Below are 115343 nucleotides of genomic sequence, written 5' to 3'. Positions count from 1 at the left end.
TTGGCCCGCAAAGCCACTGGTGGCTGCATCAACAGGTCAATCCACAGCGCAAGGCAGCAGGCGCGGTGTGGCCGCCGGACCCCTATCTCTCGCTGGCGACGACGCGGGCGACAATACATGACGCGACGCAGCTGGTGATGGACGGCGTGCCCAGCCCGGTGACCGGCGTGCAACTGCGCAAGCGTGTGGCCCTGTCGCCGTCGCGCCCGGACACCATCGACGTGCAGGCCACCGCCCGCAACATCCGCACCGAGCCGCTCAGCTGGGATCTGTGGTTCAACACACGTGTGGCTGCAGATACGCGGGTGTTCGTGCCGGTGGCGGACGCGGCCGATCTACGCCTGCAACCACCCAGCGATCCCGGTACCGTCGCGCCGCGTTATCAGCTTGAAGGTGGCCTGTTCGTCTTGAGTGCCGACACCCGCGCGGACACGTTGATCCAGCGCGGCAAGCTGCTGCTGCAGCCGTCCGCTGGCTGGATGGCTGGTTTTGCCGGCACGCAGGTGTTGGTGATTCGCTTTGCGCACCAGCCGAAGGCGCGTATCCATCCCGAACAAGGACAGGTGGAACTGTATCTGGACGCGCCCCCGCAGCACCCCGAACACGGTCTGCTGGAAATGGAGGTGCACGCGCCGTATCGCACGCTCGCGCCCGGTGCCGACATGCAGGCGCAGGAGCAATGGACGCTGCTGCGCTATACCGGGCCCAACGAGCGGCAGGCGCAGCGGCAATTCCTGTGCAGCAAGGCGCAGGAGCTTGCGTTGACCAATGCCTGCGCCGGTTCGCCTGCGGTGCCCTGAGTAGCGCATAACGTCTGTGCCGGGCGTTGGTGTGGCTATGATGTAGCCCACACCACCGATCAGATCCAGCGCATGCAACGACGCCACTTCCTGAAGAATGCCGCCGCCGCCCTGGCTGCGCTCGGTTTGCCGGCGCTGCCGCCGTGGGCGCTGGCTGCCAAGGCAGTGGGGCTGCGTCGCCTGGGCCAGCCGCAGCCGTTCGACTATGCGTGGCTCAAGGGCCAGGCGCGTGCATTGGCCAAGGCGCCCTACAAAAGCCACAAGCAGGTGCTGCCTGGCCCGCTGGAATCCTTGAACTGGGATCAGTACCAGTCGATCCGCTACCGCCAAGATCACGCATTGTGGGCCGACGGCAATGGCAAGTTCCAGGCGAAGTTCTTCCATCTGGGCCTGTACTTCCACACCCCGGTGCACATCTACGACATCGTCGATGGCAAGGCGCAGCAGCTGGCGTACGACCCGGCGGCGTTCGATTACGGCCGCAGCGGCCTGGGTGGCAAACAGCTGCCCAAGGACCTGGGGTTTGCCGGCTTCCGGCTCAACACACGCAAGGATACCGACCGCGATTTCTCCGCGTTCCTGGGGGCGAGCTACTTCCGTGCGGTGGGCAAGGAAGGCCAGTACGGGCAATCGGCGCGCGGGCTGGCGATCGATACCGGTACCGGTGGGCCGGAAGAATTTCCCGATTTCATCGCCTATTACCTGGAACAACCGGCCGACGATTCGGACACGGTGGTGGTCTACGGCTTGCTGGATTCGCCCAGCGTGTCCGGCGCGTACCGCTTTGCCATCACCAATGGCGAGGTACTGGTGATGGATATCGACAGTGCGTTGTATCCGCGCAAGGCGATCGAGCGGCTGGGCATCGGCCCGTGCACGAGCATGTACCAGACCGGCGAGAACGACCGCCGCATGGACTGGGACTGGCGCCCAGAAATCCACGATACCGATGGCCTGGCGATGTGGACCGGCGGCGGCGAGTGGATCTGGCGGCCGCTATGCAATCCGCCGCACCTGCGTTTCAACATGTTCGTGGACGAGAACCCGCGCGGCTTTGGCTTGCTGCAGCGCGATCGCAATTTCGATCATTACCAGGACGACGGCGTGTTCTACGAGAAGCGCCCGTGCCTGTGGGTGGAGCCCAAGAGCGGCTGGGGCAAGGGCTCGGTGCAGTTGGTGGAGATCCCCACCGTGGACGAGACCTTCGACAACATCGTGGCGTTCTGGAACCCGCAGGCCAAGCCGCAGCCGGGGCAGGAACTATTGATGGGGTACCGCTTGTACTGGGGTGCGCACCCGCCGGCCAGTTCGCCGCTGGCGCATTGCGTGGCCACGCGCACCGGGCTGGGCGGCATCGTGGGCCAGAAACGCAGCCATTTCTCCTGGCGCTTTGCGGTGGATTTTGCTGGCGGTGAACTGGCTGCGCTTGCAAAGGACCCCAAGGCCAAGGTCGAAGCGGTGCTGCAGGTGTCGCGCGGCACCACCGAGATCGTCTCGGCGCGGCCGCTGCATGAGCTCAAGGGCTACCGGGCGATGTTCGACCTGGTGCCGCCGGATGAGGGCACCCAGCAGATCGATATCCGTCTGTTCCTGCGCGCCAACGGTAAGCCGTTGACCGAAACCTGGCTGTACCAGTGGACGCCGCCGCCGGCGAGCGAACGCAAGATCTACTGACCTGCGTTGCCGGGACCCTGGCCGTGCTTAGGCCGGGGTCGAGCGGTTGTCGACCAGCTGCATCCGCGCACGTGGGCGCTGGCAGGCCAGCTCCACGTGGAAGCAGGTGCCGTCCTTGCCACTGGTGATGCGCAGCTCGCCCTGATGGGCCTGCGCGATCTGTGCGGCCATGTGCAGGCCCAGGTCGACCTCGGGCAGGGCACGCCCGGCGGTATGCACATGCGTGGAGGCATGCAGGATGTCCAGCCGGCGTGGTTCGATGCCGTCCAGGTTGCAGACTTCGATGCGCAGCCGGCCTTGTTCGGTAACCGCGATGGCCTTGATCAGCGAGCTCTGCTGGCCTTGCACCACTGCGTTGATCATCAGGCTGCCGAACATCTGCGCCAGCCGGATGGCATCGCCATGCACCGGTTCGTCGATGGCCACGTGCGCGGAAAGCACCTGGTTGGGATAAGCGGCGCGGGTTTCGTCCACCACCTGCGAGAGCGCATCGAGCAAGTCGCTACCGTTGCCATAGTCCAGCTGCAGCCAGTCGCGTTCGATGCCGCGTGCGAAATCGCTGGCGAAGTCGATCAACTCTTCCATGCGCCGCAGGCTGCGCTGCAGCGAGCGGATGGCGCCGCCCTGGCGCTGGCTGAGTTGGTCGATGGACAGCATGTCCACCACCGCATGCATCGATTGCAGCGGGTTGCGCAGGTCGTGGCCGAGGATGCCGATGAACTCTTCGCGCAGCCGCGCCGAGGCGCCGACCCGTCCGAGTTCGCTGCGGGCTTGCCGCGATTCCAGCGCGCTCTGTTCGGCGCGGAGTTCGGCCTGGATCTGCGCGCCCAGCAATTGCGCGAGCAGTTCGATCTTCTCCACCAGCGGCGCATCCATCACGCGCGGCTCCGGATCCAGCGCGCACAAGGTGCCGAACACGCTGCCGTCGTCGAGACGGATCGGCACCGACACATAGCTCTCGAAGCCATACAACTTGGGCGAGGGATGGTCGCGGTAGACCGGGTGCTGCGAGGCATGGCCAAACGACACCGCCTGGTTACGCAGGCGCACGCCATCGCAGAACGTGGTGGCCAGCGGCAGTTCGTCGCCGGGCTGCAGACCGAAGGCGAGCGTGTCCTGCACCTGGCAGGTGACCCAGCGCGCATCGGTGACCCGGGCAACCGCGGCAAAGCGCATGCCGGTGAGGCGGGTGAGGATGGTCAGCACATCGGGGACCGACGACAGCCGGCCGACACGCGCGACATCGGCGTGCAATTCGGGAGGAAGCTGACCCATGCGTTTCTTCCCGGACCGTGATGCACGCAGTTTACAGGAGCCCGGTTGCGTCCGGTTGTGAGAGCGCGGCGTTGCCGGCGCAATCGCGTGTGGTGGTCTGACGATTGGTATAACGCGCTGATACAGCGGTATGTCACCTGCTGATGGCTGACATGTTGGCAGCTACCGATGCTGCGGTGTGGAGTCTGCACGCGCGTCACCTGCCACGCGCGCCTGCATCGGCAGCGGCAGTGCGGAAAGGCGATCGCCGCCAGCAAGGTTGCAGGCCTCATGTCCCTGCCCATGCACTACGATTCCCGGCACCCCGCCGGCGTGCGCGTCGTGGCGAAGCGTGATTTACGCCGGCGGCAACGGCAACGCGATCTGCAGCGGGTCGATCCGGCCTTCGCCACGCATGATCTTCTTGAACTCGGCGCGGCTGACCGAGACATAGCGCTCGTTGCCGCCGATCTCCACCTGCGGGCCGTCCTGCACCGCATGCCCTTGTGCGTCCACGCGCACGGTCATGGTGGCCTTGCTGCCGCTGTGGCAGATGGTCTTGATCTCTTCCAGCTCATCGGCCCAGGCCAGCAGGAACTGGCTGCCTTCGAACAGCTCGCCGCGGAAATCGGTCCGCAACCCGTAGCAGAGCACCGGGATGCGCAGGCGGTCGACCACCTCGCTCAGCTGCCAGACCTGCGCGCTGCTGAGGAACTGCGCCTCGTCGACCAGCACGCAGTGCAGCGGGCCGTGCGCGGCAATGTCGCGCTCGATCAACTGCAGCAACTCGGTCTGGCGGTCGAAGGTCTGCCCATCGGCGCGCAAGCCGATGCGCGAGGCGACCACGCCGCTGCCGGCGCGGTGATCGAGCTTGGGCGTGAGGATGGACGTGCGCATACCCCGCTCGCGGTAGTTGTGCGCCGACTGCAGCAAGGTGGTGGTCTTCCCGGCATTCATTGCCGAGTAGTAGAAATAGAGCTTGGCCAACTGGGTTCAACTTAAGGTATTGAATTTAATGGGAATTATGTAGGAAGCGGACGCATGACTGTGAACCAGTACCGACAGTTATACCGTCACTTGCAGCCGGTGCCGCGAGTCCAGCACGGACCGTCTGTTGCAATCGGTTGCAACGCAGCTTCCCGAACATGAGCGCTGTCTCAGGATACGAGATGGCCTGACGCCACTGTACCGCGCCAATGCAGTGGCTCGAAGCTGCTGCAATGACGTCTTCGGGCTGTCCTGAGCTAGCATAGATCGTTAGACCAAGCGCCCACGCGATAGCGTGGACTTGGACCGCCAGTTAGACGTGCAGGTGCACTGATCACCAAAAGCCAAAAAGTGATTGGTGGTCACAGTACAGGACATGATGGAGTTAAGGGCAGCATGACTAAAAATATCCTTTGCACGGACAAGGACCTTAGGAACGAGGCCGGAGTGGAGTCGTTCTTCATGGCGAGGATGCTGAAGGACCTCCTTGGCTACAAGGACACCAATATCCGGCTGAAAGAGACCATCGAGACGCTTTCTGTTAGCGCTGGTCGGCGGCGTGTACTGTATCGGCCTGATTTCGCTGTCACTAAGGGCGGCCACGTTCGCTGGGTCTGTGATGCGAAGAGCCCATCAGAGGGTATTGAGAAATGGCGCGGCCAATGTAAGAGCTATTGCCATGAGCTTAACGAGCGATACGGCCCAGGTGAGAACCCCGTCCTTTACTACATGCTGACGAATGGCAAAGAAACCCGCGTGTACCACTGGGACTCAAGCCGGCCGCTTCTCGTGATGGATTTCAAAGACTTCGCGGTGGGCAATCCGAAGCTAAAACAGCTTAAGGAACTGCTATCCGCTGATAGCGATAAACTGAATGTTCAGCTCAACGAACAGTTGCCCAGCCTGACAATACGCAGGAAGAGCGCTAACGATCTAAACGCTGATTTTGCTTGGTGCCATGATCAGATACATAGAAAAGACGCGCTCAGCTACACTGCTGCGTTTATGGAATTTGTGAAGCTTATCTTCATCAAGCTTCTATCAGACCGCGAAGTACACGAAAAGAACCCTGAAATGGCTGAATCCGGCGTTTTTCAGGTGATCGAGCCTGCCCGCAATGTGAAGTTCTCTGTGGCTGCCATCAATGCGGCGGAAGAAGCTGGGATTGATAATCCAATTGCTGTCCGATTTGATGAGCTTCGTGAGAGTCTTGAACTCCAAATAAAACAGCAAAACAAAAAACGCATCTTCTCGGAAAACGAGAAGCTAGCCCTGAGCAAAGATCTGACAAAAGACATCGTCCGGCGTCTGGAATCCGCCGATCTCTACGGTTTGGACGCCGATATCAATGGTCGTCTATTTGAGACGTTCCTGAATGCCACTCTGAGGGGCAAGTCGCTTGGTCAGTACTTTACGCCGCGAAGCGTCGTCAAGTTGGCGGTCGCGATGTCTGATCTGCAAGTTGGGATCAAGCATCAGGGATGCGATGTAGTTATTGATGGATGCTGCGGAAGTGGGGGGTTCCTTATCGAGGCTCTGGCGGCTATGTGGAAGAAGGTTGAGAGCTCTCCCAAGCTGTCGCAGGCTGCAAAGAATGAGCTTAAGAACGATATCGCAACTAAGTGCATCTACGGAATTGACTCGGCCAAAGATCCGGCACTGGCCCGCATCGCCAGAATGAACATGTATCTGCATGGAGACGGCGGAAGCGCAATCTATCAGTTGGACGCATTGGACAAGGGGCTCGCAGAGGAAAACAATGCTAGCCCAGAGTCCAGGTCCGAACTTAGAGACTTTAAGCGTGTCCTGAAGGACAACGCTGAGGGCTTTGCTGACGTCGCACTGACAAATCCGCCCTTTGCGCGCGATTACGAACGTAAGAAGCGGGGTGGTGGACGTGCATACGCACCGTCGGTTTTGGATGCGTATGAGCTGTCGTACGACGGTCCCGCCGAGATCCTTCCGAAAGCCAAACTTAAGTCGAGCGCAATGTTCTTGGAGCGTTATCTAGACTTCCTCAAACCAGGAGGGCGTTTGGTGAGCGTGATAGACGATAGCGTACTAGGCAGCAAGGCTTTCGCGACTACCCGTGCCTGGCTAGCCCAAAAATACATCGTAGAAGCGGTTGTATCGCTGCCAGGCGACGCCTTCCAGCGATCTGAAGCAAGAGTCAAGACGTCTATTCTTATCATGCGCAAAAAAGTAGCTGATGACGAAGCGCAGGGCGAAGTCTTCATGTGCTACTCCCAATTCGTGGGCATCGACGATCCAGCGCGCGAAAGAGTGCTCCCCGTTGATGAGGACAATCACAAGAAGGCTCAGGAAGAAATAGAGCGCATCTCCAAGTTGTTCGCTCGGTTCTCTTCGGGAGACCGTAAGAAGGACATGAACAAGTGGGTGATACGCCCAGGGTTCCGTAGACACTCAAGACCCTCGTTGCGCGTAGCGCCGTTCAAACTCTACAGGTGACAGGTCGCCAGTTGAACCGTGGCGGCGGTTGGGGTTGTAGAACATCTCGATGTAGTCGAATACCTCGGCGCGAGCGGCGTCCTTGGTGGGATAGGTCCGCCGCCTGATCCGCTCGCGTTTGAGCAGGCCGAAGAAGCTCTCCACGGGTGCGTTGTCGTGGCAGTTGCCACGCCGACTCATGCTGCACACCAAGCCATGGGACGCCAGGAAACTGCGCCAGTCATCGCTGGTGTAGACAGACCCTTGGTCCGAATGAACCAAGCAACCAGCGTTGGGTTTGCGCCGCCACACCGCAGACAACACCGCCTGCACGACCAACTCGGTGTCGGCCCGATCGCGCATCGCCCAGCCGACGACCTGCCTGGAAAACAGATCGATCACAACAGCCAAATACATCCAGCCTTCATGCGTGCGGATGAAGGTGAAATCGCTCGCCCAGGCCGTGTCCGGCTCCGTCACGTCGAACTGTCGGTCAAGCAGGTTGGCCGCCGCCTTGCACTGCATTCCTCCATGGAAGCGCGGTTTGCGACCATAGCCCACCTGGGCACGCAGTCCCTCGGTGCGCATCAGCCGATGCACCCGATGACGACTACAACGCTCACCCAGATCGCGCAGATCCGTGGTGATCTTGCGATGCCCATAGACACTGCCGCTGGCCAGCCAGTGGTGCTTGATTAGTCCAAGCAAGCGATCATCTTCCTTGGCGCGCTCACTGTTGGGCGAGCACAACCAGGCGTAATAACCCGACCGGTTGACCCGCAATACCCGGCACATTGCACACACCCTGAATTCCCCGCAGTGGGCTTGCATGAAGGCGTACTTTGCCTTTACCCCTTGGCAAAGTACGCGGCGGCCTTTTTTAGGATGTCGCGCTCCTCGGTCACTCGACGCAACTCTGCCTTCAGCCGCCGAACCTCGGCGCTCTGGTCCACCTCGGCGCGATGCACCACGCCAGACTTGCCGAACGTGCGCAGCCAGGCGTACAGGCTGTGCGTCGTGACACCCAGCCGCTCGGCGACTTCTGCCACCTTGAACCCACGATCAGTCACTTGCCGGACCGCCTCGATCTTGAACTCATCCGTATATCGCTTGCTGCTCATAGGCACCTCCGAATCGACCATTTTCCATGGCCTTGAGATGTCTAGGAAACCCTGGGCGTATCACTTCGGACATTCTCCAAGCCTTCAAGCCTCCGCAATAACGCGCTGCACTCTGGCGCTCATCTTCAAGCTTTGTTCTCGCTCGGCGGAACACAGAACGATCAAGGTCCCATGGGGCTGGTTCGCATAGGCGGGCAGCCCATGCGTCTTGAGATCCCCCAAGCGCCGGGCCTCGCGTCGAAAGAACTCAAAAAGCCGATTGGACCAATCGACGTCCCCCCGCCCTGAGTAGCGGCTTGGTTTAGAGTCCGGGGTTGATGATATCGGTGTTTGTCAGATGTTGGGCATAAGCAGCCGGTGTCATGCCGACGGTATCGCGTCCGAATACAACCTGAAACCAACTTACGAAGACGGCCCGAAAATAAGCTAAGAAACAGCCATTTACTTACGCCTCTGAACACCCTCTTACGCCAATAATAGAAATAGAGCTTGGCCATTGGATGAGTTTACCGGGTCAGGTGGCGTGCGGTCATGGCTTGCCGCATGAACCGACGCCGGCGGCCTGCCCGCAGCCGCGCCGGTACAATGGCCCGCTCTGTTGGAAGTCCCTATGCACGGTCTCAATCCCCCGCAAAGCGCTGCCGTCCTGCACTGCGAAGGTCCCTTGTTGGTGCTGGCCGGTGCCGGCAGCGGCAAGACGCGCGTGATCGTGGAGAAGATCGCGCATCTGATCGCCATCGGCCGCTATCCGGCCAAGCGCATCGCCGCGATCACCTTTACCAACAAGTCGGCCAAGGAAATGCGCGAGCGTGTGGCCAAGCGTATCCGTGGCGACGGGGCCGACGGGCTGACCATCTGTACCTTCCACGCGCTGGGGTTGAAGTTCCTGCAGATCGAGCATGCCGCGGCCGGGTTGAAGCGTGGGTTTTCGATCTTCGATTCCGACGATGCGGCCGCGCAGATCAAGGACCTGATGCATGGGGCCAAGCCCGATGCGATCGAAGACGCCAAGAACCTGATTTCGCGGGCCAAGAACGCCGGCATGTCGCCCGAGCAGGCGATGGCTGCGGCGCGCAGCAACCGCGAGAAGGAAGCGGCCAGCCTGTATGAGCGCTACCAGGCGCGGCTGACCACCTTCAACGCGGTGGACTTCGATGACCTGATCCGCCTGCCGGTGCAGATCCTGGAGGCCAACGAAGAGATCGTGATGGGCTGGCGCGAACGCATCGGCTACCTGCTGGTCGACGAGTGCCAGGACACCAACGATGCGCAGTACCGGCTGCTGAAGATGCTGGCCGGGCCGCGCGGCAACTTTACCTGCGTGGGCGACGACGACCAGAGCATCTACGCTTGGCGTGGCGCCAACCCGGAAAACCTGCAGCAGATGGGGCGCGACTACCCGGCGCTGGAAATCATCAAGCTGGAGCAGAACTACCGTTGCTCCAACCGCGTGCTGCGTGCGGCCAATGCCTTGATCGCGCACAACCCGCACGAGCACTTGAAGACCCTGTGGAGCGACCAGGCCGACGGTGAGCGCATTCGCGTGTGGGAGTGCCGCGACAGCGAGCACGAAGCGGAAAAAGTGGCCGCCGAGATTTCGTTCCTGGGCACGGCCAAGCAGGTGCCGTGGAGCGATTTCTGCATCCTGTTCCGTGGCAACTTCCAGTCGCGGCCACTGGAAAAGGCGCTGCAGTTGCTGCGTGTGCCGTACCACCTCACCGGCGGCACCGCGTTTTTGGAGCGGCAGGAGGTCAAGGACGTGCTGTCGTGGTTGCGGCTGATCGTCAATCCCGAAGACGACGCCGCGTTCTTGCGTGCGGTGCAGTCGCCCAAGCGCGAAGTCGGTGCGACCTCGCTGGCGCGATTGGCCGAACTGGCCAGTGCCAAGTCGGTGCCGATGTCACGCGCGGCCGAATCGATGGGCGCGCTGCAGCACTTGCCGCCGCGTGCGGCCAACGGCCTGAGCGCATTTACCGACATCCTGCGCGATATGCGCGAGCATTCGGCCACGCTGCCGGCCGGCGAATTGGTGCGCACCTTGGCCGACAAGTCCGGCCTGCTCAACGACCTGCGCAATCAGTCCAAGGACGAAGCCGGGTTCCAGCGCCGCAAGCGCAACCTCGATGAGCTGGCCGAATGGTTCGAAGGCGGCCCGCGTGGCGCCAGCGCCAGCGATCTGGCGGCGCAGTTGGCGCTGCTGTCGCGTAACGACAAGGACGACGGCGGCAACCAGGTGCGCATGATGACCATGCATGCGTCCAAGGGCCTGGAATTCCGCTACGTGTTCATCGTTGGCTGCGAGGACGGCGTGCTGCCGCACGAGGTCAGCCTGGAAGAAGGCAACCTGCAGGAAGAGCGGCGCCTGTTGTACGTGGGCATTACCCGCGCCAAGCAGCAGTTGTGGATGAGCTACAGCAAGTTGACGCGCAAGTTCGGCGAGCATGTGCGACTGAAGCCGAGCCGCTTCTTCGACGAGATTCCGGCGGCCGAACTGCAACGCGACGGCGCCGACCCGGTGGCCGATGCCGAACGCAAGAAGGAACGCGCCAACGCGGGGCTGGCGGCGATCCAGGCGTTGTTCGACTAACGCACGCTGACAACACGTGCGTATGAGAGGCGGTAAGGCGCTGGTCGGCGCCGATGCGCATCGCTTGCACGATGAGTCCCTGGGGCTTCAAGCAGCGAGTTGATGCGCGGTGTTTGCGCGTGCTGCACGCGTCTGGAATCCCGCAGCATGTGGTCGCATGCGTGCTGCGGCGGACGCCTTCTCAACCATGGCAACGATGCAGGCACTCTCGGTCGTGCGCATAGCACGCGATCACGGCGCGCAGCGTGCCAACTGCACGAGTAGAGCGAGGTGTGCAGCAATTGTCGTGTGGCATTTGTTGATGCTTATCGCCAGGCGGTTTTGCCTTGCAAGTAAACGCCTGCCACCCCACGACGCTGTGCCCGCACAGGCTTGCCAGTGAGGCATCTGCACGGCAGGCTGGGTGTTCCTGATGCCGGAGCACACCGTGACCGTGGTGATCGAAACCCCGCGCCTGCGCTTGCGGACGCTTGATGCGGAGCGCGACGCCGACGCAATGCTGGCGTTGGTCAACGACCCCGCCTTCATCGCCGGCATCAACGATCGTGGCGTACGGACCCGCGAGCAGGCGCGCGCGCACCTGCGCGAGTGGGCGCAGGCGCATCAGGAGCGCCACGGGTTCGCGCACTGGGCGGTTGAAACGCGTGACGAAGGCGCCTTCGCAGGCACCCTGGGGTTGTTGTGCCGCGACACCTTGCCGGTGCCGCATATCGGCTTTGCGCTGTTGCCGGATTATCGCGGCAAGGGCTATGTGCGCGAGGCCGGGCATGCCGTGCTGCGGTATGCGCGCGATGTGCTGCGGCTGCCGCAGCTGTGCGCGATCGTGTCGCCCGACAACAGCGATTCGATCCGTGCGCTGGAACAACTCGGGCTGCAGCGGCAGGGGCTGCGGGTGCTGAGTCCGGGCACCGATGACGTGCTGTATTACGTGATCGATCTTGGCCCTGGCGTGGACAGCTGAGCTGGCCTGCGGCACGCTGCCGGCCTGTCTTGCCGCCCAAAGGACGCGTCATGCCGTTGTTGGTCAATGCCTATTCCACGCTGCGCGATCCCGTGTGGCCGGATTTTCTGCCGCAGGCTGCGGTGCAGCACCGCGACCACACCGACCCGGAGTTGACCAACCATCTGCACGGGTTTGTCGGCTATGTGAGCCAGGCCGGCGATGGCCAGATGACGCAGGCGCGCTACCACCTGATGCGCCACGTGCAGCGGGTGCGCCAGCAGTTCACCTTCGAGGTGGACGATGCCGCCTTCGGTGCGTTGGCCAAGTGGGCCGAGCAGGCCAACGCGGTGTGCTTCCTGGCCGATGGCAGCGTGCGCGACCCGCACGGGCACGTGCTGCTGAGCCAGGGCGAGCCGCCGCTCGACGACGATGCGCAGGTGCCGTATCCACCGGACGCGCTGGAGCGCCGCGCGCGGCAGCAGGATCAGTTGGCCGCGCTGGGCATCCGCGTGCCGCCCAGCCTGCCACCGGTGCCCGGTGAGGCCGAAGCCCGGGTGCGCGATGCCACAGCCGTGGCCGAGCGCATGCGCGCGCTGTTTGCGGTGGCGCTGCGTGCAGAGATCCTCGCCGCAGGCGATCCACCGCCGTCGCTTGCCGAGATGGGCGCGCGGCTGCCGGGCTTGGCGGCCGCGCTGTCACCGCAGGAGCTGGAATTTTTCGAGCAAACGCAACCGGATCCGCAGCAGCTGGCCAACTTCGGCTGGCGCTACGAAAGCCTGGCGACGCTGCAATGGGCGGCGGGCATGACCGACACGCTGCCTCTGCCAACCGATCTGTGCGATGTGCCGGGCGTGGCCCGGCGCGCGCTGGAGCACGCCGAGGCGCACACGCCGCCGGTGCTGGTATTGCGCCCGCTGCCGGAGCTGCTGGATGCGCTGGACCGGCACCTGCGCCTGCATTGGGCAGTGCGCCAGGCCGGGCAGTCCAAGCAGCCGGTGCCCGCCGGCGTCGTGCCCGGCGTGGTCTACGAGCGGCACTACGCGCTCAACTGGCTGCTGCATTTCGAAGATGCAGCCTGGGACGAGGTGGATACGCCGACTTGAGGGCGTGTTCTGCGGGTAGCGGCTTGGCACGGCGCGGCGGCCACAACGCCCCGCTGGCACTCCGTCGCGCGGGCCGGCTGGAGCGCGGCAAGCAGTTTGGCTGCCTGCTGCGGGCTGGTCCGAATGTGCGCAATGCCGCCAGTTATCCTCAGGCGGCAGGCGGGCCTGCAAACGGCCAGGGCTGTATTTCAATCAAGCTGTCGCCAGCTAAGCCCGCAACTCGCTCCTAGGCCACCATAAGACCAGCCACACGCAAACCTGCGCTCAGGCGCCAGCCGCATCCAGGCGTGCCTGTAGCGCGCTCAGCGCGTCCTGCAGCTCGGCCACGGTGGTTTCCAGGCTGAGCACGCGGGCTTCCAGCTCGCTGCTGTCGGCGCCGCTGCGGGCGCTCGGTGCCGCACGTGCGGCGGCGGCCTGCAGCGCATCCAGATCCAGCTCGCCGCTGAGCAGATGCGCGTAGCGGTCTTCGCGCTGGCCACTGGCGCGCGGCAGCTGCACGGCCAGGCCTCGCTGGATCAGCCGTTCCAGGTGATGGCGCACATCGTCGCTGTCGTTGAAGCGGGCCAGCCGCTCGCTACGCGCAAACAGCTCGCCCAGCGTCTGCGGGCCACGCAACAGCAGCAGGCCGATGACCGCGACCTGTTGCCGGGTCAGGTCCAGTGCGCTGCCCAGCCTGTGTTCGTAGCGCTCGGCCCGCGAGGAAAACTGCTGGCGCACCAGGCCCAGGGTTTCCAGCTGGCGCAGCGCGTGATGCACCTTGCCGGTCTGCAGGGTGAGCACCGGCTCGCGCGCGGTCTTCTGGTTAGCGGCCACCTGGGCGGCGTTGACGGTGAGGGGGTAGGCGTCCGGTGTGGTCGCTTCCTTCTCGATCAGGCAGCCGAGCACGCGGGCCTGGGCGGTATCGAGAACGGGCGTGGGCAATGTCTCTGTCATGCGGCGACTCCTGGGCGATCAGCCCGCAAGGATATGCCGATCCCGTGCCGGCGTTCTGCGCCTCGTTCGCCGCGACGCTGCCGCCTTGCAGGGCCGTACGGTGCGCCGTGGTTGCGTCAGCCGCCGCTGTGCGTGCGCCACGCAGCGTCTATGTGCGCATAGATAGCGGGAGACGGCAGAAGGCCAGCGCACGCTGCGGGCCGCATGCAAACCAGGCGCACCGTGGTTGAAAGCGAGAAACCGCCTCGCCACCCGCACGCAAGACCCACCCGACACGGGGGGGGCGCGCACGCGGCGGCCGCGGAGCAGGGCGCCACCACGCGAACCGGCTAAAATTGCGCGCTTCATTGCCGTTCCTGTCCTGGTGGATGCCATGCGCCCCTCGCTTCACGCACCGATGTCCCTGCTTGCCTGCGCCGTGCTGGCGCTGGCGGCCTGCAAGCCCACTCATGAAGAGACGGCGCAGCGCGCGCAAGCCGCTGCCGTGTCTGCCAATGCCGCCGCCAGCGCTGCTGCGGGCAAGCCGGCGGCAACAGCCGGCGCGCTTGCCGGCGATGACAACCTCAATGCGGTGCTGTGGATGCAGCGTTCGGAGGAATACCGCGCCGTGGCCGAGCAGACCTACCGCGCCGCAGCCGAGACTCTCGACGCCGCCCTCAAGCAGCCCAACTGGGACGCGCTGGTGCCCGAAGAACGCGGCAATGCCGCCACCGGCCTGAAGCCGGCGGTGGTGCTGGATGTGGACGAGACCGTGCTGGACAACTCGCCGTACCAGGCGCGCCTGGTGCGCGATGGCAAGGAGTACGACGAACTGAGCTGGGACCAGTGGGTGGCCGAAAAGAAGGCCAAACCGATCCCGGGCGTGGTCGATTTCGCCAAGGCGGCCAACGCCCGCGGCATCACCCTGATCTACATCTCCAACCGCGCCGTGCACCTCAAGGACGCCACCTTGGCCAACCTGCGCAGCGCCGGGCTGCCGGTGGCCGATGACAGCGTCTTCCTGGGCCTGGGCACGGTGGTGCCCGGCTGCGAGCAGAATGGCAGCGAAAAGAATTGCCGCCGCCGCCTGGCCGGCGAGAAGTACCGCGTGCTGATGCAGTTCGGCGACCAGCTCGGCGACTTCGTGCAGGTCACCGCCAACACCGGCACTGCCCGCGGCGCGCTGTTGCAGCAGTACCACGACTGGTTCGGCGAGCGCTGGTGGATGCTGCCCAACCCCAGCTACGGTGGCTGGGAGCCGGCCCAGTTCAACAACGATTATTCGCAACCCTGGCAGACCCGCCACGGCGCCAAGCGCGCCGCACTGGAGCTCGCACGATGAACCGTCCCCCGTTACCGCTGGCCGCGCACGATCGGCTGATCTTTGCGCTGGATGTGCCCGGCCATGACGAGGCCATCGCCTGGGTGGACCGTTTGGGCGAGTCGGTGGCGTTCTACAAGATCGGCATGGAATTGCTGGCGTCGGGCGAGTACTTCCACGTGCTCGATGCGCTGGCCAAGCGCAACAAGCGCGTGTTCGTCGACCTGAAGTTCTTCGACATTCCCGCCACCGTCGCCGGCACCATTCGCCGCCTGTCGCAATGGCCGGTGAGCTATTGCACCGTGCACGGCTGGCACGCCGGCATGCTGGAAGCCGCCGCTGCGGCCAACCAGGGCGACATGCGCCTGCTCGCAGTGACCGTGCTGACCTCAATGGGCCGGCCGGACTTGGCCGCGATGGGCATCGACCGCGAGCCGGTGGACGTGGTGGTGGAGCGCGCGCTGGCCGCCCAAGCCGCTGGCATCGACGGGGTGATCGCCTCGGGCCAGGAAGCGGGCATGATCCGCCGCGCCACCGGCCCGGCCTTTTCGATCGTCTGCCCCGGTATCCGCCCCGGCGGCCCGGTCGGCGATGACCAGCAGCGCACCGTGGGCGTGGCGCAGGCCTTCGCCGATGGCGCAGATGCCATTGTGGTCGGCCGCCCGATCCGCCTGGCCAACGACCCCGCCGCCGCCGCCGCCGCCATCCAGGCCGAAATCCGCGCGGCCGTGGTGCAGCACCGGGATTGAGGCTGCCGCGCGGTACATTTGGTGCCCAGCAAAATCAAATAGTTAGGCGCCCATCTTTAAAGTGTTGCTTTAACGTTAAAGTCGACGTACGATGCCGGCGTCCGATGTCAGTCGGAAGTTGTGCCACGCATTGTCCACCGGGCTTGTCCCGGTTTTTGAAGGGATCGGGCCTTGTGCCCGATCCTTTTTTTTGACCGGTGGCCGGGCGGCCGCCAGCCATCGAGCCAGGCCACGTGGGAACTGCCGCCCAAATCATCGCGCCTTGGGTACGCCCACGCCGCGCTGCTCGCTGGCGGCAAGCCATGCCGGGCGTGGTGCAGCTTCGGGATGGTCTCAAGCCTGCACGGGCCGGAGCTGCTGTGGGTGCACCACGCCGTGTCGTCGACATCGGTGGCGCGCGTAACGGCATCGCAACCCGTAAGGCACGCACTGACCCACCGCCTGCCCGCCCGCCCGCCTGGCGCCCAACGCCCATCACGGCGCGCCGCTGCGCGGCAACGCCCAGCCCCATGCAGGTTGGTCGCACCACACGGTGATCCCCATTGCCTTGCTCCACGCCGCCGCGGGCGCAGCGTGAGCCCCTCGCGGCGGCAACGCTGGCCTTGGCTGGGCCAGGTTTGCCACCGCGCACTCACCGCACCCGATCAGCGCGGCAATAGCGGTCGATGAATTGCTGGTGGGTCGGCATGACGTCCACGCAATGGCTGATGGTCTGCGCCACGCTGGCCAGGAAGCCTTCGGCGTCGGTGTCCGGCACCTGGTCCACCAGCGGGTGATAGCCCTGCGGCAGGATGCCCTGGCCCACCATCACCTGCACCCAGCTGATTTCGGCAAACATCTCTTCGGCATTGCGGTAGAAGCGCCCGCTGTCGCGGAACAGGTCCAGCGTGGCCTGCAGCTCCGGGGTGATCGGCTGCGTGCGGCAGTGGCGCCAGAACGCGCTGTTGTCGCGTTCGGTGGCGTGGTAATGCAGCACCAGGAAATCGCGGATGCGGTCGAACTCGAAGGCCAGCCGGTCGTTGTAGCGCTGCACCAGCACCGGGCTGATGCTCTCGCGTGGGAACAGCTCCAGCAGCTTGGAAATGCCGGACTGGATCAGATGGATGCTGGTCGATTCCAGCGGCTCCAGAAAGCCGCTGGCCAAGCCCAACGCCACGACGTTGCGGTTCCAGAACTGCTTGCGTCGCCCGGTGGTGAAACGCAGCGGGCGCGGGTCGGCCAGCGGTGTGCCATCCAGATTGGCCAGCAGCGTGGCGGCGGCTTCGTCGTCGCTGACGTGTGCACTCGAATACACGTAGCCATTGCCGGTGCGGTGCTGCAACGGAATGCGCCATTGCCAGCCGGCGGCGCGCGCGGTGGAGCGCGTGTAGGGTGTGGGCGGGCCGACCTTTTCGCAGGGCACGGCCAGTGCGCGGTCACACGGCAGCCAATGGGTGAAGTCGTGGTAGCCGGTGTGCAGCGCCTCTTCGATCAACAGACCGCGGAAGCCGGAGCAGTCGATAAACAAGTCGCCACTGACCACCTGCCCGGAAGCCAGTTGCACCGATTGCACGTGGCCGGTGTGCGCATCCAGCTGCACCTGTTCGATCAAGCCCTCAAGACGCGTGACCCCGCGCTGCTCGGCGTAGCCGCGCAGAAAGCGCGCGTACTGGCTGGCATCGAAGTGATACGCGTAGGCGATGTTGGCCAGCGGCGAATTGGCTGGCACATCGCCGGCGGAGGTCATGAACTTGCCGCGCGTGGCGGCAACGGTATTGAGCGTGTAGGCACCCAATGGTTGCGCCTTGCCGCGCCGCTGTTGCTTGATCCAGTACTGATGAAACGGCAGCAGCCCGAGCGGATGGCCGATCTGGGTGCCGAAGCCGTGGATATACGAGGTGCCCGGCCGTTGCCAGTCGATGAACTCGATGCCGAGCTTGAAGCTGCCCTGGGTCTGGCGCACGAACTCGGCTTCATCGATGCCGAGCAGATTGTTGAAGGCCTTGATGTGCGGCACGGTGGCTTCGCCGACGCCAATGGTGCCGAGCTGCTCGGATTCGATCAGCTGCACATTGAAGCTGGGACCAAGCACGCGGGCGAACGCGGCGGCCGCCATCCAGCCGGCGGTTCCGCCGCCGACGATGACGATGTTGCGGAGTGGAGCGGGGATCATGATGCGTTCGATCCTGCACGAAAGAGGAAACCGCGGATAGGCGAACGGGGCCAAGCGGCCCCGTTCGGATCATGCACACGCCGACAGCGTGCACATGGATGTGCACTGCATCAGAACTTTGCACCCACTTCCAGGACGACACTGCGCGGCACATAGCTGATCTCGCCGTTGTCGACCACGGTGATATCAGGCTGCAAGCGTCCGTCGCTACCGAAGCTGTTGTACTGGTATTGGGTGAAGTTTTTGAAGTTGAAGGCATTCAGCACGTTGATACGTGCGTTGAGCTTGAAGTCGCCCACGACGGTGAACTCCTTGTTCGCCTGCAGATCGACGGTGCGATATCCCCAGATCTTGCCACCCAGCAGGAACTTGCCATTGCCCGGCGGGGTCACGCCCACGGCCTGGCAGGTGCCGCCATCCGGATCGGTAAAGCCGTAGCAGGCGATCGTGTTGATCGGCTCCGGCGTGGCCAGCACCAGCTTTGCACCGAAGGTGACGCCCCACGGGCCATCGATCGAGCCGGACGCAACGAAACGATGCGCCGACACGGCATCCGACTTCACGAACGGGTAGTCGCGAATGGTCGCCTTGTCGAAAGCAAATGGCTCGTCGATCGTGCGGTTCTGGCGCGCGCTGGTATGGGTGTAGGAGAGGTTCAAGCCCCAACCCGATTCCTTGGTGTAGGGCTTTTCGGCCGACAGCAACACCTGGCTGCTGCGCTGCTCCAGGCCGTTGTAGCCCAGGATCGTATTGCGGTAGCCCGGCACCGGCTCGCCCCAGGGCACGCTGCCGGTGGCGTCGAAGTACGCACCATTCGGGTAGCGGTTGACCAGGCTCATCACCAGGCCGTCATAGGCCAGCACGCGCTGGAAGGTTACGTCGGTCAACCAGTCGCCGACCTGGTTGCTGATACCGATGCTGTACTGATCGCTGTACGGAGTCTTGAGCTTGTTCTTGAACATGAAAAGCTCGGAGCTGTCACTGGTGCCATCGATCGTGTTGAGCTGATCAATACCGGTGAAATATGCCGGATTCCATGCCGTGCACGCACGGTCGTCGCGGAAGCAGCCCTGTCCGCTGGCAGCATCGCTGAAGTACACCACCACCGGCGAAAGCGCAGCCTTGACCGATTCCAGTGCGAGCTGCTCGAACAGGTTGCGATCGTAAGAGCGACCGGCGCCGCCATGCAGCACCGCGCTCTCATCGCCGAAGAAGTCATACGAGAAGCCGAAGCGCGGTGCCCAGGCGTCCTTGAAGTTCTTGCGGTTGTTGCCGGTGCTGATGTAATCGGCCACGTTGATACCGCTGGGCAGCAGGCGGTTGGCCCACGGCTGACCCGGGTTGTCGGGGTCGTCCGAATACAGCGCGTTGATGAACGGCTGCGAGGTCACGAAGTCGGTGTAAGCCGGGGTGTCTTCATAGTCGTAACGCACGCCGATGTTGAGCATCAGCTTGTCGTTCACCGCCCAGTCGTCCTGCAGGTAGATGCCGTACTGCTTGGACGGCGACTCGACCACCGGCACCTGACCGGGATTGTCGAATGCACGGATATAGCGCACCTGGAAGGGAACCGGCGCAACACCGTTCTGACCGACTTCATAGCTGAACTGCGGGTTGAGCGAACTGGACTCGCGTGAGGTCAGCTTGATGTCGCGATAGGTCACGCCGGTCTTGATGGTGTGCTCGCCATGCCACTCCAGCGCATTGAAGGTTAGGTCGTTCTGGAACGACCAGCCCTTCTGGCTACGCAGCTTGAAGTCTTCGCCACTGGCAGCACCGGTGTTGAGAAATACCCACTGACGCGGATCGGCCTGCGTGCGATCAATGTAGGTGTAGATCGAGCCGTTGCCGACACCGCGCGGCGTCGGCACATTGCGCGAATCCTCGGTGGTGAGGATGGCTTCGTTGAACCAGCTGTCGGCACTGTGCTGCCAGCGCAGGCTGGTGCGCTTGTCCTTGTTGATCTTGTCCACCGCGCGGTCCGGCGCGTTCTGGCCGCCGACATTACTGACCTGGGTTTCGTCACGGTACTGCGTTGCCAGTTCGATGCGATCGTTATCGGTCGGCTCGAAGTCGATCTTGCCGAAGTACAGGTCTTCGGTGAACGGCATGTTGGACGCGCCGTACTGATCGCGAAGATTGGACGGCAGCAGGCCAATGAACGGCGAGGCCTCGGCACTCGGCTGCACGCTCTTGGGCGCCACGTTGTCCTTGCCTTCGTAGGCAAAGAAGAAATGCATCCGGTCCTGGATCAACGGGCCGCCGATGGCAAAGCCGTATTCCTTGGTCTGTGAATCGACCTTGGCGTCTTCTTCGTCCGGGCGTCTCTCACGTAGATCCTGATTGGTAAAGCGATAGAACGCCTCGCCATGGAACTCATTGGTGCCGGACTTGGTGGCTGCGGTGATCGCCGCACCACTGATCTGGCCGTACTCGGCCTTGTAGTTCGACGTGATCACCTTGTACTCGCCGATGGCGAGCTGCGGGAATGGATTGCCCTGAGTCTCGTCCTGGCCGGCAATACCGCCACCGGAGACGTAGCTCTTCTGGCTCACACCGTCGATATACAAATTGCTGGAACTGGCGTTGGAAGCACCGCCGCGCAACTTGGTGTTGCCGTCCTGGTCGATGGTGAACACCATGCCCGGCACAGTGTCGGCGAACTCCAGGAAGTTGCGCGTGGCCTGCGGCAACTGCTGAATCTGCCGCAGCGAAACCGTATTACCCACTTCCGAGGTCTTGACGTCACGAATCATCGGTGCGCTGACGGTCACCGTGTCCAGTGTGGTCGCATCGCCGGCCGGCGCAGCCGCCGTCTCGTTACCCAGATCGACGGTGGCACTGGAGGCCACCGACAAGGTCACCGTACGGCTGATGCCGTTGGATTCCACCTTGTAGGTGCCCGGTTGCAAACCGACGATGGTGTAGTTGCCGTTCGCATTGACCGGCGCGCGTCGCACCGAGCCGGTGGCGACATTGGTGACGACGACTTCGCTGCCGCTCTGCGCGGAGGCGACCTGGCCGCGCAACGTGGCGTTGCTGGACTGGGCCATGGCCGGGGTGGTGGCAAACAACGAGGCGGCCAGGGCGCAGCACAACAGGCTGCGCGCGGGCAGGGTGGAGACGGTACGGTGCTTCTTCATGACTTTCCCCCTCCCAGGGGTAAAGCGCGAACCAGTGGAGTGACTGGCGCGTCGAGGTTGGTACTTTGATGTGAGTGACACGGGAACAGCGGCAACAGCAACAAACAACAGGCATTGCAGATAAAAGACGGCAAAAACACTTAAAAACGGGCTGCGCACGCAGCGCCGGAATCGAGGCGTGCTGCACAGCGAGCGCGTCGGTGCACCGACAGCGATGGACCAGTAACCGTTACCAGTCCGGAACGAAGCGCTGACCATGCACGGGAATAAAGAGCGGAACTCCGGTAGCGATAGCAGCAGCCGTTCGACAGCGTGGTCGAACGGCTGCTCAAGCAGTTACCAGATGATGCGGGCGCTCATGAACAAGGTGCGGGGCGGGGTGGTCATCGCGCCGTACTGGTTGATGCTCGCGCGTGGGTTGTATACACCGTTGTTTCCCCAATCGATGCTGTACTGATCGTAGTTGCGGAAGTTCAGCGCATTGATCAGATCGCCGCGCACCTGCACCGTCACCGTATCGGTGATGTGCATGTCCTTGGACAGCGACAGGTCCAGCTGGCGGGTGCCGAAAATGTCGCCTCCGGCCAGGAACTTGCCGCCGGGTGCGTCCACCGACACGATGCGGATGTTGTCCGATGGCGGGCCGCCGTAGAGGTCGTACGACACCGCCTCGTTGCGCGGCGGCACCGTGGCCAGCGTCAACTTGGCCGAGGCACTGATGCCCCAGAACAGGTCGTAGATGCCGGTGACCACCAGGCGGTGGCGCGGCACCGAATTCAGATCCAGGAACGTGTAGTTGGCGATCGTGGCGGCATCGAAGCCGTATTGATCGTCATTGCCGCGGTTGCCGCGTGCGCGCGAGAACGTATAGGCCGCTGTCAGGCCCCAGCCGCTTTCCTTGGTGTAGGCCTTGTCAGTGGACAGCAGCAACTGCGCGGTCTTGGTCTCCACACCGTTGTTGCCGATGATCAGGTTGCCGAATCCCGGCGGCGGCTGGGTCCACGGCTGTGCACCGGCCTGGAAGAAATCGCCATTGGGATAGCGATTACCCAACGTGAGGATCAAACCGTCCTTGCTGTGGATGTAGGACACGGTGGCCGAGTTGCTCCAGTCGCCCACGCGGGTGCGCAGGCCGATCGAATACTGGTCCGAATACGGTGTTTTCAGATCGTTGTTGAGCAGGTCGATCTCGCCGTTGCGCACGCGCGCATCGACCAGCCCGCCCAGGCTGTCCGGGTTGCTGAGAAAGGCCGGATTGAAGTTGGTGCAGGTGCCGGCCGCCGGTGTGCAGCCGGGGGATTCGACAAAGCGGATGGTGTATTGCGACAGCGCCGACTTGACCTGTTCCAGGCCCATGATGTCGAACAGGTTGCGGTCGTAGCTGCGCCCGGCACCACCGAACAGCACCAGCGATTCGTCACCACGGAAGTCGTAGGAAAAGCCCAGGCGCGGCGCGAAGTTGTTGTTGTCCTGTTTGCGGTTACGGCCGTTGCTGATGTAGTCGTTGATGTTCACTCCACCCTTGGCCAGTTGTTCGGCATAGGTGGCGCTGACGGCCGGGTCGGTGCCTGGGCCGTTCAATGCGGCGATCACTTCCGGCGGGGTCACGTTGTCCAGGTAGGACGGAATCTTTTCGCCGTCCCAGCGCACGCCGATGTTCAACTGCAACTTGTCGTTGACGTCCCAATCGTCCTGCAGGTACAGGCCCAGCTGCTTGCTGGTGGTGGTCACCGACGGCGCGGCGCCGGCAAACGGCAGATTGAAGCGCACCTGATAGGGGATCGGCTGCGTGCCCTGGCCATCGTTGACGGCGTAGTAGAACGACGGGTTGGCCGCGGAGTTTTCGCTCTGGGTCAGCTCTACTTCCTTGTACTTCACACCCATCTTGATCACGTGGTTGCCGTGCCACTCGATGTTGTTGAGGGTGAGGTCGTTCTGGAAGCTCGGGCCTTTTTGTCCCTTGCGCTGGATCGCCAGGCCGCTGGTGGCGTCGTCGTTGATCAGCACGTCGTCTTCGGCAATGGCGCGGGTGTACACGCTCTGGCTGCCGATGGTGTAGGCCGTCGGGTTGAACAGCACGTCTTCGTACGACACGCGTGCTTCGTTGACGTAGTTCTCGCCGAAATGCTGCCAGCGCAGGTCGTAGCGTTCTTCGGTGTTGAGGTTGATCTTGGCGGCGATGGCGGTGTTGCGATCGCCCACGCTGTCGCGGCTTTCTTCATCGCGGTACTTGGCGGTGAGCTCCAGGCGATCGTTGGCGCCAATGTCCCAGTCGATCTTGCCGAAGTACAGGTCCTCGTTGAACGGACGGGTGACCGAGCCCAGGCGGCTCTGCACGCCGGCCGGCAAGTCGTCGCGCAGGCTGCTGAAGTTATCGGGCACCGACACCGGATTGGCCGAGACCTCGAAGCCCTTGCCCTCGTAACTGAGGAAGAAGTGCGCCTTGTCCTTGACGATCGGCCCGCTGAAGGCCATGCCGTACTCGTCCTGGTGGGTCTGGCGCTTGTTGCCATCGGCATTGGGCGCACCGGCACGTTCGTCGGCCTGGCGCGCGCGGAAATCGGTGTTGGTGGTGCGCCCGAAGATCTCGCCGTGGAATTCGTTGCCACCGGACTTGGTCGACGCCACGATCGCCGCCGACCCCACCTGGTCGAACTCGGCCTTGTAGTTGGAGGTAATGACCTTGTATTCGCCAATGGCCAGCTGCGGGAACGGGTTGCCGGCGCTCTGCTGCTGACCGGACACGCCGCCAAACAGATAGCTCTTCTGGCCCACGCCGTCGATGTAGACGTTGACGGCCGAGCTGGCCTGCGCGCCGCCGCGGATACGGCTGTTGCCGTTGGCATCGGTCTCGAACTGCATGCCCGGCACGGTGTCGGCAAACTCCAGGAAGTTGCGCGTCAGCTGCGGCACGGTGTTGATCTGCTTCAGCGAGATGTTGGTGCCCACCTCGGAGGTCTTGACCTCCTGCAGCGTGGTGGCGGTGACCTGCACCGCATCCAGCGTGGTGGCATCGCCGGCAGGCGCCGCGGCATTGGCGCCACTGCCGCCCAGATCCAGGCTCACCGACGAGGCCACCGACAAGGTGACGGTCTGTTCGGTGCCGGGGCCGGCGTCGACCTTGTAGGTGCCCGGCGGCAGACCCACCAGCGCGTAGCTGCCGTCGGCACCGGTGGTCGCGCGCCGCACTGCGCCGCTGGCGACGTTGGTGGCGGTGACCGTGGTTCCGGCCTGGCCTGCCGACACCTGCCCACGCAACGTGGCATTGCTGGACTGCGCCATGGCCGGGGTGGTGGCCAGTAGCGAAACGGCGAGCGCGCAGCCCAGCAGGCTGCGCGCCGGCAAGGTCGAGACAGTACGGTAGGTGTTCATGGCGTCCCCCTCCCAGGGGTCAGGCGCCTACCGGCAGTCGCTGGCGTGGCGCGTGTAATGCGTTGTTTCAAGAACAGCGGCAACCAAATCAAGCAAACGGCGTAAGTTAAAAAACCATAAGAAACTGCAAAGATCGCGTGAAGATGCGACGCGGCGCACGCGCCTCAGCCACCGGGTGTGCTCCGCGGCGCGCTGGATGCGCGCACGATCAGCTCCGGGACCATCTCCGACAACGCCGGCGGTGCGGCATCGGCCGGCGCCGCCGGGGCGTCCACCAGCTGCTGGCCGAGCAACAGCCGCAGCGCGCGTGCGCCCAGGCCGGCGATGTCCACGCGCATGGTGGTCAGCGCCGGCAGCACGTAGCGGGCCATCGGCACGTCGTCGAAACCGGCCAGTGCGATGTCGTGCGGCACCTTCAACCCGGCATGGCCCAGCGCGAACAGGCAGCCCAGCGCCATCATGTCGTTGGCGGCGAAGACTGCGTCCGGGCGATCGTGCTGCGCCAGCGTCTGCCCGGCGCGGTAGCCGGATTCTTCGTCGAAGTTGCCCGGCAGCACCCACGGCTGCGCCTGCGCATCCAGCGCCAGTTCGTCGCGGTAGCCGCGCAGGCGTTCGTGCGCGTCGAAGTTGTCGTCCGGCCCGGCGATGAAGGCGATGCGGCGGTGGCCGCTGTCGCGCAGGTGGCGGGTCATCACCCGCGCACCGCCGTAGTTGTCCACGTTGAGCACCGGGCGCTGGCTGGCGGTGCCGGCGCAATTGAGCAGCACCGCCGGCAGCCCGCCGGGCAGCGCGTCTTCGTGCACGCCCGAATCGCCCAGCGACGGCGACATCACCACCACGCCGTCGACGCGGCCAGGCAGACGTTCCAGCGCCTTGCGCTGCGCCTGCGGGTCGCCGTGCGAGCTGGAGACCAGCAGGTGATAGCCCTGGTCGCGCGCCACCTGGTCGATGCCGCGGATCAATTCGGAAAAGAATTCGCCGTGCAGGTCCGGCAACACCACACCGATGGTGTGGGTGCGGCGGCTGCTCAGGCTGCGCGCGGCGTGATGCGGGATGTAGTGCAGCGCGCGCGCCACCTGCAGTACGCGCTCGCGCACCGACTCGGCCACATGCTGATGCCCGTTCATGGTGCGCGACACCGTGGCCACCGACACCTGCGCTTCGCGCGCCACATCCTTGATGGTGACGCTGCCGCTGTCCGAACGTGGCCGGCTCATGGCGTGTTTCCCCAAAGCATGCGCCAGGCGACGCGCGCCAGGGGCTGGCGGACGGTCCATACGGGCAGAGCGTTCGTGGCGAACTTGCGCATGAATGACATCGGCCCCATCCGATGGCGACCTCAGAGCGAGATGGCGCGCACGCTAACAGGAACTGCAAGCGCTTACATGATGCATTGCAGCATCGGGCGAATCCTTACTCCGGCAAGGACTCCGGGCGCGGGCATGGACAACTTTGTCCGAGAAGACAATACCGGTCAGCGCCTGACATCCGGCGCCATCGTGCAGCGCGCCGCGCGTCACCACGCCGCGCACCGTACGCGCCCGCACGGAAGGCCAGTGCCTTGCCGCGGCTGCATTCAGACAGCAAGATGCGCCATCGATCAGGGGAACATCGTGCGCATGTCGCTATCCACCGTCCGCCCAGGTCGGTTCCAGTCCGCCGGGTGGTTGCTGCTTGCGCTGTTGTGCATGGGCGGCTGCAAGCGCAGCGACCACGCCACCGCGCTGCCAGGCGCCAATGCCGAACCGGCGGCGGCGATGCAGGCCATGACCACGCCGTTGCGCCGCAACGACCTGGTCGCCTATGCGCGCATCCGGGTCACGCCCACGCAATACACCGCACTGGAAGCGGCCTGGCGCAGTGGCGCCAGCCGCTGGCCATTGACCGAGCTGCCGTTGCCCAATGAGGTAGGCAGCTTGCTGGGCAACCTGTCGGCCCCGGATGCCGAACGCCGCCTGCAGCAGGCCTTCGACCAGCAACTGGCCGGGCAGGCGCAGGGCATCCGCCAGGCCGCGCAGTCGCTGGGCCAGTTCGGCGTGCAGTACCTGCGCAGTCGCACCGACTACCAACCGGAGCAGCGCGCCCACTACGTGCAGCTGGTCGATGCGCTGAGCGCCTGGGCCGCCACTGCGCCGCTGGCCGACCGCCCGCGTGCCAAGGCCAGCATCGCCGAGCTGGTGGCCGCCGCGCGTGCCACCGGAATCCAGTCCGACGCCGACCTGCAGCAACTGGGCATGGAAGAGAGCCTGCGCCGGCTCGGGCCGTTCTGGGCGGCCTGCAAGAAGGTGCTGGAGCGTTACGACCTGTCGCTGGACAGCAGCCTGGATGCGCTGCGCACCGGCCTGGTCAAGCAGCAGGGCGACAGCGCCCAGGTGCGCCTGCGCTACCCACTGGCCGCGCGCGACATCGATCTCAGCGTCAGCCTGATCAAGCGCGAGGGCCACTGGTATCAGCAGCAGACCCAGGACGACGTGCAGGCCGTGTTGCGCGCAGTGCCGGCGGCTTCCTCACCCGCTGCGGCGGCGGCGCCCGACGCGCCGGCGGCCACGCCCGCGCCGCCTGCCAGCACCGGCAAAGGCCCGGGTGGGCGATAATGACGGCGATGCCAGAACAGAATCCCCTGCCGTTCCCGGACGGCCAATCCGCCCCGCCCAGCCCTGCCGGCGCCGAGACCGGCGCAACGGCCGCTGCGCTGCCGCCTGCCGCGCCCGTGGCGCTGGACGCACCGGCGCCCGCCGCGCCAGTGCTCGCCCCGGCACGCGTGGCCAAACGCCCGTGGTGGGCGCGCCTGCTCGGCCGGCTGGCCGACCCGTGGCTGAGCCTGACCATCGAACCCGAACAACCCGGGCGCTATGACGACGGCAAGCCGGTGGTGTATGTGCTCGAGGATTACGGCCTCTCTAATGCCCTGATCCTGGACAAGGCCTGCCGCGAGGCCGGCCTGCCGTCGCCGCTGGTGCCGCTGCCGGGCGACCCGCTGGAGCGCAAGCGCGCCTACCTGGCGTTGTCGCGGCGCAGCAGCAGCAACTCGCTGATTCCCGAACAACGCGGCGGCAAGACGCATTCCGATTCGCTGGCCAAGTTGCTGCAGGCGCACCGCGTGCGCGCCGACCTGGACGTGCATCTGGTGCCGGTGTCGATCTTCGTCGGCCGTGCGCCGGACAAGCAGAGCGGCTGGTTTGCGGTGCTGTTTTCGGAAAACTGGGCGCTGGTCGGCCGCTTCCGCCGCCTGCTCTCGGTACTGCTCAATGGCCGCACCACCATCGTGCGTTTCGCGCCGCCCATCTCGCTGCGCCAGACCATGGCCGAAGGGCTGCCGCCCGAGCGCACGCTGCGCAAGTTGCAGCGCGTGTTGCGCACGCATTTCCGGCGCATCCGCGAGGCGGTGATCGGCCCGGACCTGTCCACCCGTCGTCTGCTGGTGGACCAGGTGCTGGCCGCCGATTCGGTGCGCGAAGCCATCGCCACCCAGGCCAAGCGCGACAACTCCAAGCCGGTCGATGCCTGGCGCAAGGCGCACGCCTATGCCTGGGAAATCGCTGCGGACTATTCCAGCCCGGTGGTGCGCTCGGCCAGCTTCCTGCTCACTCATGTGTGGAACCGCATCTACGCCGGCGTGCTGGTGCATCACCTGGACAAGCTCAAACAGGCCGCGCCCGGGCATGAAGTGGTGTACGTGCCCAGCCACCGCAGCCACATGGATTACCTGCTGCTGAGCTACCTGTTGTATGAGCGCGGCATCGTGCCGCCGCACATCGTGGCGGGCATCAATCTCAACCTGCCGGTGGTGGGCACGCTGCTGCGCAAGGGCGGTGCGTTCTTCATCCGCCGCAGCATCCGTGGCAATGCGCTGTATTCGGCGGTGCTGAGCGAATACGTGGCGCAGCTGGTGGCTGGCGGTTATTCGATCGAGTACTTCGTCGAAGGCGGGCGCTCGCGCACCGGGCGCTTGTTGCAGCCCAAGGGCGGCATGATCGCAATGACGCTACGCGCGTATCTGCGCCAGCCGCGCAAGCCAGTGTTGTTCCAGCCGGTGTACATCGGTTACGAGAAGCTGATGGAAGGCAACAGCTATCTCGACGAACTCACCGGCCGCCCGAAGGAAAAGGAATCGATCTGGGGCCTGCTGTGGTCCATCCCCAAGGTGCTCAAGCAGAACTACGGCCAGGTGGTGGTGAACTTCGGCGAGCCGATCGCGCTCAACGACGTGCTGGCCAAGCACGCGCCGGAATGGAATGGCGAACCGCTGCCAGACGATGAAAAGCCGACCTGGCTTGCACCGGCGGTGGACACGTTGGCCACGCAGATCCAGACCCGCATCAACTGCGCCGCCGACGTCAATCCAATCAACCTGCTCGCGCTGGCGCTGCTGTCCACGCCCAAGCATGCGATGGGCGAAGCCGATTTGATCGCGCAGATCGAACTGTGCAAGAAGCTGCTGGCCGAAATGCCGTATTCGGACCGCGTCACGGTCACGCCGCACACGCCGGCGCGCATCATCACCCACGCCGAAGAGATCAACGTGCTCACCCGCGTCTCGCACCCGCTGGGCGATGTGCTGAGCGTCAGTGGCGATACCGCGGTGTTGCTGAGCTACTTCCGCAACAACGTGCTGCATCTGTTTACCGCCTCCTCGTGGGTGGCGTGCTGCTTCCAGAACAACCGCCGCATGAGCCGCGCCGGGTTGTTGCGGCTGGGCCGCACGGTGTACCCGTTCCTGCAGGCCGAGTTGTTCCTGCCGTGGAGCGAGGACCGCTTCGCCGAACGCATCGAGCAGACCATCGACATGTTCGTGCGCGAGGGCTTGCTGCTCAACGTCACCGATGACGATGGCGGCATCCTGGCGCGCAACACCGGGCAGACCGACGAAGTGTTCCGCCTGCGTGCGATCGGCCATTCGTTGCAGCAGGCGTTCGAGCGCTATTACATCGCCATTTCGGTGCTGGTGAAGAACGGCCCCGGCGTGCTCGGTGCCGGCGAGCTGGAAAGCCTGTGCCAGCAGGCCGCGCAACGCCTGAGCCTGCTGTACGCACCGGCCGCGCCGGAGTTCTTCGACAAGACCCTGTTCCGCAGCTTCATCCAGAAACTGCGCGAACTGCGTCTGGTGTGGCCGGACGAGAACAGCAAGCTGATGTTCGACGAGCGCCTGGACGCGTGGGCCAAGGACGCCAAGTTCATCCTCGGCCGCGAGCTGCGCCACACCATCGAACGCGTCAGCCCGGAAGCGGCAAAGCCGGATGTGGTGTCGCCGCCGGCGGAGTAAGACGGCGGTACAAACCCCATCGTCTCCGCCGTACGTGAGGGTGGGCCAATGGCAGGGCACTCGTAGGTAGGCGCAGACGCGCAAGGCGCTTCCCTTCTCCCCGGGAGAAGGTGCCCGAAGGGCGGATGAGGGTCGGCCTGCACGCAGTCCTCCGGCGCTGCAGCAGAGCATCGTCACTACGCGCGCACGCCAACAACTTCACACAGCAGTTCCGTTCGCTTCATCCCTTCCTTGCAGCCCTGCCGATAGCATCGCGCCACCTTTCACAACGATCGGGCGCGTCGCAGCAAGAGCGTGCCCGGCAGGAGACCTCCATGCGCGCAGCCATCCATACCCAATTCGGCGATCCGGCCAAGGTGCTCGAACTGGGCGAGCGCCCCACGCCGCAGCCAGGCAAGGGCCAGGTGCGCGTTGCGATGCGGCGCGCGCCGATCCATAACCATGACCTGTGGACCGTGCGCGGCAATTACGGCTACAAGCCGGAACTGCCAGCCATCGGCGGCAGCGAAGCGGCGGGTGTCATCGATGCGCTGGGTGAGGGTGTCGAGGGCTTGCAGGTTGGCCAGCGCGTGGTCGCCGCCGGTGTGCATGAGGCCTGGGCCGAGTACTTCCTTGCCGACGCCTCCGGCGTGGTGCCGTTGCCGGATGGCCTGGACGACGAGCGTGGTTGCCAGTTGATCGCCATGCCGCTGAGCGCGCTGATGCTGATCGAATTCCTGCAGGTGAAACAGGGCGACTGGATCGTGCAGAACACCGCCAACGGTGCGGTCGGCAAGACGGTGGCGATGCTCGCCGCCGCACGCGGCATCAACGTGATCAACCTGGTGCGCCGCGACGCCGGCGTGGACGAGCTGAAAGCGCTGGGCATCGGCAACGCAATCTCCACTGCGCAAGCAGGCTGGCAGGACAAGGTGCGCGCGCTGGCCGGCGATGCGCCCATCGTGCGCGCCATCGATCCGGTGGCCGGCAATGCAGCGGGTGAGCTGATGGCCTTGCTGGCCGAAGGCGGCGAGCTGATTTCCTTTGGCTCGATGACCGGCGAGCCGCTGCAGATATCCAGCGGCGATGTGATCTTCAAGCAGGCCACCGTGCGTGGCTTCTGGGGCAGCAAGGTGATGCAGGCCACCAAGGCCGAGGACAAGCGCCGCATGATCGGCGAACTGCTCACCGCCGCGCTCGATGGCAGCCTGGCGCTGCCGGTGGAAGCGGTGTTCGACCTGCACGATGCCGCCAAGGCCGCCGCGGCCAGCGACAAGCCCGGACGCAGCGGCAAGATCCTGCTGCGCGCCGGCTAGGACAAGGGCGCGACTCGCCAGCAGGCCGCATTTAGCCCCAAAAACAAGGACACAAAGCCCCTTTCCCCCCGGGAGAGGGGTTGGGGTGAGGGTACGGCCCAAGCGACCAACGCGACGAGCCTCAGCTAAAGCCCGCGGTGGCCATCAGACAAACGCTGCCTGCATCACTTAGAGCAGCTATCAAAACGACTGCGCAGCCGCCAGGCGGGCGCGGCCGGTGCTCGGAATCCTCATGTACGCCCGTACACTCCGGTTCCTCCGCGCCGTCCGCACCCACCTGACGACTGCTCGCTACGTTTTGTTAGCCGCTCTTAGTGACCCAACTGCCTATCCCCGCGCTGCCGATACCAACAACCACAAAGCAAACCCAAGCGGCCGCACGCACCAACCTCACGCCGGCTCGTCAGGCACCAGCTCCATTTCCAGCCGGGTGATGCAGTCCTTGAGGTGCAACTTGCGCTTTTTCAGGCGCTTCATCTGCAGCTCGTCGTCCACATTGGCAGGCACGCGCTGGATCTCCTCGTCCAACGCGCGGTGTGCGCGTCGCAACTCGGCGATCTGCTCGGCAATCTCGGCGGGTGAGAGCGTCTCCACCCGCCGAGCATACACAACCCCCGGCGACCTGCGTCACCCGGCTTGCCAACCCGGCGGAGGCTGCGACAATGCGGGCGCGCCGTTGGGGAAACGGCGGCGCGCCTCACCCCATCATTGCCGCGCGGCCACGGCCGTCGAGAAAGGAGTCTGTACGATGCGTTTGCGTTCTTCCCTGCTGGCCCTGAGCCTGCTCACCGCCTCCGGCCTGGCCACGGCCGCCGACGTCACCAAGTACGACGGCTTCCTGTGTTGCAACCTGCGCACCGACGGCAGCTGGATCAGCGACAGCAACTACGCCGAAGATGGCAAGCGCGTGCTTGCCGTGGGCACCCCGGTCAGCGTCACCGGCTTTGGCCGCAACCGCGTCAACATCAAGGTCGCCGGCGAGAAGCAGTCCATCGGTAATGACTACAGCCGCGACCTGGACAACACCGCCTTCGCCGCACGCTATGTGGTCACCGCCGACCCCAAGCTCAAGCTGGCCACCTTCCCGCCCAAGATTCGCCTGGCCATCACCGAAGGCAAGCTCACCGGCGGCATGACCCGCGAACAGGTGCTGATGGCGGTCGGCTACCCGATCAGCAGCGAGAACCCCAATCTGGACGCCTCGCTGTGGCGCTACTGGCGCACCAGCTTCGCCGAATACCAGGTGCAGTTCGGCCCCAGCGGCAAGCTGGTCAAGGTCACCGCCGACCCGCAGTTGATGAATCTGGTCTGGATTCCGTAACGTCATCAAGGTGGTCGCGCCTGGCGCGGCCACCTGCGTTGCACTCATTGCCGCGGCAAGCGGCTGGTAGACGGGACGCGGCTGGTTGCACGAACCAATGCCCGGCGCTTGGCGGCACTGACTCAGACCGCACACCAGCCAGGCGCTACGATGCGCGTTCGGCAACCGGCCTCACAGACTGAAGCAACCATGCAGCGAAACCCTGACCTGTATCCCAACGACGATAACGGTGACACCCTCTGGCACATCGCCCAGCAAGGGGTGGATCTCTCCAAGCCGCGGGAGATTGCGTTTTCCGTGGTGTTCCCGACGAAAGAATCGGCATTGGAATTTTCCGTGACGCTGCTGCGCTTCGAGCAGAAGGTGCGCTGCTGCCACTACGCAGAAAACACGGCATTTCCCATGGATGTCACGGTGTATCCGACCATGGTGCCGTCATACAAGGCGATTTCGGCGTTCGAGGAAGAGCTGGCCACCGAGGCCAAGCCTTTGGGCGGCTTGAACGATGGATGGGAATTTTCTGTGGACACGAAAGACGCCTGACGCATTCGGCCGGTTCGAAGGACTGCACAGCGTGCAGACCCCTCCATCGCGCGGCTGGGTGTCAGCGCACTGACTGCGGCACGCGGCGCAGCTGGGTCACGTCATAGCCCATGGCCGCGATGCGCCCAACGGCCTGCTGATAGTCGGCATCGGAGACCTGCGGCGTGCGGGCCATATACCAGACGTAATCGCGTTTGCTGCGCGCCACGATGGTCTGGGTGTAGTTCGCATCGCGCCAGGCAATCACGTACTCGGCCTTGAACGGCCAGAGGAACTGCATGCTCCAGAGCGCGCCGTTACCTTCCTTTGCGACCTGGCCGACCGGGTGCATGGACTTGAGCGGCGCCTGGAAGCTGCCCTTGCGGAAGGTAAAGGTGGTCTGGATGCGGCCATCCGGTCGCAGCGCGTACCGCTCCACCGCGTCAAAGGCCTTGCGTTCCGGCCGGGTGGGAATGTGCGCGATGACGTACCAGTCGCCCATGAAGCGCGGTACGTCAACGCTGTCTGCGCGTGGCAGTGCGGGACGCGGCTCGCTGCCGCTTGCACTCCCGCAGACCGCGAGTGTCAGTAAGAACAGCATCGAACCCTGCCGCATGGCAACCTCACCCAAGAGAAATACGTTCCTAGGCCTACGTAACAACGATGCGCCTGGATGCACCTTGTGCAGGGCATCGTTTACCGACATGCGACGGGCTCTAGCGCGCTGACCGGACGCTACCGTGCAGGTTGCTTCAGCATTGCGGCGAGAACGCTAGCGCATCGAGCTTGCGTGTGAGTCAGCGCTGTAGTGAACCTCAAGTTCGTGCCTGCCCGATCAAGAGCCAGTCGCCACACGGACGTTCAAGCGATGCGCAGTTTCACCCAAGCGAGCAATGCCCGTGTATGTCACGAGCAAGCAAATGACCGGTTCCTGGACATCCCAACCAGCAACACTCCACCAGCATGTCACCAAGGCGACACGGCCGTTTCTCCATACGGATAAATGCGCGCGATCTTCCCATCTGCAGTGTGCTCCAGCGGCGTCATCTTGATGCTGCGTAGATGCGTCTGGCCGCCCGACAACACAGCGTCGTGATAGAACAGATACCACTGGCCTTCGAACGCGCAGATGGAGTGGTGCGTGGTCCAGCCGACCACCGGGTCGAGCAGCACGCCCTGGTAGACGAACGGGCCGTACGCTGAGTCGCTGGTGGCATAGCAGATCAGGTGGGTGTCGCCGGTGGAGTAGGACAGGTAGTAGCGGCCGGCGTGGTGGTGGACCCAGGGGCCTTCGAAGAAACGGCGGGCGTGATCGCCGGCGCGTAGCGGGGTGCCGTGTTCGTCGAGGATGACGATCTCGCGGGTGGGTTCTGCCAGTTGCGTCATGTCCTCGCGCAGGCGTGCGACGCGCGGGCCGAGTGCGGGCGCATCGTCGGCCGGTTCCTGATGGGTCTGCGCGTAGACATTGTCGCGGTAGTGCTGCAGCTGGCCGCCCCAGATGCCGCCGAAGTACAGGTAATGCGCGCCGTCGTCGTCGGCGAAGACGGCCGGGTCGATCGAGTAGGTGCCGGCGATGGGCTCGGGTTCGGCCACGAACGGGCCTTGTGGTCCATCGCCGACCGCCACGCCAATCTGAAAGATGCCGTCGGCCCGTTTTGCCGGGAAATACAGGTAGGTCCTGCCATCGCGTTGCGCGGCATCCGGCGCCCACATCTGGCGCTGTGCCCACGGCACATCGCGCACGTGCAGCACCTGGCCCAGGTCTTCCACCGCCGCATCAGGATGCGCCAAGCGGAACACGTGATAGTCCGCCATGTCGAAGTGCGAGCCATCGTCGCTGAAGGCGACACCGGCATCGATATCGTGCGAGGGATAGATGTACAGCGCGCCGTCGAACACGTGCGCGGACGGGTCGGCGGTGTAGACGTGGCTGACCAGCGGTGCGGAAATGGCGGTGCGCGCCAGGGCCTGCAGTGCGGCGGCTTCCAGTTCATTGGACATGCGCGTACCTGTGCATGAGAGGGAGGGGAGGGGTGTCAGCCGGCGGCCAGCGGCGCGGCCTGGCGGCGCGTGCCAAGCTCGTGTTCGATACGGGTTTCCAGCGCCTTGTCGATCTCGTACAGCGCCAGCAGCGCGGTGCCGAGCAGGAACGGAATGGACGCATACACGCTGATGGCCAGGCGGATGCCACCGGTGACCGCGGCGCTCTGTTGCGGGATTGCCGCGTCATAGCCGTAGAACGCCAGGATGCCGGCGACCAGGGCGCCGCCCACGCTCAGCCCGATCTTCAGCCCGCACAACATGGCCGAGAAGATGATGGCGGTGGCACGCCGGTGGTTCTTCCATTCCGAGTAGTCGGCCACGTCGGCGATCATCGCCCACAGCAGCGGGATGGTGATGCCGTAGAAAAAGCCGTGCAGCACGTAGGAGGCGAACACCCAGCCGATCGCCGTGGGCGAGTAGACGTAGAACGCCAGCAGGAACAGGGTGGAGATCAGCAGCGCGCCACCGAACACATTGCGCTTGCCGTTGCGGTCCGCCAGGCGCTTGGAAAAACCAATTCCCACGATCATCGCCAGGATGCCGCCGGCACTGAACACGCTGAAGGCCGAGGTCGGCGCATCCTGCGGCCACTGCAGTGTGCTCATGCCGGCACCGGTGAGCACGCTGTTGATGGCGCCGATGAAGCGGTTGAAGCCGGCGTTATCCAGGAACTGCGCCAAGGCGCCGGCGTCCAGGTAGTACTTGAAGTAGTAGATGTACATGCCGCCTTTCATGGCGAGATTGATGAACACCAGGATGGTCAGCGCCAGCATCACCAGCCACGGCTTGTTGCGTATCAGGTCGGTGAGGTCCTGGCGCACGCTGGTGCGCTGCTCGGTGATCGGCAGCACGCGCTCGCGCGTGGTGAAAAAGGTAATCAAAAAGCACAGCGTGCCGATCGCAGCGAACAACGCCATGGTGTTGCGAAAGCCTTGCGCCTTGTCGCCATTGCCCAGGATCAGCACCAGCGGCAGCAACAGCACCTGGATGATGAACTGCGCGAAGGTCACTGCCAGAAAGCGATACGCCGACAAACTATTGCGTTGCTCCATGCTGCCGGTGAGCACGCCACTCAACGCCGAATACGGCAGGTTGTTGGCCACGTACACCAGCATCAACAGCGTGTAGGTGGCGAAGGCGTAGATGAGCTTGCCGTGTTCGCCCAGTGCCGGGGTGTTGAACGCGGCCAACGAGAGCGCGCCGAACGGCAGCGCCGTCCACAGGATCCACGGGCGGAACTTACCCCAGCGGGTGCGCGTGCGATCGGCCAGGATGCCGATGATGGGCGTGAACACAAATGCGCCCAGCAGGCCGACCACGAAGATCAGCGTGGCGGCCGCGCTTGCCGGAATACGAAAGACATCGGTATAGAAAAACGCGAGGAAGGTGACCAGGGTCTGGAAGATCAGATTGGCCGCCAGGTCGCCGAGGCTGTAGCCGATCTTTTCGCGCAAGGACAGCTGCTGTGACCGATCATTCATGAGGTGGGGCAGGCTCGAGGAGTGCTGCGGAAACGCCGCGGCGCGCAGTGCGCCACCGGTCGCGGTTGGGAGGACCCGCGACCGGTGACGGCAACACTCAGAAGGTACCGCGGATGCCGAGCATCACCGTGCGCCCCGGCTGGTACAGGTCATAGGTGGCGTTGGGCCAGGCGTAGGTGGTGCGCAGCGGTTCGTCGGTGAGGTTGGTCACGTTGAGCGTGATCTGCGGCTTGGATGGCAGCCAATCCAGCGCGTAGCTCGCCGACAGATCCAGCTGGCCGCGTGCGTCGGCGTTGAGGCGTGCATACGGGATGCCGTTCTGGTTGGCGCCGGAGATCACCATGTCGTCGTTCCAGGTGTAGGACAGGCGCACCGAGGCGGCGTTCTTTTCCCAGTACACGGTGCCGTTCCACAGGTTTGGCGCCACGCCCACGGCCACCGCGGGCACGCCTTCGCCTTCGGAGGACTGGGTGACGTGGGTGTAGTTCACGCTGAAGCCCAGGCCGTCGACCAGCTTGTCCAGCGGCTGCACCCAGATCGCTTCGGTGCCGCGGATGTTCAGCACGCCATCGGCGTTGACCTGGGTCTGCACGTCCACGGTGGCTGCATTCGGGCCGCCACGCTGGTCCAGGCCGGCCTGCTGGATCGGCAGCAGGCTCTCGTACGGCACGCCCAGATCATTGAACGGGATGCGACGCACGCCGTTGACGGTGAAGCCGCTGATGCGCTTGTTGAACAGGGTCAGGCCCACATAGCCTTCGCCGCCGGTGTACCACTCGCCGCCGAAGTCGACGTTGGTGGACAGGTACGGTGCCAGGTTGGGATTGCCTTGCGTCGCGGTCTGCGCGGAAGGGTCGCTGAAGTTGGTGTTGGGCAACATCGCGCTGGGGTCGGGACGGGTGAGCGTGCGCGAGCTGGACAGGCGCATGACCACGTTGTCGGCCACATCCCAGGCCACGTTGAACGAGGGCAGGGTTTCCTTGTAGTCCGAATCCAGCACCTGCACCTGGCGGATGCCGTTGATGGTGACCGGGCCGGTGATGGTCTGGTCGGTGGTCACGTAGCGCACGCCGGCATTCAGGCGCAGCGTGCGGTTCCACACTTCGGTTTCGGCATTGGTCTCGATGTAGAAACCCAGGTTCTTTTCGCGGATGCCGCCGGCCGAGGCGCCGGTGTTGGCGGAGTTGGTTTCCGGTGCGGAATCACGCAACGCGTAGTAGTTGGTATCGCCGAGGAAGCGGTTGAAGTCGGCGGTGATGAACCCGCCCGGGCCGGGCCGCAAATAGCTGGACAACGCCGTATTGGGAATAGCCGAACCCGGCCCGCCATTGCACACGTTGCCGCCGCCGCCGCGGCAGATCACCTGTTCCCACGCGGTGCTGTTGTCGAAGCCGCGGATGGTGCGCTCGGCCTGGTCGTAGGAGGTGCCGATCTTGATGTTGCGCTTGTCTTCGCCAAACTGCAGGTCGGCACGTGCGCCGCGTGTCTGGGTGACGCGCTTTTCGTTCTGGATGTTGACGCGGCCACCGGCCCAGCCCCAACCCAGGTTGGGGTCGTTGAGGTCCAGCGGGCTGCTGATCGACGGCCGGTCGCCGCCCTCGTTGCGGTAGTCCACGGTGGTGAATGGCGAGGTGACCAGGATGCTGGGCGACTCGCGCGCCAGCCAGCTGCGCGTGGCATTGGCCTGCACATTGAGCTTGATGTCCTGGTTCTCGCCGAACAGCAGCTCGGCACCCGGATTGACGCTCCAGAATTTGACCTCTTCGCGGTACGGGCGCGCTTCCAGGAAGTACTGCGCGTTGGCGAAGGTGGCGCTGGTGACCACATTGTTCTGATCCAGCTGCATGCCGAGCGGGATCATGTTGCCGTTGCGGCCGATCAGATTCATGCTGATCCGCTCGGTGGTGCGCTTGGCTTCGGAATACAGCGTGTCCAGGTAGAAATGCATGCTGTCCGACGGCCGCCATTCCAGCGACATCACCGAGGCATCGCGGTCGCGATCGCCCGTCATGTACACGCTGCGGCCCAGGCGCGGAATCAATGCATCGCTGATCTGGTCGATGCTCAGGCCCGGATTGCGCGCCAGCAGCCATGCCGCGTCGATGGTTTCGCCCGTGGTGAGGCCGCTGCCGGCGGTGGCCGGCACGCGGTCGGGAATGCGCCAGTTGCCACCGCCGTTGACGTTGCAGGCGGTGGGTTGGTTGGTCGCCGGCGTGCCGGCGGGCGGGGTGAGCCCGCACTGGGTGTAGGTGAGGCCGGGATTGGTCCAGCCCACGCTCTCGAAGCCCTCCACGCCCAGTTTGCTGCGCACCGAGGCCACGCCGAACAGCGCGCCGAAGGTGCCTTGCTCGTTGGTCCAGCTGCCCATCACCGCGCCGCGCGGGGTGGTCTTTTCGCTGGTGCTGTTCCAGTCTGCCTGCGCCTGGTAGGTGACGTGCACGCCGGGGCGATCGAATGGGCGCGCGCTGCGCATGTCCACCACGCCGGAGACGCCGCCCTCGAGCATGCTGGCGGTGGGCGTCTTGCTCACGGTGAGCTGGGTAAAGAACTCGGTGGGGAACAGGTTCAGATCGACCTCGCGGTTCTGGTTCTGCGCGTTCAGGCCGATCGAGGCAGTGGCGATGCTGGCGCCGTTGAGTGTGGTCTTGGTGAAGCTGGTGCCCAGGCCGCGGATGGCGATGTTGAGGCCTTCGCCATTGACGTCGCGCGAGAGCTGCACGCCGGGGATGCGGTTGAGCGACTCGGCGATGTTCATGTCCGGGAACTTGCCGATGTCTTCGGCAAACACGGTGTCGGCGAAGCCGACCGAATCGCGCTTGGCATCGGTGGAAAACTGGATGCTGCGCCGGTAACCGGAGACGGTGACGGTATCGAGCTGGGTGACGGCATCGCCGCTGCCGGCGGTAGTGGGCGGCGTCTGTGCGGTCGTGGCCGCAGCGCCTGCATCGGTGGATTGCGCAAAGGCGCAGGTGCTGGCCATGCCCAGCAAGGCGGTACTCAATGCGCAGGACAACGTGGTACGTGCATAACTGTTCTTCACCGTAATCCCTTCCCTATCAGGTGAGCAGATGTCCCACGCATCGCCCCTGCGCAGGGAGTGCCGGCACCGGCGGATGCGGGGCGGCGATGGAGCGGCGGAGCAACAGGCGACTGGTGGCGCCGGATGTTAGCGCTACCAAATCGCAGACATCACGCTGCAGGGCAGCATAGATTGGCAGACATAGCGAAGGCGGCTGTGTGACAGGCAGGTACGAGGTGTCGCATCACTGCAGTGCGCATTGGCGTGCTGCACTGCGTAATGGATTCTGCCGATGCGCGTGGTAATGGTAGCGCTATCACCCGTGGCGCAATGCCACCCTCGTGCAGGTGCAGTGGTCGATGAATCGAACCGAAGAACATACGGCCACCGCGCCACGTTCACCGCGTTGCCGCATTGCGCACAGGGGCAACGCGTACAAGGCATTGGCATGTTGCCGTTGCGCGCTGCCGCCGCGGTGCACGTTGTGAGCGAGTTGCCGGTGAACGCAGCAGCGACCGGGCCGCTGGCGCGGCTGGGCCGGATGCGCTGGCGTGTGTGCGCGCTGTTGCTGGCGGCCACCACCATCAATTATGTCGACCGCCAGGTACTGGGCGTGCTGGCGCCGTTTTTGCAGACGCAGATCGGCTGGAACGAAATCCAGTACGGCTACATTGTCACCGCCTTCCAGGCCGCGTATGCGCTTGGCTTGCTGTGCAGCGGCGCGGTGATCGACCGCTTCGGCACGCGCGCAGGCTATGCCTTGGCCATCGGCATCTGGAGCCTGGCCGCGATGGGGCATGCGCTGGCCACCACCGTGGTGGGCTTTGCGATTGCGCGGTTTTTCCTGGGGCTGGGCGAATCGGGCAATTTCCCGGCGGCGATCAAGACCGTGGCCGAATGGTTCCCGCGCCGCGAGCGTGCGCTGGCCACCGGCATCTTCAATTCCGGCTCCAACATCGGCGCCATTGTCGCGCCCTTGCTGGTGCCGGTGATCGCCACCGCCTGGGGCTGGCAGGCCGCGTTCTTGTTCACCGGTGTGCTCAGTGCCACCTGGCTGGTGGTGTGGTGGTGCAGCTACCACCCACCCGAGCAGCAGCCGGGGCTGACGGCGGCCGAGCTTGCGCATATCCGCAGCGATGCGCACGAGCCGGTGCAGCGCCGGTTGTCGTGGCTGCAGGTGATGCGCCACCGGCAGGCCTGGGCATTTGTGCTGGGCAAGTTCATCACCGACCCGATCTGGTGGTTCTTCTTGTTTTGGCTGCCCAAATTCCTGCACGCCGAATACGGCCTGAGCCTGCTGCAACTGGGCGCGCCGTTGATCGTGATCTTCGTGCTGGCCGATATCGGCAGCATCGCCGGCGGCTGGGTGGCCGGGCGCTTCATTGCGCGGGGCTGGAGCGTCAACCGCGCGCGCAAGACCGCGATGCTGATCTGCGCGTTGTCGGTGGTGCCCATCGTGTTTGCCGCGAGTGCCGACAATCTCTGGGTGGCAGTCGGTTTGATCGGCCTGGCCACTGCCGCGCATCAGGGTTGGTCTGCCAATTTGTTTACCCTGCCGTCGGACATGTTTCCGCGCCACGCGGTGGCCACCGTGGTGGGCATCGGCGGCTTTGCCGGCGCGGTGGGCGGCATGTTGATCGCCACCTTCATCGGGTTTTTGCTGCAAGCCACCGGCAGCTACGTGCCGGTGTTCCTGATGGCGGGCTCGGCCTACCTGCTGGCGCTGGCCATCGTGCACCATCTGGTGCCGCGGCTGGAGCCGGCGCAGCTGCCCGCCGATGCACCCGCACCTCCCGCCACGCACCCCTGAGGGCCGACCATGTCCACGCATGCATGCGCACTGTTGTTGATGCTCACCGCTGGCCTGGCGCCAGCCGCGCAGGCCGCGCCGCTGGCGGCGGGTGCGTCCAAGTTCCTGGGCAGTGCCTACGGCCCGCAGCAGGCGCCGGGGTTTACCCAGTACTGGAACAAGCTCACGCCGGAAAACGCCGGCAAGTGGGGCAGTGTGGAGGCGGTGCGCGACCAGATGGACTGGAGCGGCCTGGATACCGCCTACAACTTCGCCAAGGCCAACGGCATGCCGTTCCAGATGCACGTGCTGGTGTGGGGCAACCAGCAGCCGGAATGGATCAAGCACCTGCCGCCGGCCGAGCAGCGCCGCGAGATCGAGCAATGGTTTGCCGCGGTGGCGCAGCGCTACCCGGATATCGACCTGCTGGAAGTGGTCAACGAGCCGCTGAACGACCCGCCCAGCAAGGACGATAACGGCGGCGGCAATTATCTGCAGGCGCTCGGCGGCAACGGTGCCAGCGGCTGGGAGTGGGTGCTGCAATCGTTCCGGCTGGCGCGCCAGCAGTTTCCGCGTGCACGGTTGATGATCAACGACTACAGCATCACCAATAGCCCGCAGGCCACGCAGCGTTATCTGCAGATCGTGCAGCTGTTGCAGCGCGAGCAGCTGGTGGATGCGATCGGCGTGCAGGAACACGCGTTCGAAACCACACCCAACGTGGCGATGTCGGTGCACCGCGCCAATCTCGACACGCTGGCCAGCACCGGCCTGCCGATCTACATCACCGAATTCGATCTGGATGGCCCAAGCGATGCGCAGCAGGTGGCCAGCTACCAGCGTGTGTTTCCGGTGTTCTGGGAGCACCCGGCGGTGGCCGGCATCACGCTGTGGGGCTATCGCCCTGGCTTGTGGCGCGACAAGGAAGCGGCTTGTCTCATCCGCGCCGATGGCAGCGAGCGGCCGGCGCTGGCCTGGTTGCGCGACTACGTGGCCCAGCATCCTGGCGTGCGTGCGCCGTGATGCGCTGCCGTGGCTGTACCGTTCTCCCTTGTTGTCTGGTGACCTGAGTCCATGCCCACACCCTTGATCCTGCACGACGACCGCCTGCTGCCGGCAGACCCCGCCACGCGTGCCATCGCGCGCCGCCTGTATGCGCAGACCGCGGCGTTGCCGATCATCAGCCCGCACGGCCATACCGACCCGGCCTGGTTTGCCACAGATGCCCCGTTCGCCAACGCGACCGAGCTGCTGCTGGTGCCCGATCACTACGTGTTCCGCATGCTGTACAGCCAGGGCATCGACCTGGATCAACTCGGCATTCCGCATGCCGATGGATCGCGTGCGCCGGTGGACCCGCGTGAGGCCTGGCGCGTGTTCGCCAGCCAGTTCGCGCTGTTGCGTGGCACGCCCTCGGCGTTGTGGCTCAACCACGTCTTCCATCAGGTGTTCGATCTGCGCATCCGCCTGGATGCCGGCAGCGCCGACCACTACTACGACCACATCACCGCCGCGCTGCAGACGCCGGCGTTCCGGCCGCGCGCGCTGTTCGAGCGCTTCAACATCGAGGTGATCGCCACCACCGAGTCACCGCTGGACACACTGGAGCACCACGCCACCATTCGCGACAGCGGTTGGACCGGGCGCGTGCTCACCGCCTACCGCCCGGATGCGGTGGTGGACCCGGAGCATGAGCAATTCGCCAGCGCGCTGCAGCAGTTCGCCGCGCTGACCGGCGAGGATGTCATGCAGTGGCCGGGCTATCTGTGTGCGCATCGGCAGCGCCGCGCGTTCTTCGCTGCGGCCGGTGCCACCTCCACCGATCACGGCCATCCCAGTGCGGCCACCGCAGACCTGTCGCCCGCCGAGGCACAGCGCCTGTTCGACACGGTGGTGCGTGGCCAGGCCACGCCGGCGCAGGCCGAGTTGTTCCGCGCGCAGGTGCTCACCGAAATGGCGGCGATGAGCGTAGACGACGGTCTGGTGATGCAGCTGCATCCGGGCTGTTTCCGCAATCACAATCGGCAGTTGTTTGAGCGGTACGGGCGCGACAAGGGCGCCGACATCCCGATGCGCACCGACTACGTGCATGCGCTCAAGCCGCTGCTGGACCGGTTCGGCAACGACCCGCGCTTTCGCCTGATCGTGTTCACGCTGGACGAAACCAGCTACAGCCGCGAACTGGCGCCGCTGGCCGGGCATTACCCGGCGCTGCTGCTGGGCCCGGCGTGGTGGTTCCACGATGCGCCGGAAGGCATGTGGCGGTTCCGCGAGCAGACGCTGGCCAGTGCCGGCTTCTACAACACGGTGGGCTTCAACGACGACACCCGCGCATTTCTGTCCATTCCCGCACGCCACGATGTGGCGCGGCGCGTGGACAGTGCATTCCTTGCGAAGCTGGTGGCCGAGCATCGGCTGGACGAAGACGAGGCCATGGAGGTCGCGATCGATCTGGCGTACCGCCTGCCCAAGCAGGCCTATAAATTGTGAGAGCGGGCAACCGCACTGCGTGCGCCCTGCGAGGACTGGCGCACTGCAGGCGGCCTGCACCTGAGGGGAGCGAGGGAGTGAGAGGATGACACCAGCCGTTATGCAGCAGCAGGCAACCACGGCCGCACAGCGCGTGAGCGAGCGCGGCGTAGGTGTGGCGATGACCGGTGCCATGCGCCTACGCGTTGTGCTGTATCGCCTCTGCAGGCGTGCACGCGATGGGCGCCCAGGCACTACGCAGCAGCCGCTGCAGCGCAGCCTGCGCGCTGGATGCATGGCGCTGATCTGCCTCTGCACTACCGCAGGTGTGGTCACAGCGGCGGAGCCAACCAACGCGCCGCGCGAACGGATCTCGCTCAACGCCGACTGGCGCTTCCGCCGTGGCGACCCGCCTGGCAATACCGTGCGGCTGGAGTACGACGTACGCCCGGAGGTGGTTCGCAGCGAAGACGGCAAGGTGGCCGATGCGCGGCCCGAGCAGGCGCAACGCATCGACGCCGACGCGCGCAACGTGCTCAAACCGTGGATCCTGCCGACTGCCAATAGCCTGATCGCCGACCCCACGCAGCGGCATGTGCGCCCGCCCGGGCACCCGGGCAGTGCGGTGGCCTACGTGCAGCCCATGTTCGACGACAGCGCGTGGCAGCGCGTGGACCTGCCACACGATTGGGCAATTGCAGGGCCGTTCCTGGCCGATGGCCCGCATGGCGGCATGGGGCGATTGCCGAGCTGGGGCGTTGGCTGGTATCGCAAGGCGCTGCAGATTCCGGCCAGCGACCGCGGCCGCTCGCTGTTTCTCGATCTCGATGGCGCGATGTCCTACGCCACCGTCTGGCTCAACGGCAAGCTGGTGGGCGGCTGGCCGTATGGCTACACCAGCTGGCGCGTGGATCTCACGCCGTATGTGGTGCCCGGCGGGCACAACCAGCTCACGATCCGGCTGGACAACCCGCCCGACTCGGCGCGTTGGTATCCCGGCGGTGGCCTGTATCGCAATGTCTGGTTGACCAAGACCGGCCCGCTCCGCGTTGCCCAGTGGGGCACGCAGCTGAGCACGCCGCAGGTGTCGGCCGAGCGGGCGCAGGTGCAGCTGGCGGTGCAGCTGGACAATGCCGGTGCCGCCCCCGTGCAGGCGCAGGTGAGCACCGCGCTGTACGCGCTGGATGACGCCAGCGGCCTGCGCCGTGGCCCGGCGGTGGCGCAGATTGCCGCGGTGCAGGTACAGGTGGCGGCGGGTGGCAATGCACGCGTGCAGGGCAGTACGCAGATCGAGGCGCCACGGCGTTGGGGTCCGCCACCGACACAGCAACCGCATCGCTATGTCGCGGTGACCGAGGTCAGCCAGGGTGGGCGTGTGGTCGATCGTGTCGAAACGCCATTCGGCGTGCGCAGCGTGGTCTTCGACCCGGACAAGGGCTTAGTCATCAACGGCGAACACGTGCCCATCCGCGGGGTCAACAACCATCACGATCTGGGCGCGCTGGGGGCCGCGTTCAACGTGCGCGCCGCCGAGCGGCAGCTGCAGTTACTGCAACACATGGGCGCCAATGCCATCCGCATGAGCCACAACCCGCCCGCGCCGGAATTGCTGGAGCTCACCGACCGCATGGGTCTGCTGGTGGTGGATGAGGTGTTCGACAGCTGGGAAATGAAAAAGACCCCGCTGGATTTCCACCTGATCTTTCCGCAATGGCACGAGCCGGATCTGCGCGCCATGCTGCGCCGCGACCGCAACCATCCCTCCATCATTTTGTGGAGCGTGGGCAACGAAGTGGGCGAGCAATACACCGGCGAAGCGGGCGCCGCGATCGCACGCAGGCTGCACGCCATCGTGTACGCCGAAGACCCTACGCGCCCGGCGACGGCGGCGATGAACTACGCCTCACCCGAGATGCCGCTGCCGGCGGCGCTGGATGTAATCAGCCTCAATTACCAGGGCGAAGGCATCCGCGATACGCCCGAGTTCGAAGGCACCGAGCGTATCCGCAAGCCGCCGCAGTACCCGGCCTTCCATGCCAAATTCCCGCGCAAGGCCATCCTCAGCAGCGAGACGGCCTCGGCGCTGAGCAGCCGCGGCGTGTACCTGTTTCCGGTGAGTGCGCAGAGCAGCGCGCCGGTGCGCGATGGCCGCGGCGGCGATTCGGTGGCTCACCAGGTCAGTGCGTATGAGCTGCACGCGGTGGATTTCGGCTCCAGTGCCGACAAGGTCTTTGCCGCGTTGGATCGGCATCCGTTCGTGGCCGGCGAGTTTGTGTGGACCGGCTTCGACTATCTCGGCGAGCCCACGCCGTACTACAGCTCACGCAGTTCCTATTCCGGCATTCTGGATCTGGCTGGCTTCCCCAAGGACCGCTACTGGCTGTATCAGGCGCGCTGGCGGCCGGAGCTGCCGATGGCGCACCTGCTGCCGCACTGGAGCTGGCCGGGGCGCGAGGGCCAAGTGACGCCGGTGCACGTGTTCACCTCCGGCGACGAGGCCGAGCTCTTCGTCAACGGCGTCTCGCAAGGCCGCAAGCGCAAGGCACCGTTGCAGTACCGGCTGCGCTGGGATGCGGTGGTGTACCAACCGGGAGAGCTGCGCGTGCAGGCTTACAAACATGGCAGGCCGTGGGCCAGCGACCGTGTGCAGACCGCCGGCCGTGCCACGCGCATGCAGCTCAGCGCCGACCGCAACCAGATCCGTGGCGATGGCAAGGACCTGAGTTTCATCACCGTGCGCCTGCTTGATGCCGACGGGCGCCCTGCACCGACTGCAGGTGACCGCTTGCGATTCCGCGTGGAAGGCGCAGGCGAACTGGTCGCCACCGACAACGGTGACCCGACCAACCTGGAGGCCTTCGTCCTGCCCGAGCGCAACGCGTTCAACGGTCTGTGCCTGGTGATCGTGCGCGCCAAACCGGGCGCGCAGGGGCCGATCACCGTGCATGTGCAATCCGACACGCTGCAGTCCGCCAGCGTGCAGGTGCTGGCGGAATGAGCGTGGTGTTGCCCGTGGTCGCTCGCTCAGTTACAGAGGCGTCCATGGCCCAACGCGCGCGCAACTGCACCCGCTGTGACAGCATCCCTTCCAGGAATCACTGCATGCACCTGTTTCGCCCACTCTCCTTTCGATGTGCAATGTTGCTGGGCTTGCTCGGCATGGCCGTCTCGCCCATCGCCTCGGCGGCCTGCGCACCGGGCACCACGGCGCTCAAGGACGCGTATGCAGGCGGCTTTCTGATCGGCACCGCGGTCAATACGGACATCGTCTCTGGCAAGGATGCGGCCTCCGCAGCGCTGGTTGGCTGCCACTTCAACGCGGTGACCGCCGAGAACGTGATGAAGGCCGAGGTGGTGGCGCCGCAGCCGGGCGTGTTCGATTTCACCGCGGCCGATGCCTTTGTCGCCGACAGGCAGCGGCGTGGCATGTTCATCGTTGGCCATACGTTGGTCTGGCATAACCAGACGCCGGAGTGGTTCTTTGTCGATGCAAACGGCAAACCGAATACGTCGCAGGCCCAACTGGAACGCATGCGCGCGCACATCGCGCGCGTGGCCGGCCGCTACGTGGGCAAGGTGCAGGCCTGGGACGTGGTCAACGAGATCATCGACGAGGACGGCAGCTACCGCTCCACCAACTGGGTGCAGCGCGTCGGCGATGGCGACACCGTGGTGCGCAATGCGTTCGCCTTCGCGCAGCGCTATGCGCCCGACGCACAGCTCTACTACAACGACTTCAACGCCTGGCGGCCGGCCAAGCGCGATGGCATCGTGCGCATGGTCAAGATGCTGCAGCAGGCCGGCATCCGCATCGACGGCGTGGGCATGCAAGGGCATTGGGGCCTGAACTACCCGAGCGTGCAGGACATCGAAGCCGCCATCGATGCTTACGCTGCGCTCGGGGTCAAGGTCATGATCACCGAGCTGGACATCGACGTGCTGCCGGTCACCAAGGAAGGCCAGGTGATCGGCACCGGCTTTGCGCACAAGCAGTTCCAGTTACCCGAATTCAAGCACTTCCTCGACCCGTACCCGGATGGCCTGCCACCACAGGTGCAGACGCAGCTACGTGACCGCTATGCGGAACTGTTCGCGCTGTTCTGGCGCAAGCGCGACAAGCTGGCGCGCGTCAGCGTCTGGGGCGTCAGCGATGGCATGTCCTGGAAGAACGACTACCCCGTGCCCGGCCGCACCAACTACCCGCTGCTGTTCGACCGCAACCACCAGCCCAAGCCGGCCCTGGATGCGGTGCTGGCGGTGCCGGCAGGCGCTAGCGGAAAGCAAGCGGAGGGCTGATGATCATCGCTTCTAACGACGCGCACTCCAGTTGTGTAACGGAGCATTCTTCTAGTCGGTAGGCAGCCCGATGGCCTTTGCGGCAGACAACAGCTCTTGTTGACGCCCCCCGCGTGGCCATCCCGTCACCTGTCGTACTACTCTCCCATTCTTGAAAAAATAGAATGCCGGGGTCTCCCAATGGTTGATCATCCTCCAATCAGACCGTCGATAAACAAGTGAGAAATGTGCGTCGGGATGATGTGCGTTCCATTGCGCGTAGACAGAAAAGTCAGGTTGTCTGCTGGGTGGTGCTATCCACCTGGAATAATCCCGCATGAGTTTCCTGAGTGGCGAGCTTCTGGAGATGTCATCAGCGGCCTGTTGTGTGTAAGCACACAGAGGATCGCCCACGACGAGAATTGTCGTTGGTTCAAGTCGTGCCATCGACTCCTTCAGTACTGCCCCATCCGTATTCACGACCAACTCCGATGCCATTCCTGCTTCGCGACCTTTGAGCGGAATCAATTTGGGTGGTCGGCGTGGTAGTGCGTAAGAATAATTATGAAAGAACGCCTGAGCTGCATTGAAGTCCCGTGCTGCCACCAATGCACCATAGGTGTTGACGATATCACTTGGCTGCATCAGTCTCTTGCCCTCAAGTACCTTAAAAAGTTTTACTTGGTCGTTGGCAATACCTGCATCGTCTGTATAAAACGAAGCGGCATTTGCCGCTTCAAAGAGGGCTCGTGCGTCGGTTGACGAGAGCTTCTGGGCATCTTGCTTGAGCCGCAAGCGGATGCCTGCCAACGCATATGTCTGCATGACATGGGCCAGTCTTTTACTCTCTGACGCCTGGTCAGGATTCTTGGCAGCTGCGATTATATCGGCACGTAGCTTCAGGACTCCAGACGAAGAATCGTCGCTTGCGCATGCGTCCCCTGCGTAAAGTTGCACCAGGGTTGAGCAAAGCACCGTCAGGTAGATCAGCAATTTCCAGTGCATATAAAGTCGATGGACTTTTGGCAAGTTCCGCGACCCGCGCAGCGATAGTCGCCGTAATCTACTTCGGGGTCCTTTGAAGCAGCAGGCTGAATCAATGAGGAGCTTGCCGATAGGATTGCACGATCAACCTCACTCTCAACACGCAGTCCGGGAACGGAAGCTGTCGCATCCTGGATGCCAAGCAATGACAATATTGCATAAGCTTGGCGAATGCTGAGTCCGCTCAATTCCTTGTAAGAAAACGTCGTAACCCCACGCTCGTTGAACTCGATGCTTTCGGTAAAACGCTGAGCAGAATTCCGGTTCAGCACTGATAGTGGGGATCCGATGGGCTCTTGGCCAGATAGCGCCTTACCTCTTGCTTATTCTTCAAAGGTGCCAATGCGAAGTCGCGGCTACGAATCTTTTGCGTCTCGCTTTGAATGGATGCTGCGTGTGCACTGTTCGCTTCAACCTGGGTGCTCTGCTTGGTTGCACTTGCACACAGGGGTGTGATGAACGCGAGCGCGGATAAGAAAAGAGCAATTCGGTTTTTCATTCTTCCCCCTCGGTTCGTCTTGAGTAGTGCCTGATTGGCTTGGCTCGGGAATAAGCTAGTACTGATTTTAGATAAAATTATTGCTTTTGGTCACACTCTAGTTGCCAATATGGATTTAAATTTTATAGGCAATATAAGTAAGGTGGGCAGGGACTCCGTGGCTGGCAGCTCCCGGGATGGTTTCTGTAAAGGTCTTGCAGTTCTGGCCTGTGCTATGAGTGCTCGATAGTAAGCGCAGCGCCTGACTGCTGTTCCTGCGTTTCGGCATGACAGGTTAAGGTTAGTTTGCATTAATGCCGCGAACACCGTAATGAGCTCGGCCGCTTGGTGGCATGATGGGTGTCACTGACGAATGGGATTTACGATGCGCCTGTCACTTTTGATGCTGTTGGTCATTCCGCTGCTCGCATTGCTTTCTGCCTGTACCAAGAGCAATGCACCGCCATCGCGATACCCGGCGATTGGCCATCTTGAAAGCTTCCATGCGAGCTTCAGCGATGTGGTTGCAACCGACGCACGCATCGAAAAGCTCACCGAAGGCTTCACCTGGTCCGAGGGCCCCACCTGGGTGCGGCAGGGCGGCTATCTGCTGTTCACCGATGTGCCAGAAAACAAGCTGTATCGCTGGTCCGACGACTCAGGGTTATCGGTGTTCTTGTCGCCTTCCGGTTACGCCGGCACGGATGTCGCCGCGCTGCGCGAAGCCGGTGCCAATGGCCTGTTTGCCGAACCGGGCGGCACCGTGTTGCTGGCCGATTCTGGTACCCGCATCGTGGCGCGGCTGGACCCTGCCACGCGCACGAAAACTCCGCTGGCCACCAGTTTCGACGGCAAGCGCTTCAACAGCCCCAACGATGTGGTGCGTCGCAAGGATGGCGTGGTGTTCTTCACCGACCCACCGTATGGCTTGAAGGGCATGAACGATTCGCCGGTCAAGGAACTGCGCTTCAACGGCGTGTATCGCCTGGATACCGACGGCAGCGTGCACCTGCTCGACGACAGCCTGAGTTTTCCCAACGGCATCGCGCTGTCACCGGATCAGCGCACGCTCTACGTGGCCAACTCCGATCCGGCGCGCCCGATCTGGATGGCGTATGCGCTGGATGCGCAGGGCGCGGTGACCGGCAAGCGTGTGTTCGCCGATGCCACCGACCTGGTCAACAAAGACACGCCCGGCTTGCCTGACGGCATGGCGGTGTCGGCAGATGGCCGCCTGTTCGCCACCGGCCCTGGCGGCGTCATCGTGTTCGATCCGGACGGCCGCAGACTCGGCCGCATCGAAACCGGTGCCGCCATTTCCAACTGCGCCTTCGGCAATGACGGACACACGCTGTACATGACCTCGCACGCACTGCTGGCGCGGGTGAAGGTGACCTCGCTTGGGTTGGAGTTTGCACGCTGACAAGCGCAACACGCACCGAAGGCTCGCGATAGCCGCTCCACCGTAGGAGCGGCCTTGGCCGCGACAGGGCAGTGCCGATGCGCGCCATGCACAGGCGATCCATCTAGGCGTGCGCCCGCAGCGCACTGACTAATCCAGTGACTGCGTGTCTTGCAGCTTCGGCAACACCAGCACATCCTCCAGCTCCGGCCCACCGCCCCGATTTGCGCTACCCGCAGCGAGATAGACATCGCCCTTCACCGCGGCTGCCTGCGTGCCGTGGCGCCCCTGCGGCAACGTCGGCAGTGTCGTCCAGCGCGCCGTACGCGGGTCGTAGGCCTCCACCTCTTCGTGCGCCTTCACCTGGCGCGTGCTCTCGCCGCCCATGACGAGCAGCCGGCCATCGCGCGCGATCGCGGCGGTGCCCGCACGTGGCGTCGGCAGCGCGGCCGGTGCAACTGTCCAGCTGCGCTGTGCAATGTCGTACACATCGACCTCACCGATTGTCTGCGCCAGGGTATTGCCGCTTTCATGCGCGGAACGACGCCCGCCGGCGGCATACAGCTTGCCGTCGAGTACCACCGCATGGAAGTGATCGCGCGCATGCGGTGCGTCGGGCAGCTGCGTCCATTGCTGTGTCCGGGTGTCGAAAGCATCCAGCCAGGGCACGTAGCCGCTCATGTGGCCACGTGTATTGCCGCCGACCAGATACAACACCCCCGCATGTTCCACCGTGCCGGCGGCACCGCGACGGCGCTGCGTGGGAATCTCCGGCCCGACCTGCCATTGGTCGGTCTTCGGGTCGTAGATCAGCATGTTGGTGAGCGAGGCCTCTTCGGGATAGTTGCCCGTAAAGCCACCCACCACGTAAAGCTTGCCGGACGACACCACGGCCTGGGCATGATTGACCATCAGTGGCGGCGTGGCGCCCTGCGACCACCGCTGCGTGGTGGTATCGAAGATCTCCAGCGGCCGGTCGTCGCGCCCACCCAGCAGGTACAGACGATCATCAATGGCGACCATGCTGTTCTCATGGCGCGCGTGCGGTGTGTTGTGCGTGGCCACCGTGCGCCACTGCACGGGCTGCACCGCCTGTGCGGCTTCAGCCGATGCGCGGTTGCCATCGGGTGTGCCGCCAACGTGCGCAGGAATACATGTGACCCCGGCAGCGAACACGGCTGCGCGGAACGAAGTCGCCAAAGAGCTCATGGACGTCTCTGCCTGATTGCGATGACTGGCCAGTGTATCGGCACGCGCGTGCGCTGTGACCCTGCAAAAGCAGGCTGATCCGCGTGGTGCAGCGACGCCATGCAAAATTATTGCGACGTCACGCTACGCTGCTTGCATCAAGTCGATGGAGCCCGGTGGACGCATCTATCAACCGCCGCACGGCGTGCCCAACGCAGCACGCCAGAGAGCGGATCACAAACAACGCACTGGCAGCGCTGCATGCTCCCGGGCGCACGCTCTTCACGTCCAACAGTACCCCGCAATGCGAACACTACGGCAACGCACTGACAGGAGAGCCGCGTGGCACGCACCTCGACAACAAAGACCCTCAACACCACGCCGCCCAAGACCGTCGCCAACGCAGCAGCCCGCGGATTGCGCTTGCGTGAGCAACACAGGCGCGGCGGCACGGCGATTGGTGTGGCACGTGCAAGGGACCTGTCCGCCCAGAAGCAGCTCTCGGCCCAGACCATTCGGCGGATGCACGCGTACTTCGCTCGCCACAGCGTGGACAAGACCGGCAAGGGATGGGCGGATCGCACCAAGCCATCCGCCGGCTACATCGCCTGGCTGCTGTGGGGCGGCGATGCCGGGCAGCGGTGGGCCGAGCGACTGCATGCCCGCCTGCAGGCGGGTGACAACAAGCAGACCGGAGCGGCTACCCAGAAAGCCGCCAGCACGAAGTCGTCCTCCAAAAAAAAAAATGCGGCGAAAACCGATGCAAGCGCCGCCACGTCGAACAGCGGAGCACGTACAGCCGCAAAGAAGCGCGCGACTCCCCGCAAGGGCACGGCAAAGAAAGCCACGAGCAAGCGCGCGACACAGCAGAGCAGCGTGCGGAAGGGCGCCACCAAGAAGGTGGCTGCCAAAAAAGCAACAAGCAACAAGACGGCTGCCAAGAAACCCGCCAGCAAGAGGACTGCACCCTGGAAAAAGTCCAACCCGGCCAAGACATCCAGGCCACTGTCGGCTGCGCAGAAAACCCAAGCCAAGGCCCGCGCCAAGGCTGCAGGCCGTCCGTACCCCAACCTGGTCGACAACATGGCGGTTGCGAAGCAGTCGAAAGCCAGGAAAGCCGCGGAGTAGGAGCGGCCAACACAACGTAGTGTGCGTTGGGTGGGTGCGGACGACACGGAGGAGGCGGAGTGCACGGTGCTGCATAAGGATTCCGTGCACCGGCCGCGGGCGGCTGCGTCGTCGTTTTGATGGCTGCTCCAACTCGCCAGTACGCAGCATCTATCCATCTGGTTTGCACCGCAGCAGGCCACCAGGCAGTGCCGGTGCTCCGCGCTAACCGACGCGGCTTGCCAAGCCGGCGCCTTCGCTCGCTACAACGCGGCACGTTGCAGGGAGCGCCGCGCAAACTCAACGGACCTCAGCTGCTCGGCTGAGCCTTACGCGCATGACGGCAGCGATCGGAACAGTACTTCACCTCGTCCCAGACACGCTCCCACTTCTTGCGCCAACGAAACGGTCGTCCGCACTGAACGCAAACCTTCTCTGGCAAGTGTTGTTTCTTGGGCGCTGCCATGTGGGTGCTGACTCAAGAGGCATGGCGATGAGGGCTCAAGCATGTCATAGCCATGTACCGCAGCCATGCCTCGGGAATGAACCGCTCACGAGGTGACATGGCCAGTCATCTGGCAGGCCACAACTTCGGGCCCATTGTCTATAGTGGGGGGCCGCTGGCAGGCGCCTGCTCTGTGGACCCACCCCAAGCGATGAAGCGCAGGCTTCGTCTCAGACAAGGACGGTCGTGAAAGTATCTCTCCTCGTGTTATCTGCACTGCTCTATGGCATTGCGCTCTGTCTTCCCGCATTGCATGGAGGCAACGATCAACTTGGCGGTTTCGTCATTTTGCTGCTTGGCTGGATCCAGCTGGTCGATGGCCAATGTATCGCCTGGTTAAGCAACCCACTGTTCTTCCTGGCGTGGCTTTGTTACTTCCTCAAACTGGACAAGTTGGCTGCAGCCTTGCTGGTATCAGCCTGCCTAATCGGACTGGATACCTTTCGCGCAACCAGGTTCGACAAGAACGAGGCCGGTCATCAGGTCACGATCGATCACGTGGGCGCCGCGTTCTACGTGTGGGAGTTGAGCTTTCTGATCCTGCTTGCAGTGGTGCTGATGCGTCTTTTGAAGAAGAACGCCGCCATGCGAAGTGATCAGGCGGTCTGAGGGAGCGGGCGGCACTATCTGCAAGCGACAATGTGACAATGAAGTCTGGGCCGCCGGCAGGTCTGAGCTGCGTGGTGAATCAGGTAAATCGCAGGGCGGTGGCGTGCACACCGCTTGGGCTGTTACGCCGCCAATGATCGCCGTAATGTGTTCAGCACTGATCCCTTCGACAGAGGAGACAAGAATGAATGCCAGCGCCAATGTCGGTGACCAGACCATCCCGATCCTTCCCCGCCGCTCGATTGCGCAGACGCTGACGTTCTATCGCGCGCTTGGCTTTGCCGGCGATGCGCACCCGCATGATGCGGGCTACGCGATCCTGCAGCGCGGCGATGTGGAGCTGCACTTCTTTGCGCATCCGGATCTGGACCCGGCGGCCTGTTATGCGGGCTGCTATCTGCGCGTGACTGATGTGGATGGTGTCTATGCCGCAATGCGGGCAGCAGCGCTGCCGGCACAAGGCATCCCACGGATCGATCCAGTCGGCGACAAGCCCTGGGGCATGCGCGAATTTGCGATTGTGGATGAAAGCGGCAACTTGCTGCGGATCGGCCAACAGCTCGAGCCGTGACACGCCGGGAGATTATGACGCCCGGCGCATGGGGTGCTGAGACCGACTAAGCACAGTCTTCCTGTGGCAAATACGCTGCGACAGTGGCGCGAATCTTTTCTGCGAAATTATAAATATCGTCGATCGAACCGAGATCGATCTGCTCCTCTTCCTTGGCCGCATTGAAAAGCCCAAGCCGGAGCTTTTGAGGGTTGTTGAACCGGAGTCTGCAGATCGGCTTCCGATTGTTGTCGTCCAGGAGGATGGCGCAATAGCTTTGAGCATCCCTCATAAAGACGCGTCTTCCAGGAATGGCTTCGCGTACGATCGCTCTGACAACGTGAAAGCCTTCGATCTCTTCCGGCGTTGTGACGATCAGTGGATCAGGAGCAAGTGAGGCTGCCGCCGTAGGCTGATCTGCGGGGACATGCGAGATGTGATCACCGATCAAGGCAGTTTCAGGTGCCATGGCACCTTTAAGCCGTTCATTGATTCGCTCACTGACCAGCTGATCGAACGCGCGGCGCGTGATCGCTGTGAATTGATCGCGGATCGCCGGCGTAAAGCGTCTTGTTCCGACCAGATCAGCCGAGACCAGCTTGACGAATTCTTCGGTAGGCTGATGCATCCATTCTGCCAGACGTGTCTGGATAGCGCGTGTGTACTTCAATTCATTCGCGGTCGTCAGAATCGTGTCTAGGTCAAACGCCGACTTGGCAAACTTTTTGAGTTCTTCGACATCGCGTTCTTTGAAATCAAGGACGTTGAATTCGAAGAACGGCTTTTCATCCATCTTGTTCGGCTGTTCTAGGTCAGTGAAAAACCTGTAGACCAGGCCGTTCGTCAAAACACCAAAGCGTGCCGCAGTGACGTGGAAGTAGCGAAATAGCTGGCCTGCATGATTGATGCTTAGCTCGGCACCCGCTTTCTTACACTCGAAAAGAATGATGGGTTTGCCATCGCGAAGAATCGCATAGTCGACTTTCTCGCCTTTCTTCGTGCCGACATCGGCAACGATTTCCGGCGTGACTTCGAGTGGATCGAAAACATTGTATCCAAGAATTTGGATGAGGGGCATCACCATTGCATTCTTGGTGGCCTCTTCTGTCTGAATTAACGCGCGTGTCGTACTGATGCGTGTCGCAAGCACACGCAACTGATCAATAAAATCCATCTAACCCGCTCCCTTCCCCTGTTGTGTAATTTTTACCACAGCAAAGCGACGAGAACGCAATAGGCACAAGTTTTGTGGTTGACGCATGGATCAGTTCGCTAGGACTCGTCGGGGGAGAGCGAATTGTTTGCATGAGGCCGCAGGTGTCAGGACTAACGCTGTCCTGCAATGCATTTTGGGTGTGACCGAGGTAAGCGCTTGATCTATGCAGTTGCCAGAAGCTGTTGTACATCTGCCGGCCGCGCAGTTTGGAAGAGGGCATACGCCTGCTGTAGCGCTTCTACAAAACGCTCGTCAGCAGACAGCGGCGCAAAGGTTGCGTCAACTGTGAGAAATGCAGCGATATCCCGGTGTGCGTCGCCGGTCGCGATACGGCCGATCGCACTTAGCTGTTCGCCCAGCGGATCAACCAACGCAACACCTGCGTGCGCCTGCCTGCGCACAAAGTGCAGCCAGGCTGCGACCGGCAGGCAGAGGCGATCGATGCGGCGGCCGGCGGTGAGTGCGTCGGCAATTGTGCCGAGCAGGCGCACCGGAATCTTCTGCGAGCCGTCCCAGGCGATCTGGGCCAGCAGGTGGCGGATGGCGGGGTTGCGGAAGCGGGCCAGGATGGCGTCGCTGTAGCGGTGCGGGTCGAAGCCGGGCATCGTCGCCAGGCTGGGGCCGATGTCCTCGCGCATCAGCGTTGCGACGAAGCTGGCCAGCGGCGTGTGCTGCATGGCATCGGCCACGGTCTCCAGCTGCAGCAGGCTGCCGAGGTAGGCAAGCGCCGAGTGCGGGCCGTTGAGCAGGCGCAGCTTGGCGCGCGCGTAGCCGGCGATATCGTCGCTGAGCGTGACGCCTGCGCGTTCGAATGCCGGGCGGCCGTTGCAGAAGCGGTCTTCGATTACCCACTGGGTGTAGCGCTCCCGCTGGATCGGCCAGGCGTCGTGCAGGCCGGTCTGTGCGTGCACTTGCGCGCGTAGCGCCTCGTCGGTGGCAGGGGTGATGCTGTCCACCATCGAGCGCGGAAAGCTGACGTGCTGTTCGATCCAGGCGGCGAGCGCGGGATCGCGTTGCTGCGCAAGCAGCACGGTGGCGCGGCGCAGCAGGCTGCCGTTGTCGGCCAGGTTGTCGCAGCTGAGCACGGTGAACGGTGCGCGGCCGTGCTGCCTGCGTGCATACAGGCCGGCGACCAGGTAGCCGATCGCGCTGCGCGGTGTCTGCGGATGCGCAAGGTCATGCACGATATCGGGGTGGCTGAGGTCCAACGCATCGCCTGCCAGGCAATAGCCTTTTTCGGTGACGGTGAGAGTGACCAGGCGCACTGCCGGATCGGCGAGGCGGGCGAGCACGGCAGGTTGCTCATCGCTGGCGCAGAGCACTTCGGCGATGGCACCGATCACGCGCAGCTGTGGCTGTGCATCGAGCAGTGCAAGCGTGTACAGGCCGTCCTGCGGGCGCAGCGCATCGCGCACCTGCGGGTTGTGCAGCGACACCGCGCAGATGGCCCAGGCGGGGTCGTCGGCGAGCAGGTCATCGATGTAGACGGCCTGGTGCGCGCGATGGAAGGCGCCAGCGCCTAGGTGGACGATGCCGATGGTGGTGTGTTTGGGAGTGTAGGTGGGAGTGAGGACGGTGGCAGGTAGGTGGGCGAGTGTTGCGATGGAGAGCGTTGGAATTGGCATGGGTGTTTGTTTGAAATCGTGGGGTGATGCAAGTTCGCTTGGTGGCCGTACCCTCACCCCAACCCCTCTCCCGACGGGAGAGGGGCGTTGATTCCGCGGCGTGCGGTGGGATCAGTTTGCGGTGACGGTAAAGCGTTGTTTGCTGCGGATGTCTGCGCTGGAGGCACCGATCTGCAGCTCGTAGGCGCCTGGGTCGACGGCGTACGCTTTGCGCTGCTCGTCGTAAATACGCAGCGCCTCGCGCGGGGTGATGTTGAAGCTCACCTCGCGGTGTTCGCCCGGTTGCAGGGTGATGCGCTGGAAGCCGCGCAACTCCTTGCGTGCGCGTTCGCGCTGCGGGTTGAGCGGGTGCAGATACAGCTGCACCACTTCATCGCCGGCTCGCTGGCCGGTGTTCTTCACCGACACGGTGGCGCGCAGCGTGCCATCGGCGGCAACGGTGGTGCGGTCCAGCCGCAGGTTCGAATACGCGAACTGCGTGTAGGCCAGGCCATGGCCGAACGGGTACAGCGGCTTGCCGTCGAAGTAGCGGTAGGTGCGCCCGCGCATGGCGTAATCGTCGAAGGCCGGCAGGCGTTCGTCTTCCTTGTAGAAGGTGATCGGCAGGCGCCCGCCCGGGCTGGCCTGGCCGAACAGCACATCGCCCACTGCGGTACCGCCACGCTGGCCGGGGTACCAGGCCAGCAGGATGGCGGGCACGTGTTGCTGTGCCCAGTCGATGGCCAATGCGGAGCCAGTGGTGAGCACCGCGACCACTGGCGTGCCGGTGGCCTGCAGTGCCTGCAATAGCTCGCGTTGGGGTTTGGGCAGGCGCGTGTCGGTGCGGTCGCCGCCAGCAAAGCCGGGGTAATTGACGTCCATTTCCTCACCTTCGACATCGCCGGTGAGACCGCCGACAAACACCACCACATCGGCATTGCGCGCGGCATCCACGGCTTCCTGCAACGGCGGTTTGGCGCCGGGCATGCGCCAGGCCAGGCGTACGCCGGCATCGCGGGTGGCTTCGTAATATTCCACGCGCAGGTCGTAGGCCTTGCCGGCCTGCAGCGCCACGGTGGCGGTGCTGCTCCGCATGCGCGGCGCATCGCTCCACTGGTCGATGAGCGGCTTGCCGTCCAGATACAGGCGCACGCCGTCGTCGGCGGCAATCTGCAGCTCGTAGTTTCCCGACACCGGCGGCAGCAACTGGCCGTGCCAGCGCACGCTGAAGTCGTCCTTGCCGAGCGCCTGGCCGGGCTGTAGTTCGCCGCGGCCGACCGCATCGTCGGTGGGCGCATTGCGGTCCCAACGGAAGGCGATGCGTGGGTCGATGCGGGTGAGCACCGGCTGGCCCGCCAGTGCACGGCCACGGAAGTAGTCACCGGTAAGGCCGTTCTGGCTGGCACCGGCGGCTGGGCGCAGGTAGCGCGCGTCGATCGGTGCGGCGGCGTTGGGGTCTTCGCGGCCTTCCACCAGGTCGCTGCCGCGTGCATACACCACCTCGGCCTGCGGGGCCGCATCGCGGATGCCTTGCAGGATGGTGACCGGCGCGGCCGGTGTGCCGTAGTAGTTGCCCAGCAGCGACATCGGGTCATCGGCGGTGGGGCCGACCACGGCAATGCGCTTGAGCGTGGGCTTGAGCGGCAGCAGGCCGTCGTTTTTCAGCAGTACCAGCGATTCGCGTGCGGTGCGCCGGGCCAGTGCATCGTGCTGCGGCGATTGATTGGCCGATGCCGGGGTCTGCGCCCACGGCACCTTGGCCGGCGGGTCGAACATGCCCAGCCGCAGGCGCGCGGCCATCAGCCGTGTCAGCGACCGATCGATGGTGGCTTCATCGATCAGGCCGGCACGCACGGCGGCAGGCAACGCGGCATAGGTGTCGCCGCAATCCAGGTCGGTGCCATGCTTGACGCCGAGTGCGGCGGCGGCTTCGGGCGTGGGCACGATCTTGTGGTTCTGCCAGATGTCGCGGATGGCCGCGCAGTCGCTGACGATGTAGCCATCGAAACCCCAATCACGGCGCAGGATGCCTTCCAGCCGCGTGCTGGCCGATGCGGACTCGCCGTTGACGCGGTTGTAGGCACCCATCACCGCGGCGACGTGGCCTTCCTGCACCAGCGCCTGAAAGGCGGGCAGATAGGTCTCGTAGAGATCGCGCTCGCTGGGATGCACGTCGAAATGATGACGATCCGCCTCCGGGCCACTGTGCACCGCGTAATGCTTGGCGGTGGCATCGAGCTTGCGATACGGCCCCTGCTGCGCCTGCAGGCCCTGCACGAAGGTGACGCCCATGCGCGCGGTGAGGAACGGATCCTCGCCATAGGTTTCCTGGCCACGGCCCCAGCGCGGGTCACGGAAGATGTTGATGTTGGGCGACCAGAACGTGAGCCCCTGGTAACGCTTGTGCTCGCCGCCCGCCAGGAAGGCATGGTGCTTGGCGCGCGCTTCGTCGCTGATGGCGGTGGCCACCTCGGCCATCAACGGGGTATCGAACGTGGCCGCCAGGCCGATCGCCTGCGGAAACACCGTGGCACCGCCGGCGCGGGCCACGCCGTGCAGGGCTTCGTTCCACCAATCGTATTCGGGCACCTGCAGGCGCGGGATGGCGGGCGCGGCGTTCTGCATCTGCGCGGCCTTTTCCTCCAGCGTCATGCGCGATACCAGATCGGCGGCGCGCGCCTGCAGCGGTTGCGTGGGGTCCAGATATGGCGGCGGTGGCGTTGCGGCGTGCGTGCTGCCGGCGGCCACGCCGAGCGCCAGCAACAGGCCCCGCGCCAGGGCACGGTGCGGCACGCGGGCATGCGGGGCAGGATGGGAATGCATGCTCAATCCTCCTTGGTGCGGTCTGGGTCCAGCTGGGCGAAGGGTCCGATCGTGCTGCCGACAAAGCCGCCGGCCTGTGCAGTGCTCAGCATGCTGGCGTCGTCGTGACGCTGCAGCCATTGCCAGCCGTGCCCGGTTGCATCGAAGGCAAAGCTGTAGCGCCCGCCATCGCCGCTGATCTGCAGCCGCAATGGGGCGGTGGTGACCGGGATGCGCGCACGGGCCAGGGTGGTGGTGCGCGTGCCGTCGCGCTTGTCCACGAAGACCTCTGCGCCATCGCCATCGCGGCGTACGCCCAGCGCGTACCACGCGTTGGAATTCTGCACCGCGGCCAGGCCGGCGCTGATGCCCGCGTGGGCTGGCAACTCCAGCGCGGTGCTGGCGGTGAAGTGCGTGTGCTGCTGGCGCCGCCCCAGAAACGCCGGGTTGCCGGTGCTGGCCAGTCCTTGCGGTGTGGCGTGCAGGGTGAGCCAGCCCGGGCGTGCACGCAGGTCGGCCCAGTCACGCTTGGGCACGCGCAACGACAGCCATTCGCGCTGCGGCGTGGGGGCGTCGAACCCGTCGCGCCAGGTGAAGTTGCCGGACAGCGGCGTTTGGTCGATGCGCGCCGGCGTGCCGTGCGGTGCCTTGGCCACGTAGGGAATCGGTGCGCCCGGCGGCAGGATCGACGGCCAGCCATCGCGCCACTGCACCGGCAGCAGGAAGGTTTCGCGCCCGGTGTTGTAGCGGTCGTGCGCGTAGGGCCGGCTGGCCAGGAACACCGCCCACCACTGTCCGTCGGGCGTGTCCACCAGGTCGACATGGCCGGCATTGCTGATCGGCTGCGCGCGCCCGGCAGGCAGGTCGCGCTGGGTGAGGATGGGGTTGTGCGGCGCGGGCGCGTACGGGCCCCACACGTTGCGACTACGCAGCACCACTTGTGAATGCTGCGGCCCGGTGCCGCCTTCGGCGCACGACAGGTAGTACCAGCCATCGCGTTGGTAGAGGTGCGGGCCTTCGATCCAGATCGGCTTGCTGGCCAGGTCCACGCCGCCGTTGAGCAGCACCTTGCGTAGGCCCACCGGCTGGTGGGTGGCCAGATCAAACCGTTGCATCCAGATGGCGCGGTGGCCTTCGTACAACGGCGTGCCTTCCGGCGGGCCATTGTTGAGCAGGTACGCGCTGCCATCGGTATCGAAGAACAACGACGGGTCGATGCCGTCCACGCCGGGCAGCCAGCTGAGCGTGGACCACGGCCCGGCCGCACTGGTCGCGCTGGCAATGAAGTTGCCGCCGCTGTCCACCGCGGTGCCCACCACATAGAACCGCCCGGCATGGTGGCGGATGCTGGCGGCGAACATGCCGCGCGACACGCCCAGGCCATCGTAATCGAGCTGCTCACGCCGCTCGACCACATTGCCGACCTGCGTCCAATGCACCAGGTCCGTGCTCTCGAACACCGGAATCGCCGGGAAATACGCAAAGGTGGAATTGACCAGGTAATAGCGCTCGCCCACGCGCGTGATGCTGGGGTCGGGATAGAACCCGGCCAGGATCGGATTGCGATAATGCCCGGCGGGCAGTGGCGTTGCGAACACCGGGTCATCGCCGCGGTACTCGAACCAGTCGAACGCCACGGCCTGCTTCGGCGCCGCTGGCTGCGCATACGCCGCCAGCGGCGCGACCAACGCCACGCTTACAGCCAGCAGTAAGGCACGCATGCGCCTCACCAGTCCCACATCGCGCCGTCTTCCAGACGCGCGATCGGCAACTGCTTGGGCACGTAGGGGTACTTCGCGGCCAGGGTTTCATCGATGTCCACGCCATGCCCGGGCGTTTCCCCGCAATGCAGGCGCCCGTCGCGGAACACGTAGTCGTGCGGGAACACCGCATTGGCCTCGTCGGAATGGAACATGTATTCCTGGATACCGAAATTGGGCACCCAGGTGTCGAAGTGCAGGGCCGCGCCCATGCACACCGGCGACAGATCGGTGGCGCCGTGGAAGCCGGTGCGCACCTGATGCAGCGCGGCAAAATCGGCCAGCCTGCGCACATGCGTGATGCCGCCGGCATGGACAATGGTGGTGCGGATGTAGTCGATCAGCTGTTGCTCGATCAGGTGCTTGCAGTCCCAGAGCGAATTGAACACCTCGCCCACCGCCAGCGGCGTTACCGTGTGCTGGCGAATCACTTCGAACGCGCGCTGGTTTTCCGCCGGGGTGGCGTCCTCCAGCCAGAACAGGCGGTACGGCTCCAGGTCGCGACCCAGGCGCGCAGCTTCGATCGGTGTGAGGCGGTGATGCGCATCGTGCAGCAATTCGATCTCATCGCCGTGGTCGGCGCGCAGCTGCTCGAACAACTTCGGCACCACCCCCAGGTAGCGCGGCGTGGACCACACGGTTTCGGTGGGCAATTCGCTCTCGGCCGGCTCGTACGGCTTGCCACCGCTTGAGATGCCGTAGGTCTTCTTGATGCCGGGCACGCCGCATTGCGCGCGGATGGCGATAAAGCCCATCTCGCGGAAGCGGCCCACCTCGTCGCTGGTTTCGGCGATGTCGCGGCCGTTGGCGTGGCCGTAGACCAGCGCGCCTTCGCGCGAGCGCCCGCCCAGCAACTGATACAGCGGCAGGCCGGCCATCTTGCCCAGGATGTCCCACAACGCCACATCTACTGCGGCAATCGCGCTCATCGTCACCGGCCCGCGCCGCCAGTACGCACCGCGGTAGAAGAACTGCCAGATGTCCTCGATACGCCCGGCATCGCGGCCAATCAGGTTCGGCACCAGGTGTTCCTGCAGGTACGCCGCCACCGCCAGTTCGCGGCCGTTGAGCGTGGCATCGCCAAGCCCGGTGATGCCCGAGCGGGTGCGGATCTTCAAGGTGACGAAGTTGCGCCCCGGGCAGGTGACGATGACGCGCGCCTCGACGATCTCGCGATCGCGGGCCGAGCCTTGCAGCGGGGAGGGGGAGTCGACGGTCTGTGACATCGGGGTCTCGCTCATCGGGAAGTGGCGGCAGTGATGGGAAGTTCGAACGGGCCTGCAGGCAGGCCGCTGCGGTCGTACAAGGTGCACACCGGGCTGTCGGCCCAGCAGTAGCGCACGCGCGTGGCCTGCAGGTCGGCCGGCACGCGCAGCGTCACGGTGTCACCGTGCACGCTGGCCGGCGCGTAGTGGCAACTGCCGCTGGCCGCGCCGCAGACCTCGAAGCCGATCGGCGCGCTGGCGCTGTAGCTTTGCAAGGCGGTGTCCACGGCATCGAAGCGCACGCGCAGTGCCTCGCCATCGCGTTGCACATCGCGCGGTACCGGGCCGGAAGCGGCAATCGCCTCGCCATACACCACATGCCGCGCCGCATGTGCCAGGCGGCGGCCCAGCTCCTGTTTGTTGGCCGGATGAATGTCGTAGCGGTCGCCGATATCGATGGCCACCGCCAGCCCGGCATGCGCATCGCCAGCCACGAAGCGGCGCTGCGCTTCGCGGAGCTGTGCCCAGCCGCTTTCCACCGGTTCGGTAGGCGGCATGCCGTAGTTGGCCAGCTGCACCACCAGCAGCGGCAACTGCGCGCCGAAGCGCTGCCGCCAGTCGCGCCGCCAGGCGTCGAGCAAGGCCGGGTAGTGCGCCGCATCGCCGGCATTGGACTCGCCCTGGTACCAGAGCACGCCGCGCAGGCCCAGCTGGCCGAGCGGGGCGATCATGCCGTTGTACAAGGTGGTCAGCCCGGCCGCCGACGACCAGGGCGCGCGGGGCGGCATGCCCACTGCGGCCGGCACGCGTTGGTACTGCCAGGGGCGGTCCAGCGGCACGCGGCTGCCGTCGGCAAACTGCAGCGCACGCGAGGACGCATCGCCCAGTAACCCACCACGGCGGTAGGTGTTGAGCACGTTGAGCACAATGCTGTTGCGCCCGGCCTGCAGCTGCCCGCGTGGCACGCTGTAGCGGCGCGGCTGGTCGGCGCCGTAGCTGCTGCCCACCGCATGGCCGTTGACCCAGGTCTGGTCCAGTTCGTCCACCGGCCCGAGGAGCAGCGTGGCGTCCTGCGCGGCCTGCGCCGCGGTCAGCTCGACAGTGCTGCGGTACCAGACCATGCCATTGAAACCGACCAGCTGTGGCACGCCCCACTCGTCCCAGGCACCGAGCGTGGCCGGCGCGGGTTGCCATGCGCCCGGCGCATCCGGCTGCCACGGCGCGCCATCGCCATGCGCACGCCACCAGGTTTCCCACAATTTGCCCCAGCGTGGCGCTGCATCGGTCGGGCTGGTGGCGTAACGCGCCAGCACGTCCAGCGCCGGACCATCGTCGCCGGCCGCGCGCAGTGCGGCGTCACCGATCCACGCCTGCAGTTGCGAGCCGCCCCACGAAGCATTGATCAAGCCCATCGGCACCGCCACGGTCTTCTGCAGTTCGCGTGCAAAGTAATAGCAAGCCGCAGAAAAATCTTTCACCGTCTCAGGCGTGGTGGGTTGCCAGACGGCAGCGCCCCCGAAGCTGCGTTGCGGGGTCGGGCTGGACTGCGCCGGCACCTTGAACATGCGGATGCTGGGGTGATCGGCGTCGGCGATTTCGCTGCGGGAATCCAGCGTGCGATGCACCTGCAGCTCCATGTTGGACTGGCCCGAGCACAGCCAGACATCGCCCACCAGCACATCGTCCAGTTGCTGGGTCACGCCGCCTGCACTGCGCGCACTCAGCGTGTATGGGCCACCGGCGGCGCGCGCCGGCAGGCGTGCCTGCCAATGTCCCTGGCGGTCGGCACGCACCTGCACCTGCTGCTCGCCCAGGCGCAGCGTCACCTGTTCGCCGGCCGGTGCATCGCCCCACAGGCGGATCGGCGCATCACGTTGCAGCACCATGTGCGGCTGGAATAACGCATGCAGCAATGGCGCATCGGCCGCCGCTGCATGGGAAGGTGCGAGCAACACGCCCAGCGCCGCGATCAATGCCACCCGTGTCCGTGCACTCATTTCGGGTTCCCCGGTGCGTATGGAAACTTCAGCGCCTGGTAGTACGCCAGCGGATGCGCCGGTGGCGCCGTGCCAGCCGGCAACGCACGGCCGGACACCTGCTGGAAATACGCAATGCTGGCATCGCGCCACCACTGCGCCTCGTCCTGCTGGATCGCCAAAAACGCTGCGATCTGCTGGTAACGCTGCGCATCGATGCGGCCGTGCAGCTGCTGCCACGTTGCACGCATCTGCTGCACTTCATCCACACCGTGGTCGTAATGCCACACCAGCTCGTCCCACAGCGGCCGCCCCGAGGCCATGCGGTGGTCCCATGGCGCGTGGTGGAACCACAGCAGGTAACGCTCGGGCACGCGTTGCACGTTGCCGAACACGCGCGCCACCGGCGCGGCATATTGCGCAGCCGCATTGCTGCCACTGGCACTGCGATCAAATCCAATCCCGTTGTGATCAGCACGGTGGTAATACACCGGGTCCCAGTCCGGGCGCTCGCTGCCGGCATCCCACGGCGCCGGACCGTAATGATGGCCACGCCCCATCAGATGATGCAGGCCGAGCGGAGTCATGTAATCCACCACCGCCTCGCGCGAGCGCAGCAACAGGTCCACCACCGGCGTGACCACCGCGCTGTCGTTGGAAAAGCTCATGCGCACCCATTCCTGCGCGATCGCTTCCGGGCGTAGGTCCGGATCCCAGGCCAGCCTTCCGAACGCATACCAGTTGGCCTGGTCGAAGATCGAGCCGCTCCAGTTGCGATCCGCCCCGATGTTGGCCACCCCGGCGATCCCGGTCAGCGGCGAGCGCGTGGTGGCCTTGAACAGGCTGCCATCGACCGTCTTTGCCACGGTCGAGCCCTTGCCGCGCGCATAGGTATCGGCCTGCAGCGTTTCGGAGAACAGGCTGCCCAGGTAGGCCACATGCGTGGAGAAGCCTAGATACTCCTTGGTGATCTGGAACTCCGGCATCAGCGGCGTCTTGCGCATTGCACCGAACAACGGATGGAACGGCTCGCGCGGCTGGAAATCGATCGCACCGTTCTTCACCTGCACGATCACGTTGTCGCGGAACGTGCCATCCAGCGGCAGGAATTCGCTATACGCCTGCTTGGCGCGGTCGTCCGGCTGCTCGTGCGAATAGACGAACGCACGCCACATCACCACGCCGCCGTGCGGCGCCAGTGCATCGGCAAGCAGGTTGGCACCGTCGGCGTGGCTGCGGCCGTAATCCTGGGGGCCCGGCTGGCCTTCGGAATTGGCCTTGACCAAGAACCCGCCAAAATCAGGGATGCGCGCATAGATCGCATCGGCCGTTTCACGCCACCAACGCTGCACCTGCGGGTCCAGTGGGTCGGCGGTCTTCAAACCGCCAATCTCGATCGGTGCACTGAAGCGCGCGCTGAGAAACACGCGGATGCCATAGGGGCGAAACACCGTGGCCAGCGCCGCGGCCTTGTCCAGATACTGCGGCGTCAGGCTCCACGCTTTGGCGTTGACGTTGTTGAGCACCGTGCCGTTGATGCCGAGCGAGGCGTTGGCGCGTGCATAGTCGGTGTAGCGCGGGTCCAGGTAGCCGGGCAGGGTCTGCCAGTTCCACAAGGAGGCGCCGGCATAGCCACGCTCCACCACGCCATCCAGGTTGTCCCAGTGATTGAGCAGGCGCAGCTGCAGCCGTGGCGTCTGCCGGAGATTCAGCGCGCTCAGCGACTGCCCGGTCTGCACCAGCCGCAGCAGATGGAACGCGCCGTACAGCACGCCCACATCGCTGCCGCCGACAATCACCGTCGCCTGGTGGCCATCCACGCGCGTGCTGCGGATCAGGTAACCCTCACGCCCCAGCGCCTGGGTTGCCAGGCCCAACGCGGCAATCTGCGGTGTCTGCGCGGTCCCCAGCACGATCGCGCCATCGCGCGTGGCCGCTTGCGTCAGCGTCGGCGCCACACCGAGCAGACCGTGCAGGCCGCGCTGCAGCTCGTCACCGGCTGCCTGCAGCGTGGGCGTTGCGCCCAGCACGACCAATTCGCGCGCGCTGCCTTGCTTCTGTGCCGCATCGGGCAATAAATGGTAGCGCAACCATAAATCGTAGCCGTTTTCGGCATGCGCGGTCATCGCCGGCAACACCGCGCTGCACACCAGCAACGCCAGCAGCAGCCAATGCGCGCAGGCGGCCTGCGTGCGCCGCACAAATTTCCTGGTCATGCGTGCGCTCATACCTTGCATCCGGTTGCCTGATCGTGATGTGCGTGCCTGTCGCCGCTCTGCCTGCTTCCCGGTACCATGCGACGCACAGCCAGGCGCGTTGCTCGCCGCTGCACCAGCGCCGCGGTGCGCTTGCATACCGCATGTTCGTCAGCCATTTGAAGAGGCCACGCTTGGAGAAGGTCAGGAAATCGGTCCGCCGCACCAGCCGTGCGATCACTATCAACGAGGTGGCAGCGCTGGCCAAGGTCTCGCCGATGACGGTATCGCGCGTGGTCAACAGCAACGGCAATGTGCGTGATGCCACGCGCGCGCGCGTCATGCGTGCGGTCGACAAACTGGGCTACACCCCCAACCTCGCTGCCAGCGCCTTGGCCGCCGCGCAGAGCACGCGCATCGCATTGATCTACAGCGACCCCAGCGGTGCGTATCTGCGCGAATTGCTGCTCGGTGTGTTGCGTGTGGCCTCGCGCACCTCGATCCAGCTGGTCATCGACTGCTGGGACGATCTGGACGCCGATGCCGAGCGCAAGGCTGCACGCAAGCTCGCCAAGGGCGTGGCCGGTGTGATCCTGCCGCCGCCGTTGTGCGAATCCAAGGCGGCGGTGCTGGAACTGGTGCGTGCCAAGGTGCCGGTGGTGGCAATCGCCTCCAACCATTTCAGCCCGGATGTGGCCTGCGTGCGCATCGACGAATTCGCCGCTGCCAAGGAAATCACCGAGCATCTGATCGCGCAGGGCCACACGCGCATCGGCTATATCGCCGGCCACCCGAACCTGTCGGCCAGCACGCGGCGTTTTGAAGGATTCCAGGCCGCGCTGTCCGATGCTGGCCTGCGCCTGGATCGTCACCTGGTGCAACCCGGCGACTACACCTACCGCTCGGGTCTGCTTGCGGCCGAAAAATTGCTCGCACGCAAGCGGCGCCCCAGCGCCATCTTCGCCAGCAACGACGACATGGCCGCCGCTGCGATTTCGGTCGCGCACCGGCGTGGGCTGGATGTGCCGCGTGATCTGTCGGTGGTCGGCTTCGACGATACCTCTGCCGCCACCGCGGTGTGGCCGGAGCTCACCACCGTGCAGCAGCCGATCGCCGCCATGGCCGATGCCGCATTGGACATCTTGTTGAAGACGATTCGCGCCAAGGAGCGGCCCGCGCGGACGATGGTCGATCATGTGGTCGCACACCTGCTGGTCAAGCGGGATTCGGTGGCTGCACCGGCAGCCGACGCGGCAGAGCAGCCCTCCGCCGGGCCGTAAACGCTGTCGCCAGCGTCACGGCAACTGCTGCCTGCTCGCCCGATGCACTGGGCGAGCAGCAGCGAGGCATCAACGCGTCAGGTACTGATTGATCAGGTTCTCGTAGGCTTCCTGGCGGCCGCTGAGCTGCGTCGGCTCGCCCTTGCCGGCGGCGTACGTGGCCAGGTCCGCCAACGTGCTGGTGCCGTTCGCAAAGTCCGCGCCCGCGCCGCTGTCGAAGCTGGCATAACGCTGCGCGCGCCAGGTTTCCAGCGGCGAAGAGGTCAGCAGCGCGTCGGCCACTTCCAGCCCGCGTGCGAACGCGTCCATGCCGCCGATGTGGGCCAGGAACAGGTCCTGCGGGTCGGATGATTCACGCCGCACCTTGGCATCGAAGTTCAGCCCGCCCGGTGCCAGCCCGCCCTGACGCAGCACCACCAGCATCGCGCCGACGGTGTCGTACAGGTCGGTCGGGAACTGGTCGGTATCCCAGCCGTTTTGCGGGTTGCCGCGGTTGGCATCGATGCTGCCAAGCAGGCCGGCATCGCTGGCCACCTGCAGGTCGTGCTCGAAGCTGTGACCCGACAGCGTGGCGTGGTTGGCTTCGATATTGAGCTTGAAATCCTGGTCCAGGCCGTGCTGGCGCAGGAAGCCGATCACCGTGGCGCTGTCGAAATCGTACTGGTGCTTCATCGGCTCCATGGGCTTGGGCTCGATCAGGAAGTTGCCTTTGAAGCCGATCGCACGCCCGTAGTCGCGTGCCAGGGTGAGGAAGCGCGCCATGTTGTCCTGCTCGCGCTTCATCTGCGTGTTGTGCAGGCAGGCGTAGCCTTCGCGACCGCCCCAGAATACGTAGTTCTCGCCGCCCAGCTCCACCGTGGCATCGATCGCAGCCTTGACCTGCACCGCGGCGCGCGCTACGACGTTGAAGTCCGGATTGGTGGACGCACCATTCATGTAGCGCGGGTGCGAGAACAGGTTGGCGGTGCCCCACAGCAACTTGACGCCGGTGTCGGCCTGGCGCTGCTTGGCGATGCCCACCATGTGCTTGAGGTTGTTTTCGTACTCGCCGATGTCGTCCGCATCCGGCGCCAGATCGATGTCGTGGAAGCAGTAGTACGGCACACCGAGCTTGGTGAAGAATTCGAACGCGGCATCGGACTTGGCTTCGGCACGCGCCAGCGCGGTGTTGCCCACATCCCACGGATACGCACGCGTGCCCGGGCCGAACGGATCGGCGCCATTGCCGCAGAAGCTGTGCCAGTAAGCCACTGCAAAGCGCAGGTGCTCGGCCATGGTCTTGCCGGCGACCTGCTTGTTGGCGTCGTACACCTTGAACGCAAGCGGGTTGTCCGAATCGCGGCCTTCGAAGCCGATCTTGCCGATGCCGGGGAAATATTCTTTCGCGCCGATGAAAACGGTGTTGCTCATGGGGTCAAGCTCCTGCAGAGGGAGAGGGCAATGGGGCCGCGCGCAACGCCGTGACGGTGCTGCGCGCGGAGCAGGGTTGCATGCAGCGCACGCTCGGGGATTGCGCAATGTTAGCGCTACCAAAACTGCGACTGAAAAAAGCCGCGCCATGGAGCGAAGCCGAGTGGGTCATGCCGATCCTGCGTCGAACGGTCCGGGCGACTTTACCCAGCCCGCGCCAGAAAGGCTTGCTGCGCTGCGAGATGCGCAGCGTGGCCGCGTGCGCTGTCACACAATCGCCGCAGGGGCGGTGCCGCCAGCGGCCGGCCGCCGCCAAGGCAGGCGCGGGGGCCATCGCCGGCATCGGCGCGGTCACACCGCGCCAGCGGGCCGGCGCTCAGGCAGCGGCGGTCCGGCCAGCTACAATGGCCGGCTTATGACCGCTGTCCTGCCGCTGCCGCTTCCCCTGGCCGATCCCGCGCCGCGCACCCCGCGGCTGCAGCGCGAGCCGCTGCGCCTGGCCAAGCGGCTGCGCCACGCGGTGGGGCAGGCGATTGCCGATTTCGGCATGATCGCCCCCGGTGACAAGGTCATGGTCTGCCTGTCCGGCGGCAAGGACAGCTACACCTTGCTGGACATGCTGCTGCAGCTGCAGCGCAGTGCCCCGGTGCCGTTCACGCTGGTGGCGGTGAACCTGGACCAGAAGCAGCCGGACTTTCCCGCCGACGTGCTGCCCACCTACCTGCGCGCCCAGCAAGTGCCGTTCGACATCATCGAACAGGACACCTATTCGGTGGTCAGCCGGGTGATCCCGCAGGGCAAGACGATGTGTTCGCTGTGCTCGCGGCTGCGCCGTGGCGCGCTGTACGCCTACGCGCAGGCGCACGGGGTGACCAAGATCGCGCTGGGCCATCACCGCGACGACATCGTGGCGACCTTCTTCATGAACCTGTTTCACCACGCCCGGCTCGCGGCGATGGCGCCCAAGCTGCGCAGCGACGACGGCGCGCATGTGGTGATCCGCCCGCTGGCGTATGTGCGCGAGGCCGACATCGCCGCCTACGCGCAGGCCCGCCACTTCCCGATCATTCCCTGCAACCTGTGCGGCAGCCAGGAAAACCTGCAGCGCCAGCAGGTCGGGCGCATGCTGCAGCAGTGGGACCGCGAGCAGCCCGGCCGCGTGGACCAGATCGCCCGCGCGCTGGGCGATGTGCGTCCGGAGCAGCTGGCCGACCGCACACTGTTTGATTTTCCGGGATTGGGCGGCGGCGCCGATGCACCGCTGCCCGATGCCGCTGGCTGGTTGGCCGGCAGCGCTGCCGAGCACGCGCGCGACTAGCGCAGACGCCGTTACCGACCACCTCACTCCCGCGCCACCTTCTTTCCTCCTCTTCGGTCTTTCGCATGTTCTTTCGCAATCTCACGCTGTTCCGCTTTCCGACCACCCTGGATTTTTCCGAAATCGAAACGCTGCTGCCGCAGGTGCAGCTCAAGCCGGTTGGCCCGCTGGAAATGAGCTCGCGCGGTTTCATTTCCCCGTTCGGCCGCGATGAGCAGGACGTGCTCTCGCACCGTCTGGAAGATTTCCTGTGGCTCACCGTCGGTGGCGAAGACAAGATCCTGCCCGGCGCGGTGGTCAACGACCTGCTCGAGCGCAAGGTCGCCGAGATCGAAGAGAAGGAAGGCCGTCGCCCCGGAGGCAAGGCGCGCAAACGTCTCAAGGACGATCTGATCCATGAGCTGCTGCCGCGCGCCTTTGTCAAGAGCTCGCGTACCGATGCCATCCTGGATCTGCAGCACGGCTACATCGCGGTCAACACCTCCAGCCGCAAGAGCGGCGAGAACGTGATGAGCGAGATCCGCGGCGCACTCGGCAGCTTCCCGGCGCTGCCGTTGAATGCCGAAGTCGCCCCGCGCGCCATCCTCACCGGCTGGATCGCCGGCGAGCCGTTGCCCGAAGGCCTGAGCCTGGGCGAAGAGTGCGAGATGAAGGACCCGATCGAAGGCGGTGCGGTGGTCAAGTGCCAGCACCAGGAATTACGCGGCGACGAGATCGACAAGCACCTGGAAGCGGGCAAGCAGGTCACCAAGCTGGCGCTGGTGATGGACGACAACCTGTCCTTCGTGCTCGGCGACGATCTGGTGATCCGCAAGCTCAAGTTCCTCGATGGCGCACTGGACCAGCTCGAGCACAGCGAAGGCGACGGCGCACGTGCCGAACTCGACGCGCGCTTTGCGCTGATGAGCGCCGAAGTGCGACGCCTGTTCCTGTTGCTGGAAGACGCCTTGAAGCTGAGCAAGGCCGAGGCCTGATCGGTCTCACCGGCTGACACATCGCAGCGCTATCCTGTGGCCATGTTCAAGCCTGTCCGCCGCCTCATCGCACCCGCACCGCAGGTCGTCGAACGCGACTGCGTGCGCCTGCAGCTGGAAGGGCGCGAAATCGTCGTGCTGCGCGTGCGCGACCCGCGCGCGCGGCGCATCAAGCTCAGCGTGGATGAGCGCGGCGCGCGGCTGACCCTGCCGCTGCGTGCAAGCCTGGTGGCCGGCGAGCGTTTTTTGTACGCGCATCTGGACTGGCTGAGCACGCAGCTGTCGCGCTACCAGCAGGTGGATGCGCTACCGCCGCTGGAGCGTGGCGTGCCCGGCCTGCTGCCGTTGCGCGGCGCGTTGCTGCCGTTGAGCTGGCACGACGGGCGCTATGCCCGCATCGACATCACCGATGACGGCGCCCAGTTCCACGTCCCGGCGCGCCTCGGGGAGGCCGGGCTGCGGCGCACCTTGAAGGAATTCTACGAAGCCCAGGCGCGCGCCGATATCGGCCGCTGGCTGCCCACCTACCTGCCGGGATTGCCGCGCGCGCCCGCCCGTCTGCGGTTGAAGGTGATGTCTTCGCAGTGGGGCTCGCTGGCACCGGACGGCTCGCTGGCGCTGGACCTGGCGCTGGTGCTCGGCCGCCCGTCGGCGTTCGAATACGTGCTGGTGCACGAGCTCTGCCATCTGGTGCAGGCCAACCATTCGCCGGCGTTCTGGGCCGAGGTGGAACAGCGCTTTCCCGCCTGGCGCGACGAGCGCAGCTATTTCCACGAACACGGCCGCCAGCTCAAGGCGCAATTGCGGCGGTTGCTGCAGGCGGAGTGATCGGCGGCGCGTAAGCGTGCGTGCGGTGCTAAGTGCGCGCGTGCTGGGCAACTCTTGGCGAACGCAACGTCACTGGCGCCAGAGAAGGGACGCGTGGTGCGCTGACGCCGCACCGAGCTCTCCCATCTGTCCAGCCGTCTTGATTCGCCGACGCCTGACAGTGCTGAAAGAACGGGCAGGGTCGGGCTGGACAGCGTAGACCTCACGGCAGTGCGTGCGGTGCCACGTGCATCTCGCTACCGCCACGCATACGCCGCTGCGCGCGCCAGCTGCCCACACGCACGCGACGACAGCCACGGATAACGGGTGGCCAATGCGGTCTGCACGGCATCAATCATCACAGCAAGCGGCGCGTTGCCGCGCCACTGCGGCGGGTCGCAGGCTGCAGCCCAGACCTGCTGCAGAAGAGGGCGTTCCTGCGCTTGCAGTGCTGCGCATACGCTGTCGAAGAATGTCCACGGCGTGTGCCACGCCTGGAACGCTTCGATCGCGGTGACAACGTGTAGGTGCGTCTCCAGCGCGGGACCTCGATGGTATGTGCAGTGATCCGCCGTGCAAACGACTACAGACGGTGCGTTTTTCAGTGCACGCGTTTGCCGATTGCCGTTGTCAGCGGAGCGTGTGTTCTTACACGCGCGGCGGCGGCAGCCCGGCCAGGAACGCATTGATCACCGCAGCCACCGCTTCGGGTGCCTCCATGTGCACATGGTGCGTGCCGGGCAGCAGATGCAGGCGCGCATCGGCCACCATCGCCACACGATGGTCGCGCAGGTCGTCGGGAAAATACGGCTGCGCCGGCGTGGCGAAAATGGCCTGGGTGGGGCAAACAATACTGCTCAACAGCGCATCGATCTGCACTTCGGTCATGCGGATGGCGGTGGGCAGGGTGAGCCGCGGGTCCGAGCACCAGCTGTAGCCCCCTTCCACCACGCGCACGCCGCGCTCCACCAGCAGGCGGGCCGCCGGCTCGGTGAGCTGGTTGGCCATCATGCGCGCGCGCACCGGCATCTCCATCGACGGGAACACCCGCAGCGGCCGCTGCGCCAGCGTGCGCGTGGAGCTGACAGCCTCGCGCAGACGGCTTGCGGTGCTCTCCACCGGCTCGGCCAGCGCGCCCAGCGCCTCGATCGCGATCAAGGCCTCGACCCGTTCTGGCGCGGCCGCGGCCATCAGGCTGGCCACACCGCCGCCGAGCGAGTGGCCCAGCACGGTGAAGCGTTCCCAGCCCAGCGCGTCTGCTACCAGCAGCAAATTGTGGATGGCGCTGCTGAGCGTGTATTCGGCGCCCACCGGCAGCCACGCGCTATGGCCGTGGCCGGGCAGGTCGAGCAACACCAGATCCAGCGCATCGGCCGGCAGGTGTGCGCTCAGCGGCAGGAAGCTGGCTGCGTTGTCCAGCCAGCCATGCAGCGCCAGCACCCGGCGTGGCCCGCGCTCGGCAGTGCGCAGCCCGGTGATGCGGCCAATCGGCAGGTCGCAGTGAAACGGCTGCAACCTCACGCGCGGCGGGCCACTGCGGCCAACGCCTGCGCATGCGTGGTGCTGTCGTTGAGGCAGGGGATGTAGCTCAGCGTGGCGCCGCGTTCGGCCAGCGTTTCGGCAAAGCCCAGCGCCACTTCTTCCAAAGTTTCCAGGCAGTCGGTGGCAAAGCCCGGGCACACCAGGTCGAAGCTGCGCACGCCGCCCTCGGCCAGTGCCCACAGCGTGGGTTCGGCATACGGCTGCAACCAGCGTTCTGCACCGAAGCGCGACTGGTAGCCCATCTGCCACGCATCCGGGCCCAGGCCCAGCGCGGTGACGATCGCCTGCGCGCTGCGTTCGCACTGCTGCGGATACGGGTCGCCGGCGTTGGCCACACGCTGCGGCAGGCCGTGGAAGGAGAACATCAGCTTCTCGCTGCGCCCATGCACCTGCCAGTGCGTGCGGATGGAATCGGCGATCGCCGCCACCCAGCCGGCGTCTTCGCAATAGTCCTGGATCACCTCCACCGCGATCTCTGGCGCGCTCGGGCGCCAGGCATCGACCACGTCCTGGATCGAGGCGGTGGTGGTGGTCGAATACTGCGGATACAGCGGCAGCACCACGATGCGCTTGATGCCGCGCGCACGCAGGCCGTCCAGCGCCTTGCGCAGGGCCGGCGCGCCGTAGCGCATGGCCCAGGTGACGTGCCAGTCGGGCATGACCTGCTGCAGGCCTTCGGTCAGACGCCGCGTGTACACCGCCAGCGGCGAGCCGTCCGGCAGCCACACCTTGGCGTATTTTTCTGCCGACTTGGGGCCGCGGATGGGCAGGATCACGCCATACAGCAGCGGCTTCCAGAACAGCGGCGGGATGGCGACCACGCGGCGGTCGCTGAGAAACTCGGCCAGGTAGCGGCGCACGGCCGGGACAGTGGGCGACTCGGGGGTGCCGAGGTTGACCACCAGCAGGGCGGTGTCGGAAGTGGTGTTCATGGCGACCATTCTGGCAGAGCTTGGCGAGCCTGCCGAATGCACCGATCCGATCACTGCGATCGGGCCCGTCTGCGCCCCGGTTGCGCTCACCACCGATTCATTGCCCCGCGACTAACGTCGCGCCATTGATTTATCTTTGACGGATTGCCCTTTGGAGCTTGTCATGCCCCGTTTGTCGCGCCTGGCCCTGTTGTTGTCGCTGACCTTCGCCGCCGGCCATGCCGTGGCGGGCCCGGAAGAGGACCAGCGCGCGCGTAATGCGGTGCGGGTGCTCAACGAGATCATGAACATCCCCGAGCAGGCCATCCCCGACAAGCTGCTCGATGAGGCACGCGCGATCGTGGTCATCCCCGACACGCTCAAGGCCGGCCTGGTGATTGGCGGCCGTCGCGGCCACGGCCTGATGTCGATGAAGAACGCTGACGGCAGCTGGTCGCAACCGGTGTTCGTCAAGCTCACCGGCGGCAGCATCGGCTTCCAGGCCGGCGTGCAGTCTTCCGATGTGGTGCTGGTGTTCCGCAACGACCGCAGCCTGGACAACATCGTCAACGGCAAGTTCACCCTGGGCGCCGATGCCGGCGTGGCCGCAGGCCCGGTGGGCCGCAACGCCGCTGCCGCCACCGACGGCCAGCTCAAGGCCGAAATCTGGTCCTGGTCGCGCGCGCGCGGCCTGTTTGCCGGCGTGGCGCTGGACGGTGCGGTGCTGCAGATCGACGATGCCGCCGACCTCAACGCCTACGGCGGCGGCGCCACCCCGCGCATGATCTTCGAAGGCCGCACCAACGAGCGCCCGTCCACCGACGTGATCGCCTTCCGCGACCGTCTGGAAGAGGTCACCTACACCGCGCGCACCAACCGCAGCAGCGATGGCGACACGCCGCCGCCCGCGCCGCGCCCGGTCAGCCAGTCACCCGCGCAGGCCCCGGCGACGCCACCGCCGCCGAGCAACGAGGCCAGCACCATGCCGATCCAGCCTTCGGCCACGCCGCCACAGCAGCAAGGCTTTCAGCCGGTCTCCGATGGTGAAATCCGCACCGAATCACTAGACGGCAACCGCTGACCGGCTGTCATCCCCCTGCGCGGTGCGGTGGGGTATCCTGAGTCTCCTATTCTTCAAGCGAGCGAGCGGATCATGGGCAGTTTCAGCATTTGGCACTGGCTGATCGTGCTGGTGATCGTGCTGCTGGTGTTTGGCACCAAGCGGCTCACCAGTGGTGCCAAGGATCTCGGCAGCGCAGTCAAGGAATTCAAGAAGGGCATGCACGACGACGACAAGCCGGCTGGCAAGCTCGGCGACGACTCGCGTAGCGCCGAGCAGGCCCGCGAGGCGCAGGCCGAGCGCGACCGCGACGCGCGCTGATCCGGAACAGCGTCCGTGTTCGATATTGGGTTTAGCGAGCTGGCGCTGATCGCGGTGGTTGCCCTGGTGGTGCTCGGTCCCGAGCGCCTGCCCAAGGCCGCGCGATTTGCCGGGTTGTGGGTGCGCCGCGCGCGCATGCAGTGGGATTCGGTCAAGCAGGAACTCGAACGCGAGCTCGAAGCCGAAGAGCTCAAGCGCAGCCTGCAGGATGTGCAGGCCTCGCTGCGCGAAGCCGAAGGCCAGCTGCGCAATACGCAGCAACAGGTCGAAGACGGCGCCCGCGGCCTGCATGACCAGGCACGCGAACTCCACGATGAGGTCGGCCGCGATATCGACATCCGCACCAGCGCCACGCCGCTTGCCGCACCGCTCGAGCTTCAGGCCGATGCACCGGTGGTGCTGGAGCCGGGCAGCGCGCAGCCGCACACCCCTGTTCCAGCGCCTGCGCCGGTGGTCGCCCAGGCACAACCGATGGCGCCAGCGCCCAAGCAGACCTTGGTGCCGGCACCGCACGGCAGCCTGACCTCCACCCAAGTCACGACGCATGCTCCCACCGCGTCGGCGACCGCCAGCAGCACCAGTCCCCAGGAGAAGACGCCGTGAGCCTGTTCGACGACGCACAGGCCGAAAGCAGTCTGATCGAGCATCTGGTCGAATTGCGCAGCCGGCTGGTCCGCGCGCTGATCGGTCTGGGTGTGGTGCTGATCGCGTTGCTGCCGTTCTCGCGCACCATTTACTCGTGGCTCGCCGCCCCGCTGATCTCGCAGCTGCCGCTGGGGCAGACGATGATCGCGATGAACCCGGCCGGCGCGTTCTTCGCCCCGCTCAAGCTGACCTTTTTCGTGGCGGTGTTCTTCAGCGTGCCGTGGCTGTTGTACCAGGCCTGGGCGTTCGTGGCGCCGGGCCTGTACCAGCGCGAAAAGAAGCTGGCCTTCCCGTTGCTGGCCTCGGCGGTGGCGCTGTTCTACATCGGCTGTGCGTTTGCGTACTTCCTGGTGCTGCCGGCGGTGTTCCACTTCCTGACGACCTTCAAGCCGGACGTCATCGCCATTACGCCGGACGCCAATTCCTACCTGGACTTCGTGCTGGCGATCTTCTTCGCCTTCGGCGCGAGTTTCGAGTTGCCGGTGGCGCTGGTGATCCTGGTGTTGATGGGCTGGGTCAGCCCCAAGCAACTGAGCGAAGGCCGCGGCTACGCCATCGTCGGCATCTTCGTCCTGGCCGCCGTGCTCACCCCCCCGGACGTGGTCTCGCAGCTGATGCTCGCCATCCCGATGTGCCTGCTCTACGAACTTGGCATCATCGCCTCACGTGCCGTGGCGCCGAAGGCAAGCTAGAGCGCGCCGCAGGACGGCTGCTTGCAGGAGCGCACTCGTGCGCGACGAGGCCTTACCGGTAGAGCCGCATCGCGCGCAAGCGCGCTCCTACCAGGCTCGGCTCATCCAAAAGTAGACGTGAAGGCATGATCTGGTTCTAGGGCGTGCCATAGCCGCCCAAAGCAACGGCCATACGCGCGACGAGAGAGCGCTGGCAGATGCGGCTTCGTAGGAGCGCACCCGGGCGCGAAGGGCTTTGGCGGGAATCTTCGGCGTCGAGAGAAGCTAGCCTCCGCGCTCGCCAGAATGGCTTCTGGTAGGAGCGCACTTGTGCGCGATGAGGCCTTACCGGTAGCGCTTCATCGCGCGCAAGCGCGCTCCTACGGCTGCTGCGGTATCAGGCAGCAAACACGTCCGGGCGCGAGGGCGGCGGCGGGCGGGCGACGGCGCCTTCGTGGGTGAACATCTGCTTCCAGGCCGCGTATACCGAGCCGGCGAAGACCGGCATCAGCACGGCCATCAGCAGCAGCTGGGCCAGCCACATCGCCACGGTCTGGCCGGCCACCAGGCCGACGATCAGCGCCACGATCATCACCGCGAAATAGATCGCGAAGATGGCGATGAAGGCCAGCACGAAGAACACCAGCATCGCCGGCAGGTTGTGCAGGCTGGCCCGCAGGCTTTCGCGCAACGCATGGCCGCCGGTGCTGCGGTCGAACATCACCTGCGGCGGCATCACGAACAGGGCCAGCGTCAGCGCGGCGAAGGTCGCCACCATCAGCAGCAACCACAGCAGGATGCGGCCGGCCGGCAAGCTGGCGGCCAGTTGCTCGATCTGCACCGGGTCCGGTTGCGCGCCGGACTGGCTGATCTCGTTGATCTTGACCATCACCTCGGACAGCTGCTGCAGCCCGCTCGGGCCGATCATCACCAGCAGCAGCACGCCCAGGACCAGGCCGGCCAGCAACTGCGGCAGCAGCGAGACCAGCAAATGCGGCGCGCGGCCGTCCTGCAGGCCGTGCAACAGGTGCCCGGGCCGGGCAACGCGGCCTTCGTCCACTTCGCGCACCGCCCACAGCAGGCCGCCCATGAACAACGGGCCGGCCAGCACCATCAGGAATTGCAGCGCCGGGCCCAGCAACGGCACCAGCACCGACAGCGACACCACCAGGGTGGCGGCCACACTCCAGATCACCCCCAGCGTGCCCAGCGCCAGCGGCGCCCGCTTCAGCAGGGAGAACCCGGTCAACAGCCATTCTGCGCCGGCAGATGCCGGCACCTTGCGGATTTCGCTCATTCCCATTCCGGATCGATACGCACCGGACCACCCGGCGAATGGGGATTATCGCTGCTTTTGCGTGTGCGCGGCGGGATGGCCGGCCACAGTTTGCAAGCCACGTGCGTGGTGGACGAAGCGCCGCAGCAGCTTGCGCGCCATCGGTGCGGCGCTGACCTCGCTGGCCACGGTGCGGGCGCAGCGGCCGTGGCGGGCGATGCAGTCCGCCCGCGCGCGCACATAGCCGCGCATATGGTGGGTGGCGAATTCGGGGTGGAACTGCACGCCCCAGGTGGACTGGCCCCAGCGGAACGCGTGGCACTGATCCTGCGGCGAGCGCGCCAGTACCACCGCGCCGTCGGGCGCACGCAGCACGGTCTGCAAATGGGTGGCATGCGCCGGGAACTGCGGCGGAAGCCCGGCGAACAAGGGGTCTTCGTGCGCGGGCGGGTGCAGTTCCAGGGCGATGGTGCCGGATTCGCGCCCGGCCGGGTTGTAGTCGACCTGCCCGCCAAGCGCGTGTGCGATCAACTGGTGGCCATAGCAGATGCCTAGCAAGGGCATGCCGGCGTGGGCGGCATCGCGCAGCCACTCGGCGCTGCGCTCGCTCCAGTCGGCGCGATCGGTGACGAACGCGGCCGAGCCGCTGATCAAGGTGCCGGCAAAGCCGCGGCGGTCGGGCAGGCGGTCGCCGTTGGCGACATCGATGACCACCGTCTCACGCTCGGCCAGCCCGGCCGCCACGCGGATCCAATGCGGAAATCGCCCGTACTGTTTCATCCCCGACACAGGGTGGCCGGTTTCGATGATCAGGAACGGCAAGGCGGACATGCGGACGAAACACCCGGCAGCGATGGATGGGTCCGATTGTAGGCAGCAGCGGCCGGGTTTTTTCAACTGGCGTGCCAACGCATGTAGCTAAGGTTATGCCGGATGGCTATGTATGAGGTTTGGAGACCGGGCTAGGCGGGGGGCTGGCTACGCGCGCTGTGCAGGGAAGAGCAGTGATGGTTGAGATGGTTTGTGGTCACGTTGGTCCCCGACTTGATTGTGCAGTGATCGCCGCGCCACTGATCCGGCCGTCCTCGGCCGTGCCGTGGACTTGGTCAATGGTGAGAATTCCCCCGCCGATGGCGACATGTGCGTGCTGACGTACCCTCATCCGCCCTTCGGGCACCTTCTCCCGCTGGGAGAAGGGAGCAACGGTGTGAGAACGGAGCGAGCCCCTCTACCGCCCGGGCGAGAGGGCTCGGCTTGCGCGCCACTGGCGCGCGTGCCTTCGGGCGCCCACGTCGCAAACGCGGGCCGGGGCGCGATCGAGGCCCCTCTCCCGCCGGGAGAGGGGTTGGGGTGAGGGTTGCCTGCGCCGTTAACGGTGCAAACCCCGGCAATCCGCTATTCCCGAGGTGGCAACACCGACAACACCTCTTCCACCGTGGTCAGCCCGGCGGCGACCTTTTCCAGGCCGGTGCGGCGCAGGGTGCGTAGCCCGTCGCCGCGGGCGGCCTGGCTGAAACTGGCCAGGTCGGTGTCGGCGCGGATCAGGCTACGCAAGCGTGGGGTCACCGGCAGCAGTTCGTACAGGCCCACGCGGCCCAGGTAACCGGTGCGGCGGCATTCCAGGCAGCCGACCGGCGCGTGCACGGTGAGCACCTCCGGCAAGGCTTCGCCCGGTTCCTGGATGGCCGCCCAATCCGCCTCGCTGAGCGTGTGCGGGCGCTTGCAATGCACGCACAACGTGCGCACCAGGCGCTGAGCGAGCACGCCGTTGAGCGTGGAGGCGACCAGGTAGTGCGGCACGCCCAGATCGAGCAGGCGGGTGATCGCCGAAGCGGCATCGTTGGTGTGCAGGGTGGACAGCACCAGATGCCCGGTGAGCGAGGCCTGCACCGCCATCTGCGCGGTTTCCAGGTCGCGGATTTCGCCGATCATGATGATGTCCGGGTCCTGCCGCAGCAGCGTGCGCACGCCGCTGGCGAAATCCAGGTCGATGTTCTGCTGGACCTGCATCTGGTTGAATTCGGGGGCGATCATTTCGATCGGGTCTTCCACGCTGCAGACATTCACATCCGGCGTGGCCAGGCGCTTGAGCGTGGAATACAGCGTGGTGGTCTTGCCCGAGCCGGTCGGGCCGGTGACCAGCACGATGCCATGCGGGCGCTCCACCAGCGCGCTCCAGCCGGCGGCTTCTTCGGCGCTGAAGCCGAGTTGTTCGATGCTCTTGAATGCCGAATCCGGGTCGAAGATACGCATCACGCACTTCTCGCCGAACGCGGTGGGCATCGTGGACAGACGCATTTCCACTTCGCGCCCGCCCGGCGACCGGGTCTTGATGCGGCCATCCTGCGGGCGGCGGCGTTCGGCCAGGTCCATGCGCCCGAGCACCTTGATCCGGCTGACCACCGCAGTCATCACCGTGGGCGGCACTTCCAGCACCTTGTGCAGCACGCCGTCGATGCGAAAACGCATGCGCCCGGCTTCGCGGCGCGGTTCCAGATGGATGTCGCTGGCCCGTTGTTCGTAGGCGTACTGCAGCAGCCAGTCGACGATATGCACGATGTGGTGGTCGTCGGCGTTGACGTCGCCGGCGCGGCCCAGTTCCACCAGCTGTTCGAAGCTGGGCAGGCCCGAGCCGGGTTCGGCACTGCGCGCATCGCCACGCGCGCCACGCACCGATTGGGTGACGCCGAAGAACTCCATCGTGTAGCGGTGCAGATCCAGCGGGTTGATCAGCGCCAGCTCGATGCGCCGGCGGCTGAGGTGCTGCACGTCGGCCAGCCAGTCCAGCGCCAGCGGCTCGCTGGTGGCCACCAGCACGCGCTCGGCGTCCAGTGCCAGCGGCAGGATGCGGTGGCGGCGTGCATACGCATGCGAGACCACGCCGGTGACCGCGGCCACGTCGATGCGGGTGGGGTCGATGCGCAGGTAGCGCAGCCCGGTGCGGGTGGCCAGCCATTCGGTCAGCCGCTCCAGGCCCAATTCACCGGCCGGCGGCTGCGCGGCGTGCAGCTTGAGGTTGGCCAGCAGCACCAGCGGATGCACTTCGCTGGCGTTGCGCACGCCGGCAGCGGAGAACTGCACGCGCTCGTGTTCGTGCGGCACCACCATGCCATCGGCCAGCAGCGCGGCGGCCACCGGATCGAACATCAGGCGTCCGCGCGGCAGCGGTGCGGAGGTGCTGGGATCGGCCGGGCGCCGCTGTTCCATCTGCTGTAGTCCCCTGCGGCGGTGCTCCCGCGGCAAAGCGCTGCGGGTCGGCCGGTATACTAGCGCACCCCTTCCGCACGGCCTTTGCTGCATGTCCGATTCCCGGCGCGTTCCAATCACTTTCCAGGGCCTGATCCAGACCCTCAACCAGTACTGGGCCGAACAGGGCTGTGTGCTGATCCAGCCACTGGACCTGGAAGTGGGCGCGGGCACGTTCCATCCGGCCACCTTCCTGCGCGCGCTGGGACCGGAGCCGTGGAATGCGGCCTACGTGCAGCCCTCGCGCCGTCCCACCGATGGCCGCTACGGCGAAAACCCCAACCGGCTGCAGCGCTACTACCAGTACCAGGTGGCGATGAAGCCCAACCCGGACAACATCCAGGACCTGTACCTGGGTTCGCTCAAGGCGCTGGGCATCGACCCGCTGGTGCACGACCTGCGCTTTGTCGAAGACAACTGGGAATCGCCGACGCTGGGCGCCTGGGGCCTGGGCTGGGAAGTCTGGCTCAACGGCATGGAGGTGACCCAGTTCACCTACTTCCAGCAGGCTGGCGGGCTGGAGTGCAAGCCGGTGCTCGGCGAGATCACCTACGGGCTGGAACGGCTGTGCATGTACCTGCAGAGCTGCGACAACGTCTACGACCTGGTGTGGACCTACGGCCCGGACGGCACCCCGGTGACTTATGGCGATGTGTACCACCAGAACGAAGTGGAGCAGAGCGCCTACAACTTCGAGCATGCCAATGTGGAAGAGCTGTTCCACCGCTTCGACGCCTGCGAGGCCGAAGCCAAGCATCTGGTGGAGGTGGGCCTGCCGCTGCCTGCGTACGAGCAGGTCACCAAGGCCAGCCACGCCTTCAATCTGCTGGATGCGCGCCGTGCGATCAGCGTGACCGAGCGCCAGCGCTACATCCTGCGGGTGCGTGCATTGGCGCAGGGCGTGGCGCAGGCGTATTACGCACAACGCGAGAAGCTGGGCTTTCCCGGCGTGAAGAAGTAACTCAAAGCCCCTCTCCCACCGGGAGAGGGGTTGGGGTGAGTGTCCGAGGCGTAGCCCTCGTGCACCCAAACTCCACAGAGCTTCGCCCGTACCCTCATCCGCCCTTTGGGCACCTTCTCCCGATGGGAGAATGGACCAGCAAGCCCTCTCCCACCGGAAGAGGGGTTGGGGTGAGGGTACGGGGCGTAGCCCTCGTGCATCCAAACTCCGCAAAGCTTCGCCCGTACCCTCATCCGCCCCTTCGGGGCACCTTCTCCCGACGGGAGAAGGGAACACGTCAAGGTCCACGTCTTATGAGCGAACAACTTCCCCTGCTGATCGAACTGGGCACCGAAGAGCTGCCGGTCAAGGCGCTGCCGGGCCTGGCGCAGGCCTTCTTCGACGGCGTACTGGCCGGGCTGGAAAAGCGCGGCGTCGCCGTCACCCGTGGCGATGCCAAGCCGCTGTCCACACCGCGGCGCCTGGCGGTGCTGCTGCCCGGCGTGGCCACCGAGCAGCCCGAGCAACGCTCCGAAGTGCTGGGCCCGTATCTCAACATCGCGCTCGATGCCGAAGGCAAGCCGACCAGGGCGCTGGCCGGTTTTGCGGCCAAGGCCGGGATCGACTGGACCGCGCTGGAGCGCACCAGTGACGCCAAGGGCGAGCGCTTCGTGCACCGTGCGGTGACGCCAGGCGCACAGGCCGCCGCACTGCTGCCGGAGATCCTGCGCGAAGCAATTGCCGCCATGCCGATCCCCAAGCCGATGCGCTGGGGCGCGCACGAATACGCGTTCGCGCGGCCGGTGCAATGGCTGGTGCTGTTGTTCGGCGATACGGTAATCCCGGCCGAGCTGCTGGGCGTGCGTGGCGACCGCATCACCCGCGGCCATCGGTTCATGCATGACGGCGACATCGCGCTGGCGGCGCCGGGCGATTACATCGACGCGCTGCGCGCCGCGCACGTGCTGGTGGATGCGGACGCACGCCGTGCGCGCATTGTCGAAGAAGTCGATGCGGCCGCCAGGCAGGCCGGCGGCAGCGCACGCATCAGCGACGACAATCTGGAGCAGGTGGTCAACCTGGTCGAATGGCCGTCGGCGGTGTTGTGCAGTTTCGAGCGCGCGTTCCTGGCGGTGCCGCAGGAAGCGCTGATCGAGACGATGGAGATCAACCAGAAATTCTTCCCGGTGCTGGACGACGGCGGCAAGTTGACCGAGCAGTTCATCGGGATTGCCAATATCGTCTCCAAGGATGTCGCCGAAGTGGCCAAGGGCTACGAGCGCGTGATCCGTCCGCGGTTTGCCGATGCCAAGTTCTTCTTTGACGAAGACCTCAAGCAGGGGCTGGAAGCGATGGGCGCGGGCCTGGCCAGCGTCACGTATCAGGCCAAGCTGGGCACGGTGGCCGACAAGGTTGCGCGTGTGGCCGCGCTTGCGGAAGCAATTGCGCCGCAAGTAGGTGCCGATCCGGTGCAGGCGCGTCGCGCCGCGGAATTGGCCAAGAACGACCTGCAGTCGCGCATGGTCAACGAATTCCCGGAACTGCAGGGTATCGCCGGCCGGCATTACGCCAAGGCTGCCGGTGAGCCGAGCGAAATTTCGCTGGCGATCGACGAGGCCTACCAGCCGCGTTTTGCCGGCGATGACATCGCACTCTCGCCGCTGGGCAAGGTGCTGGCGATTGCCGAGCGGCTGGATACGTTGGCGGGTGGCTTTGCGGCTGGATTGAAGCCGACGGGTAACAAGGATCCGTTTGCGTTGCGGCGCAATGCGTTGGGGTTGGCGCGGACGGTGATTGAGTCTGGATTTGATTTGGATCTGCCGAAGCTGATTGATGTGGGCCTGGCGTCGTTGCCGGATGCAGTGAAACCGCATGCCGACCGCAACACAGAGACGGTACGGGCGGATCTCTACGACTTCATCCTCGACCGCCTGAAGGGCTACTACGCCGACAAGGGTGTCGCGGCCACGCACTTCAATGCCGTTGCCGAGTTGAAGCCTGCATCCCTCTACGACTTCGACCGCCGCATCGACGCCATCGGCATCTTCGCCACCTTGCCTGAGGCCGAAGCGCTGGCTGCAGCCAACAAGCGCATCCGCAACATCCTGCGCAAGGTCGAAGGCGAAATCCCCGGCGACATTGACACCACGCTGCTGCGCGAACCGGCCGAAGAAGCCCTGGCCGAAGCAGTGGAGGCGGCCATCGGCGATACCGGCGATGCGCTGCACCGCCACGACTACGTCGCCGTGCTCGCCCGCCTGGCGCGCCTGCGCCCCCAGGTGGATGCATTCTTCGACGGCGTGATGGTCAATGCCGACGACCCGCAGCTGCGCGCCAATCGCCTGGCCCTGCTGAAGAAGCTCGGCGACCGCCTGGGCAGCGTGGCCGCCATCGAGCATCTGTCCAGCTGATGCGAACCGCGCGCGATGGCGCTGCAACTATCGCGTGCCGGACAGGGCTGGCGAATGCTGACTGGTTCATCGGTAGCCGCTGCCACGAGGCTGCTGTGCCATTCCCGCTGCAGATGCCGCATGCCTGCACGCCACAGCAGCGCTTGCGCCCAACACAGCAGGCCCGGAACACCCCGAAACCCGGCATTTGCCGCACCGGGTGAGACGCCCCGACCGCCTTCCATGCGAAGACCTGTGCATGTATGTCCATGATGTGCATGCCTATATGACACACGGCATGGCACTCTCGACGCCTAGACGCCCCATTAACAGACCCTCGCGGTCCTCCCGGTATCCTGCGCCGATGCGATTCATTCTCCGGGTTCGTCCCGTTTTTCTGCTCTTGTGCATCCTGGCCGGTTCTGCCTTTGCCCGCGGAACCATCGACAAGATCGAGATCAAGGGGTTGGACGGCGACGACGACGCCGAGATGATCGAGAACATCGAGGTGTCCTTGTCGCTGTATGAGGCCGTCGGCAAGGAGCAGGGTGAGTCGCGGCTGGAGTACCTGCTGGCGCAGGCGGAGCGGCAGACGCGCGAGGCACTGGAGCCGTTTGGTTATTACTCGCCCACCATCGACATCGCCGCGCCGCGCGACGGCGAGCGCCTGACCGTGGTGATCACGGTGAACCGTGGCGAGCCGGTGCGGGTGCGGCAGTCTCATATTTCGATCACCGGCTGGGCCGAGCAAGACCGCTATCTGGGCCAGGACCTCAAGCAGTTCGAGCCGCGCGAAGGGCAGGTCTTCAGCCATCCACAGTACGAAGCCAGCAAGGTGCGCATCACCCGCCGCCTGGCCGAACGCGGCTATTTCGATGCCGACTTCACCCAGCGCCGGGTGGCGGTGACGCGTGCCGAGCATGCCGCCGACATCGATCTGAACTGGGACAGCGGCCGCCGCTACGACATGGGCACCGTGCGCTTTGACTACGATTATTTCCGCCCGGGGCTGTTCGAGCCGCTGGTGTATTGGGACGAGGGCAGCTACTACCACGAAGGCAAGCTGGATCGGCTGCGCGAGTCACTGACCAAGCTCGATTACTTCAGCACCATCGACATCCAGCCCAAGCCGGAGGAAGCCGATGACCAGGGCCGGGTGCCGGTGGACGTCAAACTCACCCGCGCCAAGCGCACCGTGTATACCTCCGGTCTGAGCTATGGCAGCGAGAGCGGCGCCGGTGTGCGCGGGGGCGTGGAGCGGCGCTATGTCAATTCGCGCGGCCACAAGATGGACACGCAGCTGGACTACGCGCAGAACCGCAAGAGCCTGACCACCAGCTACCGGGTGCCGGCGTTCCGCTGGCTGGATGGTTGGTACACCGCCTCGGCGCGCCTGTACGACGAGCAGACCGAATACATCGACCTGCGCAACGTCAAACTCACCGGCAGCCGCAGTGGCCAGATCAACGAGCGCTGGAGTGCGATCGCCTCGATCAACGCCTTGCGCGAGCGTTGGCGTTTCAGCAGTGGCAGCGATTTCACCGATGCCGTGTACGAGACCTCCACGCTGATCTATCCGCAGCTGCAGGCCAACTACGTCAACGTCGATGACCGGCTGTTCCCGCGCAGCGGCGTGTCCGGGCAGATGTTCATCCGCGGCGGCGCCGAGGGCGCCGGGTCGGACACCAATTTCGGTCAGCTCTACGGCCAGCTACGGTGGTTCCTGGGCGCCGGCGACAATGGGCGGGTGATCCTGCGTGGCGAAGGTGGCACCACCTGGACCAGCGATCTGGTGGCGATGCCGCCGAGCCTGCGGTTCTTTGCCGGTGGCCCAAACAGCATCCGCGGCTATGCATTCCGCGAAGTGGGCCCGCGCACGCCCAAGCCGGACGAATTCGCGCTGGGTGCCAAGAACGTGGTCACCGCCAGCGCCGAATACGAGCATTACCTCAAGGGCGGGCCGTGGGGCGGGGCGGTGTTCGTCGATAGCGGCAGTGCCTTCGATGACACCCCGGACTGGCGCACCGGCATTGGCTTCGGCTTGCGTTGGCGCTCGCCGGTGGGGCCAGTGCGGGTGGATATTGCGCACGGCTTGAACGACCCCGATTCGCAGTTCCAGCTCTACATCGACATCGGGGCGAACCTGTGAATACAACAACGCCCCCCACCAGCCCCGCGCCGCGCCCGCGCTTCTACCGGCGCCGCCGGTTCTGGGTGGGTTCCGGCCTGACCGTGCTCGGCCTGGGCCTGCTGGCATTGATCGCGTTGTACTGGTTGCTGCAGACCGTGGCCGGGCGCGATGTGTTGCTGGCCCAGGTCACCGCGCGCCTGCCGGTGGGTGCCAGCTTCACCTACGGCAGCGTCGAAGGCCCGGTGGCCGGCCCGCTGACCCTGCGCAATGTCGACTTCAGGTATCAGGACATCCACTTCACCGCCGAGCGCGTGTACCTGGAACCCGACCTGCGCCCGCTGCTGGGCCGCAAGCTGCAACTGGACGCGGTGCAGGTCAGCAATGCCACGTTGAACCTGGGCAAGAGCGACGAGCCCTTCACCCTGCCGAGCTGGCCGGAGTCGCTGCCGCAGATCAATGTGCCGCTGGCGATCCAGGCCGACCACATCGGCGTGGACAACCTGCGTATCACCCAGCTGCAACAGCCAATGATCACCCTGCACCGCGTACAGGGCGGCCTGGAAGTGGCCACCGGCGAATTACGCACGCGCAATCTGGTGGTCGATACCGACATGGGCGACTTCCGCCTCAACGGCGATTACGTGCCCAGTGACGAGTACCGCGCCGACCTCACCGCCACCGCGGTGTTGCCGGCCGCACGTGGGCGCACGCCGGCCAGCCTGGGCCTGGTGGCACGCGGTGACCTGGACAAGATGGAAGTGGCGATCGCCGGGCGTGCGCCGGCGCCGCTACGCGCCAGCCTGGTGTTCACCGGCCGCGACGACCCGACCTGGGCCTTCAATGCGGTGACCGAGGCTCTGGATACCTCGCTGCTGATACCGGCGCCCGCCGGGCAGGAGACCCCGCCGGCCACGCCCATCGCGCTGGACCTGCAGGCCTCGGGCAAGGGCGGCAAGGCCGACTTGCGTGGCAGCGTCAAACAAGGCGAGTTGAGTGCCACCTTGCAGCCCTCGCACGTGAGCCTGCAAGACCAGGTGCTCACGGTGGAGCCGTTGATCATCGATGCGTTCGAAGGCCGCACCCAGCTACGCGGCAGCGCCGATTTCCGAGATGCCGACAACGCCAGCTTCCGGTTTTCGGTCAATGCCAGCGGCCTGCGCTTCACGCCAGCTGCGGACCCCGCCACTCCGGATGCGCCGGCGGTGCCGGTGGAACTCACCGACGCGCGCCTGGGCCTGGCCGGGACGCTCAAGGCCTGGGCCGCCATCGGGCGGGCCACCGTGCAGCGCGATGGCCAGCAGGCCGAACTGGTGTTCGACAGCCGCGGCAACGACCAGCGTGCCCAGCTCAAGCAGGTGCAGGCCAAGACCCCGGGCGGTTCGCTGGATCTCACCGGCGAGGTGGCCTGGGCGCCCGCACTGCAGTGGGACCTCACCGCGCAGCTGGCCAAGTTCGACCCGGGCTATTTCGTGCCGGGCTGGAACGGCAATCTGTCCGGCCAGGTCGCCTCCAAGGGCCGCCAGTTGCCGGCACCGGCCGGGGGCGTCTCGCCGGGCTACGAGGCCACCGCCGACATCCCAACCCTGACCGGGCAGTTGCGCCAACGCGCGCTGTCGGCCAATGGCAAGTTCGCCTTGCGCGGCACGCAGGGCGAAGGTCAGCTGCAGCTGGCACTGGGCAGCAGCCGCATCGACGCCAAGGGCACCGTGGGCGACCAGCTCGACATCGCCGCGCAATTACAGCCGCTGCAGCTGGACGACCTGTTACCCGGCGCCACCGGCACCGTGCGTGGGCAGTTGCAGGTCAACGGCCGCCGCGACGCGCCGACTGTCACCGCCGACCTGGCCGGCACTGGCCTGCGCTGGAACGACTACAGCGCGCAGAGCGTGAGCCTGCGCGGGCGCCTGCCATGGAGCGGCAGCGACGGGCAGTTGGCCTTGCAGGGCACCGCCATCGAAGCGGGCGTGGTGCTGGATAGCGTGCGCGTGCAGGCACGCGGTGCGGTGGAAGCGCTGCGGCTGGATGCGGACATCGCCAACAGCATGGCCAGCGTCGCGCTGCAGGGCGACGTGCGCCGCAACGGCGCGCGCTGGCAGGGGCAGGTGAGCACGCTGCGCATCGTGCCGGCCAAGGGCGATGCTTGGGCGCTGCGCCAGCCGGCGCAGTTCAGCACCGAGGGCGCTGCCTTCACTCTGTCGGACACCTGCCTCGGCGCAGCCACCGGCGGTGCGCTGTGCGCCAGCGCCAACTGGCCGCGCGAGGGCATGGTGGTGCATGGCGGCGCGTTGCCGCTGTCGCTGGTGCAGCCGTGGCTGCCCAAGCAGGAAGGCCGGCAGATCTATCTACGCGGTGACCTCAGCCTGGACGGCAGCTTCAAGCCACGCGGCAATGCCTGGGAAGGCTCGTTCCGCATCGCTTCGCCAGAAGGCGGCGTGCGCCTGGGCGAGAACCGCTACGCGGCGGTGGCCGGCAATCCCAATCGTGGCGAGTTGCTGCGCTACGACCAGTTCAGCGTGCAGGCCGATTTCACCCCGCAACAGATCCAGGGCAAGCTCGGCGTGGGCTTCCAGGGCAATGGCTTTGTGGATGCCAAGTTCAACACCGGCTGGGATGCGTATGCGCCGCTCAACGGCGAGCTGTATCTCAACATGTCGCGGCTGTATTGGCTGGAGCTGGTGGTGGCCGATGTGGTGCGGCCCAAGGGGCTGGTCGAAGGCCACGTGAGCCTGCGCGGCACGCGCGACAAACCGCTGCTCGGCGGCGATGCGACCTTGAGCGATTTCACCGCCGAATACCCGTCGATGGGCCTGACCCTGAGCGAAGGCAAGGGCCGCTTCGACGCGCTGCCGGATGGCTCGGCCAAGATCACCGCCTCGGCCAAGTCCGGTGACGGCACGCTCAACATCGATGGCGGGCTGTCGTGGTTCGGCACCAGTACGCCGCTGCTGCTCAATATCCGCGGTGAAAACGTGCTGGCCTACAACACCAGCGAGTTGCGCATCGTCGCCAACCCGGACATGCAGTTCGGCATCGTCGACACCACCATGCAGCTGCGCGGCAAGGTCACCGTGCCCGAGGCCGACATCGATCTGGAACGGCTCGACCGCGGCACCTCGGTGTCCGAAGACGTGGTGGTGCTGGACCCGGTGGACCCGGAAGCCGCACCCGCCTCGCCGTTGGATATGGACCTGGCCATCGTGCTCGGCGACAAGGTCAACATGAGCGGTTTCGGCCTGAAAGGCGGGCTAAGCGGGCAGATGCAGATCCGCGCGCGCCCGGGCCGCGAAATGACCGCCAATGGCGGGCTGGACGTGCGCGGCCGCTACAAGGCTTATGGCCAGGATCTGACCATCAGCCGCGGCCAGCTGACCTGGAACAACAACATCGTCTCCGACCCGCGCGTGAGCCTGCGCGCCGAACGCAAGATCGGCGACGTCACCGCCGGCATCGACGTCAGCGGACGCGCCGAATCGCCGCGTGCGGATGTGTGGTCGGAGCCGGCAATGTCGCAATCCGAAGCGCTGTCGTACCTGGTGCTCGGCCGCGGCCTGTCCACCGCCAGCAGCGATGAAACCCAGCAGGTCAGCGCCGCCTCGGCCGCGCTCTCGGCCGGCAGCAGCCTGATCGCCTCGCAGATCGGCGCCAAGCTCGGCCTGGACGAAGCCGGCGTGAGCGAATCCAGCACCGTCGGCTCGGTCGTGGGCTTCGGCAAGTACCTCTCGCCCAAACTCTACGTCGGCTACGGCGTCTCGATGGTCGGCAGCGGCTCGGTGCTCACGCTCAAATACCTGCTCAGCCGCGGCTTCGATGTGGAAGCCGAATCCAGCACGGTGGAGACCAAGGGATCGATCAATTGGCGGCGTGAGAAGTAGGCGAGCGCCTGCTGCGCGCTGTGTTCTGCCGACCACATATGCGGCGCGATGGATCTCATCGCGCTGCATATGTGATGACGGGTAGTTGACTGTTCCCACGACACTGATCGTCGCGCGTCTGTCGCCTACCTACCTGGCCGCTTACGCCTTTTTTATGGTCTGTGGCCTCGGCGCAAATAGCGCCTTTATGCCCGGCAGGCCTACTTTGGCACTCCCGCACCGTGGTGCGTTGAGTCGAAGACGATGTGTATCCTGATTTTGCGTGGCCCGCAGTCCGATGCGATACCGGTGGCGCCGCTGCCGCTGTGTGCCGGGCGTGACCTGCGCACGCTGGCGTGTGCTGACCTTGCGAGCTTGATCGCCGGGCTGCAGGCAGCCGGTGGCGATTCCGATGTGGAACTGGTGCTGCTGGATTCCGGCGATCTGCCGCTGCACGAGCGGACGTGTGCGACGGCCTTGCGTGCGGCAGTAGATGCCTTGCCCACGCCGTACATCGAGCTGCATGCCGACGCCGGCCAGGAGCTGGAGCCGTGGCTGCATCCGCAGCATGCGCCGCTGGCGGTGGTAATCACGCCGCACGATGCGCCGCGTGCGTATGCGATGTCACTCGGCATTGCAGCGCGGTGTTTACCGGCGCTGCATGCGCTGATGCGCGTGGCTGCCTGAGGCCGCCGACATGTCGATCATGATTCTGCGTGGGCCGGAAGCGGCATCGTCGCTGGTGCGTGGGCCGCAGGCATTGCCGCGTGCGGTGATCACCCAGTTGGTGCGCTGCGCCAGGGATGCGGGCAAGACGGTGGCGCTGCGCGCCTGTGGGTCGGAGCAGGAGTTGCTGGATGCCTTACGCGTGGCCGGGCAGGCGCGCATGGAGATCGCGCTGATCGATCCGGGCAGCTGCGTGGACAGCGTGCGGCTGCACCGCGTGCTCGCCGGGCTGGCGTATCCGTATGTGGAAGCCCACGACGACAGCACGGACCGGCCGGAGCGTTGTTTGCCCGCCGGGCTGGGCCAGCGGGTGGCCATCGTGCGTGGCTATTGCGCGCAGAGTTATTTGCTTGGGCTGGAGATCGCGCTGGAACATCTGGGCTGCACGGAGATTCAGGGCGATGTCCACGTTGGCACCTGAGCGGCAGCTGCTGCATTACTTCGCCGACTACGAAGGCTATTGCGATGGTCGGCCGGTGCTGTGGGGGCAACTGGCCTACAGCGTGGAAGTGCCTGCCGATGGTGTGCTCGATGCCGCAGAACTGGTGTGCGCGTTGCGCCGTCGCGCGGCCGAAGCGCATGGGCTGGAAGCGGGGCAGATCCGCTTATGCCAGGTCACGCGGCTGTAGGGCGTGCTCGCGCTCGAAGCAAGGCCGGTGTGGGACGTGCAGCAACGAGGGCGCCGATCATGTGCACACGCGCATCGGATACGGCCCGTCTCTCGGCGCCACACACAACGACGCCACCCGAAGGTGGCGTCGTTGTTTTGCTGTCACTACGCGTCATTCAACGCAGCGCACGTGCTAGCCGATTACTTGGCCGCACCGCTGTCCGGCACAAACTTGATCAGCTGGTTGCTGGTGGCGGCGGTGCCGAAGTTGAAGCGGCCATAGCCCGCGCCCCAATACAGCGCGCCGTCGACCACTGCCGGCGAGCTGATCACCGAACCGGTGGCGTTGTAGTTCCACAATGTGGCGCCGGTGTCGGTATCCAGGGCGACCATGTTGCCGGCCATCGAACCGGCGTACAGCAGGTTCGGCGACACGGTCAGCGAGCCCTGACCACCGGCCGGCACGTTCGGGTTGACGCTGTTTACGCCGGGCACCTTGACCTGCCACTTGATCTTGCCGGTGGCCGCATCCAGCGCTGCCCACGAGCCGCCGTTGTGGCTGACGGTGTTGTCCGGCCCCAGGGTATAGGTGGCGTTGGAGCTGTTATTGATGGCCACATAGACCTGCGACTTGTACGGGTCGAACGCGGTGCCCCACTCGACGCCGCCGGTGGTGCCGCCCGGGCCCACCTGCGTGGACCACACCTTGGCGCCAGTCCTGGCGTCGAAGGCCCAGTAAATGCCGCTCTTCTGGCCGGCGCCGACCAACTGCTGCGGCTTGCCGTCGCGCCAGACGGTGAACAGCTGTACGCCGGCGCCGCCGAAGTCGTAGTCAGGACCGGTCAGGTTGGTGGCCTGCGTGTTCGGGCACAGCCCATTGGTGGGCGCCACGATGCAGGACAGGTTCCAGGCGTCGTAGCCCTGCGCGCGGTCGGCCCAGGCCAGCTTGCCGGTGTCCAGGTTCAAGGCGACCACCGAGTCGACGTAGTTGTCCGGCGCCATGCAGTTCAACTCATCCTGCACGGTGAGTTCGCTGCCGCGGTAGGACCGCGCATTGGAGACGCAGTTGCCCACGCCAGCGGGGATGTTGTAGTTGTTGCCGGTGCCGAAATACAGGCGGCGGCTGATCGGATCGATTGCCACCTGGCCCCACACCGATGCGCCGGTATAGCCCTCGGGCACGTTGTAGAACTGCCACACCTTCTTGCCGGTGTTCAGATCCAGTGCCACCACGCTGCCGCGGAAGCTGAAGGTGTGGTTGGCGGCCAGGTTGCCCCAGTCACCCGACGAAATGCCCACGTAGATGCGGTTGCCGTAGATCACCGGCGAAGAAGTGATGCGTGCCTGCGGGTTGGATTCGGCCACGCTGCTCCACAGCAACTTGCCGGTCTTCTTGTCGATTGCCATCACCGTACCGGAGGCCTGGTCGCCAACGATGATGCTCTTGCCGCTGATCGCCGGCGTATTGCGCGTCACCGAGTTGGCGTTGCCGGTGTAGTCGGACAGCTTGGCCTGCCAGTTCGGCTTGCCGCTCTGCGTGTCCACGCTATACAGCGTGCCGCCCCAGTCGGGCACGTACAGCGTGCCGCCTTCTACGCTCGGCGTCGCCGAGATGTCGCCAGTGGTGGTCAAGGTCCACGCCGGCTTGAGGGTCGGGGCGGTAGTGCGATTGATCTTCCATTCGCCAGGCGCGAAGCGGCTGTTGAAATAACCGCCACCAGCGGTAGGCCAATTATTGGGGCTGGCAAACGGAAGATTGCTGCCAAAGGAACGCCAGATCTGGCCGGACGCTGCAAAGGCGCGGGTATCCAGGGAGGACACCGACGGTGGGGCGGTTGTGCCGGACTGGGCGAAAGCCACTGCGCTGGCGAGCAGGCAGGGGATGAGCGTCAAACTGCGAAACCGCAAGCGGCGAAGAGAATTGGTCATCACGGCGTGTCCATTGGTGAAGGAAAGCGCTGAATCCCCCCGGATCTGCGTGGTGAAGATCGCCGATTGCGATGACCGTGCAACCCATCGGTGGCGCCGTGTTCATGTCGCGGTCGGGTCTGGTTGTGTCTGGTAGTACCAGCTTGGAAAAATTCTGTTCAGCGCGTTCGTTATTCGCACAAATACTGATGATGCATCACGATCTGCGCGGGCTGTGATAGACAAAATGATTCAATCGGACGATCACGCAAACCCCTGTAAAACAGCGGTCTACTGAAAGTAACCTGGCCACGTTGCGCATCCTGTGTGACGCCTGGCACTCGCGTGAGCTGCCCTGCATCGCGGCATCTGCAGACTACCAATACGCCGCGCTTCAAGCGGCGCGATGCGTTCAATCCTGTAGCGGCGCAGCATGCTGCGTGTCTACGCGCGCGCGGGTCACGGTGGGGTTCGATGCATGCACCGATTACGTATTGGCGCGTGCCCGCGGATATGCGAGGGCGCACTGAGTTGGATGTCGCGGAAGCAGCCAGCTGCGCATCGTCGCCGAATGCGAACGCGATGGTGCCGTTTGCTGCAACGTGCCGTGCGCCGCAGCGTCAGCAGCGCGTTCTGCGGCAGCAATTTCTATCGCATCCGCAAGTTGAAGCTACATGCTGTGCGGCGGACCCCACGCGCTGCCACACATCACGCCGTCACCGCACCTGAGTTGGCGTTGCAGCGGCGTTATCGCACGCACGCCGCCCACACATGCGACCCATCGATCCCACTGCCACTGCAACGCGTTGCGCTACTCCAATGCCAGCTGCGCGATCGCGTCCTGCACCACCTCCGGCACGGTGGCATCCACGTCCACCGATACCACGTCGGCTTCGTCCAGCGGCAGTTCCAGCGTCTGCAGCTGGCTGTCGAGCAGGCTCGGCGGCATGAAATGGCCCGCGCGTGCGCTCAGGCGTGCGGCGATCACGTGCGGCGCGGCATGCAGGAACACAAAGCGCATCGGAACCCCGCTGCGGCGCAGCAATTGGCGGTGCGTGCCGCGCAATCCGGAGAACGCCAGCACCACCGATTCACCGCTCTGCACACAGTCGCGCAAGGTCGCCGACAGCAGCTCTACCCAGGGCAGCCGCATCGCATCGGTGAGCGGTTGCCCGGATGCCATCTGCGCGCGCGCGGCCACGCTGTGATAGTCGTCGGCATCGAGAAAACGGAAGCCGTAGTGCGTGGCCAGGGCCTGCGCAATGGTGGTCTTGCCGCTGCCCGAAACGCCCATCACCACGATGGCCAGGGGCGAAGCGGACGCGGGCGTGGCAGCTGCTGCAGTCTCCATCACGTCAGGTTATATCTCCGGATCGATTCGGCATGTTGCCGGATTTCACGTTGGCGGCAGGCCGATGCGTGGTGTAGCGTCGGCGCTCCTTGCCAGGTGAGCGGTCCAGCAGCGTAACGGTGCGCTCCGCCGGGTTCAACGCATCCGAAGGTCTGTCGATGACGTCATCGCCTGCAACGCCTCCGCCGTTGGCGCCACTGCGCCTGCGCGAAAAACTCGGTTACGGTGCCGGCGATCTGGGCCTGAATCTGTACTGGGCCAACATTTCCGCGTTCCTGCTGATCTTCTACACCGACACCATGCACCTACCGGCCGCGGCCGTGGGCACGATGATCCTGCTCACCAAGATCGCCGATGCGATCGCCGACCCGGCGATGGGCGCGCTGGCCGACCGCACGCGCAGCCGCTGGGGCAAGTTCCGCCCGTATCTGTTGTGGGGCGCCGTCCCGATGGCGGTGACCGGCGTGCTCGCCTACACCACGCCGGCGCTGGATCAGAACGGGCGCATGTGGTGGGCCACGATCAGTTTCCTGGTGATGATGCTGGCCTACACGGTGGTGAGCATTCCGTACTCGGCGTTGTCGGGCGTGATCACCGCCGACAGCAACCAGCGCACCAGTCTGATCAGCCTGCGCTTCATCGCCGCCTTTGCCGGCACCACGCTGGTCAATTACTGCACGATGGATCTGGTGAAGTGGTTCGGCGGCGGCAACGATGCGCTGGGCTGGCAACGCACGATGATGCTGTATGGCGCGGTGGCGGTGGCGTTGTTCGTCACCGTGGCGCTGACCACGCGCGAACGTGTGCAGCCACCGCCGCAGCAGCGCTCACCGATCCGCCAGGACATCGCCGACCTGCTGCACAACCGCCCGTGGTGCGTGCTGTTCGTGCTGTCGTTGATCATCATGATCACCATCGTGATGCGCGGCGGTGCCGGCGTGTACTACCTCAAGTATTACGTGCAGCGCCCGGAGCTCACCGGGTTGTTTCTGGGTGGCTATTCGGTGTCGCTGGCGGTGGGTGCGGCAATCACGCCGCTGCTGACGCGTCACTGGGACAAGCGAACGCTGATGACTGCGCTGATGGCCGTCGTGGGCCTGCTCAGCTGCCTGATGTTCTTCATCCCCGCCGACATGGTGTGGGCGATCTTCGCCTTGAACATGCTGATCGGCGTGGCGCTGGGGCCGAAATCGCCATTGGCGTTCTCGATGTATGCCGACAGCGCCGACTACACCGAATGGAGCACCGGGCGGCGTGCCACCGCGATGACCTTTGCCGCGGCCACGTTCTCGCAAAAGCTTGGCGGCGCGCTGGCCTCGGCCGGCATCGCCTGGGTGCTGGCCGGCATGGGCTATGTCGCCAACAGCGCGCAGTCGCAAGCATCGTTGACGGGCATCGTGCTGCTGTTGACGGTGATCCCCGGCGTGGTGGCCTTGCTGGCCGCCTGGACCATGCGTTTTTACCCGCTGGACGACGGCCTGCTACGTCGCATCCAGCTTGAACTGGCCGCGCGCAAGCGCGACGAACCGGAGCACCCCTGACCGTGTCTGCAGCTTCCCCCGCACCCGACGATCTCGCCACGTTGATGGCGCCCAGCGCCGACGGCATGCGCTATGCGCTCTACAGCCCCACCGCCATGCCCACGGCCGGCGGCTTCCTGTGGAACCGCCGCATGATGGTGCAGCTGACCTGCCGCGGTTACGCCACCGCGCAATTCATGCAGCCGGAGCCGGCCAAGTACGCGCATGCGCCGCTGCTGGAAGCGCGCAATTTCATGATGCCTGAGCAGCCGTACTACGCGCATCATCCCGGGCGCTTCTTCTACCTCAAGGACGAAGACACCGGCGCGCTGTATTCGGTGCCGCATGAACCGGTGCGTGCGCCGGCGGAAACGTTCGAGTTTTCCGCCGGAAAGCACGATGTGCGCTGGCGGGTGCGCCACGACGGCATCGTGGTGGAGCTGTGCGTGTCGTTGCCCACCGACGATGCGGTGGAGCTATGGGAATGCCGCGTGCACAACCAGTCCGGGCGTACGCGGCGGCTCAGCCTGTATCCGTATTTCCCGATCGGCTACATGTCGTGGATGCACCAGAGCGGCGGCTACTCGCCGGAGCTCGGTGGCATCGTCTGCCGCAGCGTGACGCCGTATCAAAAGGTGGATGACTACTTCCGCCAGCGCGATTTCAAGGACTGCACCTTCTTGCTGCATGAGCAGCCGCCAGTGGCCTGGGACGCGCAGCAAATGGCGTTCGAAGGCGAGGGCGGGTTGCATGCACCGTCGGCAGTGCAGGCCGAGCAACTAGGCAACCACGACGCGCATTACGAAAACCCCGCCGCGGCGCTGCAGTACCGGCTCAGCCTGGCGCCGGATGCGGCAACCGTGTATCGCTTCGCGTTCGGCCCGGCCAAGGACGATGCGGAGATTGCGGCCCTGCGTGCGCGGTACCTGTCTGCCGAAGGTTTCGCCGCTGCCGCGCAGGACTATGCGCAGTATCTGCAGGCCGGGCGCGGCTGCGTGCAGATCGCCACGCCCGATGCGGCGCTGGACAACCTGGTCAATCACTGGCTGCCGCGCCAGGTGTTCTATCACGGCGACGTCAATCGCCTGACCACCGATCCGCAGACGCGCAACTATCTGCAGGACCACATGGGCATGGCCTACCTGCAGCCGGCCACCGCGCGCGCGGCGTTGCTGCATGCGTTGTCGCAACAGGAGCCCAGCGGTGCGATGCCGGACGGCATCCTGCTGGTGGAAGGCGCCGAGCTCAAATACATCAACCAGGTGCCGCATACCGACCACTGCGTGTGGCTGCCGATCTTTCTGGATGCGTATCTGGCCGAAACCGGTGATGTGGCGGTGTTGGATGCAGTGGTGCGCACGCACGACGGGCAGGCGCTCAGCGTGGCCGCGCGGCTGGACGCAGCGATGCAATGGCTGCTGGATGCGCGCGATGCACGCGGGCTGAGCTTCATCGCGCAAGGCGATTGGAACGACCCGATGAACATGGTGGGCTGGCGCGGCGTGGGGGTGTCCGGCTGGCTGACCGTGGCCACGGCCTATGCGCTGCGGCTGTGGTCCGGGATCTGCGCCGCTAACGGGCGCAGCGCGCAGGCAACGCAGTTCGGCCAGGCGGTGGAGGAGGTCAACGCTGCCGCCAACCGCGAGCTGTGGGATGGCCACTGGTATGCGCGCGGCATCACCGATGATGGCGTGCGCTTCGGCATCGCCGACGATGAAGAAGGCCGTATCTATCTCAATCCACAGAGCTGGGCGCTGCTGGCCGGGACCGCCGATGCCGAACAACGCACGGCACTGCTGGCCGCGGTGCGCGAGCAACTGCATACCCCGTACGGGCCGGTGATGCTGGCGCCGGCGTACACGCACATGCGCGACGACGTGGGCCGCCTGACCCAGAAATGGCCGGGCGCCGCGGAGAACGGTGCGGTCTACAACCACGCGGTGGCGTTCTATCTCTACAGCCTGTATCAGATCGGCGACGCCGATCGTGCCTGGGAGATCCTGCGCGCCATGTTGCCGGGCCCGGACATGGCCGACGCGCTGCAACGCGGCCATCTGCCGGTGTCGCTGCCCAATTACTACCGCGGTGCCTGGCACCAGTATCCGCGTACCGCCGGGCGTTCCAGCCAGCTCTTCAACACCGGCACGGTGGCCTGGGTGTACCGCTGCGTGCTCGAGGGCCTGTTCGGGCTGGTGGGTGACGGCGATGCACTGGCGGTGCGCCCGCAACTGCCCTCGCACTGGCCGCAGGCGCAGGTGACCCGGCAGTTCCGCGGCGCGCAGTTCGAGGTGGCCCTGACCCGCGAGCCGGGCCGCACGCAGCTGGAAGTGCAGGTGGATGGCGTGGTCAGCCCGGACCAGCGCGTGCACGGCATCGTCGCCGGACGCACCTACCAGCTCCAGGTACGGTTGCCGGGCTAAGCGCCCGGTGACGGTGGAGCGTTTGACGGCGCAGTGTTGAGGATTGAGGTGCGCGATGGGGTTCCTGGTGACGCCCATCGCTGGTAGAGCCCATCGCGCGCGAGCGCGCTCCTACGGGAGCGGGGCAGCGGACGTTGGCCAGATCGTTCCTGTGCGGATGGGCGCCATCGGCCGCGCTGTCACGTTAAACGCCAACGGATAGGCCACGCGCGTTTCGATACGACAGCACATGCGGTTCTCGATGCCCCCCGCAGGCCGCCACCAGCCAGTCGCCACGAACACAACGCCCTGTAGGAGCGCGCTTGCGCGCGATGAAGCTGTCCCGATACGCCGAACGCATAGCGCCGTCTCACCGCGGCTGTTAGCCCCCAGGCCGTGCACGTCCGGCAGGGCGCCTCATCTAGTAGCTGTAGCTACGGCCCAGCGGCAGATACGGCTGCCCGCGCTAAGCGCTCGGATAACGGCGCAGCGTGGGTGAGGAGCACGAAGGGCGTCCCGGTGAAGCCCATCGCGCGCAAGCGCGCTCCTACGACAGCCGGCCAGCGGACGCCGGCCAGTGCCCTGCGCGGATAACCGGCATCCACCGCCATAGCCAACACCCTCCACCGCGCCCCAGCCAGCCGCTCTTGCGATTCCCGACTCCCCATTCCCCATTCCCGATTCCCGATTCCCGATTCCCGATTCCCGATTTCCGACCCCACTGCGTAAACTCCCCCCTCGCATTCCCGCCTAGGAAGCCCGTTGGTCTCGAGCTGGATACTGCTGCTGGTCTCGCTGGGATATGCCGCGCTGCTGTTCGGGGTGGCGTGGTGGGGCGATCACCGCCCGCTGTACCCGGAGCGGCCGTGGCTGCGGCCGGCGGTCTACAGCCTGGCGTTGGCGGTGTACTGCTCGTCGTGGACCTTCTACGGCGCCGTGGGCTCGGCGGTGCGCAACGGCATCGGCTACCTGCCGATCTACCTGGGCCCGCTGCTGTTGCTGCTGTTTGGCTGGCGCATCATCGAACGGTTGGCGCTGATCGCGCGCGCCGAAAACACCGTCTCCATCGCCGACTTCATTTCCTCGCGTTATGGCCGCTCGCGGCGGCTGGCGGCGCTGGTGGCGGTGATCGCGCTGGTCGGCATCGTTCCCTACCTGGCCCTGCAGTACAAAGCGGTGGCGATGAGCCTGGAAGTGCTCACCGGCCACAGCAGCGCCGGGCGCGGCATCTTTGCCGATCCGGCGCTATACGTGGCGTTGCTGATGGCGTTGTTCGCCACCTTGTTCGGCACCCGCCAGGTGGATGCCACCGAGCATCACCACGGCATGATGCTGGCGATTGCGCTGGAGTCGGTGATCAAGCTGGTGGCGATCGTGGCGGTGGGCGTGTTCGCCTGGCTGTGGCTGGGTGATCACCAGCTGCACATCGCCGATTCGGCGCGCACACTGTTCCAGCACACGCCATCGGTAGGCTTCATCTCGCAGACCTTGCTCAGCTTCCTGGCCGTGGTGTGCCTGCCGCGGCAGTTCCATGTGGCGGTGGTGGAATGCAGCGATGTCGGCGACATCCGCCGCGCGCGCTGGTTGTTCGGCGCCTACCTGGTGATCATCTCGGCGATGGTGGTGCCCATCGCCTCGGCCGGTGTGGCCTTGTTCGGCCAGGACAGCTCGGTGGTGGACGATGCGGTGGTGCTGGCGCTGCCGCTGAGCCAGGGCAACACCGTGCTGGCACTGGTGGCCTACGTGGGCGGGTTCTCTGCGGCCACCGGCATGGTGATCGTGGCCAGCATCGCGCTGGCCACCATGGTCAGCAACGACCTGGTGATGCCGGTGCTGCTGCGCCGGCGCAGTAGTGCCGACGCGCGCGCCACCGTGGCCTCGCGGGTGTTGTGGATCCGCCGCGTGGCAATCCTGTTGCTGGCGTTGATCGCCTACGGCTACCACCGCAGCGTGGCCAACGACACCACGCTGGCCGCCTACGGGTTGATGGCGTTCGCGGCGGTGGCGCAGTTCGCGCCGGGCGTGATCGGCGGGCTGTACTGGCGCGGCGCCAGCCGCAAGGGCGTGGAGACCGGCATGGTGCTGGGCTTCATGACCTGGATCTACACGCTGCTGCTGCCGGCGGCCACGCGCGCCGGCTGGCTGCAGCCGGAGTGGCTGGTGGATGGCCCGTTCGGCATCGGCTGGCTTCAGCCGCAGCAACTGTTCGGCATGAGCGGCTGGGACCCGCTGGCGCATGGCACGTTCTGGTCGCTGCTGATCAATACCGGCACCATGATGGTGGTGTCGGCGCGCTGGCGGCCCGGTGTGGACGAGCGCCTGCGCGCAGCGCCGTTCCTGGACCCGTATTCGCAGCGGCCGGCGGTGGCCGGCGAATGGCCTGGCCACGTGCATGTGGCCGACCTGCAGGCGCTGGCCGAGCGCGTGGTGGGCGAGCGGCATGCGCATCGTGCGTTTCTGGATCAGGCGCAGTTGCTGGAACGCGAGCTGCAGCCCACCGCAGTGGCCGACCGCGCCTGGGTGCAGTTCACCGAGCGCCTGCTGGCCGCGTCCATTGGCGCCGCTTCCGCGCGGCTGGTGCTGACCAGCCTGTTGCGTGGCTCGGGCATGGAGCTGGGCGAGGTGGTGGCGGTGCTCGACGAGGCCGGCCAGGAGCTGCGCTTCAATCGCGAAATTCTTTCCACCACATTGGAAAACATCAGCGCCGCGGTCAGCGTGGTCGACCCGGACATGCGCCTGACCGCGTGGAATCGCCGCTACCAGCAGCTGTTCGGCTACCCCGACGGCATGCTCTACGTCGGCCGCCCGGTGGCGGACCTGATCCGCTACAACGCCGAGCGCGGCGAGCTGGGCGAGGGCGACATCGAAGACCAGATCGACCGCCGTATCCGCCACATGCGCGCCGGCTCGCCGCACGTGTTCGAGCGCACCCGCAGCGACGGCAAGGTGATCGAAATGCGTGGCCAGGCGCTGCCCGGCGGCGGCTACGTCACCAGCTACAACGACATCACCGACTACAAGCGCGCCGAGCGCGCGCTGCTGGACGCCAACGAAAACCTGGAGCAACGCGTGGCCGACCGCTCGCGCGAGGCCGAGCTGGCGCAGCAGTCCAAGACGCGCTTTCTGGCGGCGATCAGCCACGACGTGTTGCAGCCGCTCAACGCCGCGCGGCTGTTTGCTTCGGCATTGCGCGAGAGCCACCAGAACAACGAAGAACAGCGCCACCTGGCCGAGCGCGTGGATGCCTCGCTGCGTGCAGCCGAAGAGTTGCTGGACGGCCTGCTCGACGTCTCGCGGCTGGATGCCGGCGGCTTGCGCCCCACGGTCGAAGACTTCGATGCCAGTGCCTTGATGCACGAGCTGGCCGCGCAGTACGCACCGGTGGCGGGCAGCCGCGGGCTGCGGCTGCAGGTGCACGCCCGCGCGCTGTGGGTGCGTAGCGACCGCCGCCTGCTGCGCCGGGTGATGCAGAACTTTCTGGCCAATGCGCTGCGCTACACCCGCCAGGGCCGCATCGTGCTGGGCATGCGCGGGCGCGGCGCGCAGGTGGAGCTGCAGGTGTGGGACACCGGCCCGGGCATTCCCGAGCACCACATGCGGCAGATCTTCGAGGAATTTCGCCGCTACCAGCAGCCATTCGACTGGGGCGAACAAGGGCTGGGGCTGGGCCTGTCGATCTGCCAGCGCATCTCGCGCCTGCTCGATCACGACCTGAGCGCGCGCAGCCAGGTGGGCCAGGGCAGCATGTTCTCGATCCTGCTGCCGCGCGTGGACGCGGTGCCGGCCGCACCGGTGCCGGTGCTGGCGGTGCGCCCGCAGGCCAGCGGCGATTCGCTGGCCGGGTTGCGCGTGCTGTGCGTGGACAACGACCGCGAGATTCTGGACGGCATGCGCGCGCTGCTCGGCCGCTGGCAGGTGGAGGTGATCACTGCCAGCACCGTGGACCAGGCGCTGGAGCTTGCCCGCGAACGCCCGGACGTGATGCTGGTGGACTACCACCTGCACGACCGCCTCGATGGCCTGGACACCCTGGACGCCTTGCAGGCCGCCGCCGTGGACCCGATCGCCGGCGCACTGCTCACCGCCGACGGCCGCGATGAACTCAAGCAACTGGCGCGCCAACGCGGCTACCGCCTGCTCACCAAACCGGTCAAACCGGCGTCATTGCGCGCGTTCTTGAGTGCGTATCACGACACCATGCGGTGACGTGCGTTAGTTGCAGCTTGATCGCGCTACTTACAAAACACGCAACACCGTAGGAGCGCGCTTGCGCGCGATGAAGCCGTACCGGGAACGCCACACATCACCGGGAATGCCCATCGCGCGCGAGCGCGCTCCTACGAGTGAGTCGTGCCCTGATCCAGGAGCCTGTGCGCAGGCAACGGTCGCTGATGTCGCCGTGCGCATTCTTGAGCGCCCATCGCGACAAGATGCGTTGATGCACGGCGGCATCTATGATGCACCACGCTGCTTACAGAACATCCAACACCGTAGGAGCGCGCTCGCGCGCGATGAAGCGTTACCGAGAACGCCACATCACCGGGAACGCCCCATCGCGCGCAAGCGCGCTCCTACCAGTGCCCAGGCCGGTACCGGTGTCTGCGCGCAGGCAATTTTCCACTGATCTCGACGCGCGCATCCCTGAGTGCCTATTGCGCATGATCCGCTGATACGCGGGGTTTATGGATGCACCATGCTGATTACAGCAGACGCGAATTCCGTAGGAGCGCGCTCGCGCACGATGAAGCGTTACTGAGAACGCGGCATTACCGATAACGCCCCATCGCGCGCGAGCACGCTCCTACCAGTGCCCGGGCCGATATAAAGTCTGCGCGCAGGTAGCAGTCCGCTGATCTCGACGTGTGCAGGTCTTAAGTGCGTATCACGACATGATGCGTGATACGCGGCGGCCTGACTCGATCGCGCTGCTTGCAGAGCACGCAGGCACCGTAGGAGCGCGCTCGCGCGCGATGAAGCGTTACCGGGAACGCGGCATTACCGATAACGCCCCATCGCGCGTAAGCGCGCTCCTACCACGACAATCGCGCTGCCTACGCCGCGCCGCTGAGGTGTTCGTACAGGATGGTGCTGCCGATGAGGATCAGGATCACGCCGCCCAGGATCTCCGCACGCTTGCCGATCAGCGCGCCCAGTGCACGGCCGAGCATCACGCCGGCGGTGACCATGCTCAGCGTGCACAGCCCGACCACGGCCGCCACCACGCCGATGTGCACATCCAGAAACGCCAGGCTCACGCCCACCGCCATCGCATCGATGCTGGTGGCAAAGCCGGTGGCGGCCAGTGCCAGCAAGCCATAGCGCTTGGGTGTATCGCGCAGTGCCTCATCCACCTCGGACTCGTTGCGCAGCCCGGCCACGATCATGTGCGCTCCCAGCGCGCCGAGCAGGCCGAAGGCGATCCAGTGATCGAAGGCGGCGAGGTAATCGGAGGCCGCGCGTCCGAGCATCCAGCCGATCACCGGGGTGATCGCTTCGATGCAACCGAACACCAACCCGGCGCGCACGGCATCACGCCAACGCGGCCGACGCATCGCCGCGCCCTTGCCGATGGCCGCGGCAAATGCGTCGGTGGACATCGCAAAACCAAGCAACACGATAGAGAGCGGAGACATCGACAACCTCGGGTTGGGCACGATCACAACGGCATGCGCCCGCGCCCAACCATCGTTGTGCACGCATGCCGCTGGTCTCGCCAAACCAAGAGTGGTTGCCCGCACCACGGCGCAACGGCCGAGTATGTTGATGCGGGCGCTTCCATCGACTGGAAGCAGGCTACTCCCCAAGGGGGCGCGCAGTGTACCAACGTGCGCCACGGATCAGCGCGTTTTGCCTGCACGCGAAGGTCGGTCTGATCTTTATAGCCGAAGCTATGTGGCAGCACTGCGGAAGGCGACTGACCCGGCTCACGCACCGGGCAGCAATGCGGTAACCGCCGCCATTTCCGCATCGGTACCGTGCTGCAGATCCGCAGCGCTTGGCCGCACGGTGATGTCGGGCAGCACGCCGCGATCCGGTTGTGCGGTCAAAGGGAACTGGCCCACCAGCGGCAGGTCCACTTCGATGTGCGAGTTGGGCAGCTGCACGAAGAAGAACGCGCTGCCATTGATGCCACGCAGATTGCCACCGGTGGGTTGCCCGACCAGCGTGGCCAGCCCATTGGCTTGCACGCGTTGGGCGAATTCGAACGTGGCCGAGCTGTTCTCGGCGCCGATCAGCACGAACACGTTGCCGGCGAAATGCGGCGCGCGCGGCGCGATCTGCGTTGACGTCTCGGTGGGTGCATCGTCGCTGGCCGCGTCACGCAGTGTGTAGAAGCGCGCATCGTCAGCGTCTTCAACCGCGCGCGCGCCCCAATCGCGAAAGGAGGCGTCCCAAGTGGTAACAAACGGTGCCAGCGACGCGGGCAGGCGGCGGTAGCGCACCCGCTTGCGCATCGGCGGCACACCGAGCGCACGCACGGACAGATACCCCTGCAGCACGCTGCCCACATCAAGCCCGCCTTCGTTACCACGCAGGTCGATCACCAGCGCGGGGACCTTGCGCGCGGCCAGGGTGGAAAAACTCTGCGCCAGAAATCCGCGCCAGTCCCACTGGCTGTCGTACAAGGCCCAATCGGGCATGCGCAGGATCGCCAGCCGTGCGTTTGGCATCTCCAGGCGCCATGCCGGCGCGGTGCTGTCGCGCGGTTGGATCGGCGCCATCGCCTGCCGTTGCGCCGCCGTCAGGCTGTGTACCTGCAGCGTGCGCACTGCGCCACCCCCAGGCCCGCGCACGCGCAGCAGCGGTTCGGCGCTGATCTGCGGAAACAGCAGCGGCAGGTAGGCATCGAACGCCTCGATGCGCGCGAAGCCCTGCACCTCCATCTGCGCGATGCGCTTGGCATCGTTGCTGCCGTCCGCGCGTGCCACGCCCATCAGGGCCGACAGGATCTGCGCGGCGGGCACGCCGTCGATCGCCAGCACCTCGGTGCCGGGGACCAGCGACCGCTGGTTCGAGCCGTTGCGGCTGATCACCATGCGCCCGTCCAGCCAGCGGAAGTAGAACGGCAGATGGCGGTCGTGGTCGAACAGCGCGTGCTGGATCGCCTCGGGTTGATTAACGAAGTTGGGGAAGCTGTGGCCGCAACGCACGCTGGCGGTCAGGCGGGAGATCGCCAGATAGGCCTGGGCCAGGGTGGCGCCCTGGCCGAGTTCGGCGCGCAGCGCTGCAAAGCGTTGCGCCACCGCCTGCTCGCTGGAATACCGATACAGCCCAGGATGCAGCGCACCGTACGCCTGCTCCAGCACTGCGATGTCGGCAAGCATGGCGGGGCCAGGCAGGACGCTATCACTGCGCACCGGTGGCGCAGAGGCTGCAGGGGTGGCGCCAGCCGGCTGCCAGCTCAGCAGTGCCACGACCAACAACAGGCAAAGGCGACGGGACATGGCGACTCCTTGATAGGGAGCACCCAGCCTGCTGATCGCTGCTGCAGCAGGCGACTCAACGGCCCAATGACGCGACGATTTTCAGGCGATGGGACGTTGCGAGCGGCGGTAGTCGCTGGGGGTGCACTGCAGGCTGGCGCGGAACACGCGGTTGAAGCTGGCCTTGGAGCCGAAGCCGACCGCCAGTGCGATGGTGAGGATGTCCTGGTCGCCGGCAAGCAGACGCCGCGCCTCGGCAATCCGCAGTCCGTTGATGAACCCGCTGAAAGTCTGCCCCAGCCCCTCGTTGAGGCCGCGCGAAAGGTAGTTGCTGTTGGTGCCCATGCGCCGCGCCAGTTCCGGCAGGCTCAGGTCCGGCTCGCGCCACCATCCATGTGCATCGACCTCGGCCGCAATACGCGCGCCAAACGCGTGCCAGTCTTTTTCCTGGGTCGCGCTGACCACTGCCAGCCCCGCCGGGGCGCTGGCGTGCTCCGGCAGCGGAACGACGGGTGGCGCGGACCCTGCACGTGCCGGCGCATCGGCCAGCGCATCGCCGCTCAGCAGGAGATCGCGGCGCGGATACCGGGCACGCGCATGGCGCCAGCCTTCCAGCCCCAGGTAATAGACCACTGCCACGGTGGCCAGGTAGCGTGGAAATTCGTCGAAGTACGACAGCCGGTGCCACCAGCGGTCGCTGACCGTGAAGCCGAGCCGCAACAGCAGCAGCGCGCTGGCCGCCAGCAGGAAGCCGCGCAGCCAGGGCAGGCGTAGTTCCTCGCGTGCGCCGCTGTGATGTTCCAGCCAGCGCTGATAGCTCAGATATTCGCGCCAGGCCATCAGCAGATACACGCCGAGCGAGAGCAGCACCAGCGCGTCCTGCAGCGGCGCGATCCAGGGCCGCTGCACGGCGTCGTCCCAGGCCCATTTGCGCTGCAGCGGCCAGGTGAACAGCCAGGCGTAGTAGCCGCCCTGCAGCAGTGCCGGCAGCAAGTGCAGCGCCCACCGGCGTGGCAGATGCGCGCGCGCCAACTGGCGCACATAGAGCCAGACCAGCGGGCCGATCGCCAGCTCCCAAAACAAGGGGGCGTAGGTCAGGTCGGGATAGGCGTCGTAGGCACCGGCGTAGCCGAGCGTATAGGGCGTAATCAGCGCCACCACCACCAGCAGCAGTGCGGCCAGACAGCGGTTGGCGATGCGGTTGCGCGGCGCCCAGAGCAGCAGTCCCGCGCCGATCACGCCGTGCGCACTCCCGAGTAGCAGGCTGGTGCTCCACATCCCGAAACTGATGCTGGACATGTCATCCCGCTGTGCCGATCGCGCCGAGTATAGGCCCGCGTCCGCGGCGCGGTGCATCAGGTGCGTGCAGCCATCTCCGCAGCCTCGCAACAACGGTGTGTCAATGCAGCCCGGCCGAGATCTCGGCAGTTGCCGCACGCAGCGCGCTCAATGCGGCCTGCGGGCCGACCAGCTCCGGGCGGCGTTCGATGAAGGGCACGGTGAGCGTGTAGGTGGCACTGCCGCGCTGCAGGATCGGTGCGGTGAGGTCCACCACGCCCACCACCGCCTCGCTGGCGTGCATCGCGTAGCCGGCCTGGCGGGTTTGCTCGGCATCGCGCAGGAACTGCGCGCGGTTGTAGGGCACGTCGCTGGCGTCCAGCTGCTCCAGCCAGCGGGTCTGCACCTCCGGCTGCTGAAAGGCGAACAGCACCAGGCCCGAGGTGGAATGGGCGAGCGGGCGGCGATGCCCGGGCCGCACCACCAGGCCCAGGTCACTGGGCACGTCCATCTGCGCGATCACCACGATCTGGTCGCCGGAGGGCGCCACCAAATGGCAGGGCTGGAAGATCGCATCGGCCAGCCGGCGCATCACCGGCAGCGCGGCATCGGTGATGGTCTGCACCTGCGGCTGCTGCATGCCGAGCATGAACAACCGGTTGGTCAGCACGTAGTCGCCTTCGCCATCGCGGGTGAGGTAGCCGCGCTCTTCCAGCACCTGCAGCATGCGGAAGATCTCCCCGCGCGAACGGCCAATGCCCTGCGAGATCGCGCCCATGCTCATGGGCTGCGCCTGGCGCGCCAGCAGCTCCAGGATGTCCAGGCCCTTGTCCAGGGCGGGGGCACGGTACTTGGCGGGTTCGATGCTCATCCGTTTGCAACTCCAGGCACGATGCGGCGCGTCAGGGTACAGGCATCGGCTGGAGGCTCGCCAACGCCACTCGGTGCAAATATAAACAAAGTTTTTATATTTGCATGCCACTGCGGCGCGCAGTACGCTCGCCTGCACAATCTGCGCAAGCGCCACAGCCTTGGGAGGGGAGAGGTCGCATGCATTACAGCGATACCGCCGCGTCACCGCGCGGCAACCTGGCGCGTACCGCCGTGGTGCCCCTGTTGTTGATCGTCAGCCTGTTTTTTCTATGGGGCATGGCGAACAACCTCAACGACATCCTGATCAAGCAGTTCAAGAAGGCCTTCGAGCTGTCCGACCTGCAGGCCGGGCTGGTGCAGAGCGCTTTCTACCTGGGCTATTTCGTGTTCGCGATGCCAGCGGCGATGTTCATGCGCCGCTACAGCTACAAGGCCGCGGTGGTGCTGGGCCTGCTGCTATATGCCTGCGGCGCGTTCCTGTTCTATCCGGCCGCGCAGGTGCACACCTACTGGCTGTTCCTGCTGGCGTTGTTCGTGATCGCCAGCGGCCTGGCGTTTCTGGAAACCACCGCCAATCCGCTGGTCACCGTGCTGGGCCCGGCCGACGGCGCGGCGCGGCGGCTCAATCTTGCGCAGGCCTTCAATCCGCTGGGCTCGATCACCGGCGTGCTGGTGGGCCAGCATTTCATTTTCTCCGGCGTGGAGCACACCCCAGCCGAGCTGGCGGCGATGGCGCCGGCCGCGCGCGAGGCCTTCTTCGCCACCGAATCCTCAGCGGTGCAGATGCCCTATCTGATCATCGGCGTGGTGGTGGTGCTGTGGGCGATCCTGATCGCGCTGGTGCGCTTCCCAACCGGCGACGCCGGCGTGGGCACGGCGGCCCCCAAGCGTGCCAAGTTCGGCGAATTGCTGCGTAACCGGCTGTTCGTGTTTTCGGTGGTGGCGCAGTTCTTCTACGTGGGCGCGCAGGTCGGCATCTGGAGTTATTTGATTCGCTACCTGCAGGATGCGGTCCCCGGTACGCCGGAAAAAAGCGCGGCCACCTATCTGACGATCTCGCTGGTGCTATTCATGGCCGGGCGCTTTGTCGGCACCGCACTGCTGCGCTATCTGGCGCCGGCCAAGTTGCTGGCCAGCTTTGCCACGATCAATCTGCTGCTGTGCGCAGTCGCGATTGCCTTGCCGGGCTGGACTGGCCTGTATGCGCTGGTTGCGGCCAGCGTGTTCATGTCGGTAATGTTCCCGACCATCTTCGCGCTGGGCCTGGATGGCATGCACGATGACGCACGCAAGCTGGGGTCTTCGTTGCTGGTGATGGCCATCATTGGTGGCGCCTTGCTCACTGCGCTCATGGGTGCGGTGTCGGACATGGCCGGCATCCATTGGGCAATGGTGGTGCCCGGTGTGTGCTTCGGCGTGATCCTGCTGTTCGCGTTGCGTGCCCGTCGTGCTGCGCCTGTGGTGGCGGGGGCATGAGCATGCAGCGGCTGTGCTATGTGCTGGATCTGCACGACGATGCGGCGTTGATTGCGCAGTACGAGCGTTGGCATCGGCCGAGCGAGGTGTGGCCGGAGGTGGTGGCGTCGTTGCAGCAGGCCGGGATTGCGGAGCTGGAGATCTTTCGCAGCGGTGACCGGTTGGTGATGTTGATGACGGTCGGTGAGGATTACGACCCGGCGGCCAAGGCGGCGCGTGATGCGGGGGATCCCCGCATCCAGGCATGGGAGGCGCTGATGTGGCGGTTTCAGAAAGCCTTGCCTGGGAGTGCGCCTGGGGAGAAGTGGCGGGAGGCTGGGCGGATTTTTGCGTTGAGTGAGGCGGTGAGTGTGCAGCAGGGTTCTGCTGCGTAGATTGCTTCGTACTGTGTAGCGCCAAGTTGTGTTTCCGCTGGCGCAGCTTTTGAGTGATGTGCTGTTTTCGTTGCTCTAAGGGCAAGGGCTTTCACGCCCTTGCGGGCGCGAGTCACTTTTCTTTGCTTGTGCAAAGAAAAGTAACCAAAAGAAAGCACACCCCGTCCTCGCGCCCGGCGCGCTGCGCACGACGGGTGCGCAAGGCCGGCAGAAATTTTTGTAAGGGACATCCGTGTCCCTTACAAAAACGTCGCGCATCCATGCGCGCCGCCCTGCGGGTTGTATCTGCCGGCCTTGCCGCTGCGGTATGGGGCCCCGGAAGCGGAATGGCAAAGCAAGAGCAACAGCAGCAAGAGCAACAGCAAGAACACAGTAAGAGCGACAGCAAGACCCAAAGTAAAAGCGAGTGCGCGCGAAGGTTAGAGCAGCACTTGGAGACATGCTCGGAGCAAAAAAGTCAGTGCAGCAAGCAGCGCAGTAAGAGCCGAAGCAACAGCAGGCAAAGCAGTAACCAAAGCAAGAACAGCGGCTCAGTCGTTGGGCGATCGCAGTAGGTTCTTACCGTTGCTGTTCTGCGTCGCGTCGCCGGCCGGAAGTGCGTACAGGTTCAGCGGGACCGCTGAAGAAAAGCTCGAAGAAGGCGGTCACGTTGCGTCGTGACGTTTACGCGATGTGCCTGGCCTGGCCTGGACTTGTTGTCTTTTTGCTTCGGTGCTGACGTTGCATACCGAACATGCGTTTCTTGCTGTGGCATTGTCAGTGCCGTTCGCGCCTGTTGGGCAGCCGATCGGTGTGGAGTGTTGTGGAATGCGGCGCGTTGTCGCGGGTTGCCGCTTTGGAGGTGCGTCAGTCCGGAGGTACGTCACTCCATAAGTGACGCATAGAGTCGTGCCCCGCGCCGCCCAACTGTGTTTGTCAACGCACCGCTCGGTCCACGCGCGGGGTCCATTGCAAACCAACGAGAAACGGCTTCAGTCGCGATCAGGCTCAGCGAAGACTGGCTGTCGCTATTGAAGCCGTCATTGCACCGCGCACTGATGCAGCACGCGGTGCGTTGACGCTGCTTAGGCCTTCGCCTTGCTGGCTGCCAGGTCTTCGACCCAGAAGCGGCCGTCGGGGTAGCTGAATTCTGCGATCGAGGCGGGGTGCATTTCCGCCGAGAAACCGGGCACCTCTGGAGCGAGGTAGCGGCCGTGCTGGATGCGTACCGGGTCCAGGAAGTGCTGGTGCAGGTGGTCGACGAATTCGATGGCGCGGTCTTCCATCTTGCCGGTGATCGCGACGAAGTCGGCCATGGCCAGGTGCTGCACCAGTTCGCACAGGCCCACGCCGCCGGCGTGCGGGAACACGCGCACGCCGAATTTGGCGGCCAGCAGCAGGATGGCGAGGTTTTCGTTGACGCCGCCCACGCGTGCGGCGTCGATCTGGATCAGGTCTACTGCGCCGGCCTGTAGCAGCTGCTTGAACACCACCCGGTTCTGGGTGTGCTCGCCGGTGGAGACCGGCACCGGGGTGATGCCCTGGCGGATGGCGGCGTGACCGAGCACATCGTCCGGGCTGGTGGGTTCTTCGATCCAGGCGATGTCGAATTCGGCCAGCTGGCGCATCCAGTCGATCGCCGGGCCCACGTCCCAGCGCTGGTTGGCGTCTACCGCCATTGCGATGTCCGGGCCGATCGCGGCGCGCGCCAGGCGACAGCGACGGATATCGTCCTGCACGTTGGCGCCGACCTTGAGCTTGATGGTGCGGAAGCCATCGGCCACCGCTTCCTTGGCCAGGCGCACCAGCTTTTCATCCGAATAGCCGAGCCAGCCGGGCGAGGTGGTGTAGGCCGGATAGCCCTGTTCGATCAGCGTGGCGGTGCGTGCTGCACGCTGCGGTTGTGCATCGCGCAGGATGGCCAGCGCTTCGTCGCGGGTGAGGGCGTCGCTGAGGTAGCGGAAGTCGATGGTGTCCACCAGCTGCTCTGGCGTGAGCTCGGCAATGAAGCGCCACAGCGGCTTGTTGGCGGCGCGCGCGGCCAGATCCCAGGCGGCGTTGATCACCGCGCCGATCGCCATGTGCATCACGCCCTTTTCCGGGCCCAGCCAGCGCAGCTGCGAGTCGTTGGTGAGGCGGCGTGCGAACGCGCCCAGGTCCGCGATCACTTTGTCCACCGACAGGCCAACCACGTGCTCGGCCAATGCGGCCACGGCGGCGGTCTGCACATCGTTGCCGCGGCCGATGGTGAACACCAGGCCGTAGCCAGCCAGGTCTTCCGCACCGTCGGTGCGGAGCACCACATAGGCGGCCGAGTAATCCGGATCGGGATTCATCGCGTCCGACCCATCGAGCTCGCGCGAGGTGGGGAAGCGGACGTCGTGGGTCTCGAGGGCGATGATGGTGCGCATGGAAGTCCTGGCGATGGAAACGGGGATAAAACGTGCGAAATAAAACAGAAACGGGGAACGGAGACGGAGGCGGAGAAAGGCGCCAGAGCCCCTCTCCCACCGGGAGAGGGGTTGGGGTGAGGGTACGAACGCGCAGCGCCTAGGTTGTCGAAGCACTGCAGTCACTCAAGCGTTTGCACTACAGACCGACGAATTACTGCACAACTCACGATGCATCGATATCAACGCGCGACAGCGCTTAGTCATTCAACGCGCAGCCGTACCGCAAACAAATTACGCATGACGTATCAATACAAGCGCCGACACGTCACGTCTAACAACAATCGTGACAGCGCGACGAACTGTTCGGATACGTCGCTACGTACCCTCACCCCAACCCCTCTCCCGCGGGGAGAGGGGCTTGAGTTGCATCGCGCGGATGCATCATTACCTGTCTTGACTGCAAGCTCGCTCCCAGGGGACCAGCATCCCGGGAAGGGAGTTAGGCAGCCTCAAACAGCATCACGCGGATGGGCCACCACCGGCTGACGCTGGCGACCCAGGCCTTCGATCTCCAG

At 65.3% G+C, this 115343-nt stretch carries 79 protein-coding genes, 2 other RNA genes and 1 riboswitch (2 of these 82 cut by a window edge); of the genes, 43 read left to right on the top strand and 38 right to left on the bottom strand.

Annotated features, from left to right (window positions below; genetic code table 11):
• Both XCC_RS21490 and XCC_RS21485 read left to right on the top strand, forming a co-directional pair.
• Positions 1 to 800, top strand: the 3' portion of a protein-coding gene (locus XCC_RS21490; protein WP_011039215.1) for a DUF4380 domain-containing protein. The gene continues 319 nt to the left of window position 1, outside the view; the window shows 800 of its 1119 coding nt (coding positions 320–1119); its start codon lies beyond the left edge, outside the window; the stop codon is at positions 798 to 800.
• A gap of 72 nt (positions 801 to 872) precedes the next feature.
• Entirely contained in the window at positions 873 to 2474 is a 1602-nt protein-coding gene (locus XCC_RS21485; protein ID WP_011039214.1) for a glucan biosynthesis protein, read from the top strand.
• A 27-nt stretch (positions 2475 to 2501) separates the two neighbouring features.
• Here the strand turns inward: XCC_RS21485 and XCC_RS21480 are convergent, their stop codons facing one another.
• Together XCC_RS21480 and XCC_RS21475 are read right to left on the bottom strand one after the other, a co-directional pair.
• Positions 2502 to 3749 carry a GAF domain-containing sensor histidine kinase gene (locus XCC_RS21480; protein WP_011039213.1) on the bottom strand — a complete coding sequence of 416 codons (1248 nt, stop codon included), beginning with the start codon at positions 3747 to 3749 and terminating at the stop codon, positions 2502 to 2504.
• Positions 3750 to 4085: 336 nt separating this feature from the next.
• Positions 4086 to 4715: a thymidine kinase gene (locus tag XCC_RS21475; protein WP_011039212.1), complete on the bottom strand. Its 630-nt coding sequence runs from the start codon at positions 4713 to 4715 to the stop codon at positions 4086 to 4088.
• Positions 4716 to 5111: 396 nt separating this feature from the next.
• Here XCC_RS21475 and XCC_RS21470 point away from each other — a divergent pair, with 396 nt between their 5' ends.
• Positions 5112 to 7184, top strand: coding sequence for a restriction endonuclease subunit M (locus XCC_RS21470; RefSeq protein ID WP_138922064.1), 2073 nt, complete (start codon positions 5112 to 5114; stop codon positions 7182 to 7184).
• Here XCC_RS21470 and XCC_RS21465 read toward each other — a convergent pair.
• Positions 7140 to 8284, bottom strand: a protein-coding gene (locus XCC_RS21465) for an IS3 family transposase (RefSeq protein WP_087942071.1) whose coding sequence is annotated in 2 segments (ribosomal slippage) — positions 7140 to 8047 and positions 8047 to 8284 — 1146 coding nt in all. Because the reading frame shifts where the segments join, the coding sequence is not laid out codon by codon here. The two genes, XCC_RS21470 and XCC_RS21465, sit on opposite strands and share 45 nt — an antisense overlap.
• 610 nt (positions 8285 to 8894) lie before the next feature.
• Between XCC_RS21465 and XCC_RS21460 the strand changes: the two genes are divergently transcribed.
• From XCC_RS21460 to XCC_RS21450, 3 genes are all read left to right on the top strand, one after another.
• Entirely contained in the window at positions 8895 to 10871 is a 1977-nt protein-coding gene (locus XCC_RS21460) for a UvrD-helicase domain-containing protein (protein ID WP_011039208.1), read from the top strand.
• Between the two features lie 412 nt (positions 10872 to 11283).
• A complete protein-coding gene (locus tag XCC_RS21455) occupies positions 11284 to 11832 on the top strand; it encodes a GNAT family N-acetyltransferase (RefSeq protein WP_043877947.1) in 549 nt (182 codons plus the stop codon).
• A 50-nt stretch (positions 11833 to 11882) separates the two neighbouring features.
• Complete coding sequence (locus tag XCC_RS21450) at positions 11883 to 12917, top strand: DUF4272 domain-containing protein (protein WP_012439670.1); 1035 nt, start codon at positions 11883 to 11885, stop codon at positions 12915 to 12917.
• A gap of 264 nt (positions 12918 to 13181) precedes the next feature.
• Here the strand turns inward: XCC_RS21450 and XCC_RS21445 are convergent, their stop codons facing one another.
• Positions 13182 to 13850, bottom strand: coding sequence for a YceH family protein (locus XCC_RS21445; protein ID WP_011039205.1), 669 nt, complete (start codon positions 13848 to 13850; stop codon positions 13182 to 13184).
• Positions 13851 to 14214: 364 nt separating this feature from the next.
• On the opposite strand from XCC_RS21445, the gene XCC_RS21440 reads away from it, so the two are divergent.
• The gene (locus tag XCC_RS21440; RefSeq protein ID WP_011039204.1) at positions 14215 to 15171 is read left to right on the top strand and encodes a 5'-nucleotidase, lipoprotein e(P4) family; all 957 of its coding nucleotides are present in this window, start codon (positions 14215 to 14217) and stop codon (positions 15169 to 15171) included.
• Positions 15168 to 15899, top strand: coding sequence for an orotidine-5'-phosphate decarboxylase (gene pyrF / locus XCC_RS21435; protein WP_011039203.1), 732 nt, complete (start codon positions 15168 to 15170; stop codon positions 15897 to 15899). The genes XCC_RS21440 and pyrF overlap by 4 nt, the downstream gene beginning before the upstream one ends.
• A gap of 631 nt (positions 15900 to 16530) precedes the next feature.
• Here pyrF and XCC_RS21430 read toward each other — a convergent pair.
• The 4 genes from XCC_RS21430 to XCC_RS21415 all read right to left on the bottom strand — a co-directional run bounded on the left by XCC_RS21430 (position 16531) and on the right by XCC_RS21415 (position 25783).
• Complete coding sequence (locus XCC_RS21430; RefSeq protein ID WP_011039202.1) at positions 16531 to 18051, bottom strand: tryptophan halogenase family protein; 1521 nt, start codon at positions 18049 to 18051, stop codon at positions 16531 to 16533.
• A gap of 110 nt (positions 18052 to 18161) precedes the next feature.
• On the bottom strand, positions 18162 to 21194 hold the full coding sequence (locus XCC_RS21425; RefSeq protein ID WP_011039201.1) for a TonB-dependent receptor: 3033 nt from the start codon (positions 21192 to 21194) through the stop codon (positions 18162 to 18164).
• Positions 21195 to 21530: 336 nt separating this feature from the next.
• Positions 21531 to 24566, bottom strand: a complete 3036-nt coding sequence (locus tag XCC_RS21420) for a TonB-dependent receptor (protein WP_011039200.1) — start codon at positions 24564 to 24566, stop codon at positions 21531 to 21533.
• A 164-nt stretch (positions 24567 to 24730) separates the two neighbouring features.
• Positions 24731 to 25783, bottom strand: a complete 1053-nt coding sequence (locus tag XCC_RS21415) for a LacI family DNA-binding transcriptional regulator (protein ID WP_011039199.1) — start codon at positions 25781 to 25783, stop codon at positions 24731 to 24733.
• Between the two features lie 402 nt (positions 25784 to 26185).
• Here XCC_RS21415 and XCC_RS21410 point away from each other — a divergent pair, with 402 nt between their 5' ends.
• From XCC_RS21410 to XCC_RS21395, 4 genes are all read left to right on the top strand, one after another.
• Positions 26186 to 27160, top strand: a complete 975-nt coding sequence (locus XCC_RS21410; RefSeq protein WP_012439662.1) for a hypothetical protein — start codon at positions 26186 to 26188, stop codon at positions 27158 to 27160.
• Complete coding sequence (plsB, locus tag XCC_RS21405) at positions 27160 to 29829, top strand: glycerol-3-phosphate 1-O-acyltransferase PlsB (RefSeq protein WP_011039197.1); 2670 nt, start codon at positions 27160 to 27162, stop codon at positions 29827 to 29829. Before XCC_RS21410 ends, plsB begins: the two co-directional genes overlap by 1 nt.
• A 314-nt stretch (positions 29830 to 30143) precedes the next feature.
• Positions 30144 to 31124 carry a zinc-binding dehydrogenase gene (locus tag XCC_RS21400; RefSeq protein ID WP_019238135.1) on the top strand — a complete coding sequence of 327 codons (981 nt, stop codon included), beginning with the start codon at positions 30144 to 30146 and terminating at the stop codon, positions 31122 to 31124.
• Positions 31125 to 31356: 232 nt separating this feature from the next.
• Positions 31357 to 31431: non-coding RNA, sX9 sRNA (locus tag XCC_RS21395), on the top strand.
• A gap of 83 nt (positions 31432 to 31514) precedes the next feature.
• On the opposite strand, the gene XCC_RS21390 is transcribed toward XCC_RS21395, so the two are convergent.
• Positions 31515 to 31718, bottom strand: coding sequence for a YdcH family protein (locus XCC_RS21390; protein WP_014509561.1), 204 nt, complete (start codon positions 31716 to 31718; stop codon positions 31515 to 31517).
• Positions 31719 to 31872: 154 nt separating this feature from the next.
• On the opposite strand from XCC_RS21390, the gene XCC_RS21385 reads away from it, so the two are divergent.
• Positions 31873 to 32445, top strand: a complete 573-nt coding sequence (locus tag XCC_RS21385) for a hypothetical protein (RefSeq protein ID WP_011270097.1) — start codon at positions 31873 to 31875, stop codon at positions 32443 to 32445.
• A gap of 189 nt (positions 32446 to 32634) precedes the next feature.
• Complete coding sequence (locus XCC_RS21380) at positions 32635 to 32988, top strand: ribonuclease E inhibitor RraB (protein ID WP_011039193.1); 354 nt, start codon at positions 32635 to 32637, stop codon at positions 32986 to 32988.
• A 61-nt stretch (positions 32989 to 33049) separates the two neighbouring features.
• Here XCC_RS21380 and XCC_RS21375 read toward each other — a convergent pair whose 3' ends face one another.
• The 4 genes from XCC_RS21375 to XCC_RS21360 form a co-directional block, all read right to left on the bottom strand.
• Positions 33050 to 33583 (bottom strand): lipocalin family protein, encoded by a 534-nt coding sequence (locus tag XCC_RS21375; protein ID WP_011039192.1) that lies wholly within the window; start codon positions 33581 to 33583, stop codon positions 33050 to 33052.
• Between the two features lie 350 nt (positions 33584 to 33933).
• Positions 33934 to 34968 carry a glycoside hydrolase family 43 protein gene (locus tag XCC_RS21370; protein WP_011039191.1) on the bottom strand — a complete coding sequence of 345 codons (1035 nt, stop codon included), beginning with the start codon at positions 34966 to 34968 and terminating at the stop codon, positions 33934 to 33936.
• 35 nt (positions 34969 to 35003) lie between these two features.
• The gene (locus XCC_RS21365) at positions 35004 to 36491 is read right to left on the bottom strand and encodes an MFS transporter (RefSeq protein ID WP_011039190.1); all 1488 of its coding nucleotides are present in this window, start codon (positions 36489 to 36491) and stop codon (positions 35004 to 35006) included.
• Positions 36492 to 36588: 97 nt separating this feature from the next.
• On the bottom strand, positions 36589 to 39531 hold the full coding sequence (locus XCC_RS21360; RefSeq protein ID WP_019238134.1) for a TonB-dependent receptor: 2943 nt from the start codon (positions 39529 to 39531) through the stop codon (positions 36589 to 36591).
• 283 nt (positions 39532 to 39814) lie between these two features.
• On the opposite strand from XCC_RS21360, the gene XCC_RS21355 reads away from it, so the two are divergent.
• The 5 genes from XCC_RS21355 (at position 39815) to XCC_RS21335 (ending at position 48064) form a co-directional block, all read left to right on the top strand.
• Positions 39815 to 41320 carry an MFS transporter gene (locus tag XCC_RS21355; RefSeq protein WP_011039188.1) on the top strand — a complete coding sequence of 502 codons (1506 nt, stop codon included), beginning with the start codon at positions 39815 to 39817 and terminating at the stop codon, positions 41318 to 41320.
• A gap of 9 nt (positions 41321 to 41329) precedes the next feature.
• Positions 41330 to 42322 (top strand): endo-1,4-beta-xylanase, encoded by a 993-nt coding sequence (locus XCC_RS21350; RefSeq protein ID WP_011039187.1) that lies wholly within the window; start codon positions 41330 to 41332, stop codon positions 42320 to 42322.
• A gap of 51 nt (positions 42323 to 42373) precedes the next feature.
• Complete coding sequence (gene uxaC, locus XCC_RS21345) at positions 42374 to 43789, top strand: glucuronate isomerase (protein WP_011039186.1); 1416 nt, start codon at positions 42374 to 42376, stop codon at positions 43787 to 43789.
• Between the two features lie 85 nt (positions 43790 to 43874).
• Complete coding sequence (galB, locus tag XCC_RS21340) at positions 43875 to 46766, top strand: beta-galactosidase GalB (RefSeq protein WP_275044729.1); 2892 nt, start codon at positions 43875 to 43877, stop codon at positions 46764 to 46766.
• Between the two features lie 140 nt (positions 46767 to 46906).
• Entirely contained in the window at positions 46907 to 48064 is a 1158-nt protein-coding gene (locus XCC_RS21335; protein WP_011039184.1) for an endo-1,4-beta-xylanase, read from the top strand.
• A 51-nt stretch (positions 48065 to 48115) separates the two neighbouring features.
• Here XCC_RS21335 and XCC_RS21330 read toward each other — a convergent pair whose 3' ends face one another.
• A complete protein-coding gene (locus XCC_RS21330) occupies positions 48116 to 49048 on the bottom strand; it encodes a hypothetical protein (RefSeq protein ID WP_230428425.1) in 933 nt (310 codons plus the stop codon).
• A 902-nt stretch (positions 49049 to 49950) separates the two neighbouring features.
• On the opposite strand from XCC_RS21330, the gene XCC_RS21325 reads away from it, so the two are divergent.
• The gene (locus XCC_RS21325) at positions 49951 to 50988 is read left to right on the top strand and encodes an SMP-30/gluconolactonase/LRE family protein (RefSeq protein ID WP_011039182.1); all 1038 of its coding nucleotides are present in this window, start codon (positions 49951 to 49953) and stop codon (positions 50986 to 50988) included.
• A gap of 129 nt (positions 50989 to 51117) precedes the next feature.
• Here XCC_RS21325 and XCC_RS21320 read toward each other — a convergent pair whose 3' ends face one another.
• Complete coding sequence (locus XCC_RS21320; RefSeq protein ID WP_011039181.1) at positions 51118 to 52176, bottom strand: Kelch repeat-containing protein; 1059 nt, start codon at positions 52174 to 52176, stop codon at positions 51118 to 51120.
• 321 nt (positions 52177 to 52497) lie between these two features.
• Here XCC_RS21320 and XCC_RS22840 point away from each other — a divergent pair, with 321 nt between their 5' ends.
• Positions 52498 to 53283 (top strand): DNA-binding protein, encoded by a 786-nt coding sequence (locus XCC_RS22840; protein ID WP_164923353.1) that lies wholly within the window; start codon positions 52498 to 52500, stop codon positions 53281 to 53283.
• Positions 53284 to 53287: 4 nt separating this feature from the next.
• Here XCC_RS22840 and XCC_RS21310 read toward each other — a convergent pair.
• Both XCC_RS21310 and XCC_RS21305 read right to left on the bottom strand, forming a co-directional pair.
• A non-coding RNA gene (locus XCC_RS21310) (sX9 sRNA) lies at positions 53288 to 53358 on the bottom strand.
• A gap of 214 nt (positions 53359 to 53572) precedes the next feature.
• A complete protein-coding gene (locus tag XCC_RS21305) occupies positions 53573 to 53728 on the bottom strand; it encodes a DUF2256 domain-containing protein (protein ID WP_011039179.1) in 156 nt (51 codons plus the stop codon).
• 225 nt (positions 53729 to 53953) lie between these two features.
• On the opposite strand from XCC_RS21305, the gene XCC_RS21300 reads away from it, so the two are divergent.
• Together XCC_RS21300 and XCC_RS21295 are read left to right on the top strand one after the other, a co-directional pair.
• Entirely contained in the window at positions 53954 to 54376 is a 423-nt protein-coding gene (locus tag XCC_RS21300) for a hypothetical protein (RefSeq protein WP_011270094.1), read from the top strand.
• 184 nt (positions 54377 to 54560) lie between these two features.
• Entirely contained in the window at positions 54561 to 54947 is a 387-nt protein-coding gene (locus XCC_RS21295) for a bleomycin resistance protein (RefSeq protein ID WP_012439645.1), read from the top strand.
• Between the two features lie 46 nt (positions 54948 to 54993).
• On the opposite strand, the gene XCC_RS21290 is transcribed toward XCC_RS21295, so the two are convergent.
• The 7 genes from XCC_RS21290 to XCC_RS21260 all read right to left on the bottom strand — a co-directional run bounded on the left by XCC_RS21290 (position 54994) and on the right by XCC_RS21260 (position 67717).
• Positions 54994 to 56100 (bottom strand): type I restriction endonuclease, encoded by a 1107-nt coding sequence (locus XCC_RS21290; RefSeq protein WP_011039177.1) that lies wholly within the window; start codon positions 56098 to 56100, stop codon positions 54994 to 54996.
• 203 nt (positions 56101 to 56303) lie between these two features.
• Complete coding sequence (locus XCC_RS21285) at positions 56304 to 57767, bottom strand: mannitol dehydrogenase family protein (RefSeq protein WP_011039176.1); 1464 nt, start codon at positions 57765 to 57767, stop codon at positions 56304 to 56306.
• Positions 57768 to 57878: 111 nt separating this feature from the next.
• Positions 57879 to 60569: a glycoside hydrolase family 3 protein gene (locus tag XCC_RS21280; protein ID WP_011039175.1), complete on the bottom strand. Its 2691-nt coding sequence runs from the start codon at positions 60567 to 60569 to the stop codon at positions 57879 to 57881.
• 2 nt (positions 60570 to 60571) lie between these two features.
• Positions 60572 to 62254 carry a glycoside hydrolase family 43 protein gene (locus tag XCC_RS21275; RefSeq protein ID WP_175422436.1) on the bottom strand — a complete coding sequence of 561 codons (1683 nt, stop codon included), beginning with the start codon at positions 62252 to 62254 and terminating at the stop codon, positions 60572 to 60574.
• Positions 62255 to 62274: 20 nt separating this feature from the next.
• A complete protein-coding gene (gene manD / locus XCC_RS21270) occupies positions 62275 to 63534 on the bottom strand; it encodes a D-mannonate dehydratase ManD (RefSeq protein ID WP_011039173.1) in 1260 nt (419 codons plus the stop codon).
• An 11-nt stretch (positions 63535 to 63545) separates the two neighbouring features.
• Positions 63546 to 65510 (bottom strand): sialate O-acetylesterase, encoded by a 1965-nt coding sequence (locus tag XCC_RS21265; protein WP_011039172.1) that lies wholly within the window; start codon positions 65508 to 65510, stop codon positions 63546 to 63548.
• Positions 65507 to 67717 carry an alpha-glucuronidase family glycosyl hydrolase gene (locus tag XCC_RS21260; protein ID WP_019238124.1) on the bottom strand — a complete coding sequence of 737 codons (2211 nt, stop codon included), beginning with the start codon at positions 67715 to 67717 and terminating at the stop codon, positions 65507 to 65509. The genes XCC_RS21265 and XCC_RS21260 overlap by 4 nt, the downstream gene beginning before the upstream one ends.
• 161 nt (positions 67718 to 67878) lie before the next feature.
• On the opposite strand from XCC_RS21260, the gene XCC_RS21255 reads away from it, so the two are divergent.
• Positions 67879 to 68964 (top strand): LacI family DNA-binding transcriptional regulator, encoded by a 1086-nt coding sequence (locus XCC_RS21255; protein ID WP_029216879.1) that lies wholly within the window; start codon positions 67879 to 67881, stop codon positions 68962 to 68964.
• Positions 68965 to 69033: 69 nt separating this feature from the next.
• Here the strand turns inward: XCC_RS21255 and xylA are convergent, their stop codons facing one another.
• Positions 69034 to 70374 carry a xylose isomerase gene (gene xylA, locus XCC_RS21250; protein WP_011039169.1) on the bottom strand — a complete coding sequence of 447 codons (1341 nt, stop codon included), beginning with the start codon at positions 70372 to 70374 and terminating at the stop codon, positions 69034 to 69036.
• Positions 70375 to 70789: 415 nt separating this feature from the next.
• Between xylA and ttcA the strand changes: the two genes are divergently transcribed.
• The 3 genes from ttcA to XCC_RS21235 all read left to right on the top strand — a co-directional run bounded on the left by ttcA (position 70790) and on the right by XCC_RS21235 (position 73494).
• Positions 70790 to 71692 carry a tRNA 2-thiocytidine(32) synthetase TtcA gene (gene ttcA, locus XCC_RS21245; protein WP_011039168.1) on the top strand — a complete coding sequence of 301 codons (903 nt, stop codon included), beginning with the start codon at positions 70790 to 70792 and terminating at the stop codon, positions 71690 to 71692.
• Positions 71693 to 71757: 65 nt separating this feature from the next.
• Positions 71758 to 72666 (top strand): recombination-associated protein RdgC, encoded by a 909-nt coding sequence (locus tag XCC_RS21240; RefSeq protein WP_011039167.1) that lies wholly within the window; start codon positions 71758 to 71760, stop codon positions 72664 to 72666.
• 42 nt (positions 72667 to 72708) lie between these two features.
• Entirely contained in the window at positions 72709 to 73494 is a 786-nt protein-coding gene (locus XCC_RS21235; RefSeq protein ID WP_029216880.1) for a SprT family zinc-dependent metalloprotease, read from the top strand.
• Between the two features lie 627 nt (positions 73495 to 74121).
• Here the strand turns inward: XCC_RS21235 and XCC_RS21230 are convergent.
• Positions 74122 to 74988: an alpha/beta fold hydrolase gene (locus XCC_RS21230; RefSeq protein ID WP_019238120.1), complete on the bottom strand. Its 867-nt coding sequence runs from the start codon at positions 74986 to 74988 to the stop codon at positions 74122 to 74124.
• A gap of 2 nt (positions 74989 to 74990) precedes the next feature.
• The gene (hemH, locus tag XCC_RS21225; RefSeq protein WP_011039164.1) at positions 74991 to 75956 is read right to left on the bottom strand and encodes a ferrochelatase; all 966 of its coding nucleotides are present in this window, start codon (positions 75954 to 75956) and stop codon (positions 74991 to 74993) included.
• Between the two features lie 154 nt (positions 75957 to 76110).
• Between hemH and XCC_RS21220 the strand changes: the two genes are divergently transcribed.
• From XCC_RS21220 to tatC, 4 genes are all read left to right on the top strand, one after another.
• Positions 76111 to 77007 (top strand): lipid-binding SYLF domain-containing protein, encoded by an 897-nt coding sequence (locus tag XCC_RS21220; RefSeq protein ID WP_012439632.1) that lies wholly within the window; start codon positions 76111 to 76113, stop codon positions 77005 to 77007.
• 72 nt (positions 77008 to 77079) lie between these two features.
• A complete protein-coding gene (tatA, locus tag XCC_RS21215) occupies positions 77080 to 77307 on the top strand; it encodes a Sec-independent protein translocase subunit TatA (RefSeq protein WP_011039162.1) in 228 nt (75 codons plus the stop codon).
• A gap of 15 nt (positions 77308 to 77322) precedes the next feature.
• Positions 77323 to 77910 (top strand): Sec-independent protein translocase protein TatB, encoded by a 588-nt coding sequence (tatB, locus tag XCC_RS21210; RefSeq protein ID WP_011039161.1) that lies wholly within the window; start codon positions 77323 to 77325, stop codon positions 77908 to 77910.
• Positions 77907 to 78644, top strand: a complete 738-nt coding sequence (gene tatC / locus XCC_RS21205) for a twin-arginine translocase subunit TatC (RefSeq protein ID WP_011039160.1) — start codon at positions 77907 to 77909, stop codon at positions 78642 to 78644. The genes tatB and tatC overlap by 4 nt, the downstream gene beginning before the upstream one ends.
• Positions 78645 to 79020: 376 nt before the next feature.
• On the opposite strand, the gene XCC_RS21200 is transcribed toward tatC, so the two are convergent.
• The 3 genes from XCC_RS21200 to XCC_RS21190 all read right to left on the bottom strand — a co-directional run bounded on the left by XCC_RS21200 (position 79021) and on the right by XCC_RS21190 (position 83106).
• Positions 79021 to 79920: a BPSS1780 family membrane protein gene (locus XCC_RS21200; protein WP_011039159.1), complete on the bottom strand. Its 900-nt coding sequence runs from the start codon at positions 79918 to 79920 to the stop codon at positions 79021 to 79023.
• A 45-nt stretch (positions 79921 to 79965) separates the two neighbouring features.
• Positions 79966 to 80730: a glutamine amidotransferase gene (locus tag XCC_RS21195; RefSeq protein ID WP_011039158.1), complete on the bottom strand. Its 765-nt coding sequence runs from the start codon at positions 80728 to 80730 to the stop codon at positions 79966 to 79968.
• Between the two features lie 564 nt (positions 80731 to 81294).
• On the bottom strand, positions 81295 to 83106 hold the full coding sequence (locus XCC_RS21190) for a GspE/PulE family protein (protein WP_011039157.1): 1812 nt from the start codon (positions 83104 to 83106) through the stop codon (positions 81295 to 81297).
• A 91-nt stretch (positions 83107 to 83197) separates the two neighbouring features.
• Here XCC_RS21190 and glyQ point away from each other — a divergent pair, with 91 nt between their 5' ends.
• The 7 genes from glyQ to XCC_RS21155 all read left to right on the top strand — a co-directional run bounded on the left by glyQ (position 83198) and on the right by XCC_RS21155 (position 93812).
• A complete protein-coding gene (gene glyQ, locus XCC_RS21185; protein WP_011039156.1) occupies positions 83198 to 84106 on the top strand; it encodes a glycine--tRNA ligase subunit alpha in 909 nt (302 codons plus the stop codon).
• A 293-nt stretch (positions 84107 to 84399) separates the two neighbouring features.
• Entirely contained in the window at positions 84400 to 86496 is a 2097-nt protein-coding gene (glyS, locus tag XCC_RS21180) for a glycine--tRNA ligase subunit beta (RefSeq protein WP_011039155.1), read from the top strand.
• Between the two features lie 343 nt (positions 86497 to 86839).
• Positions 86840 to 88624: an autotransporter assembly complex protein TamA gene (locus XCC_RS21175; protein ID WP_228442219.1), complete on the top strand. Its 1785-nt coding sequence runs from the start codon at positions 86840 to 86842 to the stop codon at positions 88622 to 88624.
• Positions 88621 to 92478 (top strand): translocation/assembly module TamB domain-containing protein, encoded by a 3858-nt coding sequence (locus tag XCC_RS21170; RefSeq protein ID WP_011039153.1) that lies wholly within the window; start codon positions 88621 to 88623, stop codon positions 92476 to 92478. Before XCC_RS21175 ends, XCC_RS21170 begins: the two co-directional genes overlap by 4 nt.
• 243 nt (positions 92479 to 92721) lie before the next feature.
• On the top strand, positions 92722 to 93144 hold the full coding sequence (locus XCC_RS21165) for a hypothetical protein (RefSeq protein ID WP_011039152.1): 423 nt from the start codon (positions 92722 to 92724) through the stop codon (positions 93142 to 93144).
• Between the two features lie 10 nt (positions 93145 to 93154).
• On the top strand, positions 93155 to 93604 hold the full coding sequence (locus XCC_RS21160; RefSeq protein ID WP_068574254.1) for a 3-dehydroquinate dehydratase: 450 nt from the start codon (positions 93155 to 93157) through the stop codon (positions 93602 to 93604).
• Positions 93585 to 93812 (top strand): hypothetical protein, encoded by a 228-nt coding sequence (locus tag XCC_RS21155; RefSeq protein WP_014506079.1) that lies wholly within the window; start codon positions 93585 to 93587, stop codon positions 93810 to 93812. Before XCC_RS21160 ends, XCC_RS21155 begins: the two co-directional genes overlap by 20 nt.
• 182 nt (positions 93813 to 93994) lie before the next feature.
• Here the strand turns inward: XCC_RS21155 and XCC_RS21150 are convergent, their stop codons facing one another.
• Positions 93995 to 95722: a PQQ-binding-like beta-propeller repeat protein gene (locus XCC_RS21150; protein WP_164923352.1), complete on the bottom strand. Its 1728-nt coding sequence runs from the start codon at positions 95720 to 95722 to the stop codon at positions 93995 to 93997.
• A 790-nt stretch (positions 95723 to 96512) separates the two neighbouring features.
• Positions 96513 to 97052 (bottom strand): gluconokinase, encoded by a 540-nt coding sequence (locus tag XCC_RS21145; RefSeq protein ID WP_012439617.1) that lies wholly within the window; start codon positions 97050 to 97052, stop codon positions 96513 to 96515.
• Between the two features lie 158 nt (positions 97053 to 97210).
• On the opposite strand from XCC_RS21145, the gene XCC_RS21140 reads away from it, so the two are divergent.
• From XCC_RS21140 to XCC_RS21130, 3 genes are all read left to right on the top strand, one after another.
• Positions 97211 to 98593, top strand: coding sequence for an MFS transporter (locus XCC_RS21140; protein ID WP_011039147.1), 1383 nt, complete (start codon positions 97211 to 97213; stop codon positions 98591 to 98593).
• Between the two features lie 44 nt (positions 98594 to 98637).
• A complete protein-coding gene (locus XCC_RS21135; protein WP_162274443.1) occupies positions 98638 to 100992 on the top strand; it encodes a GH36-type glycosyl hydrolase domain-containing protein in 2355 nt (784 codons plus the stop codon).
• Between the two features lie 741 nt (positions 100993 to 101733).
• Positions 101734 to 105177, top strand: coding sequence for a hybrid sensor histidine kinase/response regulator (locus tag XCC_RS21130; RefSeq protein WP_011039145.1), 3444 nt, complete (start codon positions 101734 to 101736; stop codon positions 105175 to 105177).
• An 845-nt stretch (positions 105178 to 106022) separates the two neighbouring features.
• Here the strand turns inward: XCC_RS21130 and XCC_RS21125 are convergent.
• The 4 genes from XCC_RS21125 to XCC_RS21110 all read right to left on the bottom strand — a co-directional run bounded on the left by XCC_RS21125 (position 106023) and on the right by XCC_RS21110 (position 110544).
• A complete protein-coding gene (locus tag XCC_RS21125) occupies positions 106023 to 106604 on the bottom strand; it encodes a manganese efflux pump MntP (RefSeq protein WP_011039144.1) in 582 nt (193 codons plus the stop codon).
• 4 nt (positions 106605 to 106608) lie between these two features.
• A riboswitch (yybP-ykoY riboswitch) is annotated at positions 106609 to 106780 on the bottom strand.
• A gap of 115 nt (positions 106781 to 106895) precedes the next feature.
• Entirely contained in the window at positions 106896 to 108416 is a 1521-nt protein-coding gene (locus XCC_RS21120) for a S41 family peptidase (RefSeq protein WP_019238113.1), read from the bottom strand.
• A gap of 81 nt (positions 108417 to 108497) precedes the next feature.
• On the bottom strand, positions 108498 to 109673 hold the full coding sequence (locus tag XCC_RS21115; RefSeq protein ID WP_029629079.1) for a helix-turn-helix domain-containing protein: 1176 nt from the start codon (positions 109671 to 109673) through the stop codon (positions 108498 to 108500).
• A gap of 121 nt (positions 109674 to 109794) precedes the next feature.
• Entirely contained in the window at positions 109795 to 110544 is a 750-nt protein-coding gene (locus XCC_RS21110; protein ID WP_011039141.1) for an IclR family transcriptional regulator, read from the bottom strand.
• Between the two features lie 179 nt (positions 110545 to 110723).
• On the opposite strand from XCC_RS21110, the gene fucP reads away from it, so the two are divergent.
• Complete coding sequence (fucP, locus tag XCC_RS21105) at positions 110724 to 112022, top strand: L-fucose:H+ symporter permease (RefSeq protein ID WP_011039140.1); 1299 nt, start codon at positions 110724 to 110726, stop codon at positions 112020 to 112022.
• Positions 112019 to 112396 (top strand): L-fucose mutarotase, encoded by a 378-nt coding sequence (locus XCC_RS21100; protein ID WP_011039139.1) that lies wholly within the window; start codon positions 112019 to 112021, stop codon positions 112394 to 112396. The genes fucP and XCC_RS21100 overlap by 4 nt, the downstream gene beginning before the upstream one ends.
• A 1064-nt stretch (positions 112397 to 113460) precedes the next feature.
• Here XCC_RS21100 and XCC_RS21095 read toward each other — a convergent pair.
• Both XCC_RS21095 and XCC_RS21090 read right to left on the bottom strand, forming a co-directional pair.
• Complete coding sequence (locus tag XCC_RS21095) at positions 113461 to 114786, bottom strand: L-fuconate dehydratase (protein ID WP_011039138.1); 1326 nt, start codon at positions 114784 to 114786, stop codon at positions 113461 to 113463.
• Between the two features lie 491 nt (positions 114787 to 115277).
• Positions 115278 to 115343: the 3' portion of a fumarylacetoacetate hydrolase family protein gene (locus XCC_RS21090; protein ID WP_011039137.1), read on the bottom strand. 792 nt of this gene lie beyond the right edge of the window; 66 of the gene's 858 nt are visible here — the last part of the coding sequence; its start codon lies off the right edge, out of view — the gene reads right to left on this strand; its stop codon occupies positions 115278 to 115280.

The organism is Xanthomonas campestris pv. campestris str. ATCC 33913 (genome assembly GCF_000007145.1).
Classification (GTDB): domain Bacteria; phylum Pseudomonadota; class Gammaproteobacteria; order Xanthomonadales; family Xanthomonadaceae; genus Xanthomonas; species Xanthomonas campestris.
This window is presented reverse-complemented; position numbering and strand designations above follow the sequence as displayed.

What these genes read in the sequence shown, in the direction of transcription:
- XCC_RS21200 (WP_011039159.1), bottom strand. Translation starts at nt 79,920, where the DNA reads ATGAGCGAAATCCGCAAGGTGCCGGCATCTGCCGGCGCAGAATGGCTG.
- XCC_RS21460 (WP_011039208.1), top strand. Translation starts at nt 8,895, where the DNA reads ATGCACGGTCTCAATCCCCCGCAAAGCGCTGCCGTCCTGCACTGCGAA.
- XCC_RS21375 (WP_011039192.1), bottom strand. Translation starts at nt 33,583, where the DNA reads ATGCGGCAGGGTTCGATGCTGTTCTTACTGACACTCGCGGTCTGCGGG.
- XCC_RS21135 (WP_162274443.1), top strand. Translation starts at nt 98,638, where the DNA reads ATGGCGCCCAGCGCCGACGGCATGCGCTATGCGCTCTACAGCCCCACC.
- tatA (WP_011039162.1), top strand. Translation starts at nt 77,080, where the DNA reads ATGGGCAGTTTCAGCATTTGGCACTGGCTGATCGTGCTGGTGATCGTG.
- XCC_RS21400 (WP_019238135.1), top strand. Translation starts at nt 30,144, where the DNA reads ATGCGCGCAGCCATCCATACCCAATTCGGCGATCCGGCCAAGGTGCTC.
- XCC_RS21240 (WP_011039167.1), top strand. Translation starts at nt 71,758, where the DNA reads ATGTTCTTTCGCAATCTCACGCTGTTCCGCTTTCCGACCACCCTGGAT.
- XCC_RS21220 (WP_012439632.1), top strand. Translation starts at nt 76,111, where the DNA reads ATGCCCCGTTTGTCGCGCCTGGCCCTGTTGTTGTCGCTGACCTTCGCC.
- XCC_RS21445 (WP_011039205.1), bottom strand. Translation starts at nt 13,850, where the DNA reads ATGACAGAGACATTGCCCACGCCCGTTCTCGATACCGCCCAGGCCCGC.
- XCC_RS21335 (WP_011039184.1), top strand. Translation starts at nt 46,907, where the DNA reads ATGTTGCTGGGCTTGCTCGGCATGGCCGTCTCGCCCATCGCCTCGGCG.
- XCC_RS21410 (WP_012439662.1), top strand. Translation starts at nt 26,186, where the DNA reads ATGTCGCTATCCACCGTCCGCCCAGGTCGGTTCCAGTCCGCCGGGTGG.
- XCC_RS21160 (WP_068574254.1), top strand. Translation starts at nt 93,155, where the DNA reads ATGTCGATCATGATTCTGCGTGGGCCGGAAGCGGCATCGTCGCTGGTG.
- XCC_RS21280 (WP_011039175.1), bottom strand. Translation starts at nt 60,569, where the DNA reads ATGCATTCCCATCCTGCCCCGCATGCCCGCGTGCCGCACCGTGCCCTG.
- XCC_RS21190 (WP_011039157.1), bottom strand. Translation starts at nt 83,106, where the DNA reads ATGGAACAGCGGCGCCCGGCCGATCCCAGCACCTCCGCACCGCTGCCG.
- XCC_RS21480 (WP_011039213.1), bottom strand. Translation starts at nt 3,749, where the DNA reads ATGGGTCAGCTTCCTCCCGAATTGCACGCCGATGTCGCGCGTGTCGGC.
- XCC_RS21305 (WP_011039179.1), bottom strand. Translation starts at nt 53,728, where the DNA reads ATGGCAGCGCCCAAGAAACAACACTTGCCAGAGAAGGTTTGCGTTCAG.
- XCC_RS21295 (WP_012439645.1), top strand. Translation starts at nt 54,561, where the DNA reads ATGAATGCCAGCGCCAATGTCGGTGACCAGACCATCCCGATCCTTCCC.
- XCC_RS21260 (WP_019238124.1), bottom strand. Translation starts at nt 67,717, where the DNA reads ATGAGCGCACGCATGACCAGGAAATTTGTGCGGCGCACGCAGGCCGCC.
- XCC_RS21450 (WP_012439670.1), top strand. Translation starts at nt 11,883, where the DNA reads ATGCCGTTGTTGGTCAATGCCTATTCCACGCTGCGCGATCCCGTGTGG.
- manD (WP_011039173.1), bottom strand. Translation starts at nt 63,534, where the DNA reads ATGTCACAGACCGTCGACTCCCCCTCCCCGCTGCAAGGCTCGGCCCGC.
- XCC_RS21290 (WP_011039177.1), bottom strand. Translation starts at nt 56,100, where the DNA reads ATGGATTTTATTGATCAGTTGCGTGTGCTTGCGACACGCATCAGTACG.
- XCC_RS21430 (WP_011039202.1), bottom strand. Translation starts at nt 18,051, where the DNA reads ATGATCCCCGCTCCACTCCGCAACATCGTCATCGTCGGCGGCGGAACC.
- XCC_RS21355 (WP_011039188.1), top strand. Translation starts at nt 39,815, where the DNA reads ATGGTAGCGCTATCACCCGTGGCGCAATGCCACCCTCGTGCAGGTGCA.
- XCC_RS21095 (WP_011039138.1), bottom strand. Translation starts at nt 114,786, where the DNA reads ATGCGCACCATCATCGCCCTCGAGACCCACGACGTCCGCTTCCCCACC.
- XCC_RS21285 (WP_011039176.1), bottom strand. Translation starts at nt 57,767, where the DNA reads ATGCCAATTCCAACGCTCTCCATCGCAACACTCGCCCACCTACCTGCC.
- glyS (WP_011039155.1), top strand. Translation starts at nt 84,400, where the DNA reads ATGAGCGAACAACTTCCCCTGCTGATCGAACTGGGCACCGAAGAGCTG.
- XCC_RS21150 (WP_164923352.1), bottom strand. Translation starts at nt 95,722, where the DNA reads ATGACCAATTCTCTTCGCCGCTTGCGGTTTCGCAGTTTGACGCTCATC.
- XCC_RS21425 (WP_011039201.1), bottom strand. Translation starts at nt 21,194, where the DNA reads ATGAAGAAGCACCGTACCGTCTCCACCCTGCCCGCGCGCAGCCTGTTG.
- glyQ (WP_011039156.1), top strand. Translation starts at nt 83,198, where the DNA reads ATGTCCGATTCCCGGCGCGTTCCAATCACTTTCCAGGGCCTGATCCAG.
- XCC_RS21100 (WP_011039139.1), top strand. Translation starts at nt 112,019, where the DNA reads ATGAGCATGCAGCGGCTGTGCTATGTGCTGGATCTGCACGACGATGCG.
- XCC_RS21195 (WP_011039158.1), bottom strand. Translation starts at nt 80,730, where the DNA reads ATGTCCGCCTTGCCGTTCCTGATCATCGAAACCGGCCACCCTGTGTCG.
- uxaC (WP_011039186.1), top strand. Translation starts at nt 42,374, where the DNA reads ATGCCCACACCCTTGATCCTGCACGACGACCGCCTGCTGCCGGCAGAC.
- XCC_RS21320 (WP_011039181.1), bottom strand. Translation starts at nt 52,176, where the DNA reads ATGAGCTCTTTGGCGACTTCGTTCCGCGCAGCCGTGTTCGCTGCCGGG.
- XCC_RS21175 (WP_228442219.1), top strand. Translation starts at nt 86,840, where the DNA reads ATGCGATTCATTCTCCGGGTTCGTCCCGTTTTTCTGCTCTTGTGCATC.
- ttcA (WP_011039168.1), top strand. Translation starts at nt 70,790, where the DNA reads ATGACCGCTGTCCTGCCGCTGCCGCTTCCCCTGGCCGATCCCGCGCCG.
- XCC_RS21385 (WP_011270097.1), top strand. Translation starts at nt 31,873, where the DNA reads ATGCGTTTGCGTTCTTCCCTGCTGGCCCTGAGCCTGCTCACCGCCTCC.
- XCC_RS21415 (WP_011039199.1), bottom strand. Translation starts at nt 25,783, where the DNA reads ATGAGCCGGCCACGTTCGGACAGCGGCAGCGTCACCATCAAGGATGTG.
- xylA (WP_011039169.1), bottom strand. Translation starts at nt 70,374, where the DNA reads ATGAGCAACACCGTTTTCATCGGCGCGAAAGAATATTTCCCCGGCATC.
- XCC_RS21455 (WP_043877947.1), top strand. Translation starts at nt 11,284, where the DNA reads ATGCCGGAGCACACCGTGACCGTGGTGATCGAAACCCCGCGCCTGCGC.
- XCC_RS21420 (WP_011039200.1), bottom strand. Translation starts at nt 24,566, where the DNA reads ATGAACACCTACCGTACTGTCTCGACCTTGCCGGCGCGCAGCCTGCTG.
- XCC_RS21110 (WP_011039141.1), bottom strand. Translation starts at nt 110,544, where the DNA reads ATGAGCATCGAACCCGCCAAGTACCGTGCCCCCGCCCTGGACAAGGGC.
- XCC_RS21370 (WP_011039191.1), bottom strand. Translation starts at nt 34,968, where the DNA reads ATGTCCAATGAACTGGAAGCCGCCGCACTGCAGGCCCTGGCGCGCACC.
- XCC_RS21365 (WP_011039190.1), bottom strand. Translation starts at nt 36,491, where the DNA reads ATGAATGATCGGTCACAGCAGCTGTCCTTGCGCGAAAAGATCGGCTAC.
- XCC_RS21125 (WP_011039144.1), bottom strand. Translation starts at nt 106,604, where the DNA reads ATGTCTCCGCTCTCTATCGTGTTGCTTGGTTTTGCGATGTCCACCGAC.
- XCC_RS21145 (WP_012439617.1), bottom strand. Translation starts at nt 97,052, where the DNA reads ATGGAGACTGCAGCAGCTGCCACGCCCGCGTCCGCTTCGCCCCTGGCC.
- XCC_RS21165 (WP_011039152.1), top strand. Translation starts at nt 92,722, where the DNA reads ATGTGTATCCTGATTTTGCGTGGCCCGCAGTCCGATGCGATACCGGTG.
- hemH (WP_011039164.1), bottom strand. Translation starts at nt 75,956, where the DNA reads ATGGTCGCCATGAACACCACTTCCGACACCGCCCTGCTGGTGGTCAAC.
- XCC_RS21485 (WP_011039214.1), top strand. Translation starts at nt 873, where the DNA reads ATGCAACGACGCCACTTCCTGAAGAATGCCGCCGCCGCCCTGGCTGCG.
- XCC_RS21330 (WP_230428425.1), bottom strand. Translation starts at nt 49,048, where the DNA reads ATGCACTGGAAATTGCTGATCTACCTGACGGTGCTTTGCTCAACCCTG.
- pyrF (WP_011039203.1), top strand. Translation starts at nt 15,168, where the DNA reads ATGAACCGTCCCCCGTTACCGCTGGCCGCGCACGATCGGCTGATCTTT.
- XCC_RS21470 (WP_138922064.1), top strand. Translation starts at nt 5,112, where the DNA reads ATGACTAAAAATATCCTTTGCACGGACAAGGACCTTAGGAACGAGGCC.
- XCC_RS21120 (WP_019238113.1), bottom strand. Translation starts at nt 108,416, where the DNA reads ATGTCCCGTCGCCTTTGCCTGTTGTTGGTCGTGGCACTGCTGAGCTGG.
- XCC_RS21235 (WP_029216880.1), top strand. Translation starts at nt 72,709, where the DNA reads ATGTTCAAGCCTGTCCGCCGCCTCATCGCACCCGCACCGCAGGTCGTC.
- XCC_RS21140 (WP_011039147.1), top strand. Translation starts at nt 97,211, where the DNA reads ATGACGTCATCGCCTGCAACGCCTCCGCCGTTGGCGCCACTGCGCCTG.
- XCC_RS21265 (WP_011039172.1), bottom strand. Translation starts at nt 65,510, where the DNA reads ATGAGTGCACGGACACGGGTGGCATTGATCGCGGCGCTGGGCGTGTTG.
- fucP (WP_011039140.1), top strand. Translation starts at nt 110,724, where the DNA reads ATGCATTACAGCGATACCGCCGCGTCACCGCGCGGCAACCTGGCGCGT.
- XCC_RS21350 (WP_011039187.1), top strand. Translation starts at nt 41,330, where the DNA reads ATGTCCACGCATGCATGCGCACTGTTGTTGATGCTCACCGCTGGCCTG.
- XCC_RS21155 (WP_014506079.1), top strand. Translation starts at nt 93,585, where the DNA reads ATGTCCACGTTGGCACCTGAGCGGCAGCTGCTGCATTACTTCGCCGAC.
- XCC_RS21115 (WP_029629079.1), bottom strand. Translation starts at nt 109,673, where the DNA reads ATGTGGAGCACCAGCCTGCTACTCGGGAGTGCGCACGGCGTGATCGGC.
- XCC_RS21380 (WP_011039193.1), top strand. Translation starts at nt 32,635, where the DNA reads ATGCAGCGAAACCCTGACCTGTATCCCAACGACGATAACGGTGACACC.
- XCC_RS21325 (WP_011039182.1), top strand. Translation starts at nt 49,951, where the DNA reads ATGCGCCTGTCACTTTTGATGCTGTTGGTCATTCCGCTGCTCGCATTG.
- galB (WP_275044729.1), top strand. Translation starts at nt 43,875, where the DNA reads ATGACACCAGCCGTTATGCAGCAGCAGGCAACCACGGCCGCACAGCGC.
- plsB (WP_011039197.1), top strand. Translation starts at nt 27,160, where the DNA reads ATGACGGCGATGCCAGAACAGAATCCCCTGCCGTTCCCGGACGGCCAA.